We start from the raw sequence: 110552 nt of genomic DNA, 5'->3' as shown, positions 1-110552 counted from the left end.
GGTCGAAGAAGTCGGCGTCGGGGCCGGTGATCTCGGCGCCGAGGATGGAGTCCCAGATCCCGGCGATCCAGAGCGCGGTGCCGGTGAGTTCGTTCTCCGGGTCGTCCTCGGCGGCGTTCGGCAGCGGCCAGGGCAGCGCATTGCGGTCGACCTTGCCCGAGGTCCTCGTCGGCATGTCGTCGACGATGGCGAGCCGGGGGACCAGCGGCGCAGGCAGCTGCCCGGCCAGCGCGGCGCGGGCGGCGCGCAGGTCGTAGTCGGTGTCCGGGCCGGTGAGGTAGCCGATCAGGATCTTGTTGCCCGCCTTGGTGGTGCGGATGGCGGCGGCCGCGCCGGTGACGCCGGGCAGGTGCTGCAGCGCGTTGTCGATCTCGCCGAGCTCGATCCGCCGCCCGCCCAGCTTGATCTGGTCGTCGGCGCGGCCGAGGAAGACGAGCCCCGCGCGGTCGTTGCGCACCAGGTCGCCGCTGCGGTAGGCGCGGTCCCAGCCGAGCGTCGGCAGCGGGGCGTACTTCTCCGCGTCCTTGACCGGGTCCAGGTAGCGGGCCAGCCCGACGCCGCCGATCACCAGCTCGCCGGTCTCGCCCTCCGGCACCGGCTGCCCCTCGGCATTCACCACCACCAGGTCCCAGCCGTCCAGCGGGAGCCCGATGCGCACCGGCGGCTCCCCGGTCAGCCGGGCGGCGCAGGCGACAACGGTGGCCTCGGTGGGGCCGTAGGTGTTCCACACCTCGCGCTCGGTGTCGCGGGCCAGCCGCTCGGCCAGCTCCGGCGGCACCGCCTCGCCGCCGAAGATGAGCATGCGCACGCCGTCCAGCGCCTCCGCGGGCCAGGTGGCGGCCAGCGTCGGGACGGTGGAGACAACGGTGATGCCGCGTCGCATGAGCCACGGGCCGAGGTCGGCGCCGGTGCGCACCAGGTCGCGCGGGGCCGGGACCAGGCAGGCGCCATTGCGCCAGGCCAGCCACATCTCCTCGCAGGAGGCGTCGAAGGCGACCGAGAGGCCGGCCAGCACGCGGTCGCCGGGGGCGATCGGGGCGTCCGGGAGGAAGAGGTTGGCCTCGGCGTCGACGAAGGCGGCGGCATTGCGGTGCGTCACCGCGACGCCCTTGGGGGTGCCGGTGGAGCCGGAGGTGAAGATGATCCAGGCGTCGTCGTCGGGGGTGGGGAGATCCGCCCAGTCGCTGTCGGCGGCCGCCGCGGCGTCGCGGGTGCCGGGCAGGATGCCGTCGGCGGTGACGATCGCCGCCACCTGCGCCTCGCCGAAGACCAGCCGGGCGCGCTCCTCGGGGTCGTCCGCGTCCACCGGGACGTAGGCCGCGCCGCAGTAGAGCACCGCCAGGATGGTGACGTACAACTGCCGATTGCCGGAAGGTAGCCGAATGCCAACGCGAGCACCGCGCCGCACCCCGGCCTCGGCGAGCCGGTTCATCGCCGCTTCGATCTCGACCACGAGTTCCAGGTAGCTGAGCACCGTCTCGCCGTCGTCGATGGCGGCCGCGTCCGGGAACTCCTGGGCGGTAGCGGTGACGATGTCGACGAGCGTGCGCGGGGGCGCGGCGAGCGCGCCGCGGCGCAGCGGGTCGGGGAGCGTGGCGGTGCCGGGCGGCGCCGCGCCGGGGGCAGCGGAATCGAGTTCCTCCGGATGGAGCTGTGGTCGGACCATGACGTCCCCACCACCTTTCATCGATGTGCCCACACTTCCCGCTCGTTCTGCCATGTTCGGGTTACCAGCGGGCGAACCCGGCGGCGACCGGTTGTCCACGGTACTCGGCCGCACGGGTATTCGCGCTGGTCGAACGGGTGCGCCGCTGTTCATCCGGCGTTCACCCCGGCATTCGTACCTGGTGGGGCCCGCGCGGCCGGGAGCTGTGATCTTCGCCGGAGCCGCCCTTGACAACCCCGGTTCGGCTTTGTCAGTCTCTTCCCCAGGTCATGAGTGCCAGCGTTCAGCCCCGGCTTGCTGGTCGGCAACCCTCCTCCGCGGCGGGGTGCTCCGGGTGACGACCGGGCCGCCGCCCGACCGGGCGCGGCAAGCGCGGACTCGACGGCTTCCGTTTGCGAGTCCCCGATAGTTGGGATTGACGTGATGACCGCTGTGCTCGAACCGACCTGTGCCCCGCTCGCGGCGACCTCCGGCGACAGCCTCGCCGTCCCGCTGGTGCAGGGCGGCACCGTCGGCTACGCGAACTTCGACTACGCCGCGAGCGCCCCCGCCCTCGCCGCGGTGACCGAGCGGGTCTCGGCGCTGCTGCCCTACTACGCCAGCGTGCACCGCGGCGCCGGGTACGCCTCGCGGGTCTCCACCGAGTGCTACGAGAGTGCCCGCGGCACCGTCGGCGCGTTCTTCGACGCCGAGGACGACCAGGTCACCGTGTTCACCAGGGGGACGACGGACGCGCTGAACCTGCTGGCCCGCTGCGTGCCGGGCGACACCGTGGTGCTCGATATCGAGCACCACGCCAACTTCCTGCCCTGGCTCGCCAACGGCCGCCGGGTGGTGACGGCGGCCGACACCGTGGCCGAGACGCTGCGCAGGCTGGTCGCCGAGCTGTGCTGCAAGCCGGCCGCGCTGCTCGCCGTCACCGGCGCCTCCAATGTGACCGGGGAGCTGCTGCCGCTGCGCGAGCTGGCCGAGATCGCGCACCGCTGCGGGGCTCGGCTGCTGGTCGACGCGGCGCAGCTGGCGCCGCACCGGCGGATCTCGCTGCGCGACACCGGGATCGACTACCTGGTGTGCTCGGGGCACAAGCTGTACGCGCCGTTCGGGGCCGGTGTGCTGGTCGGGCGGCGGGACTGGCTGGACGCGGCGCCGCCGTATCTCGCCGGGGGCGGCGCGGTTCGCTCCGTCTCGGTGACGGAGACCGAGTGGGCTCCGGCGCCGCAGCGGCACGAGGGCGGGTCGCCGAATGTGCTCGGGGCGGCGGCGGTTGCCGCTGCCTGCGAGGCGCTGGCGGCTTTTCCGGAGGAGCGGTTCGTGGCGCACGAGCGGGCGCTGACCGAGCGGTTGCGGGACGGGCTGGCCGGGGTGCCAGGGGTTTCGCAGCCGCGGATCTTCAGCGACAGCGGGGAAGGGGTGGGGATCGTGGCGTTCACGGTGGACGGGTTCGCGCCGGGGCACGTCGCCGCGTATCTCTCCGCGGAGCACGGGATCGGGGTGCGGGACGGGCGGTTCTGCGCGCATCCCTTGCTCGAGCGGCTCGGGTTGCCCGCCGCGCTGCGGGCCAGTGTGGGCGTGGGGACCACGGTGGAGCACGTGGACCGGCTGATCTCGGCGCTGCACACGCTGGTGCGCGGGGAGTCGGCGTGGTCCTACGCCGCCGAGAACGGGGCTTGGAGCCCCATCCCGGAAACTCGCCCCCTCGGCGCCGATGCTGTCGGCGCCGCCCCCTGCGCGGGATTCTGACCCCTGTATCGGGGCCGCAAGCGGCCGCCTCGGCTCGATATCGCGCCGCGAGGCGCGCTCGGACCACGATCCCGAACGTTCAGCCCAACTCGGTGGGCTGGTGGTAGCGGCCGTCGTAGTAGAGGAGCGGCGCCGCGGGTGACGCCCCTTGCGTCTCGTCGTGCACGCGGGTGACGAGCCCGGCGACGAAGGTGTGGTCGCCGATATCGAAGCGCTGGTGCACGACGGCGCGCAACCAGAGCGGGGTCTCGTGCAGCACCGGCTCCCCGGACTCCAGCTCGGCCCAGAGCGCCGGGTCGGCGAACCGCTCCGCGGCGCTGCGCGAGAAGCGCTGCGCCAGCTCCCGCTGGTGCGCGCCGAGGAAGTGGATCACCACCGATTCGGCGGCGCGCAGCGCCTCCAGGCTGGACGAGGTGTGCGCGATGTTGAACGACACCAGCGGCGGGTCGAGGGAGAGCGAGGCGAACGAGGTGGCGGTGAAGCCGACCGGGCCGTGCGCGGCCCGCAGCGTCACGATGGTGACGCCCGCCGGGTAGTGCCGCATGGAGGCGCGGTACTGCTCGGCGGTGATGCCGTTGGAACTGGGTGCACTCACAGCACCGAACCTACGCGTGCTCAGCTCATGTCGACCGGCTGTCCGGCGGTGATCCGCACCAACTCGGTGAACGAGGTGCGGAACAGCGTGCCGGGGTGCCCGCCCGCCGCCCACAGCTGCGGGTGCGCGGCGAGCGCGGTGTCCACCCAGGTGGAGAGGTTCGCCGGGTGCCCGAGCGGGGCCACCCCGCCCGCGGGCTGCCCGGTGACCTCCCTGGTGAGCGCCTCGGGGGCGGGGGTGAGCAGCCCCTCCAGCCGCGCCGATGTGCTCTCCAGCTGGACCTGGCGTCCGCCGCCGACCAGCAGCAGCACCGGTTCGTCGTCCAGCAGGAAGACCAGGGCCTCGACGATGGCGCCCGGGTCGACCCCGAGTGCGCGCGCGGCGTCCTCGGCGGTATCGATGGGCTCGGGCCGGGTCAGGATCACGCCGTGGTGCCCCCGCGAGATCAGGGTGTCGGAGACCCGGATCGCGCCCGGCGGCAGGCTCGACTTGCGCATGCGACCAGGGTAGGGCCGCAAGCCCGGTCCGGGGTCGCGGTTCGGACGCCGCGCAGTCTCGATGCGGCAGTGCGGGTCTCGCGCTCAGTACTCGGGGTAGCCGCCCTCGGGGCCGAGCATCCGCTCGATCCGCGCCGAAACGATCTTGGCCAGCGTCTCGACGGTGTGGTCGCCGCAGGCCTCGTGCACCACGGTGTCGAAGGCCCGTTCCAGGTCGCCCGCGGAGAGCGCGAGCAGCTCCAGTTCGACGGCATTGTGCAGGTCGTCGTGGTCCCGGTAGGGGCGCCCCGCGCTGATCCTGGTCGCCCAGGTGACGCAGCAGCAGCACTCGAAGAGGGCGTGCACGGCGCGGCCGTTCGGCATGGTGTTGAAGCGGTCGAGCCCGATTCCCTGATGCATGAGCATGGCGACCTCCGAGGGGCGAGAGGACCATCATCGGCTCCGCCGCACCGCGGAGACCAGCACCGGAGCCCGAAGTTTGCACAAGCTTTACAAGCGGCGGCACCGCCTCGATACGCTGTACAAATGACTGATTGGCAGGCCTTCACGGTCGAGACGAAGGACCAGGTCGCCCAGGTGACGCTCACCGGGCCGGGCAAGGGCAACGCCATGGGCCCGGATTTCTGGCGCGAGCTCCCGGAGATCTTCGACGGCCTCGCCGCCGACCCCGAGGTCCGCGCCATCGTGCTGACCGGCTCCGGCAAGAACTTCTCCTACGGGCTCGACCTGCCAGCCATGGCCGGGTCGTTCGGCCCGCTCATGGGCGACCGCGCGCTGGCCGCGCCGCGCACCACCTTCCTGAACGAGATCCGCGCGATGCAGGCGTCGATCACGGCGGTCGCGAACTGCGCCAAGCCGGTGATCGCCGCGGTCTCCGGCTGGTGCATCGGCGGCGGGCTGGACCTGATCGCCGCCGCCGACATCCGCTACGCCAGCGCCGAGGCCACGTTCAGCCTGCGCGAGGCCAAGGTGGCGATCGTGGCCGACGTCGGCTCGCTGCAGCGGCTGCCCGCGGTGATCTCCGAGGGCCACCTGCGCGAACTCGCCTTCACCGGCAAGGACATCGACGCCGCACGCGCCGAGCGGATCGGCCTGGTCAACGAGGTGTTCGACAACCAGGAGGCGGTGCTCGACGCGGCGCACGCGGTGGCCCGCGAGATCGCGGCGAACCCGCCGCTGGTGGTGCAGGGCGTCAAGGACGTGCTCAACGAGCGGCTCACCGCCGAGGTGGCGGCCGGGCTGCGCTACGTCTCCGCGTGGAATGCCGCGTTCCTGCCGTCGGACGATCTCACCGAGGCCATCCAGGCGGTCTTCGAGAAGCGGGAGCCCCGCTTCCAGGGTCGGTAGCGGCTCGCCCCAGGGGTGGGTGTCACCACCCCTAGGGGTGGCTGTACCAGGGGTTTTCCGCTCGTAATGTTCCTGTCGACGAGCACGAAGCAACACCGACAGGAGCACACGAAATGCGGATCAAGTCCTTCGCCATGGCAGGCCTGCTGGCTGCCGCCGCCGTCGCCGGGGTGTCGACGGCGGCGACCGCCTCCGCCGCGCCCGAGTACCGCACCGTCGAGACCATCTGGGTCGGCACCTACTCCACCTACGCCGCCTGCTCCGCCGACGGCGAGTACGGCCCGGCGCACCCGGACTGGAAGTACTACGAGTGCGTCCTGAACTACGACGGCGAGTGGGATCTGTACTACTCCACCTGGTGATCGGCGGGCATCCCCCTCCACCGCCCGGTCACCGCATGCGAAGGGCGGGAAGTCCGAATCCATCGGACTTCCCGCCCTTCGGCGCGTGCGGTCAGTGCCCGCCGCTGTCCTGCAGCCGCTTCAGCGAGGCCTGCACCTCGGCCTCGGCCTCGGCGCGGCCGACCCACTCCGAGCCCTTCACGAACTTGCCCGGCTCCAGATCCTTGTACCGCTCGAAGAAGTGCTTGATCGCGGCCAGCTCGAACTCCGGCACGTCCGGCAGGTCCTGGATGTGCTCCCAGCGCGGGTCGCCCGCGGGCACCGCGAGGATCTTGTCGTCGCCACCGGCCTCGTCGGTCATCCGGTACATGGCCACCGGGCGGGCCTCGACGATCACGCCGGGGAAGACCGATTCGGGCAGCAGCACCAGCGCGTCCAGCGGGTCACCGTCCTCACCGAGGGTGTTCTCGATGTAGCCGTAGTCCGCCGGGTACGCCATGGAGGTGTAGAGGTAGCGGTCCAGCTTGACCCGGCCGGACTCGTGGTCCACCTCGTACTTGTTCCGGGAACCCTTGGGAATCTCGATGGTGACGTCGAACTCCACGCCATCTCCTTCATCGGTCGTGCGGAGTCTGCCGACTGCGCCAGGTTGTACTGAGGAACGATTGCGCAACGAGGATAGTGTGGGCGTCGAGCACTCGGGTGCGGGAGGCGGCCGCGCGGGCGGCCGGAGGAGGAGCGGCGGACACGTGACGGGCGGGAACAACAGGAACACCGGCGAGCTGGCCGCGCGGCGCCGCCGCCGCACCCGGCTCTGGGCGGGGTTGGCGCTGGTCGTGCTGGTCTCCATGGTGGCGTCGGTGGCGCTCATCGTGCAGCCGTGGACGCCGGAGTTCCGGCACGGCGGGCTGACCGTCGCGGCGCCGCCCGCCACGGTGACGGTGGACCCGAAGATCGATCCGGCGCCCTCGAACGCCGCCGCCCCCAGCGCCGGCGGCATCGGGGCGGCGCTCGCCGGGGTGGTCGCCAACCCCGACCTCGGCGCCTTCTCCGGCCAGGTGACCGACGCGGACAGCGGGGCGGTGCTGTGGAGCGGCACCCCGGACACCCCGATGATCCCGTCCTCCACGCTCAAGGTGCTGACCACCGCCGCCGCGCTGCTCGCGCTGCCCGCGGACAGCCGGGTCACCACGCGGGTGGTCGCCGGGGCCGCGCCGAACGAGGCGGTGCTCGTCGCCGCGGGCGACCCGACGATCACCGCAAGGCCGGACGGCAAGGGTTACTACCCCGGCGCGGCCAGGCTCGCCGACCTGGCGGCCGGGCTGCGGGGCCGCGGCATCGACACCATCGTGGTCGACACCTCGGTCTACACCGGGCCGACCATGGCGAAGGGCTGGGACCCGGCCGATATCCCCGGCGGCTCGATCGCGCCGCTGGAGCCGGTGATGATCGACGGCGGCAGGCTCGACCCGCTGGTCGAGTACGCGCCGCGCAGCACCACCCCGGCGCTGGACGCGGGGCGGCAGCTCGCCACCCAGCTCGGCATCGACCCGGCGAAGGTCGAACTCGGCACCGCCGCGCCGGGCGCGGCCGAGCTGGCGAGCGTGCGCTCGGCGCCGCTGCGCGACCGGCTCAGGCAGCTCATGGTGTGGTCGGACAATGTGCTCGCCGAGACGGTGGGCCGGGAGGTGGCCGCCGCGCGCGGGCTGCCGCAGAGCTTCGACGGCGCGGCCACCGCGGTGCGCGCCGTGCTCACCGAGGCCGGGTTCGACCTCACCGGGGTGACCCTGCACGACACCAGCGGGCTCTCGGTGGACGACCGGGCGCCCGCCCGCGCGCTCGCCGCCGTGCTCACCGCCGCCGCCGAGCCCACCGGGGACGCCGTGGTGCGACCGGCGGGGACGAGCGCGCAGCCGGAGAGCGGCGCGCTCGCGGCGAAGCTGGCGCCGCTGCTCGACACGCTGCCGGTCGCCGGCGCCACCGGCTCGCTGGCGAGCCGGTACACCGGCGGCGATCCGGTGGGCGCGGGCTGGGTCAGGGCCAAGACCGGAACTCTCTCGGTCGCCAGCGCGTTGGTCGGGTATGTGCTCGATCGCGATGGGCGCGTGCTGACGTTCGCGCTGATGTCGAACGACCGGCCACCGGAGGTGAGCCGGCCCGCACTCGACGCCATCGCAGGCACACTGCGCAACTGTGGCTGCTCCTGACGGGTGGGTGAGATGAGCGAAGGATCCAACGGGGCCGACGTCGGCCTGGTCGAGGCGAAGCCGCGTTCCCCGCTGTCCGGGAGTGTGGACTGGCGGCTCGCCGCCCGCACCGGCGGCGCGCTGGTGCCCGCCGGGCCGCGCACCTCCCGCTACTCGGCGCAGCAGGTGGTCAGCGAGCTGGCCGAGGCATCGCGGCGGGCCGAGGGGCCGGTGCGCGAGGTCAGCATGCTGCTCGACGACCGACCGGTGCCCTCGGCCCGGATCGTGGACCGGCCCGGCTGGATCGAGGCCGCCGCCGCCTCCATGGCCCAGCTCACCGACGGGCCGGACGGTGCGGCCGGCGGCGGCCGGTTCACGGGCAAACCCGCCGGGGTGCAGGCCGGAGCCATGCTCGCGCTGCTCTCCACCGCCATCCTCGGCCAGTACGACCCCTTCACCGGCGAGGACGGCACGCTGCTGCTGGTCGCGCCGAACATCATGGCGGTGGAGCGCGCGCTGCGGGTCTCGCCGAGCGACTTCCGGCTCTGGGTCTGCCTGCACGAGGTGACGCACCGGGTGCAGTTCTCCTCGGCGCCGTGGCTGGCCGAGTACATGCGCGGCAATGTCGAGGTGCTCGGCGCTGCCGCCGACGAGCCGCCGGGGGAGCTCATCGGCAGGCTGCTCACCGAGGTGCGGCGCAGGCGCGGCGGCACCGGGTCGGACGACCCCGCCGACCGGGGCGTGATCGGGCTGCTGCGCGCCTCCCAGGCGCCCGAGCAGCGCGCGGCGCTGGACCGGCTGCTCGTCCTCGGCACCCTGCTGGAGGGGCACGCGGACCACGTCATGGACGCGGTCGGCCCCGCCGTGGTGCCGAGCGTGGAGCAGATCCGCGCCGCCTTCGACAAGCGCCGCAAGCGCGCGGTGAACCCGGTGCAGCGGGTGCTGCGCGCGCTGCTCGGCGTCGACGCCAAGCTGGCGCAGTACGTGCGCGGGAAGAAGTTCGTCGACGAGGTGGTGGCCACGGTCGGCACCGCCCGCTTCAATGCCGTCTGGACCGACGAGAGCACGCTGCCGCTGCCCGACGAGATCGCGGAACCGGGGCGTTGGGTCGCCCGTGTGCTCGGATAGGGGCGTCTCCGGGGCTCCGGCCCGGACCCCGGCCGGCGGCGGTGCGCCGAGCGGCCCCGGCGCGGGTGCCCTGCGATCCGGCCCCGCGGGTGGCCGTGGTGAGCCGGGCGCTCCCGGCTCGGGCAGCGCCTCCGGATCCGAATCGGGACGCGGCGGTGCGCCGGACCGGAGCCGCGTCGCGCCCCCATCACCCGCGAGCGTCCGGGCCGCGCGTGGGCAGCGTACCGCCCCGCCTCCGCTGCCGGAGACCGACGCCGCTCTGGTCCTGCGACGGTCGGTTCGCGACTGGCTGAGGGCGTACTCGGCGCCGGATGCCGAGGTGGCCGTCGCGCTTTCGGGGGGCGCCGATTCGCTGGCGCTGACCGCGGCGGCCGTCGCCGAGGCGGGGGCGGTGCACGCGCTGGTGGTGGATCACCAGTTGCAGGCGGGGTCGGGGCGGATCGCGGAAGCCGCGGCGCAGGCCGCGCTGGAGCTCGGGTGCGCATCGGCCACCGTGCTGCCCGTCGAGGTGACCGGCCCCGGCGGGATGGAGGCCGCCGCGCGCGCCGCGCGCTACGCCGCCCTGGACGGGGCCCGCGCCGGGCGCGAGGTACTCCTGGCCCACACCCTGGACGACCAGGCCGAAACCGTCCTCCTCGGCCTGGCCCGCGGCTCCGGCCCGCGCTCGCTGCGCGGCATGGCCCCGCACAGCCCGCCCTGGGGCCGCCCGCTGCTCGCGGTGCGCCGCACCGACACCGTGCGCCTCTGTGCCGATCTGAACCTGCGGCCGCACGTCGACCCGCACAACTCCGCCCCCGAGTTCACCCGGGTCCGGCTGCGCCACGAGGTGCTCCCGCTCCTGGAGGACGTCCTCGGCGGCGGCGTCGCGGCGGCGCTCGCCCGCACGGCGGCGCAGCTCCGCGAGGACACCGCCGTCCTCGATGCCCTCGCCGCGGAGTTGCTGACCACCGCCCGCACCCCGGGCACCGGCCCGCACCCCGACCTCGAGGTGCCCCCGCTCGCAGCGGCGCCCGCGGCGCTCCGGCGCAGGGCGATCCGCTCCTGGCTCCTGGAAGCGGGCGCCCGCGCCCCCGGCGACACCACCCTGCGCGCGGTGGAGACGCTGGTCGTGCGCTGGCGCGGGCAGGGAGCGGTCGCGGTCGGCGGCGGAACCCCGGCCCGCCGGTTGGTGGTCGCCAGGGAGCATGGCAGGCTGACCCTGCGGCTCCGCGGCCGGGCGGATGGTCCGTGATCGACACGGAAGGACACCAACGGACGTGTACGGGGACGACATCGCCTCGGTGCTGATCACCGAGGAAGAAATCGCCACGAAGACGAAGGAACTGGCCGAGCGGATCGCCGAGCGGTTCCCAGCCGGCGCCCCCGAGGGCGACCTCCTGCTGGTCGGCGTGCTCAAGGGCGCGATCTTCTTCATGACCGACCTGGCGAAGGCGCTGCCGATCCCCACCCAGATGGAGTTCATGGCCGTCTCCTCCTACGGCTCCTCCACCTCGTCCTCCGGCGTGGTGCGCATCCTCAAGGATCTGGACAAGGACATCGCGGGCCGGAACGTGCTGATCGTCGAGGACATCATCGACTCCGGCCTCACGCTCTCCTGGCTCAAGCGCAACCTCTCCACCCGCAACCCCGCCTCGCTCGAGGTGGTCACGCTGCTGCGCAAGCCGGACGCGCTGCGCACCAAGGTCGACGTCGCCATGGTCGGCTTCGACATCCCCAACGACTTCGTCGTCGGCTACGGCCTCGACTACGCCGAGCGCTACCGCGACCTGCCCTACATCGGCCTGCTCGACTCGAAGGTCTACGGCGGCAACTAGTCCGGTTCGGTGGGGGCCACCACCCGCTCCAGCGCCTTCAGATCCGCCTCCAGCGCGCGGAACAGCACGTAGGAGCCGATGAAGGCGACGATGCCGCCGACGCAGAGCACCCGCACGGCCACGATCACCGAGGGGATGTCCTGCGGTGGTAGGAAGGTCACCCCGGCCACCGCGAGCAGCGGCACCGAGGCGGCCACCGCCAGGTAGCGGGTGCTGCGCCGGGCCAGCCCGCGCAGCCGCACCGCGTCGCCCTCGTCCACCGCGCCGTGCCGGAGGAAGATCGGGTAGATGCAGCGCACCAGGTAGAAATTGGCGAGGAAGAACGGGTACGAGACGGCGATCGCGCCGCACACCACCAGTGAGGCGAGGAAGTGCACCACCGCCCCGCCGTCGATATCGCCGGTGGCGAGCCAGAGCGTGAACGGGAAGGTGATCCCGGCGATCACCCACATGGTGAAGGGGATCACCACCGCGCGGTCGCCGAAGGCGAGCGTCTGGTCCCTGGCCCGGCGGAGCGTAGCCACGTCGTACCTGCGCCCGCGCCGCAGCCCCGGTGGCACCGAGACGATGGTCCGCGACAGGTACACCAGTAGCAGGAAGCCGAGCGGGAAGAAGACCGCGTTCACTGTCCCGGTGGCGGCGGTGAAGGTGCGCTGCGCCTCCTCGGTGAGCCGCGCCACGATCAGGTTCTGGTTGTGGTGGATGTTGTAGAGCGAGGCGAGCACGTTCGGCACCCCGACCGCGATCGTCAGCACCGGGATCATCCAGGTCCGCAGCCGGACCCGCCAGCTCTCCGGTGCCGGGTCGACCAGCTCCCGCGCCCTCGGGTCAAGGCACAGCTCGAACTGCTTGGCCAGGTTGGCCCCGGTGGACCAGCGCCGGTCCCGGTCCGGGTCGAGGCAGGTGCGCAGGATGCGGAGCAGCGCGGTCGGGGTGCCGGGCGGCACCCGGTTCAGCGCGGTGGGCTCCAGGCCGCGGACGCGGCGCTCCAGCATGGCCTCGAAGGTGGTGTCGTCGCCGTGGCCGTCGGCCTCCGCGGTGCTGTCGTCGAACGGCTTGGCGCCGGTGAGCAGCTCCCACAGCACCACGCCGAGCGAGTAGATGTCGCTGCGGGTGTCTAGGTCGGCGGCGGTGCGGTCCATGCCGGGGTGGCAGGCCTCCAGCTGCTCCGGCGACATGTAGGCCAGCGAGCCGCCGAAGTAGGCGACCGGGCTCGTGCCCTCCACATTGCGGCTGAAGCTGATGTTGAAGTCGGCCAGCTTCGGCACCGCCTCGGCGGTGAGCAGCACATTGGCCGGTTTGACGTCGCGGTGCAGCACTCCGTGCTCGGCGGCGTAGTCCAGCGCCTCGGCCAGCCGCCTGCCCAGCCAGGCCACCGTCTCCGGCCAGCTCAGCGCGGCGATCTCGGCCCTGACGCTGGAGTCGGTCGGCCGGATCTCGCCCTTCTCCTCCATGGCCGCGTCCACCGCGTCCAGCAGCAGTTGCCCGGTGCGGTCGGCCTCCGGGGTGGCGCGCACCCAGCGCAGCACCCCGAGCAGCGTGCCGCCGGGCAGGAACTGCATGTAGAGCAGGCGCAGCCGCCGCACCGCCCGATCGCCCGGCTCGGTGTCGAGCAGCCGCTGGTCGAAGACCCGGACGATGTAGTCGTGGTCCAGCTGGGCCAGGGTCTGCGGCTCGGTGCCGTGGTCGGCGGAGATCTTCACCGCGACGAGCCGCTGCAGCGACCGCTGGCGGGCCAGGAAGACCCGCGCGAAGGCGCCGCTGCCGAGCCCGGTGAGCAGGTCGAAGTCGTCGATGCGCCGCCCGACCTCGATGCGATCGAGTATGTCCAGGCGGCCCGTGTCGGAAACGCCGGTCGATGGCGTGCTCGGGAGGGCGGTCGCGGTTCCGGTCAGGTCACCTCGGGGCACGGGGGTATAACGATGCAGCACCGTCTCCTGGTTCACCGCTCGGGTGGCATCCGAGTCCAGATCGGGGTCCGGGTCGGCCCTGCGGGTGCTCTGGTCCGGGTCGTCGGCATTGAGCAGCGCGCGCAGCGCGCTCGCCTGCGCCGGGTGCTCGCTGAGGCACTGGTTCGGGTCGAGCCGTTCGCCGCTGTGCCTGCGGATCACGAACTCCTCGTAGATCAGCTCGGCGGGCAGCGCGGCCGGATCGAGCTCGTCGAACTCGCCGCAGTATTCGCGCAGATGCTTGCGGGTGTGCTCGGCGGCGCTGCGCCCGACCCAGCGCTCCCACAGATCGACGCGGATCAGATCGATCAGCGCTTCGCGGCGCAGGGTGGCGGCGTCCGGCAGGTACTCGGCGAGCACCGGCGGGCCTGCGGCGGCGAGCACCGCCGACTCCCAGGCGGCGACGAAGGCAGCGACCCTGGTGTCGGTGTTGGTACCGCCCGTCGGCCCCGTCCCGAGCCCGGGGTTCGGTTGCGAATCGGCGCTCATACGTCTCGACGGCCTTCTGTTCCGGTGGCGCTGCCCGGTGGGCTGCCACGGCTGGGATGGCCCTGCTCCGATGCCCCTGCCCGGGGTTACCCGCGCGCCCGGGGGCGGGCGCCGGGCGGGAATTGAGCCCGGGAAAAGCTTATCGCGCTCGCGCGCGGATCACCCCGCCAGCGCCGCCGGCCGTCCCGCGAAGCCACCCTCGGTGGCCCGCGCCGCGAACTCCAGGATGGTCGGGCGGGAGTCGTCGGCCCGCCAGGCCACCGCGAGCTCGCACGGCGGCAGCCCGGCCACCGGCCGCGCCGCCAGCCCGGGCCAGCGGTACATCGGCACATTGTTCTCGGCGAGCAGGCAGACCCCGAGGCCGAGGCTCACCGCCTCCAGCCGGTCCTCCGGGGTGGTCGCCTCGGCGCCGATCCTGGCCTGGCGGCCGTGCCTGGCGTCGTTGCCGACCCAGAAGTCGCGCACCGCGCCCGCCTCGGCGGGCAGCGCGACGAAGATCTCGTCGGCGATGTCGGAGAACTCGATCCGGTCCCGATCGGCGAGCGGGTGCGTCTCCGGCAGCAGCACCCAGCGCGGCTCGCTGCGCAGCACCTGCCAGCGGTACCGGTTCGGGTCGGGGAGCGGGAGCCAGACCAGCGCCAGATCGGCCTGCCTGCCCGCGAGCCCGCTGGAGCCGTCGGTCCAGGAGGCGGCGTGCAGCGCGAGCCGGTGCCCGCTCGCCGACTCCAGCTCGTTGAGCAGCCCGCGGCCGAGCGCCGACTGGATCCCGACCCGCAGCACCTCACCCGCCTCCTGCAGCGAGGCGTTGGTGTTCTCCCAGAGTTCGAGAATCTTGCGGGCGCCGTCGAGCAGCTCCTTGCCCGCGACGGTCAGCGCGACGCTGCGCTGATTGCGATCGAAGAGCACCACGTCGAGCTGGCGTTCCAGCTGACGGATCTGCCGCGACAGCGTGGGCTGTGCGATGTGCAGCCGCTGAGCGGCGTTCGTGAAATGCAATTCCTCAGCGACGGCGACGAAATACCGCAGATCGCGCAAGTGCGGGTCCATAGCTCTTTGCTATCAGAATCGCTGTCCGATTTCCAGCCTAATCGAGCCTCGAAGTCTGAACTGGCGCAGAAAAACAGTCGTCAGGTTTGTTAGTTACAGCATATGGCGTGGATCGGTCTCTCGCATGCCGAGCCGAGCGAATTGCGGGCATTCGGACTTCCGTCCAACTCGGCTCGATCGCGCACCGGTGTGACCAGGCGGAATGTGAAAACCGGCAGTGTCGCTCGTGCAAGGCCGCGACCGGCGCGCGAATCGGGCGATCGGGCAGTGACGTCCGATGATGTGATGCCTCAGCCGGAGTGGCGCAGCACTCTGTGATATATATCACAGAGTGCTGCGTGGCCCGTGTCAAGGCCGCCGGGCAGGCGCTACACGCTGCGGGCGCGATCCTCGTATGCCTTACGGCGGTCGCTGTCCACATCCTCGAGGAAGGTGTGCGAGGCGCCGAGCGAGCGGGCGATGGCATCGCCGACCGACTCCGGCAGGAAATTGACGATCCGGGAGATCGCCCCCGCCACCGCCGTGATCCGCACCTTGGACCTCGGCTTGACGATCAGCGCGGCGATGGCCGCCGCGATGTCCTCCGGCTCGGCGGGCGGCATGATCTTCGGCGTGCTGACCCCGGAGCCGAGCTCGGTGTTGGTGAGCGTCGGCAGTACCGAGGAGAAGTGCAGCCCGGTGCCCCGGTACTCCTCGCGCAGCGTGTCGGTGAAGCCGAGCACCGCGTGCTTGCTGGCGTTGTAGGTGGCGAGCCCGGGGATGTGCGATTCGCCGGCCAGCGAGGCGATATTGATGACGTGGCCGCTGCCGCGCGGCAGCATCCTGGCCGCCGCCAGCTTGGAGCCCAGGATCACGCCGTAGACATTGATGTCGAGGATGCGCCGGGTGAGCGCGTCCGGCTCGTCCACGAGCCGGCCGGTGGGCATGATCCCGGCATTGTTGATCCGCACGTCGATCGGGCCGAGTTCGCGCTCCACCTCGTCCAGGAAGCGGGTGAACGACTCCGCGTCGGTGACGTCGAGCTTGCCGTAGACCTCGAAGTCGTGGTCGGTGCCGGACTGCTTGACCGTGGTCTCGTCGATATCGCCGATCGCGATCCTGGCCCCCTGCTCGCGCAGCGTGCGGGCGGTCGCGAGGCCGATGCCGCGCGCCCCGCCGGTGATCACGACGACCTTGCCGCGGACGGCGGTGCCCACTTGTCTCCTCCTTGGATCTTGCGCACGGTGGACAGGTCGAAGCGGCGCCTGCCGCGCGCGCCCGCCGCCCGCATGGCGCCGAGCGCGACCATGAGCTTCGGCATCTGGTACGGGAACCAGGTCAGTTCCTTCTGGGTGGTGGGCAGCAGCGGGGTGGTGATCGCCTTCTGCCTGCAGTACTTCCGCACGCCTGCCGCGCCGCCCCAGCGCGCGCCGATGCCGGACTGGTTCCAGCCGCCCATCGGCAGCGCGAAGTTGAAGAGGTTGGCGAAGACGTCGTTGATGTTCACCGCGCCCGCGTTCAGCTGCCTGGCCACCCGCTCGCCGCGGGCCTTGTCGCCGGTCCAGACCGAGGCGGAGAGGCCGTACTGCGAGTCGTTGGCCAGCCGGACCGCCTCCGCCTCGTCGGCCACCTTGACCACCGGCAGCGTCGGGCCGAAGGTCTCCTCGCGGATGCAGGACATGGAGTGGTCGACGTCGAGCAGCACCGTCGGCTGGAAGAGCGTGCCCTGGCCGGTGCGCCTGCCGCCGGTGGCGACCGTCGCGCCCGCGGCGACCGCCTCCTCGATGTGCCGCTGCACGATGGCTACCTGCGCCTCGTTCGCCAGCCCGCCGACGTCGTGCTTCGACTCCCTGCCGTCCAGCCCCTGCCGCAGGTTCGCGACCGCGTCGGTGAGCTTGGCGACGAACTCGTCGTACACCGGCGCCTCGACGTAGACCCGCTCCACCGAGATGCAGACCTGCCCGGAGTTGAACATGCCGCCGAAGGCGACGCCGTGCGCGGCGCGCTCGAGGTCGGCGTCGGCCAGCACGATCGCCGGGTCCTTGCCGCCCAGCTCCAGGCTGTACGGCACCAAGCGTTCGACGCAGGCCGCGGCGATCTTCTTCCCGGTCGCGGTGGAGCCGGTGAACTGGATGTAGTCGGCGTTGTCGACCACCGCGGCGCCGGTCGCGCCGCCGCCGGTGACCACCGCGAAGACCGGAGGGGCGCCGATCTCGGCCCAGCCGCGGGCCAGCTCCAGCGCCGACAGCGGGGTGACCTCGGAGGGCTTGAGCACCACCGCGGCACCCGCGGCCAGCGCCGGGATCACGTCGAGCGCGGGCATGGCCAGCGGGAAGTTCCACGGGGTGATCACGCCGACCACCGGGTACGGCGAGTACACCGTGGTCAGCCGCTTGACCCGGGCCAGCGGGCTGTGCGGGGACGGGTGGTCGTCGGCGAGGAACTTGCCGGCGCGGCGCGCGTAGAAGCCGATCAGGTCGGTGGCGAAGGCCGGGTCGATGAGGGCGTCGGCGCGCGGCTTGCTCGTCTCCGACTGCAACACGTCGGCCAGCTGCTCGGTGTTGTCGATGATCCAGTCCTGCAGCTTCATCAGCCATTCCTTGCGCCCGTCGGCGCCGATGGCCTCCCACTCGGGCTGGAAGAGCCGCAGCTCCCTGACGGCCGCGGCCACCTCGTCGGCGGTCTGGTCCGGCACGGTGCCGACCAGGTCGCCGGTGCCCGGATTGCGGACCTCGATCGCCGGTGTCTCGGCCTCGGTATTGGTCACGGCTGTACTCCCACCTCGTTGTGTACCGCGGAAACGCTGTGAATCAGCTCACCGGCCTATGAGGATGACACAATCGAGGGCGACATTCTTGGCCCGATCCGTCAACGGAGCGGCGCCGGTTTGTTACAGCGGCACAAAAGAGGGAGCGGCGGATGTCTTCCGGCACGCGCGACGAGATCATCAGGGACTGGCTGGCCGAGTACGCCTTCGAGACCATGCGCACGCAGACCCTGGACCAGGTGGTCGAGCGGCTCGACGCGGTGATCGTGGACCGGGTGCCCGAGCTGCGCGACCACGACATCCGGCGCGACCTCACCGCGAGCACCAGGGCACACGCCCGGCTCATGCTCGGCGGGCTGACCAGCGACAGCTTCGACGTCCCGCTGCCGGAGGAGGTGCACGCGCTGGCCCGCACCATCGCGCAGCGCGGCTACGACCTGCGGCTGCTGCTCCGTACCTACCACGTCGGGCTGGAGGCGGTCCTCGACTACCTGCGCGAATCGTTCGAGGAGCGGCAGACGCCGCCGGAGATCGAGCGCACCGTGCTTGTCCGTACCTTCGAGCGCGCCACCCGCTGGGTGAACACCTCGGTCGAGCTGCTCACCGAGACCTACCTGGCCGAGCGCGAGCAGGTGCTGCGCGCCGCCCTGAACCGCAGGGCCGAGACGGTGCGTGCGCTGCTGGCAGGCGACGACGTCGACCCCGAGCAGGCCGCGGTGCGGCTGGGCTACCGGCTGAACCAGCAGCACCTCGCCTTCGTGCTGTGGAGCGACGAGCCGTTCGGCGGCGAGGGCGACGTGATCGGCGGGCTGGACCGGGTGGCGCACCGGATCGGCGCCGCGCTCGGTAGCAACCGGCTGCTCACCGTCGCCTCCGGAGCCAGCGGGATGTGGGCGTGGGCCGGGCTGGACGAGGCACAGGCCGCGCGGCTGGCCGGGCCGGAGGAGCCGCTGCTGCCGGCGGCGGGGGAGGTCGAGGAGCCGGTGCGGGTGGCGTTCGGGGTGCCCGCCCCCGGCGCCGCCGGGTTCCGGCGCGGGCATCGGGAGGCGGTCTCGGCGCGGCAGGTGGCCGAGCGCTCGGGGGCGCCGGTCACGGAGTACCGCGCGGTGGAGGTCGCGTACCTGGTCGGGGTCGACCGCGCGGCCATGCACGGGCTGGTGCGGCGCGAGCTGCGGGCCCTGGCCGGGCGGGACGCCGCCACCACCCGGCTGCGCGAGACGCTGCACGCCTACCTGCGGCACCAGCGCAGCCCGGAGGCGACCGCGCGGCAGCTCGGGGTGCACAAGAACACCGTGCGCTACCGGATCCAGCGGGTCGAGGAGCTACTCGGGTATCAGGTCGAGGAGCGCGGGCTGGCGCTGGAGGTCGCGCTCACCTGCGTTGCCGCCTACGGCCCCGGCGCGCTGGACTGAGCTACTCGGCGCTGTTCTCCGCGGCCTCGCGCGCGGCGATCCGGCGCAGCGGCGGGTCGGTGCTCGGCGGCACCCTGCGGTCGGGCAGCTCGGCGAGCAGCTGGGTGGTCGCCGCGGCGATGGCGGCGACGGCCCGGTCGACGGCGGGCTTGGTGGTGCTGCTCAGGCCGGAGACACCACCGACCTTGCGCACGTACTGCAGTGCGGCAGCATAGATCTCCTGCTCGGTGGCGGCGGGTTCCAGGCCACGCAGGACGGTGATGTTTCTACACATGGATGCACGATAGCCCCCAGGCGCACCCGAGGTCAGGCCAAGAAGCGCAACTGAACCAGTGACCTGTGGGGGAGCCCCTAGACTCGGCGTATGCCTTCCCGCGGTAAAGCGACTCCGACACCCTTTCCGTACGAGGAGCTGGACAATCGCGAGGAGGACCACTGGTCCGGGGCGCACCTGGACGACGACCGGCTGCGCGCGCTCGCGCTCGGTGCCTTCTACTCCGCGCGCTGGGACGCCTTCCACGACGGGCTGCTGCTCGGCCCGGAGCGCGAGCACCCGCTCGGCGACCGCCGCGAGCTCGCCATCGACACCCTCACCGGGGCCTGGGGCATCACCGACGGCACCGAGGCGCAGGCCTCGATGGAGCAGCTGCTGAAGGGCATGCACGCGCCGCTCTACGCGCTGGTGCACCCGCTGGTCACCGCGGCGCTGACCGCGGGCGAGCGGGACCGCTTCGGCGAGCGCGCCGACCGGCACCGCGCTTTCCTCCGGCAGGTCGCCGCCTTCCGCGGCATGGAGAACCCGGAGGCGCTGGTCCGCGACTACGACATCTGGTGTCAAGCGATCAAGATCGGCTTCACCTCGCATCTGGCCCGCCCGGTCGCCACCTGCATCCACGCCTGGGACCTGGCCAGGGTGACGGCGGTGGCCAGGATGGCCTACACCGCCGGCTACCTGGAGGCCGACGTCGCCTGGAGCTACATGGCCCGCGCGCTGCCGCTGGCCCAGCGCAAGTACCGGAACTGGCGCCAGTTCGGCGACGCCTACCTGGCCGGCTGGACCTACTGGCAGGCCTGCGAGGATCTCGCCGTGCTCAAGGACGGCGGCGTCGACCGCCGAATGGAGCTGCTCCGGCTCTGGACCCGCCCGACCAGCCCGTGGCGCCGGGTCGCCCTGCACCCCCGCCCTGAGCCGGAGCCGCAGGACGCCGCCGCCGAGTAGCTCGGCTCAGCAGCGATCGGGCAGGGAGCGCAGGATGCCGCGGCCGAACCGCTGGAACTGGCTCTCGTCCACCATCCCGAGCGAGTGCCGCTCGACCAGCAGCTCCCACTCCGCGTAGAGCGTGGAGACGCCGGGGTCCGGCGGGGCGATGGCGCCGTGCGCCGCCTCCAGCCGCACCGCGAAGTTCACCGCGCGCGCCATCCGCTCCAGGTCGGCCCGCTCGCCCGCGACGAACTCCAGGGTCAGGAAGCCGTCGTGCACCGAGAGCACGGTGCGCATGTCGCTCTCCCGGTCGGCGCCGGTGCGCGCCCAGAGCACCGCCGGTACCGGCAGCTCGTGCGCGACCCGCAGGTCGAGCGCGATGAAGAGCAGCCTGGTCGTGGTCGCCGCGAGCAGCCCCTGGCCGGTGTCCGGCACCCGCGCCGCGACCACCGCCGTCTCCAGCAGGTACTCGTCCGGCGTCACGTAGCGCTGCAACGCCGCCACAGCCTGCCCGGCGCCGCGCCGCGGCGTCATCCGGTGGGTCGCCGCGTCCACATCTTCACGCGTCGGGCCGTTGCGGCCCCAGGTGGGGGCGGGCGGCGTCAGGTCCGGCTGCTCGATCTCGACCCGGCGCGCGGCCAGGATCTGGGTGTTCAGCTGGGCGACGATCTCGGTGGCCGCCGGGACGTCGTGCTCGGCGATCAATACCGGGAGCGGGGTGCGGTCCGCCGGTACGCCGACCAGCAGCGGCGCCGGGTCGCGCAGGTAGATCTCGATCACGACGGCATCGTCCGCGCGCCGGTTCAACCGCGCCTTGAGCAGGTCGGAGATCGGGACGTCGAGGACTGCCTCGCCCTCACCCTCGGTTCCTGGTCGCAACACCACCAGCCGGCCGCGCCCGTGCCGCAGGATCGCGGTTGGCGTCCGTAACTCGACTATGTCCATACCCCCTGCGCTCGTTCGGTTCGCTCGCGCGCCCGGGGTACTTCGCTGGCCACGCGATTCGCCGCCCGGCCCGTGGCCGACGCGGCTGTGTCGTCGCTCACCATAGGCCGGACATGCCATGATTGTTGCCACTTGCAATAAGCCGGACGGGGCTCCTCGGGAACCAATGCGGCGCCCCGGCCGTTTACCACGTCGACTGCACCTGGCAGCCGAACTGTGCGATGTATGCGAGTAGACCGTACGCGGTAACGTGGCATATCCGCATCCGAACCCGCATCGCTAGGCACGAACCGGAGACACCGGAAAGGACTGGCCGCCCGGCCTACGCTCTATGAACCGCAAGACAGTGTTCCGCACCCTGGCCATAGTCTCGGGCATTCTGCTGGTCATCTACGCGTTCAGCTGGTTCGGCAACGACACCCGCGGCTGGAAGAGCGTCGACACCTCGGTGGCCCTCAGCCAGCTGGCGGACAAGCCGAACGTCAAGAACGTGCAGATCGATGACCGCGAGCAGCAGCTCCGGATCGAGCTGAACAACGGCAACGACGCGACCGGCGGCGAGTCCAGGATCCTCACCAAGTACCCCGGCGGCAGCGAGACCTCCGCGCAGATCTTCGACGCGGTGCGGCAGTCCGGTGCCCCGTACAACACGGTGGTCAAGCAGGAGAGCTGGTTCACCCAGATCCTGCTGTTCGTGCTGCCGATGGTGATCCTGCTCGGCCTCTTCATCTTCGTCATGGCGCGCATGCAGGGCGGCGGCCGCGGCGGGATGATGGGCTTCGGCAAGTCCAAGGCCAAGCAGCTGAGCAAGGACATGCCGAAGACCACCTTCGCCGACGTCGCGGGCGCGGACGAGGCGGTCGAGGAGCTCTACGAGATCAAGGACTTCCTGCAGAACCCGGTGCGCTACCAGGCGCTCGGCGCCAAGATCCCGAAGGGCGTGCTGCTCTACGGCCCGCCCGGCACCGGCAAGACGCTGCTGGCGCGCGCCGTCGCGGGCGAGGCCGGGGTGCCGTTCTTCACCATCTCCGGCTCGGACTTCGTCGAGATGTTCGTCGGCGTCGGCGCCTCCCGGGTGCGCGACCTGTTCGAGCAGGCCAAGCAGAACAGCCCCTGCATCATCTTCGTGGACGAGATCGACGCGGTCGGGCGCCAGCGCGGCGCCGGGCTCGGCGGCGGCCACGACGAGCGCGAGCAGACCCTGAACCAGTTGCTGGTCGAGATGGACGGCTTCGGCGACCGCACCGGCATCATCCTGATCGCGGCCACCAACCGGCCCGACATCTTGGATCCCGCGCTGCTCCGCCCCGGCCGCTTCGATCGGCAGATCCCGGTGGGCAACCCGGATCTGGCCGGGCGCCGCGCCATCCTGCGGGTGCACTCGCAGGGCAAGCCGATCGCGGCCGAGGCCGACCTGGACGGGCTGGCCAAGCGCACCGTCGGCATGTCCGGCGCCGACCTCGCCAATGTGATCAACGAGGCCGCGCTGCTCACCGCGCGCGAGAACGGCTCGGTGATCACCGGCGAGGCGCTGGAGGAGTCGGTGGATCGGGTGATCGGCGGCCCGCGCCGGAAGAGCCGGATCATCAGCGAGCACGAGAAGAAGATCACCGCGTACCACGAGGGCGGGCACACCCTCGCCGCCTGGGCGATGCCGGATATCGAGCCGGTCTACAAGGTCACCATCCTGGCCCGCGGCCGCACCGGCGGCCACGCCATGACCGTGCCCGAGGACGACAAGGGGCTGATGACCCGCTCCGAGATGATCGCCAGGCTGGTCATGGCGATGGGTGGCCGCGCGGCCGAGGAGCTGGTGTTCCGCGAGCCGACCACCGGCGCCTCCTCCGATATCGACCAGGCCACCAAGATCGCCAGGGCGATGGTCACCGAGTACGGCATGAGCGCCAGGCTCGGCGCCGTCCGCTACGGCCAGGAGCAGGGCGACCCGTTCCTCGGCCGCTCGATGGGCGTGCAGTCGGACTACTCGCACGAGGTCGCGGGCGCCATCGACGAGGAGGTGCGCAACCTGATCGAGGCCGCGCACACCGAGGCGTGGTCGATCCTGAACGAGTACCGCGACGTGCTCGACGATCTGGCCACCGCGCTGCTGGAGCGGGAGACGCTGCACCGCAAGGATCTGGAGCAGATCTTCACCCAGGTGGAGAAGCGGCCGCGGATCACCGCGTTCAACGACTTCGGCGAGCGCGTCCCCTCGGACAAGCCGCCGGTCAAGACCCCGGGCGAGCTGGCCGCCGAGCGCGGCGAGAAGTGGCCGCCCGAGCCGATCGCCGCGCTGCCCGTGCGGCAGCCGAGCGGCGCGCACGCCGGTGCCAACGGCGCACCCGCGGTGCCGAACGGCGCCGCCGGGTACCAGGGCAGGCCGCAGGGGTACCAGGGCGGGCGCCCGCCGGGGCAGCCGCAGGGCCAGGGGTACGGCAGGCCGGGCGCCGGCGCCACCGGAACGCACGGCTCCCGCCCCGACTACGGCGCCCCCGCCGGCTGGTCGGCCCCCGGCTGGCCGCCGCGCGAGGACGACCCGCGCCAGGGCAACCCGTACGGCCCCGGCGAGCAGCAGCGCCCCGGCGCCAGGCCGTGGAACCGGGAGGGGCAGGGCCGCGGTTACCAGGGCGAGCCCGGCTACGGCTCGGAGCCGGGGTACGACCAGGGCTACCCCGGTGAGCAGGGCCGCTACCCCGGTGACGAGGGTCACCAGGACAACCCGGACTGGGACGGACCGAACGGTCGCCGCTGATTCGCTGCGCATTAGGCTCGGCACTGGGGTGTTCGGGTCTTTCGCCCGCACCGAGATTGGAGGTGTCCGTGATGACGGCCAACGAGAAATCGGCCAGCCAGAACGGCGGCGCCGTCGACCTGATGAACGAGGACGGCGTACGGATCGACGCGCCCGCACGCGACGCTGTCGCGCTGGCGACCGGAAGCACATTCGACCAGCCACGCGCCGAGGCCGCGGTGCGCGAGTTGCTGATCGCCGTCGGCGAGAATCCCGACCGGCCCGGGCTGCTCGACACCCCGTCCCGGGTGGCCCGGGCCTACCGCGAGGTCTTCGCCGGGCTCTACGAGGATCCGGACGCCGTGCTGAACACGACGTTCGACGAGGGGCACCAAGAGATGGTGCTGGTCAGGGACATCCCGCTGTACTCGACCTGTGAGCACCACCTGGTGGCGTTCCACGGCGTCGCGCACGTCGGCTACATTCCCGGCCCGCACGGCCGGGTCACCGGGCTCTCCAAGCTGGCCAGGCTGGTCGATCTCTACGCCAAGCGCCCGCAGGTGCAGGAGCGGCTGACCAGCCAGATCGCCGACGCCCTCATGCGCAAGCTGGACCCGCGCGGCGCCATCGTGGTGATCGAGGCGGAGCACCTGTGCATGGCCATGCGCGGCATCCGCAAGCCGGGCGCGAGCACCACCACCTCGGCGCTGCGCGGCATGCTGCAGTCCAACCCCGCCTCCCGTTCCGAGGCCCTGGACCTGATCCTGCGGAAGTGAGCACACGGTGACCGGGCTCGCCGGTATCGGCTCCCGGGCGGGCCGCTCCTGCCTGGTGATGGGCGTCGTCAACGTCACCAGCGACTCCTTCTCCGACGGCGGCCGCTACCTGGACCCGGAGCACGCCATCGCGCACGGCATAGCGCTCTACGAGGCAGGCGCCGACCTGGTGGACGTGGGTGGCGAGTCCACCAGGCCCGGCGCGGTCCGGGTCGACCCGGCGACCGAGGCGGCGCGGGTGGTCCCGGTGATCCGCGGGCTGGTCGCGGCCGGGGTCCCGGTCAGCGTCGACACCATGCGGGCGAGCGTCGCGGAGGCGGCGCTCGCGGCCGGGGTCACCGTGGTCAACGACGTCTCCGGCGGGCGCGCCGACCCGGACATGGTCCGGGTGGTCGCGGCCGCGGGGGCGCCGTGGGTCCTCATGCACTGGCGGGGCAGCACCGGCTTCCGGCACACCGGCCCGGCCGACCACTACGACGACGTGGTCGCCGAGGTGCTGACCGAGCTCACCGCCCAGGTCGAGCTCGCGCTGGCTGCCGGGGTTCGGGCCGACCGGATCGTGCTCGACCCCGGGCTCGGCTTCGCCAAGAACGCCGAGCACAACTGGGCGCTGCTCGCCGCGCTCCCGCAGCTGGTCCGGCACGGCTTCCCGGTGCTGGTCGGCGCCTCGCGCAAGCGCTTCCTCGGCACGCTGCTCGGCGACGCGGCCGGGCCGCGGCCGCCGGACGGCAGGGAGTCAGCCACCGCCACCATCTCCGCGCTGGCCGCGCTGCACGGCGCCTGGGGCGTCCGGGTGCACGACGTGCGCAGCTCGGCCGATGCCATCGCCGTCGTCGATGCCTGGCAGCGCGCCGCCCGGCCCCTCACCCCTGGAGTGCGCTGAATGACCCGAGCCGACCTCTCCCGCATCGAGCTGCGCGGCCTCACCGCCTTCGGCAGGCACGGCGTCTTCGAGCACGAGCGCAGGGACGGCCAGGAGTTCCTCGTCGACCTGACGCTCTGGCTCGATTTCAGCGCCGCCGCCGCCAGCGACGACCTGGCCGCCACCGTCGACTACGGCGCGCTGGCCGGGCGCGCGGTGGCGATCGTGCAGGGCCAGCCCCGCAACCTCATCGAGACGGTGGTCACCGAGATCGCCGACGACATCATGACCGACCCGAGGGTGCACGCCGCCGAGGTGGTGCTGCACAAGCCCTCCGCGCCGATCCCGCACACCTTCGCCGACGTCAGGGTGGTCACCCGCCGGGAGCGCGGATGAGCCGCGCGGTGCTCTCCATCGGCTCCAATCTGGGCGACCGGCTCGCCCGGCTGCGCGCGGTGGTCGCCGGGTTCGGGCCGCGGGTCGCCGCAGTCTCCCCGGTGTACCGCACCGCGCCGTGGGGCGGGGTCGAGCAGGACGACTTCCTGAACGCCGTGCTGCTCGCCGACGACCCGGCCTACGAGCCCGCCGACTGGCTGCGGCACGGCGCCGCGCTGGAGGACGCCGCGGGCCGGGTGCGCGAGGTGCACTGGGGCCCGCGCACCCTCGACGTCGACGTGGTGTGGTGCGGCACCGAGGCGGGGCCGGTGCGCAGCGCCGACCCCTGGCTCACGCTGCCGCACCCGCGGGCGCACCGCCGCGCCTTCGTGCTCGCGCCCTGGCTCGATGTCGAGCCCGACGCGGTGCTCACCGCCGCCGGGGCGACCCGGCCGGTGCGCGACTGGCTGGCCGCGCTCGACCCCGCCGAGCGGGACGGCGTGCACCGCACCGGCGACGACATCGGGGCGGCGGGGCTGCGGTGAAGCTGAAACCCGCCAGGGTCTTCGACCTGGTGGTCACCGTGCTGACCGCCGCCATCGCCACCTGGATCGTCACCAGGGTGGCCTACGGGCGATTTCCGCCGATCTCGGTGTTCGCGGGTGCGTCGCTGTACCCGGTGGCCGCGATCGAGGTCGCGCTGGCCTTCGTGATCAGGCAGCGCGTGCAGGACGACCGGATCGGCACCGGGCCGCGCAGGCTGCACCCGATCACCGCGGCGCGGGCGGTGGCGCTGGCCAAGGCGTCGATCCAGGTCGGCGCGCTGGTGTCCGGCATCTGGCTGGGTTTCCTGCTCTGGGTCTTCCCGCGCAGCGGCACCCTCGACGCCGCCGCGGCGGATGCGCCGAGCGCGGTGGTCGGGCTGATCGCCGGGCTCTGCCTGCTCGCGGCGGCACTGTGGCTCGAGTATTGCTGCCGCGCCCCCGACGACCCGACCGACGATGCGGCTACTACTTAGCAAATCTTTCGAATGGAAATAATCAGCGCGGCGGTGTTCGGTGCGGAGCAACCCGGCTACCCTTGCGGGCATGGTTCCACCCTCCCGTAGCAGCGCTTCCCGTCGACGGCGGGATGATGCGGGAAAGTTCTTCGTCGGCACCCTGGTCCTGCTCGGGCTGGTTGCCAGTATTTTCCTGGTCTTCAGCAACAGTCTGCAGTTCGTCCGGGTCGGGCTGGTGGCCGCGCTCTGGGCGGCGGCCATCGGCGCGCTCGCTGCCACGCGTTATCGCAAGGAATCGGCGGTCGACCGGGCCAAGGTCCGTGATCTGCAGACCGTCTACGAACTGCAGCTGGAGCGCGAGGTGTCGGCCCGGCGCGAGTACGAGCTCGGCGTCGAGTCGCGGGTCCGCCACGAGGTCGGGGCGGACGCCGCCGAACTGGCGGCGCTGCGCGGCGAGCTGGCCGTACTGCGCGCCAATCTGCAGCGGCTCTTCGACGGCGATCTGCCGGGGCAACGGCCCGCGCTGCACGCCGACGCCACCCGGGTGCACGAACTCCCTGGCCGCGCCGCCGCGGCGGCGAACGGTAGCTCGTCGAATGCCGAATGGCCGACCCCGGTCTTCGAGCCGGGGCACCCGGCGCCACCGAGCTTCGCCACCCCCTACGACGAGCCGGTCACCGCCGAGACGGCGACCGTCCCGGAGGAGGACCTGGACCGCGCCCCCGGCTGGTCGGGCGCCTTCAGCGAGGCGCCCGCCGACCCGCCGCACGGCTCCACCGTCTGGTCGCCGCCGGGGCGGGGCGCGGAGCAGCCCAAGTGGCCGTGGGAGGTCAAGGAGCCGCAGGGCGGTGCCGAGCACCCCGGCCGCCGGGCCCCCGGGCCGGACGACGACGCCGACACCGGCCCGCAGCGCGCGGTCCCGCCGCGGCTCAGCAAGCCGGCCGCCGCCGCGCCCGCGAGCAAGGCGGCGGGCGCGCGCCCGGCCGCGAGCAAGCCGGGCGCGCAGGCGTCGACAGGCAAGACCGCGGGGTCGTGGCCGACCGCGGACCACCCGGCGGAGCCGCGGCTCACCGTGCCCCCCGACCCGGCCGCAGGCGCCACCACCGGCCCGGTGGTGAACCCGGCCCGCGCCTCGGTCGGCACCCCGACCTCGTCGGTCTCCGGCTCGTCTGCCACCCCCGACGCCGCGGTCACCTCCACCTACGGCCTGCCGAGCACCCCGCCCGCCGACCCGGCGGATCCGGCCGCGACCCCGGGCAGGGGCGCGGGCGGCGCGATCGGCACCCCGAGCGCGCGGCGCCGCCGCAGGGCCGATACCGAGGAGGATCCGTCCACCCGGCGGCTCTCGGTCGCCGAGATCATGGCCAACCTGCAGTCGGAGCAGAAGCGCGGCAGCTGAGCCGCTGCGGCGTAGATCACCCTCGCGCCCCGTGGCGTCGGCTCGGCGTCGCTCTATATCCTCGTGTCGTACCGTCCGGTACCCGCCAAGCGGGACTGGAACGACATCGAGAGGACAGTGTTGACCTCGAGAAGCGTGGATTCTGCTGCCACGCCCGGCCTCGACCCCGCGCCCGCACGCCTGACGGTGGGAATCGTCTCGGCGGGACGCGTCGGTTCGGCGCTCGGCGCGGCGCTCGAGCGCGCCGGGCACGTGGTGTTCGGCGTCGCCGCCATCTCCGGCGCCTCCATCCAGCGCGCGACCACCCGGTTGCCCGACTCCGAGATCCTGCCCGCGCAGCAGGTCGCGGCCCGCAGTGAGCTGCTGCTGCTCGCCGTGCCCGACGCCGAGCTGCCCGGCCTGGTGGCCGGGCTGGCGACAGCGGGCGTGCTACGGCCGGGCACCATCGTCGCGCATACCTCGGGGGCGAACGGAATCGCCGTGCTCGCCCCGCTCACCGCGCAGGGCGCGCTGCCGCTCGCCATCCACCCCGCCATGACCTTCACCGGCCACGACGAGGACCTGGCCCGGCTGGGCAACGCCTGCTTCGGGATCACCGCCGCCGACGAGGTCGGCTACGCCATCGCGCAGTCGCTGGTGATCGAGATGGACGGCGAGCCGGTGCGGGTGCCCGAGGAGCACCGCGCCCTCTACCACGCCGCGCTGGCGCACGGCAGCAACCACCTGGTGACCGTGATCCTGGACGCCGTCGACGCGCTGCGCGCCGCGCTCGCCGGGCCCGGGCTGCTCGGCCAGCAGGCCGTCGACGAGCAGCCGGGCGGGCTGGCCGAGCGGCTGCTCGCCCCGCTCGCCTCGGCCGCGCTGGACAATGCGCTGCGCCGCGGCCAGTCGGCGCTCACCGGCCCGGTCGCCCGCGGCGACACCGCCGCCGTCGCCGCGCACCTGGCCGCGCTGTCGGCGGCCGACCCGCGGATCGCCGACGGCTACCGGGCGCTCTCGCTGCGCACCGCGCAGCGCGCCCGCTCCGCCCCCGCCCTGCTCGAACTGCTGGAAGGACCTCGTTGATGGACCCCAAGCTGCGCGGAACCTTCAAGGCAGGCCAGCTCACCGTGCACCACGACCCCGCGGTGCTCGGGTCGGTGGCGCGGGCGCTGCGCGCCGTCGGCCGCACCGTCGCGCTGGTTCCCACCATGGGCGCGCTGCACGAGGGCCACCTCGAGCTGGTGCGCCGGGCCAAGCGCACCAATCAGGTGGTGATCGTCTCGATCTTCGTCAACCCGCTGCAGTTCGGCGCGAACGAGGATCTCGACCGCTACCCCCGCACCCTGGACGCCGACGTGGAGCTGCTCCGCGGCGAGGGCGTCGAGCTGGTCTTCGCGCCATCGGTCGCGCAGATGTACCCGGACGGCCCGCGCACCACCGTGCACCCGGGTCCAGTCGGCGCCGAGCTGGAGGGCGCCAGCCGTCCGACGCACTTCGCGGGCATGCTCACCGTGGTCGCCAAGCTGCTGCAGATCGCACGGCCCACCGAAGCCTTCTTCGGCGAGAAGGACTACCAGCAGCTCACCCTGATCAGGGAGATGGTGCGCGACCTGAACTTCGACACCACCGTCGTGGCGGTACCGACGGTGCGCGAGCCGGACGGCCTCGCGCTCTCCTCGCGCAACCGCTACCTCGACCCCGAGCAGCGCGCCGCCGCGCTCGCGCTCTCCGCGGCGCTGGCCGCGGGCAGCCACGCGGGCGGGCTCGGCGCCGCCGCGGTGCTCGCCGCCGCGCGGCAGGTGCTCGACGCCGAACCCGGCATCGAGCCGCACTACCTGGAGCTGCGCTCCGCCGCGCTCGGCCCGGCCCCGGAGTCCGGGCGGGCCCGGCTACTGGTCGCCGCCAAGGTCGGCGCCACCCGCCTCATCGACAATGTCGCCGTCACGCTCGGCGCCCCGATCGACGGCCACCCAACCACCCCCGCGGCCACGGCGTCCGCGCAGTAGAGAGAGGCGACGACGCGATGTTGCGCACCATGATGAAGTCCAAGATCCACCGGGCCACGGTGACCCACGCCGACCTGCACTACGTCGGCTCGGTCACCGTCGACCAAGACCTGCTCGACGCCGCCGACCTGCTGGAGGGCGAGCAGGTCTGCATCGTCGACATCGACAACGGCGCCCGGCTGGAGACCTACGTCATCGCCGGCGAGCGCGGCTCCGGCGTGATCGGCATCAACGGCGCCGCCGCCCACCTCGTGCACCCGGGCGACCTGGTGATCCTCATCGCCTACGGGATGATGGACGAGGCCGAGGTGCGGGCGTACACCCCGCGGGTGGTCTTCGTGGACGATCGGAACCGGGCCATCGAGCTCGGCTCCGACCCGGCGCACGCGCCGGCGGGGTCGGGGCTGCTCACCCCGCGCACGCTGACGACCGCCTGACATGCTGCTCGCCGTCGACGTCCGCACCACGAGCACGGAGATCGGGCTGTTCTCCGGCAGCGGCGGGCACGCGAGCCTGGTCCGGCAGTGGCGGATGCGCACCGACCCGCTGATGACCGCCGACGAGTTCGCCATGTACCTGCGCGGGCTGGTCGGCGGGCGGCTGGACGAGGTGATCGGGGTGGTCGCGCTGGCCACCGTGCCGCCGGTGCTGCGCGAGCTGCGCACCATGCTGGAGCGGTACTACGACCACGTCGCGCACGTGGTGGTCGAGCCGGGGGTGCGCACCGGCATCCCGCTGCTGGTGGACAACCCCAAGGAGATCGGCGCGGACCGGATCGTGAACGCGCTCGCCGCCTACCACCGGTACCAGGGCGCGGCCATCGTGGTCGACTTCGGCACCGCGACCACCGTGGACCTGGTCTCGGCGAAGGGCGAGTTCCTCGGCGGCGTGCTCGCGCCGGGTGTGGAGATCGCGAGCGAGGCGCTGATCGAGCGGGCCGCGCTGCGCCGGGTCGAGCTGGCCCGGCCGCGCGGCGTGGTCGGCAAGAACACCGTCGAGGCCATCCAGTCCGGCGCCGTCTTCGGCTTCGCCGGGCTGGTGGACGGGTTGATCGACCGGGTGCGGGACGAGGTCGACGCCTTCGCGGGCAACGATGTCACGGTGGTCGCCACCGGCGCCGTCGCGCCGCTCATCGTGCCCGAGTCGGAGACCATCGACCACTACGAGCCCCACCTCACGCTGACCGGGCTGCGGCTCGTCTACGAGCGCAATCAGCAGCGGAAGCGGGGCTGACGTGGCCGAGCGCACAGCCGCTGGTGCCGCCCCCGCGGCGCTGCTAAGCTAACCGCCGTGATCAACGGCACGCGTCCCCAGGAGTGTTGTCGAGGCTAGCCGCCTCGACCGTTCGAGGCATCGCGCCCTCGACCGTTGCCGACTCCTGGAGATCCGCTCGTGCGTTCTTCCGTTCTCTCCCTGCCGCGTTCCTACACCGCGGCCCGTGATACCAAGTCCTCGCTGCCGCCGGTCGACCGCTCGACGGCGCCCGCCCTTCCCACCCGCTTGCGCCCCGCCGACCTGCTGCGCCTCACCGACGAGGGCGCCGAGGACGTGCTGGCAGGCCGGTACGACCACCTGCTCCCGCACGGCGGGCAGTGGCCGGTCGAGGAGCGCTGGGCCAGCAGGCTCAGCTCCGACGACGAGGTCGACGTCTGGCTGATCAGCTGGACGCCGGGCAAGTCCACCGAGCTGCACGACCACGCCGGCTCGCTCGGCGCGCTCACCGTGCTCAGCGGCGCGCTCGCCGAATACCGCTGGAACGGAAGCGAACTCAGGCACCGCACGCTGGAGGCGGGCGACCAGGGCTCGTTCCCGATCGGCTGGGTGCACGACGTCATGCGGGCGCCGGACTCCCCGGTCGCCGACCCCGCCACCGAACCGACGCTGAGCGTGCACGCCTACTCGCCGCCGCTCACCGCCATGTCCTACTACGAGGTGACCGGCCACGGCACGCTGCGCCGCACCCGTACCGTCCTCACCGACCAGCCCGAAGGTGATATGTGATGGCCACGCTGACCATCGATCAGATGCTGCAGAACGCCCGCGCCCGGCTGCGCAGGCTGCAGACGCACGAGTACCCGGCCGCGCTGGAGCGCGGCGCCGTCCCGGTCGACATCCGCCCGCAGGCCCAGCGGGCACGGGAGGGCGCGCTGCCCGGCGCGCTGGTGATCGAGCGCAATGTGCTGGAGTGGCGGCTCGACCCGAGCAGCTCCGCCCGGATCGCGCTCGCCGCCGACCACGACGTGGAGTGGGTCATCGTCTGCTCCGAGGGGTACACCTCCAGCCTGGCCGCGGCCGCGCTGCAGGAGCTCGGGCTGCACAATGCCACCGACCTCGCGGGCGGGTACCGCGGGCTGGAGGCGGCGGGGCTGCTGCACGCCGGGATCCGGGTGCCGCACTTCGCCAGGGAGGTCGCCTCGCTGGCGACGCTCTGATTTATCGGAGTCCTCTCGCCCCGGCTAGGGTTGGGGCTTGTGAGCACCGCGAACAGGTCATCGGCAGCGGGATCCCTCGATCCCGACGTACCCGAGCAGATGCGTATTCGCCGCGAGAAGCGGGAGCGGCTGCTCGCGGAGGGGCGCGAGCCCTACCCGGTGATCGTGCCGCGCACCCACACGCTGGCCGAGATCAGGGCCGCCTACCCCGAGCTCGCGGCCGATACCGCGACCGGGCTGCACGCCGGGGTCGCCGGGCGCGTCATCTTCGTGCGAAATACCGGCAAACTCTGCTTCGCGCAGCTGCAGGAGGGCGACGGCACCAAACTGCAGGCGATGATCAGCCTGAACGGCGTCGGCGCGGATTCGCTCGCCGCCTGGAAGGCCGACGTGGATCTCGGCGATTTCGTCTACGTGCACGGCGAGGTGATCTCCTCGCGCACCGGCGAATTGAGCATCATGGCCGATTCCTGGTCGATATCGGCCAAGGCGCTGCGCCCTCTCCCGGTGGCGCACAAGGAGCTGAGCGAGGAATCCAGGGTGCGGCAGCGCTACGTGGATCTCGTGGTGCGCCCCGAGGCGCGGCGCAATGCCCGCACCCGGGTGGCCGTGGTGCGCGCGCTGCGCTCCGCGCTGGAGCGCAGGGGCTTCCTCGAGGTCGAGACGCCGATGCTGCAGACGCTGCACGGCGGCGCCGCCGCGCGCCCCTTCGTGACCCACTCGAATGCCCTCGATATGGACCTCTACCTGCGCATCGCGCCGGAATTGTTCCTCAAGCGCTGCGTGGTCGGCGGCTTGGAGAAGGTCTTCGAGATCAACCGCAACTTCCGCAACGAGGGCGCCGACTCCACGCATTCGCCGGAGTTCGCGATGCTGGAAACCTACGAGGCATACGCCACCTACGACGAGTCGGCCCGGATGATCCGGGAATTGGTGCAGGAAGTGGCGCAGGAGGCGCTCGGCACACAGCGGGTGATCCTGGCCGACGGCACCGAATACGACCTGTCCGGGGAGTGGACCACGGTCGAGATGTATCCCTCGGTCTCCGAGGCGCTCGGCGCCGAGATCACGCCGGAAACCACGGTGGCGGAATTGATCGGCCATGCCGAGCGGGTCGGGCTGGAAATACCGCAGGGCAAGGGCTATGGCCACGGCAAACTCGTCGAGGAACTGTGGGAACACACCTATGGCGACAAGCTCTACGCCCCGACTTTCGTGCGCGACTTCCCGGTGGAGACATCACCGCTCACCCGGCAGCACCGGACCCGCGCGGGCGTCACCGAGAAGTGGGATCTGTATGTCCGCGGCTTCGAGCTGGCTACCGGATATTCGGAGTTGGTGGATCCGGTGATCCAGCGGGAACGGTTCGTGGATCAGGCGCGGCTGGCCGCTGCGGGCGACGACGAGGCCATGGTTCTGGACGAGGACTTCCTCGCCGCGATGGAACACGGCATGCCGCCGACGACCGGAACGGGGATGGGAATCGACCGGTTGTTGATGGCGCTCACCGGACTCGGAATCCGGGAAACGATACTCTTCCCAATTGTGCGACCGGTCACCCGCTGAGCCGTTCGTTTGCATGTAGGTTGCCGTCTTGGAATTCTGTGAATTCGAGGTATTCTTGCCTCGGGTATTCGGCCTGGCAGCAGGGTCGCACGATTTCGAAGGGACGTTCATCTCATGGCAAAGAAGGTCACTGTAAGCCTGATCGATGATGTCGATGGCGAGTCCATCGCGGACGAGACCATCGAGTTCGCAATCGATGGGGTCTCGTACGAGATCGATCTGTCCACCACGAATGCGGCGAAGCTGCGCGATGGGCTGGAGGAGTGGGTTTCGAGTGCGCGCCGGGTGAGCGGGCGGCGCCGGGTGAAGGCGGCCGCCACGGGCGCCACCGCCGCGCCGAAGAACCGCGTTCCGATCGATCGGGAACAAAGCGCGGCAATTCGCGAGTGGGCGCGCCGGAACGGTCACAAGGTTTCCGCTCGCGGCCGCATCTCGGCCGACATCACGGACGCCTACAACAAGGCCGCCAAGGCCTGAGCACCACCGGCGACGAGCCGCTGCCAGGGTGAATCGTGCGACACTCCGGCAGCGGCTCGTCGGCTGTCCGGCCCTTCGCCTTGCTCAGGGCACCTCGGAGACGGCACCATGAGAGCCGTTGGGTGACCGTCATCGGCGGTACGGGGAGAGATGAGGTATCGGGCGCGGTGACCGGAACGGGCGGCTCCTTCCTGCGTTTCACCGACGACACCGGGCGCCAGCACGAGCTGGAGCTCGCGCCGGAGAACCAGCGGATCACCATCGGGCGGGCCCCGCAGGCCGACGTGGTGCTCAACTGGGACGCCGAGGTGTCGCGGCTGCACGCGGCGGTCGAGTACCTGGGCTCGCAGTGGACCATCGTGGACGACGGGCTCTCCCGCAACGGCACCTTCGTCAACGGTGAGCGGCTGGTCGGGCGGCGCAGGCTGATGGCGGGCGACCGGATCCGGATGGGCACCTCGCTGCTCTCCTTCCACGACTTCACCGGCGGCGTCGACGACGCGACCCGCACCTCCACCGCCGCCATCCCCACGCTGCGCTCGCTCACCGATACCCAGCGGTCGGTGCTGGTCGCGCTGTGCAGGCCCTACAAGAACGGCACCGGGTTCGCCACCCCGGCCTCCAACCAGCAGATCGCCGAGGAGCTCTTCCTCAGCGTCGACGCGATCAAGACCCACCTGCGGGCGCTCTTCGCCAAGTTCGGGGTGGAGGATCTGCCGCAGAACCAGAAGCGGGTGCGGCTGGCCGGGCTCGCCATGCAGAGCGGGCTCATCTCCGATCGGGACCTGTAGACGATCCGGTAGGTGCCCGAGCTTCCGGCGTATGGAGTGCGGGCCAGCGCGGCGGTTGACTCGAAGCCGGAAGTTCCACCGACCGGCAGGAGAAGTCACATGAACGGCATTCGGATCGCCACCCTGATCGCGGCGGTGGTCGGCACCGGGCTGACCGCCGGGCTGTTCTACGCCTACGCGATCTCGGTGATGCCGGCGCTGCGGCAGACCGACGACCGTGTGGTGCTCGACGTCATGCAGCGGATCAACGTCGTCATCATCAATCCGTGGTTCCTGATCGCGTTCCTCGGGACCATCGGATTCACCGGGCTCGCCGCGGTGCTGCACCTCGCGCCGGAGAACCGCGCGGTGCTGCTCTGGATCGCAATAGGATTGGCGCTCAACGTGTTCGCATTCGCGGTCACGATCGCGCTGAACGTTCCGCTGAACAACATGCTGGACGCGGCGGGCGACGTGAACTCGATCCCCGATACGGCCGCGCTGCGCGTCGAATACGAATCCCCGTGGGTGCGTTGGAATGTGCTGCGCGCCGTTCTGCACACCGCGGCGTTCACCGTGCTCTGCGGCGCGCTGTTCGTCGCCGGAATTCGGCACGCCGAGCACGGCTGAGCGCGGTATACCGATTGCGGCAGAGACTTTTTCGACTGGAAGAGTGTGCGGAGGCGGTGGCGCGGGCGTTTTTCTCGCCCGAGCCGTTTCGTGCACGGGTGTATTTTTTCGGATGGCCGGTCGGCGACCGGTGCGCTAATTCGGGCGTTACGCTCCGTCCGGTGACAGGCGCCCCGGAAATTCTCGCGGGGCCGCGGCGCCGCCGGCCCTGGGAACGATCGGCTCGCCGGGGGAGCGATCGGCCCGGCGGGAACGATTCGGCCCGCCCCGGCGTTGGACCGGCGAAAGCTACCGGCCGCGCGCCCGCGGCACCGGAGGGGCGCCCGTTCGCTCAGAGCGGAACGGGGCCGGAAACGATTCCCCGACCCGCGGCGTTGGCAAGGAGACGATCGAGTCACCGGGCCGCAATAAGGTGGACCGGAAGCGACGCGATCCCCCGCCAACTAGAGTGGAGGCGAGGGGCCGCGAGCCCAGGGCTTCATGGCAGGCTGACGTGACACCAGTCCAGCTGGAAGCGTCGATCGCCGGATTGTCGGAGCAGGAGAGTGAGGGAGCGATGTTCGAGAGGTTCACCGACCGCGCGAGGCGCGTCGTGGTCCTGGCCCAGGAAGAGGCCAGGATGCTCAACCACAACTACATCGGCACCGAGCACATCCTGCTTGGGTTGATCCACGAGGGCGAGGGCGTCGCCGCCAAGTCGCTGGAATCGCTCGGCATTTCGCTCGAGGGTGTGCGCAGCCAGGTGGAGGAGATCATCGGCCAGGGCCAGCAGGCCCCGTCCGGGCACATTCCCTTCACCCCGCGGGCCAAGAAGGTGCTGGAGCTGAGCCTGCGCGAGGCGCTGCAGCTCGGTCACAACTACATCGGCACCGAGCACATCCTGCTCGGGCTCATCCGCGAGGGCGAGGGCGTCGCCGCCCAGGTGCTGGTCAAGCTGGGTGCCGACCTCAACCGGGTGCGTCAGCAGGTCATTCAGCTGCTCTCCGGCTACCAGGGTGGCAAGGAGGCCGTCGAGTCCGGCACCCGCGGCGAGACCGGCACCCCGTCCACCTCGCTGGTCCTCGACCAGTTCGGCCGCAACCTGACCCAGGCCGCCCTGGAGGGCAAGCTGGATCCGGTGATCGGCCGGGCCAAGGAGATCGAGCGGGTCATGCAGGTGCTGAGCCGCCGCACCAAGAACAACCCGGTGCTGATCGGCGAGCCCGGCGTCGGCAAGACCGCCGTCGTCGAGGGGCTGGCCCAGGCCATCGTCAACGGCGAGGTGCCGGAGACGCTCAAGGACAAGCAGCTCTACACCCTCGACCTGGGCTCCCTGGTCGCGGGCAGCCGCTACCGCGGTGACTTCGAGGAGCGCCTGAAGAAGGTGCTCAAGGAGATCAACACCCGCGGCGACATCATCCTGTTCATCGACGAGCTGCACACCCTGGTCGGGGCGGGCGCGGCCGAGGGCGCCATCGACGCGGCCTCGATCCTGAAGCCCAAGCTCGCCCGTGGCGAACTCCAGACCATCGGCGCCACCACCCTCGACGAGTACCGCAAGTACATCGAGAAGGACGCCGCCCTGGAGCGCCGGTTCCAGCCGGTCCAGGTGGGCGAGCCGACCGTCGAGCACACCATCGACATCCTCAAGGGGCTGCGCGACCGGTACGAGGCGCACCACCGCGTCTCCATCACCGACGGCGCCCTGGTCGCCGCCGCCACCCTGGCCGACCGGTACATCAACGACCGGTTCCTCCCGGACAAGGCGATCGACCTGATCGACGAGGCGGGCGCGCGGATGCGCATCCGCCGGATGACCGCGCCGCCGGATCTCCGCGAGTTCGACGACAAGATCGCCGACGCCCGCAGGGAGAAGGAGTCCGCGATCGACGCGCAGGACTTCGAGAAGGCCGCGCGGCTGCGCGACAAGGAGAAGCAGCTCGTCGCCAAGCGCGCCGAGCGGGAGAAGCAGTGGCGCTCGGGTGACCTGGACGTGGTGGCCGAGGTCGACGACGAGCAGATCGCCGAGGTGCTGGCGAACTGGACCGGCATCCCGGTCTTCAAACTCACCGAGGAGGAGACCACCCGGCTGCTCCGCATGGAGGACGAGCTGCACAAGCGGATCATCGGCCAGGAGGACGCGGTCAAGGCGGTCTCCAAGGCGATCCGCCGCACCCGTGCCGGGCTGAAGGATCCCAAGCGCCCCTCGGGCTCGTTCATCTTCGCCGGCCCGTCCGGCGTCGGGAAGACCGAGCTCTCCAAGGCGCTGGCGAACTTCCTCTTCGGCGACGACGACGCGCTCATCCAGATCGACATGGGCGAGTTCCACGACCGCTTCACCGCCTCGCGGCTCTTCGGTGCCCCTCCCGGGTACGTCGGGTACGAGGAGGGCGGGCAGCTCACCGAGAAGGTGCGTCGCAAGCCGTTCTCGGTGGTGCTGTTCGACGAGATCGAGAAGGCGCACCAGGAGATCTACAACACCCTCCTGCAGGTGCTCGAGGACGGCAGGCTGACCGATGGCCAGGGCCGCACGGTCGACTTCAAGAACACCGTGCTCATCTTCACCTCGAACCTCGGCACCTCGGACATCTCCAAGGCGGTCGGGCTCGGCTTCACCCAGTCGAACAACGCGGGCTCGAACTACGAGCGGATGAAGCTCAAGGTCAACGACGAGCTGAAGAAGCACTTCCGCCCGGAGTTCCTGAACCGCATCGACGACGTGATCGTCTTCCACCAGCTCACCAACGAGCAGATCGTCGAGATGGTGGACCTGATGATCAACCGGGTCGCCACCCAGCTGCGGAACAAGGACATGGCGATCGAGCTCGCCCCGCAGGCCAAGAGCCTGCTGGCCAAGCGCGGGTTCGACCCGGTGCTCGGGGCTCGGCCGCTGCGCCGCACCATCCAGCGCGAGATCGAGGATCAGCTGTCCGAGAAGATCCTCTTCGGGGAGATCGGTGCGGGTCAGACGATCGTCGTCGACGTCGAGGGCTGGGACGGTGAAGGGTCCGGCGAGGATGCCAAATTCACCTTCGCCGGCAAGGCCAAGTTGACCAAGTCGGTCGACGAGAAGCCGGAGGTCGTTCTCACCGGGGCCGGTGAGGGTTCTTCCGCCGAGGTGTCGGGCGAGTAGTTCTGGCTCGTGAATGGCCCGCTCCCCTCCGGGGGAGCGGGCCATTCACGTTGTGCAGGGGGTTCTTTTCCGGGGGCTTCGCCCCCGAGCCCTCACCGACAGGGTGCGGGGGTCCGGGGCGAAGCCCCCGAGGAATCAATTTTCTTCTTTTTTGAGGCCCGGGACGGCGGCCAGCCGGGCTTGGGAAGGGAGCCGCGCCGCTACGCGGAACCCCCCACTCGGCCGCGGCCCCGCGGTGAGCGCACCACCCAGCTCGTGCGCCCGCTCGCGCATACCGATGATCCCGTCCCCGCCACGCACCCCGGGGGTGCGGGGCGCAGGCGCGGCGGGACGCGTGTTGTCGACGGTGATATCGACCGAATCGGCGGCATAGCGCAAGGTCACCGTCGCTTCGGCCCCCGGCGCGTGCCGCTGCACGTTGCGCAGCGACTCGACGACGATCCCGGCCCCGACCGCATCGATCGCCGCGGGCAGCGGAGCGGCGCTCCCGATCACCCGATACGTCACCGCGACCCCGGCACTCCGTGCCCGCTGCATGATCCCATCGAGATCATCGAGGCTCGGCGCATCCGGCTTGGGCGCGGGCTTCGGCGCCGCCACGACCTCGGCGGCCTCCCGGCGCGGCTCCCTCGGCGGCCGCACCAGGAACCCGGCGGTCCGCCCGAGCAGCCCCTCGTCCCGAGGCGGATGCTCATCCCCTTCGACGGGCTCCTCCACCCGCACCCCGGTCCGGCGCAAACTGCTCAACAACTCCTGCGCGTCCTCCAGCGCGGCCCGGCTCGCCGTCTTCACCGCCGCCAGCGCGACCACCACCTGCTGCGGCTTCCGATCGGCCAGCTCCAGCGCCAGCCCGGACTGCTTGTTGATGGCGGAGAGGCTGTGCACGACCACCCCGTGCAGCTCCTCGGCGAGCGCGAGCCGCTCGGCGGCGCTCTCCCGCTCCCGCTGCGCGATCCCCTCCCACGGCTCCGCCTCCTCCAGCCGCTGCGCGTACCTCGCCAGCTCGGTGCGCTGCCGCAGCAGCTCCGCGGTCCCGGCCAGCGCGACGGCCCAGCCGAGCGCGCCGAGCGCCTGCCAGCCGTCGCTCTCCCGGCCGAGCAGCGCGGGCAGCGGCCAGATCATGCACAGGTAGGCCACCGGGATGGCCGGGTAGGTGTACAGCGGCGGCGCGGCGGCGGCCGCGGTCAGGAAGGCGGCGGCGGGCGCGGCGAGCGCGGGCAGGTAGTGGTGCCCGAGCAACGGGTAGGCGATCGCCACCGCGAACACCACGTACAGCACCGGCAGCGGGTGGTACCGGCGCAGCACCAGCGCCACCGGACCGGCGATGAGCAGCGCGGTTCCGAGCGCGTCGAGCGGGTCGGTGGCGACTTCGCGCAGGTCGAGCGCGAAGCCGAGCGCGAGCTGCAGCACCGCGACCCCGCCCGCGAGCCCCCAATCCCACACCACCGAACCGCGATTCGTCTCACCAGGCGCTCTCACCCCGCCAGACTATGCGCCCCGGCCGCCCGGTGCGGCAGGAGTCCACACCCCCGTGGCGCACACCGCGTACTCCGGGCACACCGCCGGTGACCACGGGTATGGTCTCGGGATGGTCGATCAGTCGATTCGTCTTCCGGATCTGTCCGCCCGGCCGCACGAGCTCTCGGTGGAGCGGGTCATGTCCGCCTCCGCCGGACTGCTCTTCGCGGCGTGGACCAGGGGCTTCGATCTGTGGCTGGCGCAACCTGATTCGCTGCTGCTCGCCGGTGAGGTGAACACCCCGTTCTTCTTCGAGACCGAGAACGGCGGGGTCAGGCACCCGCACTACGGCCGCTTCCTGCGGCTGGAGAGCGAGCGGCTGGTGGAGCTGACCTGGGTGAGCGCGGACACCCGCGGCGCCGAGACCGTGGTCTCGGTGCAGTTCGTGCGGCAGCCGCGCGGCATCCGGCTGCGGCTGCGGCACTCCGGCTTCGCCGATATGGCGGCACGGGACGCGCACCGGGAGGCGTGGCCCGCGGTGCTCGAGCAGCTGGACAAACGGCTGACCAGCACCGGGTAGTGGCGCGGCGCCGCGGCGAGTAGGTTCGGAGCCGCTATCCGCGAATTCCCCGCACTCCCTCCCGAAAGGATCGTGATGCCAACTCGTAGCGCGCGCACCGCCTGGACCGGCGGCCTGCAGGACGGCTCCGGCCAGGTCGAACTGGCCAGCTCGGGCGTCGGCAAGTACGACGTGTCGTTCCCCAAGCGCTCGGCCGACGACGCGAACGGCGCCACCAGCCCCGAGGAGCTCATCGCCGCCGCGCACTCCTCCTGCTACGCCATGGCGCTCTCCGCGCAGATCGCCGCCGCGGGCGGCACCCCGGAGAGCCTGGACGTCACCGCCGACGTCACGCTCGGCCCCGATCCGGCCGGCGGCTTCCGGATCAGCCGGATCGCGCTGACCGTGCGCGGCAGGGCGGCGGGCATCGACGCCGAGCAGTTCGCCACCGCGGCCGCCGAGGCCAAGGCGGGCTGCCCGGTCAGCAAGGCGCTGGCCGGTGTCTCCGATATCGCGCTGGACGCGACTTTCGAGTCCTGACCGGCGGGCGGTTCCGCCCGCGACCCGGGTGCCGCCGACGGCGTTCCCGCCTGTGCGGGAGCGCCGCCGCGTCCAGCGCTGAAGGACGCGGGCGCTCCCGCACGCTCCGGCGCACCGCATCCGGCAGGCGGCACGGGGTGTCGCCGAATCAGGTGAACCAGGTCCGCGCGGTGCCGATATACATGGCGGGTACCGCGACGAGCACCGCGAGCAGGTGCACCGCGCGCATCGCGGCGAGCAGCAGGCCGTGCCCGTCGAGTGCCGTGAACGGGTCGGCGAGCGAGCCGGCGGAGAGCAGCCTTGCCGCCGGCTCGAGTACCAGCGAGGCCACCCCGGCGACGCCGATGCCGACGGTAAGCAGCGCCCGCGCCACGCGGTCGCCGTGCACCATGCGCAGCACCACCGCGAGCACCAGCAGGTAGAGCGCCCCGCGCCAGAGCAGCGGGGCGGCACCGGAGTCGTCCACCCGCGCCAGCCCCTCCAGGGCGCCCGCGCCGAGCGCGGTGAGGAATCCGGCGCAGGCCACCCGCACCGGGCGCGGCGCCGCCGGACCGGTGGCGGGCAGGGAAAGCGAACGGGCAGTGTCGGCCATGACGCCGACACTGCCCGTCGTACTGCGAACCGCGGATCACGCCGCGGTAGCGACCTCGTCCCGTACCGGGGTACGGGGTGCGGCCGCGAACTCGCTGAGTGCCGCGAACAGCAACCCGAGCGCGACCCAGAGCGTGCTGGAGACCGCCAGCGACGAAACCCGGAACTCCCACAGCAGGCCGGCCGGGAAATCCGCGCTCACCTCGTTCACGCCGGGGAGCAGCACGTACCCGAGGATCACCACGGCCACGAAGGCCGCGACCCCGCCGATCAGCCGCACCGAGCGCAGCTGCCCGGCCAGCAACCGGTAACCGAACACCGCGGCCGCGACCGCGACCAGCCCGAGCAGCACGGCCGCCACCCAGAGCCAGGTGCGGTCGTTGATGGTCTCCGGGTCGCCGACAGCGGGCGGATTCGCCGGGTACTTGAAGAACGGCACGAGCACCACGGCCAGCCAGCCCGCCAGCGCCACCGCGAGGCCGAAGAGCGGCCCGGTGCCGAAGCGCCGCAGCAGATGCACCGCCGCGCCGACGAGCACGCCGAACGCCGCTCCGGCGAGGCCGAGCGCGAGGAATTGCCCCGCCTTCTGCCCGTCCCGGCTGACCAGGGCCTCTTCCTCGTCGTGCGAGTGCCCGGCCGGTTCGTCGGTGTGCGGGTGGCTCTCGGCGGCCGCCTCCTCGATGGCGATGGCCGCGTCGACCTTCGGCTCGCCGACGAAGTAGCCGACGGTGGCGGCGAGCAGCCCCGCGAGCACCCCGGCGAGCAGCCCGCGCAACAGCAGGGTCTTCAGGGATTCGGTCAGTGGCACGGAAGCCCCAGCAGGTGCCGTCCGTCGTGCATCAGCTCGTGCAGGTACATCCCGGAGCGGGAGACGGCACCCTGGTCGAAGCCGACCAGGTAGAGCGTGAGCAGGGCGAGCAGGACGACGCCGACCGTGACCAGGATGGTGGCGAGTGATTCCGGAACCCGGGATGCGGGGGAGTGCGCGATGGCCATGTGAATCCTTTTGGGGCGTACGCGTCCCCGTCGTGGTGGTGCGAGGATGCCGGTGTCTGGCTGTGAACAGTGGCGCGACCGCTCCGGAGTCTCACCGGATTACCGCAGCACCCTCGCTTCTTCCACGGAAACTGTGACATCGCAAAACCCCCCTCGTCAACAGCGGTGACGAGGGGTGATCGCAACCCGGGGTCAGCCCTGCGGCTTGCCTGCCACGTCGAGCACCACCTCGAACTCGAGCAGCGAGGCTCCGGTCGCCACCGGCTTGCGCGCCTCGCCCGCATGCGCCTCCCGCGCCGGGCCGTCACGCCAGGCCGCGAAGGACTCCTCGGAGTCCCACTGCGTCACCACGAAGTACCGGTTCTCCCCCGCGGTGGGGCGGAGCAGCTGGAAACCGAGGAAGCCGGGGGAGTTCTCCACCGCGTGCGCCCGGTGCGCGAAGCGCTTCTCCAGCTCGGCGCCCGCGCCATCGGGGATCTCGATCGCATTGATCTTCACAACAGCCATGGCTCCAACGTAGCGGCTCGCGCCGCCTACGCTCGGTCCCCATGCTCTACGACGAAGGCGGCACGGGGGTGCCCATCCTGTTGCTGCACGGGTTGATGGGGAGCGCGCGAACCTGGAGCGATCAGCTGGGGTGGCTGCGCGAGTTCGGCCACGTGTACACCTTCGACGCCGCCGGGCACGGGCGCCCGGCCCCCGCCGAGCCGACCACCGAGGCGTTCGTCGCCGATCTGGCCGAGGCCACCGCGGCCATCGCCGAGCCCATGGTCGTCGTCGGGCACTCCATGGGGGCGCTGCACGGGTGGGTCTTCGCGGCGGCACACCCGGAGCGGGTGCGGGCGCTGGTGGTGGAGGACATCGCGCCGGATTTCCGCGGGCGCACCGCGGCCGGGTGGGCGGCCATGATCGAGGGCTGGCCGCAGCCCTTTCCGGACGAGGAGGCGGTGCTCGGCTATTTCGGCGAGGTCGCCGGGCGCTATTTCCTGCGCGCCTTTCACCGGGATGCCGACGGATATCGGCTGCACGGGGCGGTCGCGACCTTCCGGGATATCTCCGAGGAGTGGGGCGGGCGCGATTTCTGGGCGCAATGGGCGGCGCTGCGGATTCCGGCGCTGCTCATCGAGGGTGAATTCACCATCACCCCGCCCGGGCAGATGCGGCGCATGGCGGAACGGGCGGACACCCGCTACGTGTGGGTCGCGGGTGCCGGGCATCTCGTGCACGACGAGCAACCCGACCGCTACCGCACCGAGGTGGAGTCCTTCCTGCGGGAAGTCCTCGCACGCTGAGAGCGCGATGCCCGAATGGCGGCGTGCTCGTGCGCGCCCGACTCCTATCGGCTCCCTTCGCCCGCCAGGGCGAACAACCCCTCCTCGGTCTGCTCGATCAACCCGTCCACGAGCAGCGAATCCAGCGCCCTCGCCCGCTGCCCGGGATCCCGAGGCCAGGCGAGGTCCAGCCGCAACCGCTCCACCGGCCCGTCGGCGGCGCGTAGCACGTCGAGCAGCCGCCCGCGCGCCTGGCGGTCGGTGCCCTCGTACTTCTGTACCTTCCGCACCACCTCGGCCGCCGGACGCCCCGCGTCGACCCACGCACACCGCGGCAGCGGACAGGCGCCGCAGGCGGGCGAGCGCGCGGTGCACACGGTGGCCCCCAGCTCCATGAGCGCGGCCGAGAAGACCGCGGCCCGCTGCACCCGGGCGGGCAGCAGCGCCTCGGTCTCCGGCAGGTCGCGCGGCGACGGGTTGCCCGCGTCACCGAGCCCGTGCACCGCCCGCGCCACCACCCGGCGCACGTTGGTGTCGACCACCGGCACCCGCTGCCCGTAGGCGAAGCAGGCCACCGCGCGCGCCGTGTAGGCGCCGATCCCGGGCAGCGCGAGCAGCGCCGCCACCTCGTCGGGCACCTCGTCGCCGTACCGCTCGGCCAGCACCGTCGCGCACTCGTGCAGCCGCAGCGCCCGGCGCGGGTACCCGAGCTTGCCCCAGGCCCGAAGCACCTCGGCCTGCGTGGCGGCGGCCATGGCGGACGGCACCGGCCAGCGGGCCACCCATTCCCGCCAGATCGGCTCGACCCGAACCACCGGGGTCTGCTGCAGCATGATCTCGCTCATCAGGATCTGCCACGCCGTCACCCCCGGCCTGCGCCACGGCAGGTCCCGCGCGGCGGCGGCGTACCAGTCGATCAGCACATCGGTGTCGATCGCGCCGTACGCGGGCAGCGTGCGCGCGGCAGCGCCCTTCCTCACCGTTTCCCACCTCGTCCTGCACAATGGTCGCTATGCCTGGATCCAACCCGATCAGTTCGTGGAAGTCCCTGCGCGAGGGTAACGACCGCTTCGTCAACGGCACGCTCGAGCACCCCGGTCAGGGTGTGGCCGACCGCGCGAAGCTCGTGCAGGGGCAGCACCCCACCGCAATCCTGTTCGGCTGCGGCGATTCGCGCGTCGCCGCCGAGTTGATCTTCGATCGAGGGCTCGGCGACATGTTCGTGGTGCGCACCGCAGGCCACGTGGTGGACGGCTCGGTGCTCGGCTCCATCGAGTACGGCGTCGCGGTGCTGAACGTCCCGCTCATCGTGGTGCTCGGCCACGACAGCTGCGGTGCCGTGAAGGCCACCATCGACACGCTGGACGGCGGCGCCGTGCCCGGCGGCTTCATCCGCGACGTCGTCGAGCGGGTCGCGCCCTCGATCCTGGCGGGCAGGCGCGAGGGGCTCTCCACCGTGGACGAGCTGGAGGCGCGGCACGTGGTGGAGACCGGCAATCTGATCATCGAGCGCTCGGCCATCGTGGCCGAGCGGGTCAAGGCGGGCACGCTCGCCATCGCCTGCGTGAACTACAAGCTCGCGGAGGGCAAGGCCTGGCTGCACCACGTGATCGGCGACGTCGGCGAGGCCGTCTGACCACATGTCCGGACATCCGCCCAGGTAGACCTGACCCGGGGTGGCCGGGCCCGCCCGACACGCCGAGGCCCTCGGCCCACGATCCAGGCGCTGCGCTTACCGTTGAGGCGTGCTGGAACCCACTGGGCCGCTGCCTCCCGAGATCTACTGGCGACGTCGTGTTTTCGCGATCGGCGTTCTGGTCCTCGCGCTCGCGCTGGTGATCTGGCTGGTGGTGATGGTCGCCAGGGGTGGCACCTCGCCCGGCGGCGCCGCCGCGACCAGCACCACGACCGAGGCGGCGCCCGCGGGCGGCTCGGGTTCGAGCGCGGCGAGCAGCACGGCCGACTCGGATGTCGCGCCCTGCTCGGACCAGTCGCTCGCGGTGAAGGTGAGCGTCGGCCAGCCCACCTACCGCAGGGGCGAGCAGCCGGTGTTCGGGATCGTCATCACGAATATCTCCGCGGTGCCGTGCAGCCGGGACATGGGCTCCGGCATGCAGCAGATCTCGGTGCAGACGCTGGACGGCACCCGCAGGCTGTGGAACAGCGTCGACTGCTACCCCGACGGGCAGCCCGACATCAGGACGCTGGAGCGCGGGCAGCAGGCGGCCTTCACCGTCACCTGGTCCGGCTCGACCTCGCAGCCGAACTGCGCGGGGGAGCGGGTGCCGGTCCCGTCCGGGGCCTACGCCGTGCTCGCCCAGCTCGGCGGAGTGAAGAGCACGGCAGAGCCCTTCAACATCGCCTGAGCCCGCGGGCGGCGCAGGCAGGTCGGGCGGCGGCTCAGGATCGCCGCCGGTCAGCCGTCCTCGGCCGGCGAACCGGGCGCTGTGGCGTGGTCGGTCGGGGCGAGGCCGGCCCCGGGTACTCAGCCCACCTCGGCGGGCGCGGCCGACCGTACGGGATCGGCGGAGCGCGAGCGCCGGAGCCCGGCCAACCGCAGCGCCGAGCGCACATCCGAGACCTCGTGCACCTTCATCCCGGTCTTCCCGGCATCGAAACCGGGCGGCACCAGCGCGGTGCCGAACCCGAGCCGCTCCGCCTCGGCCAGCCTGCGCGCGGCATTGGTCACCCGCCGCACCTCGCCCGCCAGCCCGACCTCGCCGAGGATCACCCACCCCGGCGGCAGCGCGACATCCCGCGCCGCGCTCGCCAGCGCCAGCGCCACGGCCAGATCGGCCACCGGCTCGACCAGCCGCATCCCGCCGACGGTGGCGGCGTAGACGTCCTGCTTGCCCACGTACACCCCGCAGCGGCTCTGCAGCACCGCCAGGATCATCGAGACCCGGTTGTAGTCCAGCCCGCTCACCGCGCGCCGCGGCGCGGGCGCCTGGGTGTCGACGGTGAGCCCCTGCACCTCGCTCACCAGCGGCCGCTTGCCGTCCATGGCGACCGTCACCGCGGTGCCGGGCACGGTGTCGGTGCGGTGGTGCAGGAACAGCCCGGACGGGTCCGCCACCCCGACGATGCCGTCGTCGTGCAGTTCGAAGCAGCCCACCTCGTCGGCGCTGCCGAAGCGGTTCTTGAGCCCGCGCACCATGCGCAGCGTGGTGTTCTTGTCGCCCTCGAACTGCAGCACCACGTCGACCAGGTGCTCCAGTGTGCGCGGGCCCGCGACGCTGCCGTCCTTGGTGACGTGCCCGACCAGCAGCACCGCGATCCCGCTCGCCTTGGCCAGCGAGGTGAGCGCCGCGGTCACCGCGCGCACCTGGCTGACGCCGCCGATCACGCCGTCCTCGGCCGGAGCGATCATGGTCTGCACCGAGTCCACCACCAGCAGCGTCGGCCGCACCTGCTCGACGTGGCCGAGCACCACCGCCAGATCCGACTCGGCCGCCAGGTAGACCCGCTCGTGCACCGCGCCGGTGCGGTCGGCCCGCAGCCGCACCTGCCCGGCCGACTCCTCCGCGGTGACGTACAGCGAGCGCTCGTCGCGCACGGCTGCCCAGCGGTGCGCGACCTCGAGCAGCAGCGTCGACTTGCCGACCCCGGGCTCGCCGGAGAGCAGCACCACCGAGCCGGGCACGACGCCGCCGCCGAGCACCCGGTCCAGCTCGGCCACGCCGGTCGAGCGCGCCCTGGTGACGGTGGAGTCGATGCTGGAGATCGGCGCCGCCGCGGTGCTCGGCAGCATGGCCCTGCGCGCGGCCGGGCCTGCCGCCGCGATGACCGGCACCGCCTCCTCGACGGTGCCCCACGCTCCGCACCCCGGGCACTTGCCCACCCATTTCGCCACCTCGTGCGAGCACGCGGAGCATCGGAAGGTCGGCTTGAGTTTGGCCACACCGGCACCTTACGGGCGGGTGCCGACAGGCGGCGGAACGCCGACGGCCGCCGCACCGGAGGGTGCGACGGCCGCCGGGAGTACGGGTCAGTGCCCGCCCGAGCCCTCCGCGGCGGGGCCGGACAGCTCGGAGAGGTGCCGGTCGACGGAGAGCCCGGCGTCCACCGGCACCGAGACCTGCACGGTGCCGTTCTCCCTGAAGTTGAACGAGACGTTGTAGGTGAGACCGGGCGCGATCGGCCTGGTCAGCCCGGTGATCTCGATCTTGGCCGGCTTCGCCTCCGGGTCGGTGCCGAGGGCGGGGGCGCCCTCGGTGTCGAGGCCGGGCACCGCGGTGCCGCTGGGGGCCGGAGTGGTGGTCGGAGCCTCGGTGGTGCTGCTCGCGGCGCCGCCGTGCCCGCCGGGGCTGTGCGCCTCCTCGGCCGCCGCGACCTCGCCCGCGGCGACGACGGTCCCGCTCGGCCCGATGACGACCCGGCTCTGCCCGGCGGGCGGGGTGATCCGCACCGGGCCGAGGTCGGTGGTGATGCTGGTCAGCTCGTCGGTGACGGTGCTGCTGTTGTTGACGATGGAGAGCGCGAGCGTCGCCGAGCCGCCGGCCTGCAGGGTCTGCGTCTCCTTCGGGTAGACGATGTGCACATTGAGCAGCGAGAGCTGTCCGACCTCGGCGTGGTTGCCGTTGATCGCGGCCTTCTGATCGGCGGTCTGCGAGATCTGTCCGGCGCTGCACCCGGTGAGCGCCAGAGCGGCACCCGCTGCCAGCGCGGCACAGGCAGTCACAGCTTTCATGGCAATCACGGGTTGTCCTCCATGTCGACCGGGCTCGTCCCTCGGGGGAGAGTACTAACTAGGCAGCGTAGTAGTCGAGATTCCGGCGCCGTGCGGGGGGCGGCGCTCCGAGCCGGACACGGGGCACCCGGCATCCGTTCGGTAACGGTTCAGCGACCGGTGCGGCGGGCCGTCGGTGGCCGTGGTCACGGCGCACGCTCAGGTACTGGCGATATAGCCTACGCGCACAACAGAATGCACACCCGTTCTCGCCTGTCAACCCCTGTGGTCTGCCCGTTGTGGCCCTGACCTGCACAGTTGATCGCACCGTTATCGAGCCGCATGTTAAACTGTGAACATCGAAAGGGGCACGGGACACATGATTTTTAAGGTCGGAGACACCGTCGTTTACCCCCACCACGGAGCGGCGCTGATCGAAGCAATCGAGACTCGCACCATCAAAGGCGAGCAGAAGGAGTATCTGGTCCTCAAGGTCGCACAGGGCGATCTCACCGTTCGAGTCCCCGCGGCGAATGCCGAATATGTCGGCGTCCGGGATGTTGTCGGGCAGGAAGGCCTCGATCGAGTCTTCCAGGTCCTGCGCGCGCCGCACACCGAGGAGCCGACCAACTGGTCCCGCCGCTACAAGGCCAACCTGGAGAAGCTCGCCTCCGGCGATGTGAACAAGGTGGCCGAGGTGGTGCGGGATCTCTGGCGTCGTGAGCAGGACCGCGGTCTTTCCGCCGGCGAAAAGAGGATGCTGGCGAAGGCTCGCCAGATTCTCGTGGGCGAGCTGGCACTGGCCGAGGGTACCGACGGCGACAAAGCCGACACCATTCTCGACGAGGTACTCGCCGCGGCTTCCTGACCGCGAGCACGCATTCTGTGAACAACGCCGACCGCGTCGTCGCGTTGGTGCCTGCCGCCGGCCGGGGTGTGCGCCTGGGTGAAACTCTGCCCAAGGCGTTCGTCCCGGTCGGCGGCACGCCCATGATCAAGTTGTCCGTCGATGGGTTGATCGCCTCCGGGGCGGTCGACGGGATCGTCGTGATGGTCCCGCCCGAGCTGGCAGAGAGCGCCGTTGCCCTGCTCCCCGGCTCGGTGCGGGTCGTCGTCGGCGGCGCCGAGCGCACCGATTCGGTGCGCGCCGGGCTCGCCGCCGCGGCCGATGCCACGCACGTCCTCGTACACGACGCGGCCCGCGCCCTCACCCCGCCCGACCTGGTGCGCCGCGTGGTCGCCGCGCTGCGCGCCGGGCACGACGCCGTGATTCCCGCGCTGCCCGTGGTGGACACCGTGAAGAGCGTCGATCGCGATGGCGTCGTCACCGGCACCCCCGATCGCGCGGGGCTGCGCGCCATCCAGACCCCGCAGGGCTTCGCCGCCGAGCCGCTGCGCCGGGCTTACGCCGATCCGGCGCTCAGCGCCACCGACGACGCCGGGCTCGTCGAGCGGCTCGGAATTCCGGTGCACACCGTTGCGGGTGATCCACTGGCATTCAAGATCACGACTCCGCTGGATCTGATTCTGGCGGGCGCGGTGCGCGCGGGCGAATGGCAGGCGGTGTGACAATGCGGGTCGGAATAGGCAGTGACGTGCACCCGATCGAGCCGGGTCGCCCGTGCTGGATGGCGGGATTGCTCTTTCCGGACGACGACGGTTGCTCCGGCCACTCGGACGGCGATGTCGCCGCGCACGCGCTCTGTGACGCATTGCTCTCCGCCGCCGGGCTCGGCGATGTCGGCGCGGTATTCGGCACCGGCCGCCCGGAATGGGCGAATGTCTCCGGGGCCGCGATGCTCACCGAGGTTCGCCGAATTCTGGACGAGGCGGGATTCGCGGTGGTGAACGCCGCCGTGCAGGTGATCGGGAATCGGCCCAAGATCGGGCCGCGCCGCGCCGAGGCGCAGAAGGTACTCGGTGCATTGCTCGACGCGCCGGTCTCGGTCTCCGGAACCACCACCGATGGGCTCGGGCTCACCGGCCGGGGCGAGGGGATCGCCGCGGTGGCCACCGCGCTGCTCGGACCGCGCCGTGCCGCGGCCGCCGGCTGAGATCGTGACGAGCCGGCAGCGGCGGCCGAGACAGCGCCACCGCCGCCGATCCGGACCCGCCGGCCGGCCACCGGGATCGCCCGGCCCGGCGTGCTCGGCGCGGAGCCGCCGCTCGGCGGCGTGTCGAGCGGAGCCGCCGCGACGGCGGGGATTTTATACCAGCTAAGATGAGCGCCCGTGACTCTGCGCCTCTTCGACACCGACACGCGGACCATGCGCGATTTCGCGCCACTGGTCCCCGGCCGTGCGTCGGTGTACCTCTGTGGCGCCACCGTGCAGGGTCAACCCCACATCGGCCACCTCCGCAGCGGCGTCGCCTTCGACATCCTGCGCCGCTGGTTGCAGGCGCACGGCAACGACGTGCTCTTCATCCGCAATGTCACCGATATCGACGACAAGATCCTGAACAAGGCCGCTGAAGCGGGCCGGCCCTGGTGGGAGTGGGCCGCCACGCACGAGCGCGCCTTCGACGAGGCGTACCGCACCCTCGGCGTGCTGCCGCCGTCGGCCGAGCCGAGGGCGACCGGGCACATCGGCCAGATGATCGAGCTCATGCACCGGCTCGTCGACCGCGGCCACGCCTACGCCTCCGACGGCAATGTCTACTTCGACGTGCTCAGCTACCCGCGGTACGGCGAGCTCTCCGGGCATCGCCTCGACGACGTGCACCAGGGCGAGAGCGCGGGCTCCGGTAAGCGCGACCCGCGCGACTTCACGCTCTGGAAGGCCGCCAAGCCGGGGGAGCCGAGCTGGCCGTCGCCGTGGGGCGCGGGCAGGCCCGGCTGGCACCTGGAGTGCTCCGCCATGGCCGAGTACTACCTCGGCGCCGAATTCGACATCCACTGCGGCGGCATGGATCTCATCTTCCCGCACCACGAGAACGAGATCGCCCAGTCGAAGGCCGCCGGTGATGGGTTCGCCCGCTACTGGCTGCACAACGGCTGGGTCACCATGGGCGGGGAGAAGATGTCCAAGTCGCTGGGCAATGTGCTCAGCGTGCCCAATGTGCTGAAGCAGGTGCGCGCCGTCGAGCTGCGCTTCTACCTCGGCAGCGCGCACTACCGCTCCAAGCTGGAGTACTCGGACAAGGCGCTGCACGATGCCGCCGCCTCCTACCAGCGCATCGAGTCCTTCCTGCTGCGGGTCGCCGAGCGCGGCGGCCCGGTGCCCGCCGGTGCCTGGACCGACGCCTTCGCCGACGCGCTGGACGAGGACCTCGCGGTGCCGCGCGCGCTCGCCGAGATCCACCACGTGGTGCACACCGGCAACAAGGCGCTGGAGGGCGGGCAGGCCGAGACGGCGCGCGAGCTGGCCGGGCAGGTCCGCGCCATGCTCGCCGTCTTCGGCGTCGACCCCTTCGACCCGCACTGGTTCGCGCCGAGCGATTCCGGCGCCGCCAGCGGCGCGCTCGACGTCCTGGTCCGCGCCGAACTCGACCGCAGGCAGCAGGCGCGCGCCGACCGCGACTGGGCCACCGCCGACGCCGTGCGGGATCGCCTGCAGGCGGCGGGCATCGAGGTCACCGACACCCCCGCGGGCCCCGAGTGGAGCCTCGGCGACGTGGCAGGAAAGGCCGACTGATGGCAGGCAATTCGCAGCGCCGCGGCGCGATTCGCAAGGGCAGCACGAAGAAGGGCGCCACCGTCGGCTCCGGCGGGCAGCGGCGGCGTGGGCTCGAGGGGCGCGGGGCCACGCCGCCCGCGGAGGCCAGGACCAAGCACCCGGCTGCCAAGCGGGCCGCCGCCAAGGCGAAGGCGGCTGCGCAGGGGCGGCCCGCCGGTAAGGGCGGACGGGCTCCCGCCGGGCGCAGGGGTGACGACGGGCCGGAGATGGTGCTCGGGCGGAACCCGGTCGTCGAGTGCCTGCGGGCCGGGGTTCCGGCCTCGGCGCTGTACGTGGCCGTCGGGACCGAGAACGACGAGCGGCTCACCGAGAGCGTGAAGATCGCGGCGGACACCGGGATCTCGATTCTCGAGGTGCCGCGCACCGACCTCGATCGGCTCAGCGCCAATGGGCTGCACCAGGGCGTGGCGTTGCAGGTGCCCGCGTACCGGTACGCGCACCCGGACGATCTGCTGCTGCGGGCCAGGGAGTCCGGTGGGCCCGCGCTGCTGGTGGCGCTGGACAATATCTCCGATCCCCGCAACCTCGGGGCCGTCGTGCGGTCGGTGGCGGCGTTCGGGGGTCAGGGGGTGCTGATTCCGCAGCGGCGCAGTGCCGGGGTCACCGCCGTCGCCTGGCGCACCAGCGCCGGGGCCGCTGCCCGGCTCCCCGTCGCCCGGGCCACGAATCTCACTCGGACGCTGAAGGATTGGGCGGCCCGGGGGATTCGGGTGGTCGGGCTGGATGCCGGGGGGACAACGACGCTCGACGACTTCGACGGGACCGATCCGACCGTCGTCGTGGTCGGCTCCGAGGGCAAGGGGCTCTCGCGGCTGGTCCGGGAGAACTGTGACGAGATCCTGAGCATTCCCATGGCGGGGGATATCGAGTCGCTCAACGCGTCCGTCGCCGCCGGCGTCGTACTCTCGGAGATCGCGCGGCAGCGGCGGCGGTGAGGCAGCGGTAAAGCCGCTCCGGGGCCGTAGAATTCGACCAATGGTGATACCGAACCAGCCGATCGGGCAGCCGGTCGAGCATCCCAACGCCACGGCGATCCTGTTTCTCGGGGCGGTGAGCATCCTGTGCTGCGGGCTCGCCGGGCCCGTGGCGTGGGCGATGGGGCGGCGGGCCCTGGATCAGATCGAGGAGTCCGGGGGCGCCTACGGCGGCCGGGCCCAGGTGCTCGTGGGGTACGTGCTAGGGGTGGTGGGGACCATTCTGATGGTGATCATCGCGATTCTGTTCGTGTTGATCACCCTGGGGGGCAATGCTTGAGTTTGTCTGGCCGAGCTGCGCTCGGCGGGTTCGCGCCCCCAAGGCTCGCGTTCCGACGGTCGAGACTCGCGCCTGCGGCGCATGCGCTTCGACCGCCGGAACGCGAGCCGGCGCGAACCGGGGGTTCGTAAGACTCACCCCTGTGCGGGGTCGGGGGTGGGACGTTCCGGGGTGTACCGGTGGGGGGGGTTAGTCCAGGCCGGGGCGCGGCTTCGGGGCGTCGCCCCAGGTGGGCCACTCCTCGCTGAGCTTGCCGGTCCAGGCGGGGCGGCGCTGCTCCTTGAAGGCCGACATCGCCTCGGTGCCGTCGATGCTGCGCGCCACCTGCTGGTTGAGGTCGGTCTCCAGGCGGCCGACCATGTCGGGGGTCATGCTGAGGCCCTCCCAGAGCAGCCGCTTGGACAGCGCTACCGGAAGGGGGGCGGAGCCGCCCGCGATGTCGTGTGCGACGGCGAGGGCCGTCGGCAGCACCTCGCCGCCCGGGAGGCAGGCGTTGGCCAACCCCATGGCCTGCGCTTCTTCGCCGTCGAAGGTGCGGCCGGTGAGCAAGATGTCCGCGGCACTCGCCATGCCGACGAGCCTCGGCAGGGTCCAGTGGGCGGAGCCGTCGGCCAGGACGCCCCTGCGCACCTGATTCAGGCCGTAGATGGCGTCGCGGGCCATGTAGCGGAGGTCGCATTGCAGGGCGAGGGCCAATCCGATGCCGACCGCGTGGCCGTTCACCGCCGCTATCACCGGCTTGCGGACCTTCCACGGCGGCGGGTCCAGGGTGCCGCTGACCTCGCCGACCCGGCTGGAGAGATCCGCCCCCGCGCAGAACGCGGGGGGCGTGCCGGTGATCACCACCGCGCGGATGGCGTCCTCGGCGTCGCACCGCTGGAGTGCGGCGCCGAGTTCGGCGGCCATCGCCGGAGTGAAGGCATTCTGCTGGGCCGGACGATTCAGGGTCAGCACGGCGATGCCCGCGGAGACATCGACGAGCAGTTCCGAACTCATGTCATGCGATGTTAGCCGACGGCGGCGGCGGGAAACCGGGAGTCGGCGGGGTTGCCCGGAGATCGCCTCAGCGCAGGATCTTGCGGCCGATGGCGTACTTGTGCACCTCGGTCGGGCCGTCGTACAGCCGGAACGCGCGCATGTCGCGGAAGATCATCTCGACAACCGTCTCGTCGCTGATCCCGATGCCGCCGAGCACCTGGACGCAGCGGTCGGCCACCTTGAACAGCTCCTCGGAGACGTACGCCTTGGCGATCGAGCTCTCGTGCCGCGCCTTCTCGCCGCGGTCCATCAACCAGCAGGCGTGCCAGATGGTCAGCCTGCACTGGTGCAGCGCGATCTCATTGTCCGCCAGCAGGAACGACACGCCCTGGTGCTCGCCGATCGGCTTCCCGAACGCCGTCCTGGTCTTGGCGTGCGCGATGGCGATGCTCTGCGCCCGCTCGGCCGCGCCGAGCCAGCGCATGCAGTGCGTGAGCCGGGCCGGGGCCAGCCGCAGCTGGGCGTAGCGCAGCGCCTGGCCCGCCTCGCCGAGCAGCGCCGCCTTCGGCAGCGTCAGGTTCTCGAAGCGGACGACGCCGTGGCCTGCCACGTAGTTGCGGTCCATGGTGTTCATGGTCCGCTCGATCACGATGCCCGGCGTGCCGCCCTCGGTGAGGAAGAGCGTCGGCCCCTCCGGCAGGTGCGGATTCGGCGCGAGCCGGGCCATGATGATCCAGGTCTTGGCGCCGTTCGCGCCGGTGATCAGCCACTTGCGGCCGTTGATCGTGAAGTTCTCGCCGTCGAAGGTGGCCTCGGTGGCGAGCTGCGCCGGGTCCGAGCCCGCGCCGTCCGGCTCGGTCATGGCGAAGACCGAGCGCTGGTGCCCGGCGATCACCGGGGCGAGGAACCGCTGCACCTGCTCCGGGTTCGCAATCTTGCTCAGCAGGTACATATTGCCCTCGTCGGGCGCGGCGCAGTTCATCGCGACCGGGCCAAGCGTCGACCACCCCGCCGCCTCGTAGAGCACCGCCTGCTCGGCATGGGTGAGTCCGCGGCCGCCCAGCTCGACGGGGGCTTGCACAGTGAGCAACTGCTCCGCCCTGGCCAGCTCCACGAGTTCCTGCCGCAGCTCGTCGGTGGGGCCGTGCTGGGTGAGCCGCGGGTCGCGCTCGAACGGGACGATCCGCTCGATCACGAACCGCCGGACGCGGTCGCGCTCCGCGGCGAGGTCGGCGGGAATCTCGAAGTCGATCATTGCGCACCATTCGGTCGGAGGGGCCGGTGCGTCGAAGCATACGAAATCTGGCGCGTCCGACTGAAGGCGGTTGCCATCAAACCGCGGCGGGTACCGGACGCCTGCCCGAGCTCCGCCGCCCGACCACCCGGCACACCAGGTAGATGACGAACGAGATGGTGGTGACGAAGGTGGAGACCGGGACACCGGGTGCCAGCGAGAGCAGGATTCCGCCCACCGCGGCCACCTCGGCGAAGAGCACCGCGAGCACGGTGGCCCGCACCGGGCTCGCGGTCACCTGCGCGGCCGCCGCGGCCGGGGTGATCAGCAGCGCGAGCACCAGCAGCGCGCCCACGATCTGCACTCCGAAGGCCGCGGTGATGCCGAGCATGACGGCGAAGACCACCGAGAGCGTCCGCACCGGGACCCCGCGCGCCTGCGCCACCTCGGGATCGGTGCTGGCGAAGAGCAGCGGCCGGTAGATCAGCGCCAGCACCGCCAGCACCCCGGCGGTGCAGGCGACGAGCAGCGTCAGCCCGCTGTACCCGACGCTCACCACCTGCCCGGTGAGCAGCGAGAACTTGGAACCCGCGCGCTCGGGGCCGAGCCAGAGGAAGAGCACCGAGAGCCCGAGCCCGAAGGAGAGCACCACCGCGATCACCGAATCGCGCTCCCGCGCCCTGCTGCCGAGCACGCCGAAGAGCACCGCCGCGATCACCGAGCCGACGATGGCGCCGAGCCCGACGCCGATCCCGGCGAGCAGCGCGGCGGCCGCGCCGGTGAGCGAGAGCTCGCTGGTGCCGTGCACCGCGAAGGACATCTGCCTGCTCACCACCAGCGGCCCGATCACCCCGGCGAGCAGCCCGAGCAGCGCCGCGGCGAGCAGCGCCTGCTGCACGAAGTCGTAGCCGATGAGATTGGCGGTGGTCGAGAAGTCGAAGGTCTTCGAGAGCACATCGCCGAGCTTGTCGATCACCGGGAGACCCCGTTCCTGGTGACGCCGGGCCCGAACTCCTCGGCGCCGTGGCAGTGCGCGCCGGCGGTGCCGAGCGCGTCCATGGTGTCGCCGGTGCCGACCACCACCAGCCTGCCGCGCACCCGCAGCACCTCGACATCGGTGCCGTAGAGCTCGGAGAGCACCGCCGAGGTCATCACCTCGTCCGGGGTGCCGATCCGGAAGCGGCCGTTCACCAGGTAGATCACCCGATCCACCAGCGGCAGCACCGGGTTGATCTCGTGCGTCACGAAGAGCACGGCGGTGCCGCTGGTCCGCCTCCGGCGGTCGATCAGCTCGGCGACCAGCCGCTGGTTGGCCAGGTCCAGACTGAGCAGCGGCTCGTCGCAGAGCAGCACCCGCGGGTCGCCGACCAGCGCCTGCGCCACCCGCAGCCGCTGCTGCTCGCCGCCGGACATGGATTCCAGCGGGGCGCCCGCGTACCCCTGCGCGCCGACGTCGGCGATGGCGGCGCGCACCCGGCGCGCGCGCTCGGCGCGGTGCCGCAGCCCGAGCCCCCAGCGGTGCCCGTCCACCCCGAGCCCGACCAGGTCGACGCCGCGCAGCTGCACCCCGGCGTCGATGGTCTTCTGCTGCGGCACGTAGCCGATGTGCGGGTTGCCGGTGCGCGCGGGCGCGCCCGCGACGGTCGCGCTGCCCCGGCTCAGCGCGAGCTGCCCGAGCAGCACCTTGAGCAGCGAGGTCTTCCCTGACCCGTTCGGCCCGAGCACGACAACGAACTCACCCGGCGCCACATCCAGATCGAGCCCTTCCCAGAGGGTGCGCGAGCCGAAGGTGAGCCGGGCATCGGTGAGCCGGACGGCGGGCGTGATCGCCCGGTCGACCGGGACGCCGGATTCGGTGGTCATTCGGACCTCACGAGGAACTCACCGCCGTGGCGAGCGCCTCGGCGTTTGCGGTCTGCCAGGCGATGTAATCGACACCTTCGGGCAGGGTTTCGGATACCTCCAGCACCGGAATGCTGTTCTGCTGCGCGAGGCCGCGCAGGTCCCGGGTGATCTGCCCCTCGGTCTGCACGTTGTACACCAGCACGCGGACCTGCTTCCCGGTGAGCAGGTCCCTGGTGGCGGCGACGGCGGCGGGGGCCGGGTCGGTCTCCTGCTCGATCGCCTCCTGGAACTCCGCCGGAGTCAGGTCGCGCACCCTCGCGGCGCGCAGCAGATAGTAGGCGAGCGGCTCGGTCTGCAGCACCGGGGTCTCCGGGCGCTGGGCGGCGATCCGGTCGGTCACCGCGGTGATGCCCGCGAGCTTGCCCGTGAACTCGGCGGCGCGGTCGGTGTAGCCCTGCGCGTGCTCGGCGTCGAGCTTGCCGAGCTCGGCGGCGATCCGGTCGGCGACGGTGGCGACCGTGGTCACGTCGTACCAGACGTGCTCGTTCTCCTCGGTCTGGTCGGTGCGCACCGCGTAGGCGTTGACCGACGGGGTGTCGCGGCCGTCCAGCGCCTGCTCCACGAACTCGTCGTAGCCGCCGCCGTTGAAGACCACCAGGTCGGCCTCGGCGATGTGCGCGGTCTCGCCCGCGGAGGACTCGTGCGAGTGCGGGTCGGCGGAGGGGTCGGTGATCAGCGACTCGACCTCGGCGTCCGGCCCGGCGACCGCCGCGGCCACGCTGCCCCAGACATCGGTCGAGGCCACCACCGACGGTTTGCCGGAATCCTCGGAGCCGCCGCAGGCGGTGAGGGCGAATACCGTCGCCACGCCGACGGCGAGACCGGCGGTGCGGAGGAAGAATCGAGTGGCCACGGAGCTGCTCCTGCGGGTAATGGAAACCGTTTCCGTTTCACTTTAGCAGGGTGAACAACCCGCCGCGCCTCGGGTGCCGGGAATGCGCCGGGCCCGTGCGATCACCGATCGCACGGGCCCGGCGAACACCTCAGACCAGCACTTCCGCCTGCTGGCTCAGCAGCTGGGCGCAGCGCAGCAACCCGAGGTGGCTGTACGCCTGCGGGTGGTTGCCGAGCGATCGCTCGGCCACCGGGTCGTACTCCTCGCTGAGCAGCCCGGTCGGCCCGGCCGCCGCCACCAACTGCGCGAAGAGCGCCTCGGCGTCCGAGCGCTTGCCGATCAGCAGGTACGCCTCGACGAGCCAGGCGGCGCAGAGGTGGAAGCCGCCCTCGCCGCCGGGCAGCCCGTCGTCGTGGTGGTACCGGTACACCGTCGCGCCGCTGCGCAGCTCCGCCTCGGTGGCGACCACGGTGGCGTGGAAGCGCGGGTCGGAGGGGTCGATCAGCCCGGAGAGGCCGATGTGCAGGGTGGCGGCGTCCAGGTCGGTGCCGTCGTAGGCGGCGGTGTAGGACTGCACCTCGTCGTTCCAGCCCTTGGTCTTCACCTCCGCCGCGATGGTGTCGCGGAGCACCGGCCACTCGGGGTCGATCGGGCGGTCGAACTTCTGCGCCAGGGTGAGCGCGCGGTCGACCGTGAGCCACCCCATGACCTTGGAGTACACGTGGTGCCGCGGGTTGCCGCGGATCTCCCAGATGCCGTGGTCCGGCTCCTGCCAGCGCCGCTGCACCGCGGCGACCATGTCCTGCACCAGCTCCCAGTCGGCGTCCGGCAGGGCGCCGGCCGGGTCGGTGATGCCGTGCCTGCCGCGGGCGGCGGCGAGGTTGGCGATCAGGTCGACGATCGGGCCGAAGACGTCGAGCTGCACCTGCATGTTGGCGGCGTTGCCGACCCGTACCGGGCGCGAGCCCGCGTAGCCGGGGAGCTGGTCGATCACCGCCTCCGGGGGCAGCGTCTCGCCGTAGATGGTGTAGAGCGGGTGCAGCCGCTCCGGGCCGGGCAGCGTCTCCAGCACGCGGTGCACCCAGGCCAGGTAGGCATCGGCCTCGCCGACCGAGCCGAGCGAGACCAGCGCCTGCGCGGTGAGCGCGGCATCGCGCAGCCAGCAGTAGCGGTAGTCCCAGTTGCGCACGCCGCCGATGTCCTCCGGCAGCGAGGTGGTGGCGGCGGCCAGGATCGAGCCGGAGGGCGCGTGCACCAGCCCGCGCAGCGTGAGCGCGGAGCGCTTCATCAGGTCCGGCTTGAGCGGCGGCAGCTCCAGCCCGGCGGCCCAGCCTGCCCAGTACTGCTCGGCCAGCGCCCTTCGCTCCGGCTCCGGCGTCATGGCCGGGGTCAGATCCTCGGTGCCGCAGCGCAGTTCGAGCACGACCGGGGCGACCGCCGGGTCAACGACGGCGTAGGCGTAGTCGTGCGAGCCGTCGCTGCGGATCTCCCACTGCACGCCGGGCGAGCGCAGCACCATGGGGTCGTTGGTGCCGAGCACCCGCAGCCCGGCCGGCTCGGCCTCGATGCTCACCGGCACCTGCCCGAACTCGGGGCGCGGGGCGAAGGTGATCACGGCCTTGGCGGTGCCGGTGATGACCCGGGTCAGGTCGGTGCGGTCCGGCGCGACGTCGTGCGGCAGGTAGTCGACGACGCCGAGGCTGGCCCAGCGGGTGTCGACGGTCATGGTGCCGTCCACGTAGCGCTGCGAGAGCGGAAGGCCGGGGCGCTCGGGGGCGATGGTGAAGTGGCCCGCCTGCGGGCCGCCGAGCAGGTGCGCGAAGACCGCGGCGGAGTCCGGCTCGGGGTGGCAGAACCAGGTGACGGTGGCGTCCGGGGTGAGCAGCGCGACCGAGCGCGGGCTCGCCAGCATGGTCAGCCGCTCGATCCGCGGGGCGCTGGCCCCTGCCAGCCAGGTGCGGCGCTCGTCCAGCAGGAAGGCGAGGGCGCGGGAGACATCCTCGGTGCTCTGCACCCGGTACGCCGCCAGGCTCTCGCCGGTGCCGACCTTGATACCGACGTCCGGGCCGGAGAGCACGCGGAACGCCTTCTCGTCGGTGACGTCGTCGCCGAAGAAGACCGCGGCCGAGGCGCCCTCCTGGTGCCGGATGGTGTCCAGCGCCGAGCCCTTGTCGGTGGGCACCACCGCGAGCTCGATCACCTCCTTGCCCTCGGTCACCTGCACCCCGACCCAGCAGGCCGCGCCCTGGCGCACCTTGCCCAGCGCGCGCCTGCCCACCTCGGGGCTGGCATTGCGCACGTGCAGCGCGGAGCTGGCCGGCTTGTTCTCGACCGTGGTGCCCGGGTTCTCCTCGGCGATCGTGCCGAGCTCGGCCTGCACCTCGCGCAGCAACTGCTTGGCGTCGTTGTCGATGGCATGCACGAAGCCCACGTCGAACTCCGAGCCGTGGCTGCCGATCAGCTGCACCTCGACCGGGAGCCGGGAGAGCGCCGCCAGATCGCGCAGGGCCCGGCCGGAGATCACCGCGGCGGTGGTGCCGGTGAGCCCCGCGAGCGCGCGTAGCGCGTTCACCGATTCGAGGTGGGGAAACGCCTCCGCCGGGTCGGACACGATGGGCGCGATGGTCCCGTCGTAGTCCGAGGCCACCAACAGTCGCGGCACGCGCGCGACCGTCGACAGAGCACGGCGAAGTTCCAGTGGCAGATCCTGTGCGCTCACGCATCCAACCTTGTGATCGGAGGGGGATGATTCCGGGCGCGGGAAACAATACTGAATCGTCTGCGCCACGCCCACGCGCGTGCGGTGTTTCCGCCCGCGCCTCACGAACGCCGGTGTACGTGCGCGCGAACGCGGCGGATTCGCACTCGCGCTACCAGTGGTTGTACCCCGTAAACGGGGTCTTCGCACGGGGAGCCCTGTGCGTTCGCTCGCAGACTTCGCCGTCTCGGTTCCCGTCCCCACCCCATGGTCCTCGCCCCGGCACACTCCGCGCAACCGGGGTCGAGGGGTCAGATACTGCGCTCGCCGAGGAGCAGGTCGACGGTGAGTTCGAGGCGCTCGCTGACGTCGGTGGCGGAGGCGCGGCGGGTGAGCCAGGCGACCAGGTTGGAGAGCCAGACGTCGCTGATGACGCGGGCGACGGCGAGCTGGCGCTCGGTGGGTTCACCGTCGTTCATGGCGCGGGCGAAGACCCGGTCCATGACCTTGCCGACCCGGTCCACCTCGGCCGCCGCGGAGGCGTCGGCGAACATGAAGGCGCGGGTCATGGCCTCGGTGAGCAGCGGGTCGCGCTGCATCATGCGGGTGATGTTGGTGAGCAGGGCGTGCATGCGCTCCTGCGGCGAGCCGCCGGAGAGCGGCTTGCGCTTCCCCTCGAACTGCTCGAACTCGCGGGCCAGCGCGGAGACCAGCAGGTGCACCTTGGACGGGAAGTACCGGTAGAGCGTGCCCACCGCGACGTCGGCGCGCTCGGCGACGGCCCGCATCTGCACCGCGTCGTAGCCGCCCTTGGAGGCCAGCGCCAGGGTGGCGTCCAGGATCCGCTTGCGCCGCTCCCGCTGCGCGGCCGAGCTGAGCTCGTCCTCGCTGAGGGTCGTGACCGGTCCGGTACGCGGCGCGCCCGGGTCGGCCTGCTGCGATCGCGAGGGACTGGCCATCGATGAACGTCCTTTCCGGGCACTCTGCTGCGCTCCGGGCCTGCTCTTGACTTCCGCCCGGCACAGATATTAGAACATGTTCTAGGTGTGGCAGTCACGCCGGAAAGGCGGTCAGGAGTGTGACCATCGCCACCACTGACGAGCACAAAGCCGTCCAGGAGTCGATGCGCGCGTGGTCCGGATCGGTCCGGCCGATTGCAACGATGCGCTCCGGCGAGGCCGGCTTCTGGCGTGGCTACTGGCCCGCGCTCACCGATCTCGGCATCTTCCGGGTCGCGGTCGCCGAGGAGGCGGGCGGCGCGGGCGGGTCGGTGACCGATCTCGCGGTGCTGATCGAGCAGGCCGCGCACGATCTCGTCGGCGGCCCCGTGCTGACGACGGCGGTGGCCCAGCTGGTCACCGCCGGCGCATTCGACGAGGAGCTGCCCTGCGGACTGGCGCTCGACGGCATCGGCGGCGCGGAGCAGAGCCTACCCGCCGCGCCGGGGGAGGCGTCGTTGACGGGGGTCTGGGAGACGGTTCTCGGCGCCACCCCGGATGCCGCGGTGTTGCTACCGGTCGCCGCCGAGGACGGCGTGCGCTGGGTGCTGATCCCGCCGGACACCGCCGGGCTCCGGGTCGAGCAGCTGGACTCCGCCGACCCCGGCTCGCCGCTGGCGCGGGTGCACCTCACCGACGTCGCGGTGCCCGCGGAGCGGGTCTTCCGATCGCCCTGCGCGGTCGGCGATCTGGTGCTCGCGCTGGCCGCGGCGGAGCTGGCCGGGATCACCGGGTGGTGCCTGGAGACCGCCGCAGGCTACGCGCGGACGCGCACCCAGTTCGGCAGGCAGATCGGGTCGTTCCAGGCGGTCAAGCACATCTGCGCGTGGATGCTCTGCCGCACCGAGCTGATCCGCGCGGTCGCCGCCGACGCCGCCGCCGCGGTGGACGAGGGCGGGGCCGAGCTGCCCATCGCCGCCGCCATCGCGGGTGCCATCTCGCTGGACGCCGCCGTCGAGACCGCGAAGGACTGCATCCAGGTGCTCGGCGGGATCGGCTTCACCTGGGAGCACGACGCGCACTTCTACCTGCGCCGCGCCCTGCTGCTCAAGCAGTTGCTCGGTGGTGGCGAGCACTGGCGCGCCCGGGTCACCGAGCTGACCCGCGCCGGGCACCGCCGCACCACCGGCGCCGAGCGCATCCTCGCGGCGGACGGCGTCGCGGAAACGGCACCCGGCGGCGAGCTCGCGGCCGAGGTCGCCGCCATCGCCGCGCTCCCCGCGGACGAGCAGCGCACCGCACTGGCCGAGGCGGGCATGATCATGCCGCACTGGCCCCGCCCCTACGGCCGCGCCGCCGATCCCATGACCGCCCTGATGATCTCGGAGGAGCTGCGCCGCGCCGGCGTCACCGTCCCCGACCTCACCATCGGGGGCTGGGCCGTGCCCACCCTCCTCCAGCACGGCTCCCCAGCGCAGGTCGAGCGGTTCGCCTGGCCCACCCTGCGCGGCGACGTCGTCTGGTGCCAGCTCTTCAGCGAGCCCGAGGCGGGCTCGGACCTCGCCGCCCTGCGCACCACCGCCAAGCGCACCGAAGGCGGCTGGATCCTGCGCGGCCAGAAGGTCTGGACCTCGCTCGCGGACCGGGCGAACTGGGCCATCTGCCTGGCCCGCACCGCCCCCGACGCCCCCAAGCACAAAGGCATCTCGTACTTCGTGCTGAAGATGGACTCGCCCGGCCTGGAGATCCGCCCGCTGGTGCAGATCACCGGCGAGGCCAGGTTCAGCGAGGTCTTTCTGGACGACGTCTTCGTCCCGGACGACGGCCTGGTCGGCGCGCTGGACAACGGCTGGAAGATCACCCGCACCACGCTCTCCGCCGAGCGGGTCGCCATGAGCGGCAGCGGGATCGGCGCCGCGCTGGAGGAGCTGGTCGCGAAGCTCCCGGCCACCGGCCCGGGCGCGGAGCTGCGCAACGACAAACTGGGCGCCCTGATCTCCGACGCCATTGCTGGATTGCTGCTGGAACAGCACGCCGCCGTGCGGATGCTCACCGGTTCCGACCCATCGGCGCAGAGCAGTGTGCGCAAACTGGTGGGTGTACGGCATCGCCAGGCGGTCGCGGAGTTCGCGGTCGAGGTGGCGGGCACGGTGGGCGCGCAGGAGACCGCTGAGGTCAAGGAGTTCCTGCTCACCAGGTGCCTCTCCATCGCGGGCGGCACCGAGCAGATCCTGCTGACCGTGGCCGGTGAGCGGATCCTCGGGCTGCCGAGAGAGCAGACGTAGGGACGGGGACGAACGTGGATTTCACCAGGGACGAGAGTCAGGACGCGATCGCCGAGGTGGTCGTGAGCCTGCTGGAGCGCAACGCCGCGCGGGACATGGAGCTGTGGCCGCGGCTGGTCGATTCCGGCCTGCTCGCGGTGCCGCTGCCGGAGAAGCTCGGTGGTGCGGGCATGGGGCAGGCCGAGGTGTCGGTGCTGCTCACCGAGCTGGCCACCGACGCGGTCGCGGTGCCGGCGCTGCCGACGCTCGGCTTCGGCGTCGTGCCGCTGCTCGGCGCGCTGCCGGACGAGCCGGCGGAGCGGGTCTTCGGCGCGGTCGCGGAGGGCGCGATTCTCACCGCCGCACTCAGCGAGCAGGCAGCGCCGTTCACCGTCAAGCCGGAGACCACCGCCGTGCGCGAGGGCGGCGAGGTGCTGCTCACCGGGCACAAGGTGGCGGTGCCGTACGCGGCGGAGGCGCGCTGGCTGCTGATCCCGACCGACGCCGGGATCGCGCTGGTCGAGGGCGATACCCCCGGCCTGGAGCTGGCCCCGAGCCCGGCCTCCGGCGGCAACCCGGAGGCGACGCTGCGGCTGTCCGGCGTCCGCATCCCGGAGGCGCAACTGCTCACACTGCCGCTGCCGGTGCTGCACCGGGCCGCGGTGGCCGCCATCGGCTCGGTGGCGGACGGGTTGCTGCGCGGCGCGCTGGCGCTCACCGCCGAGCACGTCCGGGTGCGGCACCAGTTCGGCAGGCCGCTGGCGCAGTTCCAGGCGGTGGCCCAGCAGATCGCCGATCTCTACGTGGTCTCGCGCACCGTCGGCGCCGCCGCGCAGTCCGCGAACTGGGCGCTGGCGCAGGACGACTCGAGCCCGGAGCACCTGGAGCGGATCGACGACGACCTCGAGGTGCTCGCGTACACGGTCGCCTCCGAGCTACCCGCCGCCATGCAGAAGTGTCACCACCTGCACGGCGGGCTCGGCGTGGACATCACCCACCCCATGCACCGCTACTACTCACAGGCCAAGGACCTCGCCCGCTGGCTCGGCGGCGCGTCCTTCCGACTCGATCGATTGGGGGCCAGATGTACATCGACCTGACCATCGAGCAACGCAGGCTGCGCGCCGAGCTGCGCGCGTACTTCGCCGACCTGGTGACGCCGGAGGAGCACGCCGAGATGGCGGTGAACCGGCACGGCGACGCCTACCGCGCCGTCGTCCGCCGGATGGGCCGGGACGGCCGGCTGGGGGTCGGCTGGCCCAAGGAGTACGGCGGCGGCGGCTTCGGCGCCGTCGAGCAGCAGATCTTCTACAACGAGGCGGTCCGCGCCGACGTCCCGCTGCCGCTGGTCACGCTGCTCACCGTCGGCCCGACGCTGCAGAGCTACGGCACCGAGGAGCAGAAGCGGAAGTTCCTGCCCGGCATCCTCTCCGGCGATATCCACTTCGCCATCGGCTACTCCGAGCCGGACGCCGGCACCGACCTCGCGGCGCTGCGCACCGGCGCGGTCCGCGACGAGGCCACCGGCGACTGGGTGGTGAACGGCCAGAAGGTCTACACCACCGGCGCGCACGAGGCCGACTACATCTGGCTGGCCGCCCGCACCGGCAGCGCCGAATCGCGGCACCGCGGCATCACGATCCTCATCGTGGACACCGCCGACCCCGGCTACTCGTGGACGCCGATCATCACCAGCGACGGCGCGCACCACACCAATGCCACCTACTTCGACAATGTCCGGGTTCCGGCCGGGATGCTGGTGGGCGAGGTGGACCGGGGCTGGCGGCTGATCACCACCCAGCTCAACCACGAGCGGGTGGGGCTCGGCCCCTCCGGCAAGATCGAGCAGCTCTACGACCGGGTCTTCGCCTGGGCGCGGCCGCGCGGCGTGCTCGGCAAGCCGGACGTGCAGCGCTCGCTGGGCCGGATGCACGCCATGGTGCGGCTCAACGAACTGCTGAACTGGCAGGTCGCGGCGGCCGCCGACCGCGAGGACGCGGACCCGAACGACGTGATCGCCGATGCCTCGGCCACCAAGGTGTACTCCACCGAGGCGCTGCAGGAGGCGGGCAGGCTGGCCGAGGAGATCGTCGGCAGCCACGGCGACCCGGCCGAGCCCGCCACCGCCGAGCTGCTCACCTGGCTGGACCGGCGGACCAAGCAGAACCTGGTGGTGACCTTCGGCGGCGGTGTCAACGAAGTCATGCGCGAACTCGTCGCCTCCTCGGGGCTGAAGCTGCCCCGGGTGCCCCGCTGAACAGCGCCGCCGCGCCCGCCAGCATCGACCGGAAGGAGCCGCGCGTGGCAGAGTCCAGCGCACCGGAGGCAATCCGTGCCGCCGCCGAGGAGATTCGAGCCAGGGGCGAGTCGGCGCCGCGGGCCGGGCGCGATCCGGTGAACCGGCCCATGATCAACAACTGGGTCGAGGCGATCGGCGACCGCAACCCGATCTACGTCGACGACGCCGCCGCGCGCGCCGCCGGGCACCCCGGCATCGTCGCCCCGCCCGCCATGGCCCAGGTCTGGACCATGCTCGGGCTGAGCGGCGAGCGCCCCGCCGACGACCCGATGACGGCGACCAACGAACTGCTCGACGCGGCCGGTTTCACCTCCGTCGTCGCCACCAACTGCGAGCAGACCTACCACCGCTACCTGGTGCCCGGCGAACAGGTGACCGTCACCAGCAGGCTGGACGAGGTGGCCGGGCCGAAGCGCACCGGGCTCGGCGAGGGCTGGTTCCTCACCTACACCATCACCTGGCGGGTCGGTGACGAGGTGGTCACCGAAATGCTGTGGCGGCTACTGAAATTCGCGCCGGGAACCGCGAAACCCGCGGTAGACGAGGCGCAGCGGGTCAAGCCGCTGGTCTCCCAGGACACCGAGTTCTTCTGGGCCGGAACGAAGGCGGGGGAGCTGCGCATCCAGCGCAAGCCGGACGGCACCCTTCAGCACCCGCCGATCCCGGCCATCTGGCAGGACAAGACCGAACCGGTCGACTACGTGGTGGCGAGTGGCCGCGGCACGGTGTTCAGCTACGTCGTGCACCACGCGCCCAAGGTGCCCGGCCGTTCGCTGCCCTTCGTGGTGGCGTTGGTCGAGCTGGAGGAAGGGGTGCGGATGCTCGGCGAACTACGTGGCATCGAACCGGATCAGGTGACCGTCGACCTGAAGGTCGAGGTCGGCTTCGAGCAGCTCGACGACGACACCGTGCTTCCCTTCTGGCAGGTGCGCGCATGAGCGTCGAGGTCGGTACCGTGCTGCCGGAGTTGGCGATTCACGCCGATCCCACCTTCGTGATCAGCACCGCGCTCGCCACCCGCGATTTCCAGGACGTGCACCACGACCGGGACAAGGCGGTGGCGCGCGGGTCGAAGGACATCTTCGTCAATATCCTCACCGACACCGGGCTGGTGCAGCGCTTCGTCACCGACTGGGCCGGGCCGCAGGCCATCGTGCGCTCCATCGCGCTGCGCCTCGGCGTCCCGCTGTACGCGGGCGACACCCTGACCCTGCGCGGCGAGGTGACCGCCGTCGACGGCGACGAGGTGCACCTCGCCGTGACCGGCAGCGACTCGCTCGGCGACCACATCACGGCGAAAGTCGTCATCACGAAACGGGATTCATCATGAGGGAGTCAGGCCCGGAGGCGGGAGCGCAGCGTGGCCACGGAGGGCCCTCGGTCATGCCGGGTGGGCACAGCATGAGCGAGTCAGGCCCGGAGGCGGGAGCGCAGCGTGGCCACGGAGGGCGCTCGTCCATGCCCGGAGGGCACAGCATGAGCGGACTGTCCGGGAAGGCGGCGATCGCCGGGATCGGCGCCACCGACTTCTCCAAGGAGTCCGGCCGCAGCGAACTCCGGCTCGCCGCCGAGGCGGTGACCGCCGCGCTCGCCGACGCCGGGCTCACCCCGGCCGACGTGGACGGCCTCACCACCTTCACCATGGACACCAACCTGCAGGTAGCGGTGGCGCGAGCGGTCGGCATCCCGCAGCTCACCTTCTTCAGCCACATCGGCTACGGCGGCGGCGCGGCCTGCGCCACCGTGCAGCAGGCGGCCATGGCGGTGGCGACCGGGGTGGCCGAGGTGGTGGTGGCTTACCGGGCCTTCAACGAGCGCTCGGTATCGCGATTCGGGCAGTTCTCCAGTTCGCTGGCGGCGGCGCCGACCTCGTCCGGGATCGACGCCGGGTGGTCGTACCCGCACGGCCTCGGCACCCCGGCCGCCCAGGTGGCGATGGTGGCGCGCCGGTACATGCACGTCTACGGAGCGACCAGCGAAGACTTCGGGCGGGTCGCGGTCGCGGACCGCAAACACGCCGCGGTGAACCCCGACGCCTTCTTCCACGGCAAGCCGATCACCCTGGACGACCACCAGAACTCGCGCTGGATCGCCGAGCCGCTGCACCTGCTGGACTGCTGCCAGGAGTCGGACGGCGGGGTCGCGCTGGTGATCGTCAGCGCCGAGCGGGCGAAGGAGCTGCCCAACCCGGCCGCGGTGATCACCGCCGCCGCCCAGGGCAGCGGCGCCGACCAGTACGTCATGACCAGCTACTACCGCGACGCGCTCACCGGGCTGCCGGAGATGGGGCTGGTCGGCGAGCAGCTCTGGGCGCAGAGCGGGCTGCGGCCGGACGACATCCAGACGGCGGTGCTCTACGACCACTTCACCCCGTTCGTGCTCATGCAGCTCGAGGAGCTGGGGTTCTGCGGGCGCGGCGAGGCGCGGGAGTTCATCGCCGACGGGGCGATCGAACTCGGCGGGCGGTTGCCGTTGAATACGCACGGCGGGCAATTGGGCGAGGCGTACATCCACGGGATGAACGGGATCGCCGAGGGGGTTCGGCAGTTGCGGGGGAGCTCGGTGAATCAGGTGCCGGACGTCCGGAACGTCCTGGTGACCGCCGGTACCGGCGTCCCGACGTCGGGGCTGATCCTCAGCGCGGCGTGAACTCGGCCCGGCCGCTCGCCCGCGCGGCATGGCTGGGATGCGCGCCGACCCGGCCGCGGTGAAGAGCCTGCCCGCGGCCCGATCCGCGGTGCTGCGCGCTCCGCTGGCACGCTGGGTCCGGCGCACCACCCCGCGCCGGAGAGGAGCGCCGCCGTGATCGCCCGGCACCTGGTCGATGTGCACATCCTGCTCACCGGGCAGGACGAGATCCTGCTCAGCCTGCGCCGCAGCGGCGACGAGTTCGAGGCCCGCTGGCACCTGCCCGCGGGCAAGCTGGAGGCAGGCGAACCGGCCGCGCTCGGCGCGGTCAGGGAGGCGCGCGAGGAGGCCGGGGTCGAGATCGACCCGGCCGACCTGCGCCTGGTACACACCGCGCACGTGGTGAGCCCGAATCGCGCTGCCCGCCTCGGCCTCTTCTTCCACACCGAGCGGTGGCGCGGCACCCCGGAGAACCGCGAGCCGGACAAGTGCTACGAACTCCGCTGGTTCCCGCTCGGCGCCCTCCCCGCGGACCTCATCCGCTACCCGGCACTCGGCATCGAGGGCTGGCGCTCGGGTGCCCCCTACAGCGAGTTCGGCTGGGCGGAGTGACGGCCGGGGCGGCGCCGACCGAACTCGCCCACTGTGCACCTGCTCACGACCACCGCCCGTATCAACTCCGATGCACTACAACCGAGTGCGGAGGTGCGCCGATGCTCGAACCAGCGCTCGACGCTGCGCAAGAGGCGGCCGCGGCCGCCCTCGACGCCCTGCTCGACCGCCGCGGCCGGGTCCGCAAACCTGGCGGCTCCCGCCCGGCGGGCATCTACCTGCACGGCCGCCCCGGCCGCGGCAAGACCATGCTCATGGACCGCTTCTTCGCCGCCACCAGCTCCAAGCGCAAGGCCAGGCTGCACTTCCACCGCTTCTTCGCCGACCTGAGCGCCGCCGTCCGGATCACCGGCTCCATGCGCACCGCGGTGGACATGGTGGTCGGCGATGTCGACCTGCTCTGCTTCGACGAGTTCCAGGTGGACGACATCGGCGACGGCATGCTCATCGCCCGCCTGCTCGACGTGCTCTTCACCCGCCGCGTCCTGGTAATCGTCACAGCCAACCAGGCTCCCGCGGAGCTGCTGCCGAACCCCGTCTTCCACGAGCAGTTCGAGCCGACCATCGCGCTCATCACCGGTCCCCGGGCTGGCCCGGATGCTCAGCAGGCTCGCCGAACTGATACCTGTTCCACCTCCTGAGACAGTGACGTGAGATTGCACAGCGGCCGCCCGTGTAGTTTGTGGCCGAACCCGACCGGTCGGCAAGAGCGCTGGTGAGAGCGGTTTGTGAGCCCTCCGGATGTCACCGATTCGGACTCGAGCGGACCACCCGGCATGTAACTATGTGGGCGAATTCGGTGTGATCGGGGGTTAGTGAACTGAACGTGGCAAGGGCGCGAGCGCCGATCGCACGCGTGGTCGTATCGATCGCGCTGCTGTGCTGTGCGCTCGTCGCGCTCCGCGGCCACCTGCCCGGCGCCGAGGCGGCCCGCCCGCCGGAGCCCGTCGCGCCATCCGCGCTCACCCTCGCGCTCATGCCGGTGCTGCTCACCGTCTCGGTGGTGATCCTGGCCGCCGGGGTGATCGCCTCCAGGCACCGGCTGCCGCTGGCGGTGCCCGAACCCGAGCGCGAGGAGGAGCGCGAGCTCGGCAAACTCGGCCCGCTCGGGGTACTCGTCGTCGCCGGGCTGGCGCTGCTGGCCATGGCGCTGGCGGTGGGGTCGGTGGCGTACCTGCTGCGGGCCACCGCGCCGGAGCAGGAGGCGGGCCCGGTCGTGCTGCCGCCCTCGCCGACCGGCACCGCCCCGCTCACCACCGACGCCCCGCCCCCCGACCCCGGCGCCGCCCCGCTCGGGCTGGACGGCACCGCGCTGCTGCTCACCGCCGTCACCGCCGCCGTGCTGCTCGGCGCCGCGCTGATCGGGCTGCTCGTTGTGCTCTTCTCCGGCCCGAACACCCGCAGGCGGGTGGCCGCGGCGCCGCTCGAGCCGGAGACCCCGAGCCAGATCGACACCCTGGCCCGCGCCGCCGAGATGGGGCTGGCCGCCATGAACGCGCCCGGCCAGGACGCCCGCACCGCCATCATCGCCTGCTACGTCGCCATGGAGCGCGGGCTCTCCGCCGACCGCGCCGCCGCCCCGCTCGCCTCCGACACCCCCATGGAGGTGCTGGCTCGGGCCTTCGAGCACGGCGCGCTGCGCGACGCGTCGGCCCGCGAGCTCGTTGCCATGTTCGAGGAGGCGCGGTTCAGCCCGCACGCCATGCTGGAGTGGCAGCGCATGCGCGCCGAGCAGCTGCTCCGGGTCGTGCTCGCCGATCTGCAGGGAGAAATGGCATGAACCGTGCCGGTGCGGTGGCGGCGGGGGCGGTGGTCGTCCTGTTCGTCGAGCTGATCGCCTTCCGGGTGGCGCGCGAGCTGGCGCTGCTCGTCGCCGCGGTGCCGCTGGTGCTGGTGCTCTGGGTGCTGGCCAGGTGGTGGCTGAGCGAGCGGCAGCCGTTCAGCGAGCCCGATCCGCCGCCCGCCGACATGGAGAACGGCCCGGCCGAGATGCTGGAGCGCTGGCAGGCGCGGGCCACCGTGCTCGCCGACCGCGCCGACGGGACCAGGGCCGATTGGGACAAGCACCTGCGTCCCATGCTGGCAAAGGAGTTCGAACTCTCCACCGGGCTGCGGATCGCCAAGAACCGGAGAGCCACCGAGGCTGCGGGGTTGCTGCAGTTCGGGCCGGAGCTGTGGCGATGGGTGGACCCGGCCGATTCGGCGACTCGCGATCACACCGGTCGCGCGCCAGGCCGGGCGGCACTGGACGAGATCCTGCGCCGATTGCAGCGACTGTGAAAATGGGGTCGAGGGAAATGCGGGTGTTCACATGACCATGCCGATGGACGCTACCGTCCACCGCAGCGAGGCCGTCCTCCGCGAACTGTCGCGGGTGGTGGTGGGTAAACGCGACGAATTGCAGCTGATCCTGGTGGCCGTGCTGGCCGGCGGGCACGTGCTGATCGAGGACCTGCCCGGCCTCGGCAAGACGCTCATCGCCAGATCGTTCGCCGCCACCCTCGGGTTGAATTTCACCAGGGTGCAGTTCACCCCCGACCTGCTCCCCGCCGATCTGCTCGGCTCCACCATCTACGACATGAACACCGGCCGCTTCAATTTCCGCCGCGGCCCGATCTTCACGAACATGCTGCTCGCCGACGAGATCAACCGCACCCCGCCGAAAACGCAGGCCGCGCTGCTGGAGGCCATGGCGGAGGGGCAGGTGAGCATCGACGGCGAGACCTTTCCGCTGCCCGATCCGTTCATCGTGCTCGCCACCGACAACCCCATCGAGTACGAGGGCACCTACCCGCTGCCCGAGGCCCAGCTGGACCGGTTCGCCATCCAGTTACGGCTCGGTTACCTCTCCGAACACGACGAGACCCAGATGATCCGGCGTCGCCTGGAGCGCGGGGCGGTGCCGCCGCAGGTCGGGCAGGTCGTCGATGCCCAGGGGCTGCTGGAGATGCGGCAGTCCGTCGAGTACGTGACCGTGCACCCCGACGTGGTCAGCTACGTCGTCGCCCTTGCCGCCGCCACCCGCGCGCACCCGCAGGTCGAGGTGGGCGCCAGCCCGCGCGCCGAACTCGACCTGGTGCAGATGTCGCGGGCGCGGGCGCTGCTGCTCGGCCGCGACTACGTCATCCCCGAGGACGTCAAGGCGCTGGCCGTGCCCGCCATGGCGCACCGGATCACGCTGCGGCCGGAGATGTGGGTGCGGCGCATTCGCGGCGAGGATGTGATCTCGGAACTGCTGCGCCGCCTTCCGGTGCCGCGCGCCACGAACTCATGAGGCATCGGAACGCCGGGGCCAGCGTCGAGGCGGAGTTGCGGTGGCGGCCCGCGCCGCTGGTCTTCATGCTGCTCGCGGTCGCAGGCATGTGTTTACTGCTCGCCCTGGTCCTACAACGGTGGCAGCTGGTGGTTTTCGCCGCGCCGATGATCGGTGTGCTGATCACCGCGCCGTGGCAGCAGTCGCGGACCCGGATCCAGGTGGACGGGTCGGGGACGATGCGGTGTTTCGAGACCGAGGAGGTGACCTTCGAGGTCGCCGCTTTCGTCGATGACGGGCATGCGCTGCTCCGGATGACGCCGGAGCCGCTGGCCGGGCTGGCCGTACACGTCGAGGAGAGTTCGGATTCCGGGCTCGCGCCCGCCGGGTTGCGGTTGACGCTCTCCGCGCGGCGGTGGGGGCGGTATCCGGCGGCCGTCCGCGTGTCCGCCCTGAGTCCGGCGGGGCTCGCCGTCGCCACCGCCGTGCTGCCCGCCGGGCAGTTGTACGTGTACCCGATTACCGATCCGCAGCGGCTGACGCTGCCGCGCATCGATATGCCGGAGCGGCTCGGAGTGCATCTGACCCGGAAACACGGGCCCGGTGTGGAGTACGCGGATATTCGCGCCTACGCGCCGGGCGACCAACTGCGGCTGGTCAACTGGCCGGTGAGTGCGCGGCGCGGGAAGCTCTACGTCACCGAGCGGTTCACCAATCGCTCCGCCGACGTCGTCGTGCTGGTCGACACCTCCCAGCAGGCCCCCGGCCCCGCCACCGACTCGCTGGAGCTCTCCGTGCGCGGGGCCGCCCAGGTGGTGCAGTCCACCCTGCAGGCCGGCGACCGCACCGCGGTTGTCTGCCTCGGCGAGACGCCGCGCTGGTTGCGGCCCGATATCGGGCGTCGGCAGTTCTACCGGATCGTCGACACGGTGCTGGATGTCGGCGACGAGCACATTCCGACCACCGGCACCCTCGCCCCGCACGCCGCTGTGCCGCTCGGCGCGATCATCGTGGCGTTCTCAACTTTGCTCGACACCCAGTTCGCCCTGGCCCTCATCGACCTGCGCAAGCGCGGTCACGTGGTGATCGTGGTCGACGTCCTGCGCGGCACCCCGTTCCGGGGCGGACTCGACCCCACCCTCGGGAAGATGTGGCAGCTGGAACGCACCGCCATGTACCGCGACATGGGGACCGTCGGCGTCGACATCGTCGGCTGGCCGGAGGACGCCAGGCTCGACCAGGTCATGAAGCTGATCCCCGAGCACCGCCGGATGATTCGAGCCCGCCGATGAAACGCTTCCTCGCCGCCCTCTCCGGGGTCCTGCTCGCCGTCTCCGTCGCGACGGTCGAGCCGCGGCTCGCGGTCGTCGTCCTGGTCCTGGCCGCCATCGGCCTGTGGTTCCGGATCGCCGCCGTGTGTGCGGTCCTCGTCGTGGTCGGGCTCATCGCTTTCGCCGACGTCGATCTGGTTGTCTGCGCCGCGGCAGGTCTGGTCGCCACCACGTACTTGCTGAATAGCGCGACGGTCACCGCCCCGGCCGGCGTCGTCCCCACCACCATTCCCTCGGTCGTCGGAGCGCTGTTCTTCTCCGGCTGCGCGGTCGCCGTAGCGAGCGTCCCCCTCGACCTTCCCTACGCCCCCCTCGCCGCCCCGGTCCTCGTCCTGGTCCTCAGCGCGCTCGTGCTGCTCGGAGTAGCCGTGCGGCGCAACGGTTCTGTGCCAACCCCTCCGACGGCTCCCGCTACGTCGGTGGAGCCCCAGCCCGACGCGAAATCTGCTGACGAGCCGACCACCGCTGAGCGATGATGAACCCGGGAGGGGAAATGGACAGGGGCACGATCCACCGCTGGAACCCAGCGACGGGAACGGGCGTGATCCGAATCGGAGAAACGCTCGTGTGGTTCCACTTCTCCGCCTTCGACAATGCCTCGGTGACCGATGTCGCCGAAGGCTTACCGGTCGACGTCGACGTCGACCACACGTCTCAGGGGGAATTCTCATGTCGCGCTGCGCGCATTCGGCTGTCATCGCCTGCATCCTGGCAATCCTGACCGCAGGTCCGGCGTCCGCGAAGCCGGGTCAAGCCGACTTCACTCCGTCGAACACGGCACACCGCTACAGCGGCGACCACGGCGTCTTCACCGCCGACGCTGTCTACGATCCGGCGAACCCCCGGCTCTTCTGGTCTCTTCGACTGTCGGATTCCGTGCGAGCGATCGTGCAGGGGCCGATGTCGTGCGGAGCTCATGTCGAGGGAAAGCGCGGATATGCCGACCACCACCCGTCCATTGCCGCGGACTACCAGTGGCACTCCGTCGTGCCGAACCTCCAACTGGATACGCGGTACCGGCTCGTCGCGAATTGCGCATTCACCGCGACGAACGGTCACACCACCGCGCCCGGCCGAGTCGACTACTCGGTCGTCTTCACCCTGCACTCCCGGTGAGCCATGGGCTACCTTTTGGACCGCCTTGAGCTGGAACCGCCGCGATGCGCTGAGGCTGCATCGCCCATTCTTCACCGAAGTATGGCGAGTATTCTCGTCATACTGGCATGCTATGACGCACATAGTCGCCATAAGCGGAAGGGGGTGACCGATGGCAGGCTACCGGATCGACCGACAGCTCACCTCCTTCGGCGAGCATGTCCGCGGCTGGCGCCTGGTCCTGGGCCTGACCGCGCAGCAGGTAGCTGAACGGGCCGACATCTCACGCGACACCCTGCGCAGAATCGAGACCGGCGACCCAGGTGTCAGCTTCCGCAACGTCGCCCAGGTGCTCCGCGCGCTCGGTGTGCTCAATATCGCTGTGGAGTCGATCGACCCGCTCCGCAGCGATATCGGCCGCTTGCGCGCGGGCAATCTCACCAAGAAGCGGGCGCGATGACCACCGTCGAGGTTCTGGTGGACGAGCGGGGGCACACCAGGTCCGTCGGCCGGGCCCATTTCACCCGTGATCGAGGTCAGATCTCCACCACCTTCTACTACGACCCCGGCTACCTCGCGGATGACGGCGTGGCGATCGACCCGGCACTGCCCCTCGTGTCCGGCGCTCAGCACCAAAGGGAGCTGATTCGCGCCTTCGCGGACAGCGCACCCGGACCCGGACCCGCTCCGGCCTCGATCGACCTTCATCGCGGGAGCCGACGCGCCGCCCGACGAGATCGAGGGCTTGCTGGCGCTGGCGCAGGATTGCGGGATGTCGGCCGAGCAGGCCCGTGAGCGAATGCGCCACGTCGCGGCAGCGCTGGCGAGCTGGCCCGACCAGGCGCGCAGAAATCAGCTCAGCGAGCGTGAGATCAGCACAATGGCCGGGTCGATCGAGCCGCGGCTGGAGGCTGTCGCCGCGGCTGCCCGGCGCTGACAATCGCGCAGGCAGACTCGGTCGTATGCACCCGGTGCGCCATGATCACCCGGTGCCCACCCTCTACCTGATCATCTGCGCCGCGGGTGAAGCTCATCGCGCCGCGGAGATGGTCCGCTCCGCCCGAGCCGATGGCTGGTCTGTCCACTGCATAGCCACGCCCGCCGCCGTCGAGCACTTCCTCGACATCCCTGAGTTGGAAGCCGTCACCGGCCACGAGGTACGCACAGCCCACCGCAATCCCGGTGACCCACCGCTGCCGCCCGCCGACGCGGTGATCGTCGCCCCCGCCACCTACAACACCATCAACAAGTGGGCCGCGGGCATCGGCGATACCTATGTCCTGATCAAGCTCGCCGAACTCACCGGACTCGGGGTCCCGATCGTTGTGGTCCCGTACGTGAACGCGGTGCTTGCCGGGAATCGCGTTTTTCACCGCAGCTTGGCCGAGCTCCGGGAATCGGGGGTCCGGGTGCTCTACGAGCCGCATGCGCCAGGCGGTGATTCGTCCGGCGGCTTTTCCTGGCCGGCGGCGCTCGCCGCTATCCGGCGCAGGCGGTAGCGTCGAGCACACTCTTTTGGAAACACTGGCCGCTCACGCCGATCTGGCAGTTGAAGGTCGGGGACGTTGTCTCGCCGTTAGGCGAACAGAAGCCATTTACGGTTCGAGAAAAAGGCGCTCGTTCGGAAGGCGCGGCGCATCCGCCGCACCATGCGGACTTACCCGAACCGTCTCCGCCAGACGATGGTGCTCGAGGTCGCAGACAAAGACCAAAGCGGCGGTGAGGCATGCGGCGAAGTTGAATTCGACTCCACCGATGCGAAGGGTGAGCCGGACGTCGGGCTCGTGCGGACGTGGTGAGGGCATTGTCACGCGCCGGTCCACCCGGTGAGCGCAGCGGCGAGGCGCTCGAGCAGTTCGCGTTCCGGCGGCCGGATGAGTGTCATCGGTGGGGGTATCGGCTTCGGTTTCCGAACGGGCAGCGGCTCCGGAGCGGGGCGGGCGGTCATCGCTGCGCCGCGCATCGGCGTAGGGCGGAGACCACGGCGCTTCTGGATGGGAAAGCAGTGCTGACCGGTGGGACGATCCAGATCCGTGCCGCCGCGTGCCTGGCACCCGGTGAAGGAAGCGGAATGTCCGTGTCGGTGACGATTCCGGCGTTCGCTGCGGCCATCCCGACCGGCTCTCTGTCGTCGGGCAGGTCGGGTTCGGTCAGGAACATCCAGCGGCGGGCGGGTGGGTAGCAGGAGATCGGTCCGTGGTGGCCGGCCGACATCAGGTCGGCTGCGACTGAGAGTCCGAGTATGCGGGGCATGGTGATGGCGGAAATCTCTGCACCGGGTGCAAGGATTTGCTGTGCACACCACTCGGGGATGAAGGCGGGGATGCCGCATGCGCGGCGGTAGTAGTCGCAGCGCTGTTGGGCGGTGGTGCCCCAGGGCGGTGGTTCGGTCCGCATCGGCCTCTGCTCTCGGATGTATGCCAGAGGCTCGCGTACTCCGGCTGGTGATTTGCGCCCATGACACAGCGGGTGCGGAGTAGGGTTCGCCGAATCGGGACGCCCGAAGGGGGATTCGTTCATCGGCCCTGGGATGTGCCCGTCGCAGGTGGGAGTACGTATTCGAAGCGGGTTGCCAGCGGTACCCGAAATGGGTACCCGGCTGAGCCCGGAACGGGGGAGTCATGGACCATGCGCAAACGGGATCGACGCTGCCGCGTCGGCAGCTCGGCCGCTACCTCCGCGAGTGGCGGTCGCGGGTCGGACTGACGCAAGCGGCGGCGGGCCGGTTGATCGAGATGAGCGCGAGTGCGCTGCAACGGATCGAGGCGGGAGAGACCACGCGGCTACGTGGCCGCGATATCGAAGCGCTGTGCGATGTGTACGGTGTGCCGCCGGAGACTACGGCGGCGTTCGCTCCAAACGCCGCAGTACGTGCACGATTTGATCCGCGCCCGGCAGCCGGAAGGTCCGGCACACGAGTGGGCGCAGCACGTCGAGTTCCGTGCGCATCGGCGGACGATCATCCAGCGGCGAACAGCGCCGGTCCGCCTCGATGTCGTGATCGGCGAGGCGGCGTTGCGGCGACCCGCGGGCAGTTCCGCCATGATGGCGAAGCAGTTGCGGCATCTCGCGGACGTGCCTGGCCAATTGCCGCACGTCACGGTCCGTGTGCTGCCGTTCGCCGCAGGCTTTCCGGGCGGGGTCTCGCTGCCGCCGTTCGTCATTCTCGGCTTCGGTGAGACGACTCCCGGTGAGCCCGTCGAACCGCCGGTGGTCTACCTCGAAGCGGTGGTCGGCAATCTCTACCTCGAGAAGCCGGAAGATACAGCGAAGTATCATGAGGCGCACGCCCACCTGGTGCGTGCTGCGCTGGATGAGGCGGACAGCAGGCAACTGCTCCGGCAGGTGGCAAGGGAGTATGAACGTGGACTATGACCTTTCGGACTTGGCCTTCCGTAAGAGCAGCTTCAGCCAGGCCGGTGGTGAGTGTGTCGAGGTGGCTGCGGCACCGAATGGCGACCACTACGTCCGCGACTCCAAGAACCCCGCCGCCGGAGCCCTCCGCTTCACCGCCGCCGAGTGGACCGCCTTCACCAGCGGCATCCGCACCGGAGAGTTCTGACCTGCGCCTCCTGCGAAAACCTGGGATCGGTAGGCGCCCAACCCGGCATCTACTTACCGCATGACATCTCCCCAGCAGAACCTGAACCCCACCGGCCTCGACAAGAAGACCAGCGCGATCCTCTCCTACGCCCTCGGCTGGCTCACCGGAATCGTCTTCCTCATCGTGGGAAAGCACGACCCCGACGTCCGCTTCCACGCCGCGCAGTCGACTGTCTTCTTCGGCGCCGTCTCCGTACTCAATATCGTCCTGAGCATCCTCGGCTCGCTCCTCGGCGCGGTCGGGATCATCCTCAGCCTGGCCGGATTCGCGCTCGGGGTGTTCGCCGCCGTCGTCTGGATCATGGCCATGCTGCAGGCGAACCGGACCGGCGGCGTGCGCGCCGAGCTGCCGATCGTCGGGAAGCTCGTCGCCCCCTACGCCGAGCGGCTGGCCGGGGCAGTCAACTGACGGCAGGAAGCCGGTCGCGAAGGTCGGTAGCGTCTCCCCGATGGACGACGCTGCCGACCTGATGCGGCTCTACCTCGCCGATCCGGATCAGCCCTTCCCGCCGGTCGAGTTGGCCGACCCCTCCGGGCTGATCGCTTTCGGCGGCGATCTGTCCCCGCGGCGGCTGCTGAACGCCTACTCCGCAGGCATCTTCCCCTGGTATGACCCCGGCGAGATCATCCAGTGGTACTGCCCGGACCCGCGCAGCATCCTGATTCCGACCGACCTACGCGTCACCAAGTCGTACCGGCGAGCCGTCGACAGAGCCGACTACGCGGTGACCATGAATCGCGCCTTCGCCACCGTGATGTCGAACTGCGCCGAACCCCGCGATGACGATGCCGGAACCTGGATCGGCGCGGACATGCTCGCCGCCTACCTCCGGCTGCACCAGCTCGGGCACGCGCACTCGGTCGAGGTGTGGCGCGACGGCGAGCTGATCGGCGGGCTCTACGGCGTCGCCCGCGGCCGTTCCTTCGCGGGCGAATCCATGTTCTCCCGAGCCCGCGATGCCTCCAAGGTCGCGCTCCACTGGCTCTGCACCCAGCTCACCGCGTGGAAGTTCCCCCTCATAGACTGCCAGATCGCTTCCGGCCACCTCACCTCCCTCGGCGCCATCGAGGTGTCCCGGGCGGACTTCCTGTCCCTGCACACCCGAGCCGCTGCCCTTCCCGGCCCGCCCGGCCGATGGAAGTTCGACCTTTCGGTGCCCGCCTCACCCGACCACCTGCCACTGTGAGCGCACATTGATAGTCCAAGGGTGGGCCGACGAGGCGGAAGCCGGTTACGACGTCGCGCGGCTGAGTAAACATCTCATCGCCACCATGGACGATGCCGATCCGGATTCCATCGAACTCGACATCGAATGGCCCGCGGATATCGCCGCAACCCCATCGGCGTAGTTCAGCGGAGTGTTCGCACCTGCGTCGACCAGGCGTCCCGGACGATCTCCTCGAGCTCTGAACGGCGAGGTGACCACCCCAGATCCGCGATCGCCCTGGACGGATCGCTGATCGAAACCGCAGGCTCCGGCGCCGCCGGACGGTACTCGAGCGGAACCGGCCGCCCGGTCACTCGCTCTACCGCGGCGACGACGTCCTTCACACTGCTCCCCACCCCGCTCCCGACGTTGTACGTCACCGCCCGCTCGACCGCGGGCAGGTGGTCGACGGCGGCGGCGAAGGCGTCGGCGGCGTCCGCGATGTGCAGATAGTCGCGGACCGCTGATCCGTCGCCGTTGACCGTGAGCGGCGCCCCGCATCCGGCGGCGGTGAGCGCGCGGGGGAGCAGGCGGGTGGGGTCGGGGTCGGTGCCGCCCGCGATGTTGAGCATTCGCAGGATGATGGCGGGGAACGAGGCGAGTGCCAGTTCGGCGGCGAGCTTGCCTGCGGCGTACGGGTGCGGCGGGGCGGGCGGCAGGTCTTCGGTCATGGGTTGTCGGTCCGGCGCGCCGTAGACCGAGCCGGTCGAGGCGAAGACGATGTGCCGGACGCCGGCGGCCGCCATGGCGTCGAGCAGCAGAAACGTCCCGGTCGCATTGGTGCGGAAGTAGCCGAGCGGGTCGGCCAGCGATTCGCGGGCGCGGGTGCGGCCCGCGAGGTGGCACACCGCGTCCACATCTCGAACGGCTTCCCGGAGCGACCGGGGATCGTGCAGGTCGGCGACCCGGACCGGGCTGGGTTCACCAACCCGGCCCGGAGCCCGAACCATCGGGATGGGTTCATGGCCACGGCCGCGCAGCGCTGCGACGACGGCCCGGCCGACATAGCCGTTCGCTCCGGTCACGAGTACCCGCACCGGGCCATCATGGCAGGTCGGGAGTTCGGATCGGGGCGCTTCCCCGCCGTCGCGCTGCCACGGATTTCGCGGTCGGGGCGAGTCGCCGCGCGCCGCCGAGCCGGGTGCGCCGACGCGCGGCGGTGTGCGGTCGGTCCGGCTACCCGGCGGCAGGGAATCCGAGCCGCGAGCCCGACGCTACCGCCGCGCAGGGCGTTGGTGCGGCCGCGGGTGCGGCGAAACCTACACCGCGATCCGCAACTCCACGTCGGCGAGCACCGGCGCATCGTCCCGCTCGACAACGGTCACCCCGAGCGTGACCACGTCCCCCGAACGCCATCCGCGAATCCGCAGGGTCTCACCCGGAAATACCACCCCGGCGAACCGCGCCCGAAATCCACGGACCTGCGAAACATCGCTGCCGAGAAGCGCATCCGTCGCCGCCTTGCAGGCGATCCCGTACGTGCACAGCCCGTGCAGAATCGGCGCGGGGAATCCGGCATCCGAAGCGAACGCCGGATCCGAGTGCAGCGGGTTGCGATCCCCGCTCATCCGATACAGCAGCGCCTGCTGCGGCAGAATCGGCACCAGCTCCTCGAAATCCGGAGCGGACGAGGGAATCTCGACCTTGGTCGACGGGCCACGCTCCCCGCCGAACCCACCCTCGCCCTTGGCGAAGATGGACGACCGATCGGTCCACAGCGGCTCCCCGTCGGAGCCCACGATGGTCAGCTCCCGCACGACGACCGCGGCGGAACCCTTGTCCCACACCTCGGTCACCCGACCGGAGAGCGTCGCCTTGCCGGAGGCCGGAATGGGCCGATGCACGACGATTTCCTGGTGCGCGTGCACCACCTTCGCCAGGTCGATATCGACGCCGGGGTAGCTCACGCGCGGCGGCTCGGTCTCGTGCACGGTCGGTGCGACAGCCGCGAAAGTAGGCAGCACCTGGGGCGCGACGTCGTCCAGGTAGCGCAGCTCGGCCGGGTCGAGCCAGCGCGTGCCCGCGCCCAGCCCCAGGTGGTAGACCTGCACATCCGACGGCGTCCAGGAGAAGGAGCGTCCGGGCAGTTCGGCGCCGAGCGCGCGTTCCAGATCGATGGGCATCAGCGACCCTCCTCGGCCTTCCGCTCGACGATATCCAGGACGGCCAGGTACCCGAAGGTCAACGCCGGACCGATGGTGGCGCCGGGGCCCGCGTACGTGTGCCCCATGACCGGCGCGCTCACGTTGCCCGAGGCGTACAGCCCCTCGATCACGCTCTGATCCTCGCGCAGCACCCGACCGGCGGTATCGGTGACGACGCCGCCCTTGGTCCCGAGGTCACCCGGAACCAGTACTACGGCGTAGAACGGCCCCTCCTCCAGCGCGCCGAGGCACGGGTTCGGCTTGACGGTCGGGTCACCGTAGTACTTGTCGTAAGCGCTGTCCCCGCGGTGGAAATCCGCATCGACGCCGGACTTCGCGAACCCGTTGAACCGCTCGACGGTGCCCGTCAATGTGTCGGCGGGCACGCCGATCTTCGCGGCGAGTTCGGCGAGCGTCGGCGCCGAGACGATGTGATCGTTCTCCAGCCACCGCTTGGGAATCCGCTGCCCCGGTTGCAGCCCGGCGAAGATGTACCGATCGCGGTACCGCTGATCGAAAACCAGCCACGCCGGAATGTTCTCGCCCGGCCCTTCGCCCTCCCCGTACTCTCCGCCGTACATGGTGTGCACCGCCTCGACATACGGCGCGGATTCATTGCCGAACCGCTCGCCGCGGTCGTTCACGATGATGCACCCGGGCAGATTCCGCTCGGAAAGGCAGAACCACGGCTTTCCGCCCTTGAAAATGGTCGGCCCCCACCAGGCATCCGCCATGATGTCGGTATCGGCGCCGAGCTCGATGGCGGCCCGGTGCCCGTCGCCGGTATTGGCGGGCGCGCCGGTGGTCCAGCCGGTGGTGATCGGGGCACGCTGGTACTTCGCGCGCATCTCCGCATTGTGGTCGAACCCGCCGGTCGCCAGCACCACCCCGCGCTTGGCGGTGAACCGCACCGCCTCCCCGTTCTGCTCGGCGTCCACCCCGACCACCCGGCCGTTCTCCACGACGAGCCCGGTGAGCGGCGTCTCCAGCAGCACCGGCACGTCGGCGTCCATCAGCCCCTTGCGGATGGCGGCGGCCAGCGCCTGCCCCATGCCGAGCAGGTGCTTCCCGGTCAGCCGCGCCCACGTGGTGCGCGCGCCGACCTTCGCCGCCCGCAGCATCCCGCGCGGGTGCCTGCGGATCAGGTTGAGCTGCTTGAAGTCGGCCTGGGTGACCACGACGTTCAGCGGCGCCTTGCTGTACGCGGGCTCCAGCTTGAACCGCTCGTCCCCGAGCACCTTGGCGTTGAACGGCCGTGGCTCGCACGAGCGTCCTGCGGCCAGCCCGCCGGGCGCCTCGGGGTAGTAGTCGGAGTACCCGGGCACCCAGCGCATCTTCAGCGGCGTGTGGTCGAGCACGAAATCGAACGCCTCGGCGCCGCGGTCGATGTAGGTGTCGATCCGGTCCTTCGGCACCACCTCGCCGATAATGCTGTGCAGGTAGGTCCTGGCCTCCTCGCGGTCGTCCGGCCGCCCGGACGCCTTCAGCGCCTTGTTCCCCGGAATCCACACCCCGCCCCCGGAGCGCGCGGTCGACCCGCCGTAGTGCGCGGCCTTCTCGATGACCACGACGCTGAGTCCGTGGTGTGCCGCGGTGAGGGCCGCGGTCATCCCGGCGGCGCCGCTGCCGACCACCACCACGTCGTATTCCCGATCGCTCATGTAGAACACGTTATAGAATGGTCGCGGCTTCGGTCTATGTCTGGTGGCAGATGACTTGATATGAGCCGGGTAACTCGTTTCAGTTCGGAGGGTGGATGGAGTGGGATGGCAGCGCTGACGTCGTCGTGATCGGCGCCGGGGCCGCGGGCGCCGCCGCCGCGCTGGAGGCGGCGGCAGCGGGGGCGCGGGTGCTCGCGCTGGACCGATTCGCCGGCGGCGGGGCGGCGGCGCTCTCCGGCGGCATCGTCTACGCGGGCGGCGGGACCAGCATCCAGCGTGCGGCGGGGGTCTCCGACGACCCGGCGTGGATGCTCGCCTACCTCCAGCGCGAGGTGGGCGACGTGGTCGCCCCGGAGACGCTGCGCCGATTCGTGGACGAGAGCCCGGCGCTCATCGACTGGCTGATCGAGCACGGCGTCCCCTTCGACCCCTCGCTCTGCCCCTACAAGACCTCCTACCCGAACGACGACTGGTACCTCTACCACTCCGGCAGCGAGCTCTCCGGCGCCTTCGCCGACATCCCGCCCGCGCAGCGCGGGCACCGGGTGAAGGGGCGCGGGGTGTCCGGAAAGAAGTTCGCCACCGGGCTGCTCGCCTCCATGCGAAAGGCCGGGATCCAGCTCGAGACCTGCACCCGCGCGACGACCCTACTCACCGACGACACCGGCGCGGTGATCGGCGTCGAGTGCGTGACCATGAACGAGGCACCCCGCCGCGTGCGCGACCGGTTCGCGCGGATGGCGGCGCTCGCGGCCAAGCCGGGCATCTACTACCCGCCGCTGCGCAGGGCGATGGAGCAGCGCATGGCCCGGCTCGAGCAGCGCTACGGCGTCACCCGGAAGGTGCTCGCCCGGCGCGGTGTGATCGTCAGCGCGGGCGGGTTCATCGCCGATCGGGCGATGGTGCTGGAGCACGGCCCGGAGTTCCGGCACGGCCTCGCACTCGGCACCACCGGCGACGACGGCAGCGGCATCCGCATGGCGCAGCGGGCGGGCGCCGTCACCGCGCACATGGACAATATCTCCGCCTGGCGCTTCCTCCTCCCGCCCAGCGCGTTCGCCGGAGCATTGCTGGTCGACGCGGCGGGCACCCGCGTGATCGACGAGACCCGCTACGGCGCGGCGGTCGGCGGCAAACTGGTCCGCGAGCACGGCGGCCTCGGCTGGCTGCTCGCCGACGACGTGGTCGCGCGCCGCGCCTTCGGGCAGATCCACAGGGAAGGCGCCTGGTTCCAGCGCGCCCAGTTCGAGCCGATCCGACGCCGGGCCGTCAAGGCCACCACCATCGAGGAGGCGGCCAGGCGGGCCGGCATCGACCCGGCGGGTCTGCGCGCCACCGTCGACGCGCACAACGCCGCCATCGCGAACGGCACCCCCGACCCCGTCGGCAAACCCGCCGAATTCCGCGAACCCTGCCACACCGGCCCGTTCTGGCTGTTCGATGTGGGTATCAAACCCAGCCTCACCAACCCCTGCCCGATGCTCACCCTGGGCGGCGTGGTGGTGAACGAGGAGACCGGAGCCGTGCGCGACCGCGACGGCGCCGACATCCCCGGCCTCTACGCCGCGGGCCGCACCGCCGTCGGGATCTGCTCGCGCTCCTACGTGAGCGGGCTCTCGCTCGCCGACTGCGTCTTCTCCGGACGTCGCGCCGGGCGGGCGGTGGCCGGGGCGGCGATGGTGGAAGGAACCCGATAGGTGCTCTCCGACGCGGTACGAATGGAGCTGGCCACCGAGCTCGCGACCGCCGAGCGCGAACGGGTGGCGATCGACCCGCTGGGCACCCCGAAATCGACGTGGTCGACGCCTACGAGATCCAGCTGCTGAACATCAGGGACCGGCTGGCGAGCGGCGCGAAGGTGGTCGGGCACAAGGTCGGGCTCTCCTCGAAGGCCATGCAGCAGATGATGGGCGTGGACGAGCCCGACTACGGGCAACTGCTCGCCGAGATGGAGGTCTACGAGGACCGCCGGTGCCCGCCGGGAACTACCTCTTCCCGCGGGTAAGGTGGAGGTCGGGTTCATTCTCGGCGCCGACCTGCCGCACTGCCGGGTCAGCGAGCAGGCGGACCGCAGCGGAAGTATCGATCAGGTAGCCGATCACCGCCGGTACTCGCGCTTGTCGAGCAGCACGTCGAAGTCGCCCTGTTCGGCCATCCCGACGAGGCCGTTGAGTGCCCGCACCCGCTTCAAGCGCCGGGCGACCTCGATCAATAGCTTCGACACGCCCGCTAGGCCATGAAGTGCCATCCGGCTGCTAGCCAGGTCCTCTGCCATGATCTTGCTAAGATCATGGCATGATGATGTTCCAGGTTAGTGACCTAGCGGGAGCGCGCCGGCGCGAGTTCCTCGACGAGGCCAAGCAGGACTCTGCGTCGCTGCGGGACACCGATGGCTCGGTCCTGGTCATGCTCGCGGCTCGCCGGGTGGCGGCGTTGCGCGAGGCGGCCTCGGTCGCAACTCTGCTCTTCGCCGTCGAAGCCGTGCTGGCGCGGACCGATAAGCCGACGCCGGTCGAACTGGGCGGCTTGGCCTGGCTGGTGGAATTCGACACGGACGACCGGGTTGAAGCGCTGTCCGAGATCAGGAATGCCGTCGCTCTCACCGTTGCGTCGGAGGATCCGGCGCCGCTGCGTGAAGTGCTGCAAGCATGGGCGACCACCGCCTCGGTCATGCGCGATCCCGCGCGCCGCGCGATCCACACCGCTTCGGCGGACGAGCTCGAGTTCGCCGAGGTCGATGCTCCGCGCCAGAGTGACGATGGCTGAGGGCGATCCGCAACCCGGCGCCTACCGCCCATTCGTCGCCGCCAGGTCGCCCGGTGGCAGACCGCGAGACAGACCTGATTATCGGGTGCTGGTGCACCGGCAGTACGTCGAGGTCTGGAACGAACTCGCCGACCGCGTCGGTTTGACCGCAGCGCGGCAGTTCTGGGACCACGTGTCGGCGACGCCAGGCCGACCTCCGGAGGTGGGCAGCTCGACAATGCTGCGCGGCAAACACCACGGCCCCAAGTGGCCGGGCTACTCCCGCACCATCCACTACGAGATCAGCGGCGCCGGACGCATCGACTACCAATACTGCAGCGATACGCGGGAAGGGGCAGAGGGCGATCCGCACGCGGTCGTCAAAATTCTTACCATCGACCTGGGCAGTCACTGAGGTGGTGTAGATCTCACGGGTTATCTGTCAGCTTCTCCGGACCTACGCGGTCTACCCGATAACCGACGAGCGAAGGAGCGGGCGATGAGGATCGCGGTGGCAGGTGGGACCGGGACGGTGGGGAAGCTGGTGGTGGAGGTGCTGCGCGAGCGCGGTCACGAGGCGGTGGTGCTGGCCCGCTCGACCGGGGTGGACCTGCGCACCGGTGCGGGGCTCGACCTGAGCGGAGTCGATGCGGTGATCGATCTGACCTCGATGGTCACCCGGTCGGCCGCGGCGGCGACGGAGTTCTTCGAGCAGGTCACCGCGAACCTGCACCGCGCGGAAGAGGCGGCGGGGGTGCGGCACCATGTGCTGCTCGGGATCGTCGGGAGCGATGCGGTGCCGTTCGGCTACTACACCGGGAAGATGGCGCAGGAGCGCGCCGTCGAGCGGGGGCCGGTGCCGTGGACGCTGCTGCGCGCCACCCAGTTCCACGAGTTCGCCGGGCAGCCGCAGGGCGGGGTACGGGTCGGCCCGCTGACGCTGGTTCCCGCCATGCGGGTGAACCCGGTCGCGGCGCGCGAGGTGGCCGAGCGGCTGGTCGACTTGGCGGTCGGTGCGCCGCAGGGCCGGGTGCGAGACCTCGGTGGCCCGGCGGAGTTGCCGCTGGACGACATGATCCGCCGGTATGCCGCCGCTACCGGCCGCGGCGATCGGGTGCTGCGGTTCCCGCTGCCGGGTAAGGCGGGGCGTGCGTTCCGGCAAGGGGCTCTGGTTGCCGGGCCGGATGCCGATCGCGGCACCCAGACGTTCGAGCAGTGGCTCGAAAACAGCAACTAGCAGCGGTTTATTGAGAGAAGTATACTTATCATAACTGTACTTCTCTCAGGAGCCGCCGTGGAAAAGCCAGCCGACGTCTTCGATCGGGATCGCGAGTGGACCGCGCTGAGCCGCTTCGTCACGGACGAGAGCAGCGGAGCCTCGCTCGGCGTCGTCTCGGGCAGGCGGCGGCAGGGGAAGAGCTTCCTCCTGGAGGCGGTCTGCGAGAGCGCGGGCGGTTTCTACTTCTCGGCGCAGGAAGCCGCCGATGCTGAGTCGCTCGCCTCCATCGGGCAGGCGCTGACCCGACACCTGCGGCCGGTGGTGCCGTTCGCACCCGCCGACTGGGGGCAGGTGATCGACGTGCTCCTTCGGATGGGAACGGAGCGGCCCGTCCCGGTGGTCATCGACGAGTTTCCCTACCTGGCGCGGGTGAACCCGGCCCTGCCCTCCATCCTCCAGGGTGCGTACGCCCCGCGGCGGAGCGAGCGCACCTCGTCCCGCACCCGGCTGCTGCTGTGCGGTTCGGCACTGTCCTTCATGGGGAAACTGCTGTCCGGCAATGCCCCGCTGCGCGGCCGCGCCTCGCTCGAGCTGCCCGTCCGCACTCTCGGATACCGGGAGGCGGCGCGGTTCTGGGAGATCGACGACCCGCGGCTGGCGCTGCGCGTGCACGCCGTGGTCGGCGGTACGCCCGCGTACCGCACCGAAATGATCCGCTACGACGCCCCGCGCGGGCTCGGCGACTTCGACGACTGGGTCGTCCGCGCGGTCCTCTCCCCGGGCAGCCCGATGTTCCTCGAAGCCCGCTACCTGCTCGCCGAGGAGCCCGACCTCCGCGACGGCGCCATCTACAACTCGGTACTCAACGCGATCGCCAACGGCAACAGCGGCCGCGGCGGTATCGCGGGCTATGTGGGCCGGAAGTCGAACGAGCTCGCGCACCCGCTGACCGTGCTCGAGGATGCGGGCCTGATCACCCGCGAAGTCGACGCCTTCCGCGCCAACCGCACCGATTTCCGTATCGCCGAACCGCTGCTCACCTTCTACCACGCGATCATGCGGCCCTACTGGTCCCAGCTCAGCGCGGCGACGGCCATCGAGCGCATCTGGGAGCGGTCCGCGCATCGCTGGACGAGCAATGTCCTCGGACCGCACTTCGAGCAGGTGTGCCGGGAGTGGGCGGCGCAGTACGGGCACGAGCGGCGGCTTGCGGACCTGCCTGTTCGGGTGTGCGCGGGCACCGTCAACGATCCCGACGATCGGACGACGCACGAGGTGGATGTGGTCGCGGTCGGTTACGCCGACGGGAATCGGCCGCCGCTGCTCGCGCTGGGCGAGGCGAAGTGGAACGACGTCATGGGGATCGGGCACCTGGAGCGGCTTCGGCGCATCCGCGATCTCGTCGGCCGTCAGGGACGCTACGACACCGAGGCGAGCCGCCTGCTCTGCTTCTCCGGGGCTGGATTCACCGACGATCTGGTACAGGAGCAGAGCCGTGGTGAGGTCGAGTTGATCGGCCTCGACGAGTTGTACGGCAGAGCGTAGGGGTCACGCCCGCAATTCCGCGAGCACCTTCCGCACCTGGTTCGCCCGCCCGACATCGGTTCGCGCTTTGGTCACCCGCAGGGAGAAGCCGTAGCGCGCACTGCGCCCCAGCGTGTCGAACCGGTCCCGGGCAACCGGGTCATCAGCCAGCGCGGCGGCCAGCGCCGCATGCGTCTCGCCACTCCGCTGCGGGGGATACGCCGCCGCCCAACGCCCATCCGCCCGTGCCGCCTCGATCGCCGCGAACCCGGCAGGCTGCATCCTCCCGGCTGCGATCAACGCCTCCGCCTTCGCCACATTCACCGCCGACCACGGGCTGCGCGCCCGTCGCGGGGAGTACCGCTGCAGGTAGTGCTCGCCATCGCCACCTCGCCGATGGCTGTCGATCCAGCCGACGCACAGCGCCCCGTCCAGCGCTTCGGTGATCGTGACGCTCGCCCGCGCGGCCCCCTTCTTCGCGATCCGCAGCCACACCTCGCCGGCCCCCTCGTGGTTCTCGGTCAGCCAACGCTCCCATTCGGCGGCATCCGCGCACTCGATGATTTCCATGTACTCCATGGTCCGCGGATAAGTGCTCATCCTGTGAACACTTTCCTAGCGAGAGTCGAGTTCCGGAGGTGGCTCGACCTCACAACCAGGTATCCAACGTCGTGGTGGTGAGAAAGTGCTCGAGATCCGCCCGCCAGGGCGCGGGCACCGTCTTCTCCGGTTCGATGGCGCTGTACTGCCCCCGGTAGAACAGCAGCGGCCGCCCCGACTCGCCCACCTCGGCGAGCGAGAGCACCCGCCCGATCACGATCCAGTGATCCCCGCCGTCGACCACCCGATCCACCGAGCACTCGATGGTGGCCAGCGCATCGTCCAACACGGGAAGCTCCAACGGAGAACGGTGCCACGCCGCCCCCGCGAACTTGTCCTGTTCCCGCGACCCGAAGCGGGCACAGAGCTCCCGCTGCTCCTCGGCGAGCACGTTCACCGCGAACCGCCCCCGCTCCTCGATCGCCGCCCACGACCGGGACGCCTTGCCCGGGCAGAAGAGGACCAAGGGCGGGTCGAGGGAGAGCGCCGCGAAGGACTGGCAGGCGAACCCGATCGGCGCGTCGTCCGCACCGAAGGTGGTGATCACGGTGATCCCGGTGCAGAACTGCCCGAGGACGTTCCGAAACGCCCGCCCGTCGATCTCCGGGTACTCGCTCATTGCTCGCGGAACCCGATCGTGAAGTCGTGCCCCCACAGGCTGACCGCGGTGGACTCCCGCGCGATCCAGTCGTCGTCCTCGACTTCCAGCCCCTCGCAACCGAATTCGATATCGAAGCCGCCCGGCGTCTTCATGTAGAAGGACAGCATCTTGTCGTTGACGTGCCGCCCGAGCGTGGCCGACATCTTCACCTTCCTGCGCAGCGCGCGGTCCAGCGCGAGCCCGACGTCGTCGGCGCTCTCCACCTCGAGCATGAGGTGCACGATGCCGCTCGGCGTCGGCTGCGGCAGGAAGGCCAGCGAGTGGTGCCGCGGGTTGCAGCCGAGGAAGCGCAGCCAGGCGGGTTCGCCGTCGGCGGGGCGGCCGACCATCTGCGGGGGGAGCCGCATGGAGTCGCGCAGCCGGAAGCCGAGGACATCGCGGTAGAACTCCAGCGCCGCCTTGTCGTCGGAGGTGCTGAGCACCACGTGCCCGAGCCCCTGCTCCTCGGTGACGAAGCGGTGCCCGTACGGGCTGACCACCCGGCGGTGCTCCAGCGCGACGCCGTGGAACGCCTCCAGCACGCTTCCGCTCGGGTCCTCGAACCGAATCAGCTCGTAGACCCTGCGATCGGCCAGCTCGGCGGCGGTGCCCTCCTTGTAGGGCACGCCTGCGGCGTCCAGCCGGGCGCGGATGTCCTGCAGTTCCTCGGCGTTCGCGGTCTCCCACCCGGAGACCTGCAGCCGGTCCTGCTCGCCGGGCACGATCACCAGCCGGGCCGGGAATTCGTCCATGCGCAGGTAGAGCGAGTTCGGGTCGGTGCCCTTCCCCTCCACCATGCCGAGCACCTTGAGCCCGTACTCGCGCCAGGCGACCACGTCGGTGGCCTCGATGCGGAGGTAGCCGAGGGAGCGGATGCCCATCACTTCTCCTTTACGCCGGCCAGGAAGTCGATCGCCAGCCGGTTGAACTCGTGAAATTTCTCCAGCTGCGCCCAGTGCCCGCAGCCGCCGAAGACGTGCAGCTGCGCGCGCGGGATGGACTTGAGCGCGACCAGCGCGCCGTCCAGCGGGTTCACCCGATCCTCGCGGCCCCAGATCAGCAGCACCGGCTGGCGCAGCCGGTAGGCGTCGCGCCAGAGCATGCCCTTCTCGAAGTCGGCGCCGGCGAAGGACTTGCCCATCGCGCGGGTGGCGGCCAGCGACTCCGGCTCGCTCGCCGAGGCGAAGCGCTCCTCGACCAGCTCGGGGGTGATGAGCTTCTGGTCGAAGACCATGATCCGGAGAAACGCCTCCAGGTTCTCCCTGGTCGGCTCGTAGTTGAAGGTGCCGAGCAGTTTGACGCCCTCGGTGGGGTCGGCGGCGAAGAGGTTGGTGCTCAGCCCGCCGGGGCCCATGAGGATGAGCTTGCCCGCGCGCTCGGGGTAGTCCAGCGCGAACCGCACCGAGGTGCCGCCGCCGAGCGAATTGCCCAGCAGGTGTACGCGGTCGGTGATGCCGAGGTGGTCCAGCAGGTCCTTCAGCGCCGACGAGCTGTGCACGAAGTACTGCGGGTGCTCGGTCGGCTTGTCCGACCTGCCGAAGCCGGGCTGGTCCACGGCGAGCACGTGGAACTCGCGCGCCAGCACCGGGATGTTGCGCGCGAAGTTGGACCACGAGGAGGCGCCGGGGCCGCCGCCGTGCAGCAGCACGATCGTCGGGCCGTTGCCGACGCCTGCCTCGTGGTAGTGCAGCTTCAGGTCCGGCCGCACCTGCGCGTACCGGGAGGTGGACTCGTAGGTGAGTTCCGCCGTCGAGGTCACGTGTGTCTCCCCTACACCATGGCGTCGTTGATCGGCAGCCCGAACTCGTGCGTGCCGAACATCTGGTAGGCCCGCTCCGGGTCGTTCGCCGCGTGCACCCGGCCCGCGTGCGCGTCGCGCCAGAAGCGCTGCAGCGGCGTGCCGTTCGAGAGCGCGGTGGCCCCGGCGCTCTCGAAGAGCCGGTCGATCGAGGCGATGGCGCGGCCGGTGGCGCGCACCTGGTCGCGGCGGGCCCGGACCCGCAGGTCGAACGGGATCTCCCCGCCGGCCTTCAGGATCGCGTACTCGTCGGCGACATTGCCGGAGAGCTGGCGCCAGGCCGCGTCGATATCGCTGGCCGCCTCGGCGATCCGCACCTTGGCGAACGGATCCTCCTTGGCCTTCTCGCCCGCGTAGGCGGCGCGCACCCGCTTGCCCTGGTGCTCGACGTGCGCGTCGTAGGCGCCGTAGGCCATGCCGACGATCGGCGCCGAGATAGTGGTGGGGTGCACGGTGCCCCACGGCATCCGGTAGACCGGGTCGGTGTTCTGCGCCAGCCCGGGCGCGGTCAGCTCGCTCATCGCCCTGAAGCTGAGGAAGCGGTGCCGCGGTACGAAGACGTCCTCCACTACGACGGTATTGGAGCCGGTGCCGCGCAGCCCGACCACGTTCCAGACGTCGTCGATGCGGTAGTCGTCGCGCGGGATCAGGAAGGAGCCGAAGTCCACCGGCTTGCCGTCCTTGATCACCGGGCCGCCGAGCACCGCCCAGCTGGCATGGTCCGAGCCGGACGACCAGGCCCAGCTGCCCTTGACGAGGTAGCCGCCGTCGGTGACGGTGCCGATGCCCATCGGGGCGTACGAGGAGGAGATCCTGACCTCGGTGTCCTCACCCCAGACGTCCTCCTGGGCGCGCTGGTCGAAGAGCGCCAGGTGCCAGTTGTGCACGCCGATGATGCCGGACACCCAGCCGGTGGAGCCGCACGCGCTGGCGATCTTGCGCACGGTGTCGTAGAAGACGACCGGGTCGGCCGCGTGGCCGCCCCACTGCTTCGGCTGTAGCAGCCGGAAGAAGCCGGTCTCCTGCAGCGCCTTCACGGACTCGTCCGGAAGGCGGCGCAGATCCTCGGCCTCCTGCGCGCGCTCGCGCAGCGTCGGCAACAGTGCTTCGACCCGTTCGGTCACTTCCTGCGTCATGTCCGGACCTGCTCCTGCCTGGTCGATCGGTAACCGGTACTCATCACCCCTGAGACTAGAACAGGTTCTTATTTATGTCGAGAACAGGACGCGGGTGCAGGTCGCCGCTGGGCGAAAGCGGGAGACCTGGGCCGACGCTGGCGCTGCGGCCCACAGTTTTGTAACGTGTTCTAGTAGTGAAGGAGGAGGATTCGCGAATGGCAGACACCTCAACTCGCGGCGGCAAGGTGCGGGAGCTCGACGTCGGCACGGTTCCGACCCGCTACGCGCGGGGCTGGCACTGCCTCGGGCTGGCGAAGAACTTCCGCGACGGCAAGCCGCACGCGGTCCAGGTCTTCGGTACCAAGCTCGTGATCTGGGCCGACGGCAGCGGCGAGCTCCGCGTGCTGGACGCCTACTGCAGGCACATGGGCGGCGACCTGAGCATGGGCGAGGTCAAGGGCGACGACATCGCCTGCCCGTTCCACGACTGGCGCTGGTCGGGGACGACCGGCAAGTGCACCGAGATCCCGTATGCGCGGCGGGTGCCGCCGCTGGCGCGGACCCGCAAGTGGACGACGCTGGAGCGCAACGGCCAGCTCTTCGTCTGGCACGACCACGAGGGCAGCCAGCCGCCGGATGACGTCACCATTCCGCACATCGTCGGCCCCTACACCGACGCCGACGGCAACGCCACCGAGCAGCTGGACAGCGGCTGGACCGACTGGACCTGGAACTCGATGCTGATCGAGGGCGCCAACTGCCGCGAGATCATCGACAACGTCGTCGACATGGCGCACTTCTACTACATCCACTACGCCTTCCCGACCTACTTCAAGAACGTCTTCGAGGGGCACATCGCCACCCAGTTCCTGGAGACCAAGGGCAGGCCGGACATCGGGATGGCCTCCAAGTACGGCGGCGACACGCTGCTCAAGTCCGAGGCGTCGTACTTCGGCCCCTCGTACATGATCAATCCGCTGGTCAACATCTACAGCGGGTACGAGGTCAAGAGCGTCCTGATCAACTGCCACTACCCGGTGACCCAGGACTCCTTCATGCTCCAGTGGGGGATCACCCTGCTCAAGCCGGACGGCGTCGAGGGCGAGACCGCCGACAAGCTGGCGGCCAAGATGACCGAGGGCATCAGCGTCGGCTTCCTGCAGGACGTGGAGATCTGGAAGCACAAGTCCAAGGTGGAGAATCCGCTGCTCTGCGAGGAGGACGGGCCGGTCTACCAGCTGCGCCGCTGGTACGACCAGTTCTACGTGGACCTCGCCGACGTCACCGAGAAGATGACCCAGCGCTACGAGTTCGAGGTGGACACCGCCAAGGCGAACGAGTACTGGGAGGCCGAGGTGGCGGAGAACCTGCGCCGCCAGCAGGAGGCCGGGCCGCAGGAGGCGAGCGTCTGATGGCCGCCACCTGGGCCAAGGCTCCCGATTTCGCGGACCGGCCGGAGCGGCGGGCCGAGGTGCGGGCCCAGACGGTGGTGGACAAGCGGCGCTATCTCGAGGACGGCCTGACACCGCTGCGGTGTCAGGCCTGCGGCACCGAGGTCCGGGTGCGCAAGGCGAGTGAGCGGCAGACCTCGATCGAGTGGACCGAGCCGCCGCAGGAGCGGTGCCCGGTGTTCGCGCGGCTGAGCGAGGGCGGGTACGGGCCCGGGCGGCCGGAGGGGTGCGAGAGTCTCGCCAAGACGATCCGCTGGGCGGTCGAGGAGGGCGTGCTCGAGGTGCAGTGACGGCGCGGCCGGTGTTGCCCTGAGGTTTCGCGGAACCAGCCGCCCTCGGGGTGCGGGTCCAGATCGAGCGTCTCGGCCAGCGGCGGGCGCATGGATTCCGCTCAGGAGAACGGGCTCTGCGGGCGATCCTGCCGCACGCCGTCGATGACGATGTCGACTTTCTCGTTGTAGAAGCAGAGCAGCCCCGCGATCTTCTGGCTCTCCGGCAGCGGGGTCCGGTAGCCCCAGACGATGTCGCGGTGCTCGACGCCGTCCACCGTGACCGTCCAGTAGTCGGCGGTGCCCTTGTACGGGCAGTTGGTGCGCGTGGCGCTCGGGGTGAGCAGCTCCAGCCGCACGTCGGCGAACGGCAGGTAGTACCGCGGCGGCAGCGAGGTCTCGAAAAGGATCCGCGGGGAGCGGGATTCGGCGAGCACGGTGCCGTCCAGCTCGATCCGCACGTGCTTGGAGCTGGCCAGCACGTCGACCCGCTTGTACGGGTCGCGCGGGTGCACGTAGACCGGCTCGTCCTCCTCCAGCCACTCGTCCATCGCGGGCCACTCCAGCCGCACGTGGTCCGGCACCGCGCTCCAGCGCAGCGCCGCGCCGGGTGCGCGCACGCCGTCGAGCAGGACGTCGTACCTGGTCCCGGTGCCGAGGAGGTCGTGCGTCTCGGTCGCGCCGGTGGGTGCCAGCTCGGCCTGCAGGTCGGCGAGCGGCAGGTAGTAGGCCGGGTAGTACGGAATCTCCCAGACCAGCAGCGGGGTCGCGGTGTCCGCGACGGGGCGACCGGCGAGGTAGGCGCGCACGCGTTTGGGGCTCGGCTCGGAGCGGAGGCTCATGACCCCCGACGGTACTCCCGGGTCAGGGCGGGAGCAGCCGGTCCAGCAGGCGGTCGAGGAGGAGTTCGGCGTGCTCCGGGGTGGCGAAGCCGCTCAGCATGCCCTGGGCGAGCCCGCCGACCGCGGCGACCAGCAGTTCGGCATCGAGCGTGATCGTCTCCATCCGCGCGGCGGTGCCCCTGCGCAGCCGGGCCAGCTGCTGGGCGGCGGCGTCCACCATGTACCTGGCCGGGCCGTTGCCGATGCTGTTCTCCACCTCGGCGCGGCCGAGCCGGGCGGCCTGGAAGGCGCCGAGGATCAGCACCTCGTCGCGGCGGGTGTCGTCCAGCGGGAGCAGCTCGGCGAAGGTGGTGCGCAGCACCGCGCGCGGGCTCGCGTCCGGGCCGAGCGCGGTGAGCCCGGTGGCGAGCCTGGCCCCGGCATCGGCGAGCACCGCCTGGTGGGTGGCGATCAGGAATTCGCGCTTGGTGCCGAAGTAGTACTGCACCAGCCGCACCGAGATCCCGGCCTCGGCCGCGACGGACTGGAAAGTGGCCGCGGTCAGCCCGTCCCGCGCGATCACCCGCCTGGTGGCGTCGGTGATCTGCTTCCGGCGCTGTTCGTGGTCCGCGAGCCGAGGCATTCGTCCACCTTTTCCGAAGGCATACTGTTCGGCGAGGCAGCCGATATGATACGACGGTACCACCATGTGTGAGGAGCGGTGATGGCGATCAGAGCGGGACACTTCGGCAGCGCGAAGGCGCGGGAGAAGTTCGTCGCCGCCTACCGGGCCGCCGAAGCACTGTATCCGATCCCGTGGCGAGATCTCGAGGTGTCCACCTCGTACGGCCCCACCTATGTCCGGAGCTCGGGAGACGGCACCGGAACCCCGCTGGTGCTGATCCACGGCTTCCAGGGCAACAGCCTCATGTGGAGCCCGGTGATCGAGCGGCTGGCCCGCCGCCGCACCGTCTACCTGCCGGACATCATCGGCACGCCCGGCCGCAGCGTGCAGACCGAGCCGATCGTGCGCGGCGCCGAGATGGCGCGCTGGCTCGGCGAGGTGCTCACCGGGCTGGAGCTGTCGCGCGCGCATCTCGTCGCCTTCGCGCACGGCGGCAGGCTCGCCGGGATGCTCGCCGGGCAGAGCGACATTCCCGCCAGCCTCACCCTGATCGAGCCGGGCTCGGTGCTCGTCCCGGTGCGCACCGTGCTGCTCGCCCGCATGGTGCTCGCGGGCATCCGGCCGACCGCCGGCCGCACCCGCAGGCTCCTCGCCCACCTGCAGCCCGGCGTCCCGATCGCCGCCGAGGACGCCGAGCTCGCCACCGCCGCCACCCCCTTTCGCATGTCGCTGCCGTACGCCAGGGTGCTCGCCGACGCCGACCTGGCCGCCATCGCCACCCCCACCCTCGTGCTCTGTGGCGGCGGCACCGTCCTCTACGACCCCGCCGCGGCCGTCAAGCGGGCCCGTGCGCTCATTCCGAATGTGGAGACCGAGGTTTTTCCCGAGGTCTCGCACGGCTTGCTCGCGGAGGTTCCGCGCAGCGCCGCCACCCGCCTCCTGCAGTTCGCGGCGCTGCACGACGCGCGCCGGGCGGTGGGCGCATAACCATGCGGATCAGTCGCCGACGGTGACGGCCCTCGCCTCGTCGACGCTGTGCGGCGCCGGCTCGTGCTCGTCGATGTGCGCGAGCGCGGAGCGGCCCGCGAAGAGCACGCCGACGGCGGCGGCGGTGAGCGCGGCGCCGAGCCAGAAGGGGAGTGCGGTGCTGTGCTCGCCGAGCTTGCCCGCGAGGTAGGGGGCGGCGGCGCCGCCGGCGAAGCGGACGAAGCTGTAGGCGGCGGATGCGGTCGAGCGCTCGACCGGGGCGGAGATCATGACGGCCTCGGTGATCAGGGTGTTGTTCACGCCGAGGAAGAGCCCGGCCAGCACGGTGCCCGCGATGAGCACCGGCTTGGAGTCGGCGTAGAGCGCCATGACCGCGAGATCGGTGGCGAAGAGGCCGATGGCGGCGTACATCACGGGCAGGGTGCCGTAGCGGCGCTGGAGCCGCGGCGCCAGGAAGACCGAGGAGACGGCGAGCAGGATGCCCCAGCCGCAGAAGATGAAGCCGATCGCGTAGGTCCCCATGTCCAGCGGGAACGGGGTGTAGGCGAGCAGCGTGAAGAAGCCGAAGTTGTAGAGCAGCGCGGTCAGGCTGACGACCAGCAGGCCGCGGTGGCGCAGCGCGCGGAACGGCGCGCTGATCGAGGTGTGGTGCGTCGGCTTCGGGCCCTCCGGCAGCAGCACGAGGATCGCGACGAAGGCGATGGCCATGAGCACCGAGACGCCGAAGAACGGCCCGCGCCAGCTGATTCCGCCGAGCACCCCGCCGACCAGTGGCCCGGTCGCGATGCCGATCCCGAGCGCGGCCTCGTACAGGATGATGGCCCGCGCGACGCCGCCGCTGGCCGCACCGACGATGGTGGCGAGCGCGGTGGCGATGAAGAGCGCGTTGCCGAGCCCCCAGCCCGCCCGGAAGCCGACGATCTGCGCGACCGTCCCCGACATCCCGGCCAGCGCCGCGAAGACCACGATCACCGCGAGCCCGGCGAGCAGCGTCCGCTTGGCGCCGAACCGGCTGGAGACAACGCCGGTGACCAGCATGGCGACCCCGGTCACCAGCATGTAACTGGTGAACAGCAGCGAGACCTGGGACGGCGAGGCGTGCAGCTGCTCGCCGATCGGCTTCAGGATGGGATCCACCAGTCCGATGCCCATGAAGGCGATGACGCTGGCGAAGGCGACGGCGTACACCGCCCTCGGCTGCCTGGTGCGTTCGGGAGTGCTGCTCATCGGGAGACCTCATCGCGTGTCGACGGCTGATCGCGGCGCCGTGGTCACGCGGCATGCCGCACACAGATAATTATTACCTAAGCTAACTATCTGTGTGCGGTGAGCTTGCTCACCCGGCGCGGGACGGCCGCCGGGCGGTGCCGAAGAGCTGGGCGTCGGCGTGCGCGCGCTTGAAGAAGAGGTGCGCGTCGTGCTCCCAGGTGATGGCGATGCCGCCGTGCAGCTGAATGGATTCCGCCGCCACCGCGGAGAAGGCGGCGGTGCTGTGCGTGCGCGCCACCCAGACGTCCTCGGCGGTGCTCTCCGCGCCGGTCGCGAGCGCGGTGGTGGCGGCCAGCACGGTGGATTCGGCCGATTCGACGAGCACGTAGAGGTCGGCCATGCGGTGTTTGAGCGCCTGGAAGCTGCCGATCGGGCGGCCGAACTGCACCCGCGACCTGGTGTACTCGACGGTGCTCTCCAGGCAGCGCGCGGCCGCGCCGACCTGCTCGGCGGCGAGCGCGGTCCAGGCGATCTCGCGGAGCGCGACCGGGTCGGCCGCGCCGATGCGGCGGCCGGTGACCCCGTCGAACTCGACCTCGCTCACCCGGCGGGTGGGGTCCATGGTGGCGATGGTGCGGACCGCGGTCGGCTCGGCCTCGTACAGCCCGGCGTCGGTGAGTACCAGGTGGGTGCCCGCGCCCGCGGCGTCGAGGACGTAGTGCGCGGTGCCGTGCAGGACGTCGCTGTCGGCGCGGACCCCGGGTGAGTCCCAGCCGCGGGCATCGGCCCAGCTCACGGCGAGCGTGCGGGTGCCGTCGGCGACCTCGGGGAGCAGCCGGGCGCAGGTCTCGGTGTCGCCTGCCAGCAGCAGCGCCTGGACGCCGAGGACGGCGGAGCCGAGCATCGGCACCCCGGCCAGCGTGCGGCCGAGTTCGCCGACCACCAGCAGGGATTCGGTGAGCCCCGCGCCGATTCCGCCGTACTCCTCGGGGATGGCGAGCGCGGCGACGCCGATCTGCTCGCAGAGCAGGCGCCAGAGTTTCTGGTCGTAGCCGAGGTCGGTGTCGAGGGCGGCGCGCACCGCGGCGGAGTCGGCGTGCCGGGTGAGCAGGGCACGCACCGATGCGCGGAATTCCTCGAGCTCGTCGCTCACGCGAGCCACCTTCCGATCCGGGTGCCGTCCTCGCTCATGCCGTTCCTCGCAGGGCATCGGCGATCCTGGACCGGTGGAAATCGGCGGTGCCCCATGCGCTCCGGAGCGCCCGCACCCGGGTGATCCAGAGCGAGAGGTCGTACTCGGCGGTGTAGCCGATGGCGCCGTGCACCTGCAGCGCCACCCGCGACGCGAGGTACGCGGCATCCGCGCAGGTGAGCAGCGCTGCGGAAACGTCGCGGGCGCGAGTCGGCGCACCGGTGGTGAGCGCGGCGCGCAGCAGCAGCGGCTCGGCCAGGTCGAGCGCGATGAGCACATCGGCGAGCTGCTGCTTGACCGCCTGGAAGCTGCCGATCGGCGCGCCGAACTGCTTGCGCTGCTTGGCGTACTCGGTGGTGGCGTGCAGCAGCGCCTTGCCCGCGCCGAGCAGCTGCGCGGCGGCGGCGAGCGCGCCGTGGTCGAAGCCGGTGGCGATGGCGGTGCGCACCGCCTCGCCTTCGGCCAGCACCTCGCCTGGCCGCACCCGGAAGAGCCGGCGCGCGGGGTCGACCGAGCGCACCGGCTCGCCCACCGTGCCGCGGCTCAGCCGGGGGCCGTCGGCGACGAGCGCGGTGTCCGCGATATCGGCGTCCAGCGCCAGCGGTTCGCCGAAGGCGACGGTGCCGAGCGCGCCCGCCGCCAGCCCGGGCAGAATCTCGGCTGCCACCTCCGGCAGCGCGGGGAGCAGCGCGGGAATGGCCGCGGCCGATTCCACCAGCGGCCCGGGCGCGGCGGCCCGGCCGATCTCCTGGAAGGCCACGAGCAGGTCCACCGGCTCGGCGCCGAGCCCGCCGTGCTCCTCCGCGACGGCGAGCCCGAGCACCCCGGCGTCGGCCAGGCCGCGGACCAGCGCGAGCCCCGGCCCGGTGTCACCCGCGGCCCAGCTCCGGACGGCGGCCGGGGTGCGGCCCGCCTCCAGGAGTCTGCGCACGCTGGCCCCGAAATCGGTCTGCTCCGGGCTGAGCGCGAACCTCATCGGCTCCCTCTCGGTAGTCCGAGCAGCCGCTCGGCGATGATATTGCGCTGGATCTCGTTGGTACCCGCGTAGATCGGGCCCGAGATGGCGAAGAGGTAGCCGTCGGTCCACGGCCCCGCCTGCTCGGCGGCGCCGCCGAGGACGTCGAGCGCGGTCTCGTGCATGGCCACGTCCAGCTCGGACCAGAAGACCTTGGTGATCGAGGACTCGGCTCCGAGCTTGCCGCCCTCGGCCAGCCTGGTCACGGTGCCGAAGGTGTGCAGCCGGTACGCCTCGGCCCCGATCCAGGCGTCGACCACGGCATCGCGCTGGGCGGTGTTGGCCCGGTCACCCGCGGTGCGCCACAGCTCAAGCAGCCGCTCGGCGGTGGCGGTGAACCGGCCGGGGCTGCGCAGCGAGAGGCCGCGCTCATTGCTCGAGGTGCTCATGGCGACCCGCCAGCCCTCGTTCGGCGGGCCGATCACGTCGGCGTCCGGCACGAAGACCTCGTCCAGGAAGATCTCCGCGAACCCGGCCTCGCCGTCCAGCTGCGGAATGGGCCGCACCGAGACGCCATCGGCGTCCAGCGGGAACATGACGTAGGTGAGCCCGCGGTGCCGCTCGGCGGTGGGGTCGCTGCGGAAGAGGCCGAAGGCGCGGTCGGCGAAGGAGGCGCGGGAACTCCAGGTCTTCTGCCCGCTGAGCAGCCAGCCGCCGTCGGTGCGCGTGGCGGTCGAGCGGATGCCTGCGAGGTCGCTGCCCGCCTCCGGCTCGGACCAGGCCTGCGCCCAGATGTCGTCGCCGCTGGCCATGCGCGGCAGGATGCGGTCGAGCTGCTCCGGGGTGCCGTGCTCGAAGAGCGTCGGGGCCAGCAGGAAGATGCCGTTCTGCGCGACCCGGCCGGGTGCGCCCGCGGCGTAGTACTCCTGCTCGAAGAGGACCCACTCCAGCAGCGAGGCGTCGCGGCCGCCGTGCTCGTATGGCCAGGAGACCACGGAGAACCTGGCGTCGGCGAGGGTGTGCTCCCACTCGCGGTGTGCCTCGAAGCCTTCGGCGGTGTCCATCGATGGCAGCGGGGTGCGCGGTGCCGACTCCGCCAGGAACTCCCTGACCTCCTGCTGGAAGGCGCGCGCGGTGTCGTCCAGATCCAGGTCCATCAGGCTGTCCCGTCCCGCTGCGCGGTGTCGCCCGCGGAGCGATCGGCTGTCCCGCCCCCATTCTGCTGCGCGGCGTCGCCCGCCGGACGCGTCGCGGTGTCGCGCATGGAGCGGGCGTTCATGCCGCCGAGCGCATCGGCCCCGACCTCGGCATTGTGCGCGTGCGCGAAGTGGTGCAGCCCGAAGACCGAGTCCATCCCGGTCCGCATGCCCATGAGATCCTCGGCCTGGTTCACCGCCTTCTTGGTGAGCGCCAGCCCGAACTGCGGCATCTGCGCGATCTTCTCGGCCAGCGCGGTCACCTCGGCCTCCAGCTCGGCGCGCGGCACCACCCGGTTCACCATGCCCCACTCCCTGGCCTGCGCCGCGCCGAAGCGGTCGCCGGTGAAGAGGAACTCCTTGGCCGCGCGCGGCCCGATCATCCACGGGTGCGCGAAGTACTCGACGCCGGGAATGCCCATGCGCACCACCGGATCGGAGAAGAAGGCATCGTCCGAGGCGACGATGAGGTCGCAGACCCAGGCCAGCATGAGCCCGCCCGCGATGCAGGCGCCCTGCACCTGCGCGATCATCGGCTTGGGGATCTCCCGCCAGCGCCTGCACATGCCGAGGTAGACCTCGGACTCGCGGGCGAAGCGCTGGTCGCCGCCGCTGCGGTCGACGTGGTCCCACCAGAGCACGGCCTTGTTGTCGTAGTGCACGTGGTGGTCCCTGCCTGGCGTGCCGATATCGTGCCCGGCGCTGAAGTGCTTGCCATTGCCCGCCAGCACGATCACGGTGACCTCGGCGTCGGAGACCGCGCGCTGGAAGGCGGCGTCGAGCGCGTAGGTCATCACCGAGTTCTGCGCATTGCGGTAGTCGGGCCGGTTCATCGTGACGACCGCGATCGGGCCGCGCCGCTCGTAGGTGACCACCTCGCCCTCGTCGGGCACACCGTCAGCGGACATCACGAAATCTCCTCACGTAGGCGACGTTTCAGCACCTTGCCTGCGGCGCTGTAGGGCAGCTGGTCGCGGAACTCGACGAAGCGCGGCACCTTGAAGTTGGCCAGCGCGCCGGTGGCGTGCGCGAGCACCTGGTCCGCGGTGAGCAGCGCGCCGGGTTTGCGCACCACGTACGCCTTGCCGACCTCGCCCATCCTGGCATCCGGCACGCCGATCACCGCGGACTCCGCGACCCCGTCCAGCCGGGCCAGCACCTGCTCGATCTCGGCCGGGTACACATTGAAGCCGCCGCAGATGTACATGTCCTTGAGCCGGTCGGTGATCGTCAGGTAGCCGCGCTCGTCGACCGCGCCGATATCGCCGGTGTGCAGCCAGCCCTCGGCATCGATGGTCTCGGCGGTGGCCTCCGGATCGTCCAGGTAGCCGAGCATGACATTCGGCCCGCGCAGCAGCACCTCGCCGGAATCGGCCAGCCGCAGCTCGAAATCGGCGATCGGGCGGCCGCAGGTGCCGGAGATGGTGGCCGGGTCGTCGTCCGGGCGGCACATGGTGCCGAAACCCGCCGCCTCGGAGAGGCCGTACGCGGTGAGCACCACCTCGAAGGCCAGCTCGTCGCGCATGCGCTCGATGAGCACCACCGGGACGGTGGCCGCGCCGGTCACCGCGACCCGCAGCGTGCTCAGGTCGAACTCCCCGCGGTCCGGGAAGTCGAGGATGGTCTGGTAGATGGTGGGCGGGCCGGGCAGCACCGAGATCTGCTCGTCGCTGATCAGCCGCATGGCCTGCGGGACGTCGAAGACCGCCTGCGGCACGATGGTCGCGCCGGTCAGGACGCAGGCGAGGATGCCGGCCTTGTAGCCGAAGTTGTGGAAGAACGGGCTGATGATCAGGTAGTTGTCGGCCTGCCGGAGGGTCGCGCACGCCACCCAGCCGCGCACCACGTCGAGCGCCTGCCGGTGCGCCACCAGCGTCCCCTTGCTGCGGCCGGTGGTGCCGGAGGTGAAGAGGATGTCGGCGATATCGTCCGGGGTGACGGCGTCGGCGCGGGCCTCGACCGCCGGGCGCGGGGTCTGCTCGGCGAGATCGCCCAGGTCGTCCCAGTGCAGCGCGCCTTCGGCGGCGGAGCGGGGGGCTTCCGGGTCCACCGGGATGACGACGACCGACGGGATATCGAGCCGCGGCGCCGCCGCGCGGAGTTCGGCCAGCCGGTCCCGGCCAAGGAACGGCCCGGCGACGAAGAGCGCGGCCGCGTGCACCCGCTCCAGCACATCCGCCGCCTCGGCCGCGACATACCTGGTGTTCAGCGGGACCAGGGCCGCGCCCGCGTACTGCGCGCCGAGCGCGGCCGCCACCCAGTGGTGGGTGTTCGGTGCCCACATGGCGACCCGATCGCCGGGCTCGACGCCGCGGGCGATCAGCGCCCCCGCCACCCGGCGCACCTCGTCGAGCAGGTCGTTCCAGTCGAGCCGCGCCGAGCCGTCGGCGATGGCGGGGGCGGCGCCGAACTCGGCCGCGGCCGCCCTGAGCGCGGCCGGAATGGTCCTCGCCGAGGTGCTCACGAATGTCCTCACCGTCGAAGCTACAAAGCAAGTGCTTGGTAGGTTACCCTAGCGGCGTGGGTGCGATCCAGACCTCAGAATCCGGCACGGCGGCTCCCGGCGGGGCCGATTCCGGCGATGCCGCCTTCGCCCGTGAGGTGCGCGAGTGGCTGGCCGACAATCTGTCCGGCGAGTTCAGCGCCCTGCGCGGGCTCGGCGGCCCCGGCCGCGAGCACGAGGCGCACGACGAGCGGCTGGCCTGGGACCGGCACCTCGCCGCCGCGGGCTGGACCTGCCTCGGCTGGCCGGCCGAGTACGGCGGCCGGGACGCGAGCGTGCGCAGGCAGGTGATCTTCCACGAGGAGTACGCCAAGGCGAACGCGCCCGCGCGGGTCTCACACGTGGGGGAGGAGCTGCTCGGCCCGACGCTGCTCGCCTTCGGCACCGAGGAGCAGAAGCAGCGCTTCCTGCCCGGCGTCCGGAATGTCACCGAGCTGTGGTGCCAGGGCTACTCCGAGCCCGGCGCCGGCTCCGACCTGGCCGCGGTGAGCACCGCCGCCCAGCTCGACGGCGACGAGTGGTCGATCACCGGCCAGAAGATCTGGACCTCGCTGGCGCACGTGGCCGACTGGTGCTTCGTGATCGCCCGCACCGAGAAGGGGTCGAGCAGGCACAGGGGCCTCTCCTACCTGCTGGTTCCCATGGACCAGCCGGGGATCGAGGTGCGCCCGATCATCCAGCTCACCGGGACCTCGGAGTTCAACGAGGTGTTCTTCGACAATGCCCGCACCGCCGCCGACCTGGTGGTCGGCGAGCCGGGGCAGGGCTGGCGGGTGGCCATGGGGACGCTCGCCGTCGAGCGCGGCATCTCGACGCTCGGCCAGCAGATCCGGTTCGAGCGCGAGCTGGCCTCGATCGAGGAGCTGGCGCAGCGGTCGGGGGCGGCGGAGGATCCGGCCATCGCGGCCAGGATCGACGATGCCTGGGTCGGGCTGCGGGTCCTGCGCGCACACGCCCTGCGCACCATGGGCCACAGCGGCGACGAGGGCGGGCAGGCCTCCGTCGGCAAACTGCTCTGGGCCAACTGGCACCGCTCGCTCGGCGAACTCGCCATGGCCGTGCGCGGCCCCGCCGGGCTGCTCGCCGCCGACGACCTGGACGAATGGCAGCGGCTGTACCTCTTCACCCGCGCCGACACGATCTACGGAGGTTCGAACGAAGTGCAGCGCAATATCATCGCCGAGCGGGTGCTCGGACTTCCCCGCGAGGCCCGGCCGTGAGCGACGGGCGCGAAGGCGGTAGCTCGCGTGCCCACGAAGCGCCCCGCGGAGGCCGCGAAGATGCAGCCGTGAGCGACGGGCGCGAAGGCGGCAGCACGGATGGCCGCGACGGGCCCCGCGGAGGCCGCGAGGATACAGCCGTGGGCGGCCCGCTCTCCGTCGCGCCGGAACCGGTCGCGGGCCACGGGCTGCTGACCGGGCGCACGGCCGTGGTCACCGCGGCCGCGGGCACCGGGATCGGCTCGGCGACCGCGCGCAGGCTGCTCGCCGAGGGGGCCGACGTCGTGGTCTCGGACTGGCACGAGCGCAGGCTGGGCGCGACCAGGACCGCGCTGGCCGCGGAGTTTCCCGAGCGCACGATCGGCGCCGTGGTGTGCGACGTGCAGAGCACCGAGCAGGTCGACGCCCTGATCACCGGCGCCGCCGCCGAACTCGGCCGCATCGACATCCTGGTCAACAATGCCGGGCTCGGCGGCGAGACCCCGGTGGTCGACATGGACGACGCCCAGTGGGACCGCGTCCTCGACATCACCCTGAACGGCACCTTCCGCTGCACCCGCGCCGCGCTGCGCTACTTCCGCGAGGCCGGGCGCGGCGGCGTCATCGTGAACAATGCCAGCGTGCTCGGCTGGCGCGCCCAGTACGGCCAGGCGCACTACGCCGCGGCCAAGGCCGGCGTCATGGCGCTGACCAGGTGCAGCGCGGTGGAGGCGGCCGAACTCGGGGTGCGGATCAATGCCGTCTCGCCGAGCATCGCCAGGCACGCCTTCCTGGACAAGACCAGCTCCACCGAGCTGCTCGACCGCCTCTCCGAGCGTGAGGCCTTCGGCCGGGCGGCCGAGCCGTGGGAGGTCGCCGCCACCATCGCCATGCTGGCCAGCGACTACACCAGCTACCTGACCGGCGAGGTGGTCTCGGTCAGCAGCCAGCGGGCATGAGCGGCGCTCGACCAAGCAAATGCTTGGTTGTATTATGAGCCGGGTGACCGCTCCCGATGCCACGAAGCCCAATCGGCGCGCCGAACTGCTCGCGCTCGCCGCCGAGCTCTTCGCCGAGCGCGGGCTGCGAGCCACCACCGTCCGCGATATCGCCGATTCCGCGGGAATTCTCTCCGGAAGTCTCTACCACCACTTCGATTCCAAGGAATCCATGGTGGACGAGATCCTCCGCGGCTTCCTCGACGATCTCTTCGGCCGCTACCGGGAGATCGTCGGCGCCGGCCTCGGCTCGCGGGACACGCTGGAGGCGCTGGTCCGCAGCTCCTACGAGTCGTTCGACCGCTTCCACGCCGCGGTCGCCATCTACCAGACCGAGGCCAAGCGGCTCCGCGGCTCCGAGCGCTTCGCCTACATCGAGGAGTACAACCGCGAGTTCCGCGCGCTCTGGCACCGGGTGCTCACGGCGGGCGTCGCCGACGGCACCTTCCGCGCCGAGCTGGATGTCGAGCTCGCCTACCGCTTCCTGCGCGACACCGTGTGGGTCGCCGTCCGGTGGTATCGCCCCGGCGGCCCGGTCACGGTCGAGAACCTCGCCAAGCAGTATCTGACCATCGTGCTCGACGGGCTCACCGCCCCCGGGCACAGCTAGGAGTTCCGATGTCCGCACCCCGCCGCGCCCTCGACGCCTACGTCGTGGACGCCGTCCGCACCCCCGTCGGCAAGCGCAATGGCGCGCTCGCCCAGGTGCACCCCGCCGACCTCGGCGCCACCGTGCTGCGCGGCCTGCTCGACCGCAACCCCGTCGACCCCGCGCTGGTCGACGATGTGATCGTCGGCTGCGTCGACAATGTCGGGCCGCAGGCGGGCAATATCGGCCGCACCATGTGGCTCACCGCCGGGTACCCGGAGGAGGTGCCAGGGGTCACCGTGGATCGGCAGTGCGGGTCCAGCCAGCAGGCCATCAACTTCGGGGCGCAGGCCATCATGAGCGGCACCGCCGAGGTGATCGTCGCCGGCGGCGTGCAGAACATGAGCGCGATCCCGATCTCCGCCGCCATGCTCGCGGGGAAGGAGTACGGCTTCGATTCGCCGTTCGTCGGGGCGAAGGGGTGGGATCACCGGTACGGGACCGACGAGGTGTCGCAGTTCCGTGGTGCGCAGCTGATCGCCGAGAAGTGGGGGATCAGCCGGGAGGACATGGAGCAGTGGGCCCTTCGCTCGCACGAGCGCGCTCGGGATGCCATCAAGAACGGGCGGTTCGACAACGAGATCGTTCCCGTTGGTGACTTCCACATCGACCAGGGTCCGCGCGAGACCACGCTCGAGAAGATGGCCTCGCTGCCTGCCCTGGCCGAGGGCAGCCCTTTGACCGCGGCTGTAGCCAGCCAGATCTCGGACGGTGCCAGCGCGACCCTGCTCGCCTCGGAGTGGGCGGTGCAGGAGTACGGGCTGAAGCCGCGGGCCCGCATCCACCACGTTTCCGCCCGCGGCGCCGACCCGATCTTCATGCTCACCGCGCCGATTCCGGCTACCAAGTGGGCGTTGGAGAAGACCGGGTTGACGATCGATGACATCGACGTGGTCGAGATCAACGAGGCGTTCGCGCCGGTGGTGCTGGCCTGGCTGAAGGAGACCGGGGCCGACCCGGACAAGGTGAACGCCAATGGCGGTGCCATTGCGCTCGGGCACCCGCTCGGTGCTACGGGGGCCAAGCTGTTCGCCACGCTGCTGAACGAGTTGGAGCGGCGGAACGGGCGCTATGGGCTGCTCACCATCTGCGAGGGCGGTGGCACCGCCAACGCCACCATCATCGAACGGTTGTGACTTCGGCGAGACGGGCAAACCCAGAGGTTGATGAGCAGGAGCAGGGCGTGGGACCGCAGCGTCACGACCGAGGAGAGATCGCCTGCGAGCGCCGGGAGGGGCTCTGGTCAGCCCGAGGCACGCGCGTTCTCGCGGTGCCACCGCTGGGCGCGGACCGCGCGGCGCTCGATCTCGGCGATCATGGCATCCGCGCTGAGCGGGGTGGCTTCGATCGGGTCGCCGGTGCGCACCAGGTAGCGGCCGTCGTCGTAGTCCATCCACCAGAAGCTGTCGCCGGGGGTGGGGCGGGCGTCGAGGGCGGGACCGGCGAAGACGGCGATCTCGCCGAGTGCGCGGCGCGGGCGGGCGAAGACGCGGTCGAGGCGGGCGATGGGGCCGTCCGGGGCGCGTACCGGGCGATCGCGGTCGGCGCGAATGTCCATGCGCGGCAGGCGGATCGGGGGCCGGGTGCCGGGCGGATGAGCCGGTAGCGCCGCGGCGGCTGTTTCTGGCACCTCCCGGGCGCGGCCGTAGCGGAGCACGATGTCGGCGCCGGTGTCCGGGGTGGGGCCGGGCTCCGTGGATCAGCGTTGCGCCCGCATTCGCCCGGATCGCGCCGTGGAAGCGCACGACCTGGGCCGGGGCGGTGTGGTCCGGCCCCTTGATCTCGATTCAATCTTCTTCCAGTGGGACGACGTCGAGTACGGCGTGCGCGCGCGGGAGCACGGTTTCGTCACCGTGACCCTGCCGAACGCCGCCGTCTGGCACGCCGACTTCTACTGGAAGGCTACGACGACTGGGCNCGCTACTTCAGCAC

119 protein-coding genes, 3 pseudogenes and 2 riboswitches (1 of these 124 running past the window's edge) are annotated in these 110552 nt (G+C 71.3%); of the genes and pseudogenes, 77 read left to right on the top strand and 45 right to left on the bottom strand.

What is annotated here, in order from left to right:
* Positions 1-1687, bottom strand: partial view of a Pls/PosA family non-ribosomal peptide synthetase gene (locus NH2_RS03415; protein WP_174552801.1) — the 5' portion only. The gene continues 2282 nt to the left of window position 1, outside the view; only the first 1687 of its 3969 coding nucleotides appear in the window; the start codon lies at positions 1685-1687; its stop codon lies off the left edge, out of view.
* 244 nt (positions 1688-1931) lie between these two features.
* A riboswitch (SAM riboswitch) is annotated at positions 1932-2045 on the top strand.
* A gap of 44 nt (positions 2046-2089) precedes the next feature.
* On the opposite strand from NH2_RS03415, the gene NH2_RS03410 reads away from it, so the two are divergent.
* A complete protein-coding gene (locus tag NH2_RS03410; RefSeq protein WP_067648037.1) occupies positions 2090-3406 on the top strand; it encodes an aminotransferase class V-fold PLP-dependent enzyme in 1317 nt (438 codons plus the stop codon).
* A 79-nt stretch (positions 3407-3485) separates the two neighbouring features.
* Here NH2_RS03410 and NH2_RS03405 read toward each other — a convergent pair whose 3' ends face one another.
* The 3 genes from NH2_RS03405 to NH2_RS03395 form a co-directional block, all read right to left on the bottom strand.
* The gene (locus NH2_RS03405; protein WP_084505239.1) at positions 3486-3950 is read right to left on the bottom strand and encodes a flavin reductase family protein; all 465 of its coding nucleotides are present in this window, start codon (positions 3948-3950) and stop codon (positions 3486-3488) included.
* A 71-nt stretch (positions 3951-4021) separates the two neighbouring features.
* Positions 4022-4498, bottom strand: a complete 477-nt coding sequence (locus tag NH2_RS03400; RefSeq protein ID WP_067648034.1) for a YbaK/EbsC family protein — start codon at positions 4496-4498, stop codon at positions 4022-4024.
* An 84-nt stretch (positions 4499-4582) separates the two neighbouring features.
* On the bottom strand, positions 4583-4903 hold the full coding sequence (locus NH2_RS03395; RefSeq protein ID WP_067648031.1) for a 2-oxo-4-hydroxy-4-carboxy-5-ureidoimidazoline decarboxylase: 321 nt from the start codon (positions 4901-4903) through the stop codon (positions 4583-4585).
* 120 nt (positions 4904-5023) lie between these two features.
* Between NH2_RS03395 and NH2_RS03390 the strand changes: the two genes are divergently transcribed.
* The gene (locus NH2_RS03390) at positions 5024-5845 is read left to right on the top strand and encodes a crotonase/enoyl-CoA hydratase family protein (RefSeq protein WP_067648030.1); all 822 of its coding nucleotides are present in this window, start codon (positions 5024-5026) and stop codon (positions 5843-5845) included.
* Between the two features lie 113 nt (positions 5846-5958).
* Positions 5959-6207, top strand: a complete 249-nt coding sequence (locus tag NH2_RS03385) for a hypothetical protein (protein ID WP_067648029.1) — start codon at positions 5959-5961, stop codon at positions 6205-6207.
* A gap of 91 nt (positions 6208-6298) precedes the next feature.
* Here NH2_RS03385 and NH2_RS03380 read toward each other — a convergent pair whose 3' ends face one another.
* Positions 6299-6790 (bottom strand): inorganic diphosphatase, encoded by a 492-nt coding sequence (locus NH2_RS03380; RefSeq protein WP_067648026.1) that lies wholly within the window; start codon positions 6788-6790, stop codon positions 6299-6301.
* Between the two features lie 145 nt (positions 6791-6935).
* On the opposite strand from NH2_RS03380, the gene dacB reads away from it, so the two are divergent.
* The 4 genes from dacB to hpt all read left to right on the top strand — a co-directional run bounded on the left by dacB (position 6936) and on the right by hpt (position 11314).
* The gene (gene dacB / locus NH2_RS03375; RefSeq protein ID WP_067648023.1) at positions 6936-8393 is read left to right on the top strand and encodes a D-alanyl-D-alanine carboxypeptidase/D-alanyl-D-alanine endopeptidase; all 1458 of its coding nucleotides are present in this window, start codon (positions 6936-6938) and stop codon (positions 8391-8393) included.
* Between the two features lie 12 nt (positions 8394-8405).
* Positions 8406-9500: a zinc-dependent metalloprotease gene (locus tag NH2_RS03370; RefSeq protein ID WP_084505180.1), complete on the top strand. Its 1095-nt coding sequence runs from the start codon at positions 8406-8408 to the stop codon at positions 9498-9500.
* A gap of 238 nt (positions 9501-9738) precedes the next feature.
* The gene (gene tilS, locus NH2_RS03365; protein WP_067649187.1) at positions 9739-10731 is read left to right on the top strand and encodes a tRNA lysidine(34) synthetase TilS; all 993 of its coding nucleotides are present in this window, start codon (positions 9739-9741) and stop codon (positions 10729-10731) included.
* A 25-nt stretch (positions 10732-10756) separates the two neighbouring features.
* Positions 10757-11314: a hypoxanthine phosphoribosyltransferase gene (gene hpt / locus NH2_RS03360; RefSeq protein ID WP_067648020.1), complete on the top strand. Its 558-nt coding sequence runs from the start codon at positions 10757-10759 to the stop codon at positions 11312-11314.
* On the opposite strand, the gene NH2_RS03355 is transcribed toward hpt, so the two are convergent.
* The 4 genes from NH2_RS03355 to NH2_RS03340 form a co-directional block, all read right to left on the bottom strand.
* A complete protein-coding gene (locus NH2_RS03355; protein ID WP_067648017.1) occupies positions 11311-13752 on the bottom strand; it encodes a serine/threonine-protein kinase in 2442 nt (813 codons plus the stop codon). The two genes, hpt and NH2_RS03355, sit on opposite strands and share 4 nt — an antisense overlap.
* A gap of 159 nt (positions 13753-13911) precedes the next feature.
* The gene (locus NH2_RS03350) at positions 13912-14799 is read right to left on the bottom strand and encodes a LysR family transcriptional regulator (protein WP_067648014.1); all 888 of its coding nucleotides are present in this window, start codon (positions 14797-14799) and stop codon (positions 13912-13914) included.
* Positions 14800-15167: 368 nt separating this feature from the next.
* Positions 15168-15995 carry an SDR family oxidoreductase gene (locus NH2_RS03345; protein WP_067648011.1) on the bottom strand — a complete coding sequence of 276 codons (828 nt, stop codon included), beginning with the start codon at positions 15993-15995 and terminating at the stop codon, positions 15168-15170.
* On the bottom strand, positions 15962-17545 hold the full coding sequence (locus NH2_RS03340; protein WP_067648008.1) for an aldehyde dehydrogenase family protein: 1584 nt from the start codon (positions 17543-17545) through the stop codon (positions 15962-15964). The genes NH2_RS03345 and NH2_RS03340 overlap by 34 nt, the downstream gene beginning before the upstream one ends.
* 152 nt (positions 17546-17697) lie before the next feature.
* Here NH2_RS03340 and NH2_RS03335 point away from each other — a divergent pair, with 152 nt between their 5' ends.
* A complete protein-coding gene (locus tag NH2_RS03335) occupies positions 17698-18957 on the top strand; it encodes a PucR family transcriptional regulator (protein WP_067648005.1) in 1260 nt (419 codons plus the stop codon).
* A gap of 1 nt (position 18958) precedes the next feature.
* Here NH2_RS03335 and NH2_RS03330 read toward each other — a convergent pair whose 3' ends face one another.
* Complete coding sequence (locus NH2_RS03330) at positions 18959-19231, bottom strand: DUF2277 domain-containing protein (RefSeq protein ID WP_067648002.1); 273 nt, start codon at positions 19229-19231, stop codon at positions 18959-18961.
* Positions 19232-19321: 90 nt separating this feature from the next.
* Here NH2_RS03330 and NH2_RS03325 point away from each other — a divergent pair, with 90 nt between their 5' ends.
* Positions 19322-20176, top strand: coding sequence for a DUF1266 domain-containing protein (locus NH2_RS03325; protein ID WP_067647999.1), 855 nt, complete (start codon positions 19322-19324; stop codon positions 20174-20176).
* 6 nt (positions 20177-20182) lie between these two features.
* On the opposite strand, the gene NH2_RS03320 is transcribed toward NH2_RS03325, so the two are convergent.
* On the bottom strand, positions 20183-21040 hold the full coding sequence (locus NH2_RS03320; RefSeq protein ID WP_245650444.1) for a hypothetical protein: 858 nt from the start codon (positions 21038-21040) through the stop codon (positions 20183-20185).
* Positions 21041-21434: 394 nt separating this feature from the next.
* Between NH2_RS03320 and ftsH the strand changes: the two genes are divergently transcribed.
* From ftsH to NH2_RS03230, 18 genes are all read left to right on the top strand, one after another.
* Positions 21435-23855 carry an ATP-dependent zinc metalloprotease FtsH gene (gene ftsH / locus NH2_RS03315; protein WP_067647993.1) on the top strand — a complete coding sequence of 807 codons (2421 nt, stop codon included), beginning with the start codon at positions 21435-21437 and terminating at the stop codon, positions 23853-23855.
* Positions 23856-23977: 122 nt separating this feature from the next.
* Complete coding sequence (gene folE, locus NH2_RS03310) at positions 23978-24610, top strand: GTP cyclohydrolase I FolE (RefSeq protein WP_067649181.1); 633 nt, start codon at positions 23978-23980, stop codon at positions 24608-24610.
* A 58-nt stretch (positions 24611-24668) separates the two neighbouring features.
* The gene (folP, locus tag NH2_RS03305) at positions 24669-25493 is read left to right on the top strand and encodes a dihydropteroate synthase (RefSeq protein WP_067649184.1); all 825 of its coding nucleotides are present in this window, start codon (positions 24669-24671) and stop codon (positions 25491-25493) included.
* Positions 25494-25868: a dihydroneopterin aldolase gene (folB, locus tag NH2_RS03300; protein ID WP_067647991.1), complete on the top strand. Its 375-nt coding sequence runs from the start codon at positions 25494-25496 to the stop codon at positions 25866-25868.
* Positions 25865-26392 carry a 2-amino-4-hydroxy-6-hydroxymethyldihydropteridine diphosphokinase gene (gene folK / locus NH2_RS03295; protein WP_067647989.1) on the top strand — a complete coding sequence of 176 codons (528 nt, stop codon included), beginning with the start codon at positions 25865-25867 and terminating at the stop codon, positions 26390-26392. Before folB ends, folK begins: the two co-directional genes overlap by 4 nt.
* Positions 26393-26394: 2 nt before the next feature.
* A complete protein-coding gene (locus tag NH2_RS03290) occupies positions 26395-26865 on the top strand; it encodes a DUF3180 domain-containing protein (RefSeq protein WP_218021661.1) in 471 nt (156 codons plus the stop codon).
* 70 nt (positions 26866-26935) lie between these two features.
* Entirely contained in the window at positions 26936-28246 is a 1311-nt protein-coding gene (locus NH2_RS03285; protein ID WP_067647985.1) for a DUF6779 domain-containing protein, read from the top strand.
* Between the two features lie 135 nt (positions 28247-28381).
* The gene (locus tag NH2_RS03280) at positions 28382-29311 is read left to right on the top strand and encodes a Rossmann-like and DUF2520 domain-containing protein (RefSeq protein WP_067647983.1); all 930 of its coding nucleotides are present in this window, start codon (positions 28382-28384) and stop codon (positions 29309-29311) included.
* Entirely contained in the window at positions 29311-30234 is a 924-nt protein-coding gene (panC, locus tag NH2_RS03275; RefSeq protein WP_067647980.1) for a pantoate--beta-alanine ligase, read from the top strand. The genes NH2_RS03280 and panC overlap by 1 nt, the downstream gene beginning before the upstream one ends.
* 17 nt (positions 30235-30251) lie before the next feature.
* Positions 30252-30671 carry an aspartate 1-decarboxylase gene (panD, locus tag NH2_RS03270; protein WP_067647977.1) on the top strand — a complete coding sequence of 140 codons (420 nt, stop codon included), beginning with the start codon at positions 30252-30254 and terminating at the stop codon, positions 30669-30671.
* Position 30672: 1 nt separating this feature from the next.
* Positions 30673-31467: a type III pantothenate kinase gene (locus NH2_RS03265; protein ID WP_067647975.1), complete on the top strand. Its 795-nt coding sequence runs from the start codon at positions 30673-30675 to the stop codon at positions 31465-31467.
* A 222-nt stretch (positions 31468-31689) separates the two neighbouring features.
* Positions 31690-32235, top strand: coding sequence for a cysteine dioxygenase (locus tag NH2_RS03260; RefSeq protein WP_245650443.1), 546 nt, complete (start codon positions 31690-31692; stop codon positions 32233-32235).
* A gap of 8 nt (positions 32236-32243) precedes the next feature.
* Positions 32244-32666, top strand: coding sequence for a rhodanese-like domain-containing protein (locus NH2_RS03255; protein ID WP_067649178.1), 423 nt, complete (start codon positions 32244-32246; stop codon positions 32664-32666).
* Between the two features lie 99 nt (positions 32667-32765).
* Entirely contained in the window at positions 32766-34232 is a 1467-nt protein-coding gene (gene lysS, locus NH2_RS03250) for a lysine--tRNA ligase (RefSeq protein ID WP_067647969.1), read from the top strand.
* Between the two features lie 114 nt (positions 34233-34346).
* A complete protein-coding gene (locus tag NH2_RS03245) occupies positions 34347-34709 on the top strand; it encodes a histone-like nucleoid-structuring protein Lsr2 (RefSeq protein ID WP_067647966.1) in 363 nt (120 codons plus the stop codon).
* A 167-nt stretch (positions 34710-34876) separates the two neighbouring features.
* Positions 34877-35500, top strand: a complete 624-nt coding sequence (locus NH2_RS03240; RefSeq protein ID WP_067647964.1) for an FHA domain-containing protein — start codon at positions 34877-34879, stop codon at positions 35498-35500.
* 99 nt (positions 35501-35599) lie between these two features.
* Positions 35600-36109, top strand: coding sequence for an anthrone oxygenase family protein (locus NH2_RS03235; protein ID WP_067647961.1), 510 nt, complete (start codon positions 35600-35602; stop codon positions 36107-36109).
* 556 nt (positions 36110-36665) lie between these two features.
* A complete protein-coding gene (locus tag NH2_RS03230; protein WP_067647959.1) occupies positions 36666-39221 on the top strand; it encodes an ATP-dependent Clp protease ATP-binding subunit in 2556 nt (851 codons plus the stop codon).
* A gap of 135 nt (positions 39222-39356) precedes the next feature.
* On the opposite strand, the gene NH2_RS03225 is transcribed toward NH2_RS03230, so the two are convergent.
* A complete protein-coding gene (locus NH2_RS03225) occupies positions 39357-40700 on the bottom strand; it encodes a sensor histidine kinase (protein ID WP_157103587.1) in 1344 nt (447 codons plus the stop codon).
* Positions 40701-40809: 109 nt separating this feature from the next.
* Here NH2_RS03225 and NH2_RS03220 point away from each other — a divergent pair, with 109 nt between their 5' ends.
* Positions 40810-41259: an SRPBCC family protein gene (locus NH2_RS03220; protein WP_067649175.1), complete on the top strand. Its 450-nt coding sequence runs from the start codon at positions 40810-40812 to the stop codon at positions 41257-41259.
* Positions 41260-41334: 75 nt separating this feature from the next.
* Positions 41335-41778, top strand: a complete 444-nt coding sequence (locus NH2_RS03215; protein WP_067647953.1) for an OsmC family peroxiredoxin — start codon at positions 41335-41337, stop codon at positions 41776-41778.
* A 148-nt stretch (positions 41779-41926) separates the two neighbouring features.
* Here the strand turns inward: NH2_RS03215 and NH2_RS03210 are convergent, their stop codons facing one another.
* From NH2_RS03210 to NH2_RS03195, 4 genes are all read right to left on the bottom strand, one after another.
* A complete protein-coding gene (locus NH2_RS03210) occupies positions 41927-42370 on the bottom strand; it encodes a hypothetical protein (RefSeq protein WP_067647950.1) in 444 nt (147 codons plus the stop codon).
* A 36-nt stretch (positions 42371-42406) separates the two neighbouring features.
* Positions 42407-43177, bottom strand: coding sequence for a CbtA family protein (locus NH2_RS03205; RefSeq protein ID WP_067647946.1), 771 nt, complete (start codon positions 43175-43177; stop codon positions 42407-42409).
* The gene (locus NH2_RS03200) at positions 43168-43365 is read right to left on the bottom strand and encodes a CbtB domain-containing protein (RefSeq protein ID WP_067647943.1); all 198 of its coding nucleotides are present in this window, start codon (positions 43363-43365) and stop codon (positions 43168-43170) included. Before NH2_RS03200 ends, NH2_RS03205 begins: the two co-directional genes overlap by 10 nt.
* Positions 43366-43395: 30 nt before the next feature.
* A riboswitch (cobalamin riboswitch) is annotated at positions 43396-43522 on the bottom strand.
* Positions 43523-43557: 35 nt separating this feature from the next.
* Positions 43558-43872 (bottom strand): antibiotic biosynthesis monooxygenase family protein, encoded by a 315-nt coding sequence (locus tag NH2_RS03195; protein WP_067647940.1) that lies wholly within the window; start codon positions 43870-43872, stop codon positions 43558-43560.
* A gap of 41 nt (positions 43873-43913) precedes the next feature.
* Here NH2_RS03195 and NH2_RS03190 point away from each other — a divergent pair, with 41 nt between their 5' ends.
* Entirely contained in the window at positions 43914-44657 is a 744-nt protein-coding gene (locus NH2_RS03190; RefSeq protein ID WP_067647937.1) for an alpha/beta fold hydrolase, read from the top strand.
* Between the two features lie 44 nt (positions 44658-44701).
* Here the strand turns inward: NH2_RS03190 and NH2_RS03185 are convergent, their stop codons facing one another.
* Positions 44702-45616 (bottom strand): iron-sulfur binding domain-containing protein, encoded by a 915-nt coding sequence (locus tag NH2_RS03185; protein WP_084505178.1) that lies wholly within the window; start codon positions 45614-45616, stop codon positions 44702-44704.
* A 32-nt stretch (positions 45617-45648) separates the two neighbouring features.
* On the opposite strand from NH2_RS03185, the gene NH2_RS03180 reads away from it, so the two are divergent.
* Positions 45649-46272 (top strand): carbonic anhydrase, encoded by a 624-nt coding sequence (locus NH2_RS03180; protein WP_067647934.1) that lies wholly within the window; start codon positions 45649-45651, stop codon positions 46270-46272.
* A 109-nt stretch (positions 46273-46381) separates the two neighbouring features.
* Positions 46382-47002: a hypothetical protein gene (locus NH2_RS03175; RefSeq protein ID WP_067647932.1), complete on the top strand. Its 621-nt coding sequence runs from the start codon at positions 46382-46384 to the stop codon at positions 47000-47002.
* Between the two features lie 119 nt (positions 47003-47121).
* Here NH2_RS03175 and radA read toward each other — a convergent pair whose 3' ends face one another.
* Positions 47122-48537, bottom strand: coding sequence for a DNA repair protein RadA (gene radA, locus NH2_RS03170; protein ID WP_067647929.1), 1416 nt, complete (start codon positions 48535-48537; stop codon positions 47122-47124).
* An 87-nt stretch (positions 48538-48624) separates the two neighbouring features.
* Positions 48625-49326 (bottom strand): copper chaperone PCu(A)C domain-containing protein, encoded by a 702-nt coding sequence (locus NH2_RS03165; RefSeq protein ID WP_067647926.1) that lies wholly within the window; start codon positions 49324-49326, stop codon positions 48625-48627.
* Between the two features lie 358 nt (positions 49327-49684).
* Here NH2_RS03165 and carD point away from each other — a divergent pair, with 358 nt between their 5' ends.
* The 6 genes from carD to NH2_RS03135 all read left to right on the top strand — a co-directional run bounded on the left by carD (position 49685) and on the right by NH2_RS03135 (position 54236).
* Complete coding sequence (gene carD / locus NH2_RS03160) at positions 49685-50173, top strand: RNA polymerase-binding transcription factor CarD (protein ID WP_067647923.1); 489 nt, start codon at positions 49685-49687, stop codon at positions 50171-50173.
* A gap of 17 nt (positions 50174-50190) precedes the next feature.
* Complete coding sequence (ispD, locus tag NH2_RS03155; RefSeq protein ID WP_067647921.1) at positions 50191-50874, top strand: 2-C-methyl-D-erythritol 4-phosphate cytidylyltransferase; 684 nt, start codon at positions 50191-50193, stop codon at positions 50872-50874.
* A 2-nt stretch (positions 50875-50876) separates the two neighbouring features.
* Entirely contained in the window at positions 50877-51359 is a 483-nt protein-coding gene (ispF, locus tag NH2_RS03150) for a 2-C-methyl-D-erythritol 2,4-cyclodiphosphate synthase (protein WP_067647918.1), read from the top strand.
* A gap of 177 nt (positions 51360-51536) precedes the next feature.
* Positions 51537-52940: a cysteine--tRNA ligase gene (gene cysS, locus NH2_RS03145; protein WP_067647915.1), complete on the top strand. Its 1404-nt coding sequence runs from the start codon at positions 51537-51539 to the stop codon at positions 52938-52940.
* On the top strand, positions 52940-53917 hold the full coding sequence (rlmB, locus tag NH2_RS03140) for a 23S rRNA (guanosine(2251)-2'-O)-methyltransferase RlmB (RefSeq protein WP_067647913.1): 978 nt from the start codon (positions 52940-52942) through the stop codon (positions 53915-53917). The genes cysS and rlmB overlap by 1 nt, the downstream gene beginning before the upstream one ends.
* A 40-nt stretch (positions 53918-53957) precedes the next feature.
* Positions 53958-54236: a hypothetical protein gene (locus NH2_RS03135; protein ID WP_067647910.1), complete on the top strand. Its 279-nt coding sequence runs from the start codon at positions 53958-53960 to the stop codon at positions 54234-54236.
* A 189-nt stretch (positions 54237-54425) separates the two neighbouring features.
* Here the strand turns inward: NH2_RS03135 and NH2_RS03130 are convergent, their stop codons facing one another.
* The 7 genes from NH2_RS03130 to kstR form a co-directional block, all read right to left on the bottom strand.
* Positions 54426-55232: an enoyl-CoA hydratase/isomerase family protein gene (locus NH2_RS03130; RefSeq protein ID WP_067647906.1), complete on the bottom strand. Its 807-nt coding sequence runs from the start codon at positions 55230-55232 to the stop codon at positions 54426-54428.
* 67 nt (positions 55233-55299) lie between these two features.
* Positions 55300-56469 (bottom strand): acyl-CoA dehydrogenase family protein, encoded by a 1170-nt coding sequence (locus NH2_RS03125; RefSeq protein ID WP_067647903.1) that lies wholly within the window; start codon positions 56467-56469, stop codon positions 55300-55302.
* A gap of 76 nt (positions 56470-56545) precedes the next feature.
* Positions 56546-57424, bottom strand: a complete 879-nt coding sequence (locus NH2_RS03120) for a metal ABC transporter permease (protein ID WP_067647901.1) — start codon at positions 57422-57424, stop codon at positions 56546-56548.
* A complete protein-coding gene (locus NH2_RS03115; RefSeq protein WP_067647898.1) occupies positions 57421-58311 on the bottom strand; it encodes a metal ABC transporter ATP-binding protein in 891 nt (296 codons plus the stop codon). The genes NH2_RS03120 and NH2_RS03115 overlap by 4 nt, the downstream gene beginning before the upstream one ends.
* A gap of 7 nt (positions 58312-58318) precedes the next feature.
* Positions 58319-59206 carry a metal ABC transporter solute-binding protein, Zn/Mn family gene (locus NH2_RS03110; RefSeq protein ID WP_084505177.1) on the bottom strand — a complete coding sequence of 296 codons (888 nt, stop codon included), beginning with the start codon at positions 59204-59206 and terminating at the stop codon, positions 58319-58321.
* A gap of 130 nt (positions 59207-59336) precedes the next feature.
* Positions 59337-61907 carry a trehalose-phosphatase gene (gene otsB, locus NH2_RS03105; protein WP_067647892.1) on the bottom strand — a complete coding sequence of 857 codons (2571 nt, stop codon included), beginning with the start codon at positions 61905-61907 and terminating at the stop codon, positions 59337-59339.
* Positions 61908-62197: 290 nt separating this feature from the next.
* Entirely contained in the window at positions 62198-62845 is a 648-nt protein-coding gene (gene kstR / locus NH2_RS03100) for a cholesterol catabolism transcriptional regulator KstR (protein WP_067647889.1), read from the bottom strand.
* A gap of 119 nt (positions 62846-62964) precedes the next feature.
* On the opposite strand from kstR, the gene NH2_RS03095 reads away from it, so the two are divergent.
* From NH2_RS03095 to NH2_RS03015, 19 genes are all read left to right on the top strand, one after another.
* The gene (locus NH2_RS03095; RefSeq protein WP_067647886.1) at positions 62965-65109 is read left to right on the top strand and encodes an acyl-CoA dehydrogenase family protein; all 2145 of its coding nucleotides are present in this window, start codon (positions 62965-62967) and stop codon (positions 65107-65109) included.
* A gap of 14 nt (positions 65110-65123) precedes the next feature.
* Positions 65124-66188, top strand: coding sequence for an acyl-CoA dehydrogenase family protein (locus tag NH2_RS03090; RefSeq protein ID WP_067647883.1), 1065 nt, complete (start codon positions 65124-65126; stop codon positions 66186-66188).
* Positions 66173-67345 (top strand): acyl-CoA dehydrogenase family protein, encoded by a 1173-nt coding sequence (locus NH2_RS03085; RefSeq protein ID WP_067647880.1) that lies wholly within the window; start codon positions 66173-66175, stop codon positions 67343-67345. Before NH2_RS03090 ends, NH2_RS03085 begins: the two co-directional genes overlap by 16 nt.
* A gap of 44 nt (positions 67346-67389) precedes the next feature.
* Positions 67390-68325: a bifunctional MaoC family dehydratase N-terminal/OB-fold nucleic acid binding domain-containing protein gene (locus NH2_RS03080; protein WP_067647877.1), complete on the top strand. Its 936-nt coding sequence runs from the start codon at positions 67390-67392 to the stop codon at positions 68323-68325.
* Positions 68322-68717: a MaoC family dehydratase gene (locus NH2_RS03075; RefSeq protein WP_067647874.1), complete on the top strand. Its 396-nt coding sequence runs from the start codon at positions 68322-68324 to the stop codon at positions 68715-68717. Before NH2_RS03080 ends, NH2_RS03075 begins: the two co-directional genes overlap by 4 nt.
* A 146-nt stretch (positions 68718-68863) precedes the next feature.
* Complete coding sequence (locus NH2_RS03070) at positions 68864-70036, top strand: lipid-transfer protein (protein ID WP_067647871.1); 1173 nt, start codon at positions 68864-68866, stop codon at positions 70034-70036.
* A gap of 28 nt (positions 70037-70064) precedes the next feature.
* The gene (locus NH2_RS30070; RefSeq protein WP_281202006.1) at positions 70065-70193 is read left to right on the top strand and encodes a hypothetical protein; all 129 of its coding nucleotides are present in this window, start codon (positions 70065-70067) and stop codon (positions 70191-70193) included.
* Positions 70190-70627, top strand: coding sequence for an NUDIX hydrolase (locus tag NH2_RS03065; protein WP_067647868.1), 438 nt, complete (start codon positions 70190-70192; stop codon positions 70625-70627). The genes NH2_RS30070 and NH2_RS03065 overlap by 4 nt, the downstream gene beginning before the upstream one ends.
* A gap of 101 nt (positions 70628-70728) precedes the next feature.
* A complete protein-coding gene (zapE, locus tag NH2_RS03060; protein WP_067647865.1) occupies positions 70729-71268 on the top strand; it encodes an AFG1/ZapE family ATPase in 540 nt (179 codons plus the stop codon).
* 215 nt (positions 71269-71483) lie between these two features.
* Positions 71484-72407 carry a DUF4129 domain-containing protein gene (locus tag NH2_RS03055; protein ID WP_067647860.1) on the top strand — a complete coding sequence of 308 codons (924 nt, stop codon included), beginning with the start codon at positions 71484-71486 and terminating at the stop codon, positions 72405-72407.
* Positions 72404-72907, top strand: coding sequence for a hypothetical protein (locus NH2_RS03050; protein ID WP_067647857.1), 504 nt, complete (start codon positions 72404-72406; stop codon positions 72905-72907). Before NH2_RS03055 ends, NH2_RS03050 begins: the two co-directional genes overlap by 4 nt.
* A 31-nt stretch (positions 72908-72938) precedes the next feature.
* A complete protein-coding gene (locus tag NH2_RS03045) occupies positions 72939-73901 on the top strand; it encodes an AAA family ATPase (protein WP_067647854.1) in 963 nt (320 codons plus the stop codon).
* Positions 73898-75172 carry a DUF58 domain-containing protein gene (locus tag NH2_RS03040; RefSeq protein WP_067647852.1) on the top strand — a complete coding sequence of 425 codons (1275 nt, stop codon included), beginning with the start codon at positions 73898-73900 and terminating at the stop codon, positions 75170-75172. Before NH2_RS03045 ends, NH2_RS03040 begins: the two co-directional genes overlap by 4 nt.
* Positions 75169-75687: a hypothetical protein gene (locus NH2_RS03035; RefSeq protein WP_174552793.1), complete on the top strand. Its 519-nt coding sequence runs from the start codon at positions 75169-75171 to the stop codon at positions 75685-75687. The genes NH2_RS03040 and NH2_RS03035 overlap by 4 nt, the downstream gene beginning before the upstream one ends.
* Before the next feature lie 193 nt (positions 75688-75880).
* Positions 75881-76327, top strand: coding sequence for a hypothetical protein (locus tag NH2_RS03030; protein WP_067647849.1), 447 nt, complete (start codon positions 75881-75883; stop codon positions 76325-76327).
* 151 nt (positions 76328-76478) lie between these two features.
* A complete protein-coding gene (locus NH2_RS03025) occupies positions 76479-76766 on the top strand; it encodes a helix-turn-helix domain-containing protein (RefSeq protein WP_067647846.1) in 288 nt (95 codons plus the stop codon).
* Positions 76763-77101: a HipA N-terminal domain-containing protein gene (locus NH2_RS03020; RefSeq protein WP_218021655.1), complete on the top strand. Its 339-nt coding sequence runs from the start codon at positions 76763-76765 to the stop codon at positions 77099-77101. The genes NH2_RS03025 and NH2_RS03020 overlap by 4 nt, the downstream gene beginning before the upstream one ends.
* Positions 77079-77243 (top strand): hypothetical protein, encoded by a 165-nt coding sequence (locus NH2_RS29455; protein ID WP_218021654.1) that lies wholly within the window; start codon positions 77079-77081, stop codon positions 77241-77243. The genes NH2_RS03020 and NH2_RS29455 overlap by 23 nt, the downstream gene beginning before the upstream one ends.
* Before the next feature lie 52 nt (positions 77244-77295).
* Positions 77296-77805 carry a flavoprotein gene (locus NH2_RS03015; protein ID WP_218021653.1) on the top strand — a complete coding sequence of 170 codons (510 nt, stop codon included), beginning with the start codon at positions 77296-77298 and terminating at the stop codon, positions 77803-77805.
* A 445-nt stretch (positions 77806-78250) separates the two neighbouring features.
* Here NH2_RS03015 and NH2_RS28550 read toward each other — a convergent pair whose 3' ends face one another.
* Positions 78251-78703, bottom strand: a complete 453-nt coding sequence (locus NH2_RS28550; protein WP_157103586.1) for a DNA-directed RNA polymerase subunit beta — start codon at positions 78701-78703, stop codon at positions 78251-78253.
* A 224-nt stretch (positions 78704-78927) separates the two neighbouring features.
* Between NH2_RS28550 and NH2_RS29605 the strand changes: the two are divergent.
* From NH2_RS29605 to NH2_RS28545, 6 genes and pseudogenes are all read left to right on the top strand, one after another.
* Positions 78928-79095: pseudogene (locus NH2_RS29605) on the top strand (helix-turn-helix domain-containing protein); the annotation flags it as partial.
* A gap of 82 nt (positions 79096-79177) precedes the next feature.
* Positions 79178-79681 (top strand): DUF5753 domain-containing protein, encoded by a 504-nt coding sequence (locus NH2_RS03010; RefSeq protein ID WP_067647840.1) that lies wholly within the window; start codon positions 79178-79180, stop codon positions 79679-79681.
* Positions 79584-79868: a DUF397 domain-containing protein gene (locus tag NH2_RS03005; protein WP_369690023.1), complete on the top strand. Its 285-nt coding sequence runs from the start codon at positions 79584-79586 to the stop codon at positions 79866-79868. The genes NH2_RS03010 and NH2_RS03005 overlap by 98 nt, the downstream gene beginning before the upstream one ends.
* Positions 79869-79928: 60 nt before the next feature.
* Positions 79929-80318, top strand: coding sequence for a DUF4870 domain-containing protein (locus NH2_RS03000; protein ID WP_067647834.1), 390 nt, complete (start codon positions 79929-79931; stop codon positions 80316-80318).
* Between the two features lie 40 nt (positions 80319-80358).
* Entirely contained in the window at positions 80359-81096 is a 738-nt protein-coding gene (gene aat / locus NH2_RS02995) for a leucyl/phenylalanyl-tRNA--protein transferase (protein ID WP_067647831.1), read from the top strand.
* Between the two features lie 7 nt (positions 81097-81103).
* Positions 81104-81259 carry a hypothetical protein gene (locus tag NH2_RS28545; protein ID WP_157103585.1) on the top strand — a complete coding sequence of 52 codons (156 nt, stop codon included), beginning with the start codon at positions 81104-81106 and terminating at the stop codon, positions 81257-81259.
* Position 81260: 1 nt separating this feature from the next.
* On the opposite strand, the gene NH2_RS02990 is transcribed toward NH2_RS28545, so the two are convergent.
* The 3 genes from NH2_RS02990 to kstD form a co-directional block, all read right to left on the bottom strand.
* The gene (locus NH2_RS02990; protein WP_084505175.1) at positions 81261-82154 is read right to left on the bottom strand and encodes an NAD-dependent epimerase/dehydratase family protein; all 894 of its coding nucleotides are present in this window, start codon (positions 82152-82154) and stop codon (positions 81261-81263) included.
* Positions 82155-82376: 222 nt separating this feature from the next.
* Positions 82377-83240, bottom strand: coding sequence for an enoyl-CoA hydratase ChsH3 (chsH3, locus tag NH2_RS02985; RefSeq protein WP_067647826.1), 864 nt, complete (start codon positions 83238-83240; stop codon positions 82377-82379).
* Positions 83240-84922 carry a 3-oxosteroid 1-dehydrogenase gene (kstD, locus tag NH2_RS02980; protein WP_084505237.1) on the bottom strand — a complete coding sequence of 561 codons (1683 nt, stop codon included), beginning with the start codon at positions 84920-84922 and terminating at the stop codon, positions 83240-83242. The genes chsH3 and kstD overlap by 1 nt, the downstream gene beginning before the upstream one ends.
* A gap of 95 nt (positions 84923-85017) precedes the next feature.
* Between kstD and NH2_RS02975 the strand changes: the two genes are divergently transcribed.
* Together NH2_RS02975 and NH2_RS27915 are read left to right on the top strand one after the other, a co-directional pair.
* Positions 85018-86619: an FAD-binding protein gene (locus NH2_RS02975; RefSeq protein ID WP_067647820.1), complete on the top strand. Its 1602-nt coding sequence runs from the start codon at positions 85018-85020 to the stop codon at positions 86617-86619.
* A pseudogene (locus NH2_RS27915) lies at positions 86620-86985 on the top strand (2-keto-4-pentenoate hydratase); the annotation flags it as partial.
* A 35-nt stretch (positions 86986-87020) separates the two neighbouring features.
* Here NH2_RS27915 and NH2_RS30065 read toward each other — a convergent pair.
* Positions 87021-87146, bottom strand: a complete 126-nt coding sequence (locus tag NH2_RS30065; RefSeq protein WP_281202012.1) for a hypothetical protein — start codon at positions 87144-87146, stop codon at positions 87021-87023.
* A gap of 71 nt (positions 87147-87217) precedes the next feature.
* Here NH2_RS30065 and NH2_RS02965 point away from each other — a divergent pair, with 71 nt between their 5' ends.
* The 4 genes from NH2_RS02965 to NH2_RS02950 all read left to right on the top strand — a co-directional run bounded on the left by NH2_RS02965 (position 87218) and on the right by NH2_RS02950 (position 90431).
* Positions 87218-87688 (top strand): hypothetical protein, encoded by a 471-nt coding sequence (locus tag NH2_RS02965; RefSeq protein ID WP_067647815.1) that lies wholly within the window; start codon positions 87218-87220, stop codon positions 87686-87688.
* 85 nt (positions 87689-87773) lie between these two features.
* Positions 87774-88082, top strand: a complete 309-nt coding sequence (locus NH2_RS02960; RefSeq protein ID WP_067647811.1) for a hypothetical protein — start codon at positions 87774-87776, stop codon at positions 88080-88082.
* An 84-nt stretch (positions 88083-88166) separates the two neighbouring features.
* Positions 88167-88904 (top strand): SDR family oxidoreductase, encoded by a 738-nt coding sequence (locus NH2_RS02955; protein ID WP_067647807.1) that lies wholly within the window; start codon positions 88167-88169, stop codon positions 88902-88904.
* A gap of 57 nt (positions 88905-88961) precedes the next feature.
* Positions 88962-90431, top strand: coding sequence for an AAA family ATPase (locus tag NH2_RS02950; RefSeq protein ID WP_067647803.1), 1470 nt, complete (start codon positions 88962-88964; stop codon positions 90429-90431).
* A 3-nt stretch (positions 90432-90434) separates the two neighbouring features.
* Here NH2_RS02950 and NH2_RS02945 read toward each other — a convergent pair whose 3' ends face one another.
* The 5 genes from NH2_RS02945 to hsaA all read right to left on the bottom strand — a co-directional run bounded on the left by NH2_RS02945 (position 90435) and on the right by hsaA (position 94584).
* On the bottom strand, positions 90435-90980 hold the full coding sequence (locus NH2_RS02945; RefSeq protein ID WP_067649169.1) for a YdeI/OmpD-associated family protein: 546 nt from the start codon (positions 90978-90980) through the stop codon (positions 90435-90437).
* Positions 90981-91059: 79 nt separating this feature from the next.
* Entirely contained in the window at positions 91060-91629 is a 570-nt protein-coding gene (hsaB, locus tag NH2_RS02940; protein WP_067647800.1) for a 3-hydroxy-9,10-secoandrosta-1,3,5(10)-triene-9,17-dione monooxygenase reductase subunit, read from the bottom strand.
* The gene (gene hsaC / locus NH2_RS02935) at positions 91626-92531 is read right to left on the bottom strand and encodes an iron-dependent extradiol dioxygenase HsaC (protein ID WP_067647797.1); all 906 of its coding nucleotides are present in this window, start codon (positions 92529-92531) and stop codon (positions 91626-91628) included. Before hsaC ends, hsaB begins: the two co-directional genes overlap by 4 nt.
* The gene (gene hsaD / locus NH2_RS02930) at positions 92531-93409 is read right to left on the bottom strand and encodes a 4,5:9,10-diseco-3-hydroxy-5,9,17-trioxoandrosta-1(10),2-diene-4-oate hydrolase (protein ID WP_067647794.1); all 879 of its coding nucleotides are present in this window, start codon (positions 93407-93409) and stop codon (positions 92531-92533) included. The genes hsaC and hsaD overlap by 1 nt, the downstream gene beginning before the upstream one ends.
* Positions 93410-93420: 11 nt before the next feature.
* A complete protein-coding gene (gene hsaA / locus NH2_RS02925) occupies positions 93421-94584 on the bottom strand; it encodes a 3-hydroxy-9,10-secoandrosta-1,3,5(10)-triene-9,17-dione monooxygenase oxygenase subunit (RefSeq protein WP_067647791.1) in 1164 nt (387 codons plus the stop codon).
* A 197-nt stretch (positions 94585-94781) separates the two neighbouring features.
* On the opposite strand from hsaA, the gene NH2_RS02920 reads away from it, so the two are divergent.
* Complete coding sequence (locus tag NH2_RS02920) at positions 94782-95978, top strand: 3-ketosteroid-9-alpha-monooxygenase, oxygenase component (protein WP_067647788.1); 1197 nt, start codon at positions 94782-94784, stop codon at positions 95976-95978.
* Entirely contained in the window at positions 95978-96307 is a 330-nt protein-coding gene (locus NH2_RS02915) for a hypothetical protein (RefSeq protein ID WP_084505174.1), read from the top strand. The genes NH2_RS02920 and NH2_RS02915 overlap by 1 nt, the downstream gene beginning before the upstream one ends.
* Before the next feature lie 101 nt (positions 96308-96408).
* Here the strand turns inward: NH2_RS02915 and NH2_RS02910 are convergent, their stop codons facing one another.
* Together NH2_RS02910 and NH2_RS02905 are read right to left on the bottom strand one after the other, a co-directional pair.
* Positions 96409-97128, bottom strand: coding sequence for a DUF427 domain-containing protein (locus NH2_RS02910; protein ID WP_067647785.1), 720 nt, complete (start codon positions 97126-97128; stop codon positions 96409-96411).
* Between the two features lie 22 nt (positions 97129-97150).
* Complete coding sequence (locus tag NH2_RS02905; RefSeq protein WP_067647782.1) at positions 97151-97750, bottom strand: TetR/AcrR family transcriptional regulator; 600 nt, start codon at positions 97748-97750, stop codon at positions 97151-97153.
* An 81-nt stretch (positions 97751-97831) separates the two neighbouring features.
* On the opposite strand from NH2_RS02905, the gene NH2_RS02900 reads away from it, so the two are divergent.
* Entirely contained in the window at positions 97832-98719 is an 888-nt protein-coding gene (locus NH2_RS02900) for an alpha/beta fold hydrolase (RefSeq protein WP_067647780.1), read from the top strand.
* Positions 98720-98728: 9 nt separating this feature from the next.
* On the opposite strand, the gene NH2_RS02895 is transcribed toward NH2_RS02900, so the two are convergent.
* The 6 genes from NH2_RS02895 to NH2_RS02870 all read right to left on the bottom strand — a co-directional run bounded on the left by NH2_RS02895 (position 98729) and on the right by NH2_RS02870 (position 105735).
* On the bottom strand, positions 98729-99946 hold the full coding sequence (locus tag NH2_RS02895; RefSeq protein ID WP_067647777.1) for an MFS transporter: 1218 nt from the start codon (positions 99944-99946) through the stop codon (positions 98729-98731).
* Positions 99947-100055: 109 nt separating this feature from the next.
* Entirely contained in the window at positions 100056-101090 is a 1035-nt protein-coding gene (locus NH2_RS02890) for an acyl-CoA dehydrogenase family protein (RefSeq protein ID WP_067647774.1), read from the bottom strand.
* Positions 101091-101115: 25 nt separating this feature from the next.
* On the bottom strand, positions 101116-102096 hold the full coding sequence (locus NH2_RS02885; protein ID WP_067647771.1) for an acyl-CoA dehydrogenase family protein: 981 nt from the start codon (positions 102094-102096) through the stop codon (positions 101116-101118).
* Complete coding sequence (locus NH2_RS02880) at positions 102093-103232, bottom strand: acyl-CoA dehydrogenase family protein (RefSeq protein WP_067647768.1); 1140 nt, start codon at positions 103230-103232, stop codon at positions 102093-102095. The genes NH2_RS02885 and NH2_RS02880 overlap by 4 nt, the downstream gene beginning before the upstream one ends.
* Positions 103232-104179, bottom strand: a complete 948-nt coding sequence (locus NH2_RS02875) for an enoyl-CoA hydratase (protein ID WP_067647765.1) — start codon at positions 104177-104179, stop codon at positions 103232-103234. Before NH2_RS02875 ends, NH2_RS02880 begins: the two co-directional genes overlap by 1 nt.
* Positions 104179-105735, bottom strand: a complete 1557-nt coding sequence (locus NH2_RS02870; RefSeq protein ID WP_067647762.1) for a FadD3 family acyl-CoA ligase — start codon at positions 105733-105735, stop codon at positions 104179-104181. Before NH2_RS02870 ends, NH2_RS02875 begins: the two co-directional genes overlap by 1 nt.
* Before the next feature lie 56 nt (positions 105736-105791).
* Here NH2_RS02870 and NH2_RS02865 point away from each other — a divergent pair, with 56 nt between their 5' ends.
* The 4 genes from NH2_RS02865 (at position 105792) to NH2_RS02850 (ending at position 109756) form a co-directional block, all read left to right on the top strand.
* A complete protein-coding gene (locus tag NH2_RS02865; protein WP_067647759.1) occupies positions 105792-106994 on the top strand; it encodes an acyl-CoA dehydrogenase family protein in 1203 nt (400 codons plus the stop codon).
* Positions 106995-107134: 140 nt separating this feature from the next.
* The gene (locus tag NH2_RS02860; RefSeq protein WP_067647756.1) at positions 107135-107932 is read left to right on the top strand and encodes an SDR family oxidoreductase; all 798 of its coding nucleotides are present in this window, start codon (positions 107135-107137) and stop codon (positions 107930-107932) included.
* Positions 107933-107966: 34 nt separating this feature from the next.
* Positions 107967-108581 carry a TetR/AcrR family transcriptional regulator gene (locus NH2_RS02855; RefSeq protein WP_174552792.1) on the top strand — a complete coding sequence of 205 codons (615 nt, stop codon included), beginning with the start codon at positions 107967-107969 and terminating at the stop codon, positions 108579-108581.
* Between the two features lie 8 nt (positions 108582-108589).
* The gene (locus NH2_RS02850; RefSeq protein ID WP_067647753.1) at positions 108590-109756 is read left to right on the top strand and encodes an acetyl-CoA C-acetyltransferase; all 1167 of its coding nucleotides are present in this window, start codon (positions 108590-108592) and stop codon (positions 109754-109756) included.
* Between the two features lie 107 nt (positions 109757-109863).
* Here NH2_RS02850 and NH2_RS02845 read toward each other — a convergent pair whose 3' ends face one another.
* The gene (locus tag NH2_RS02845) at positions 109864-110277 is read right to left on the bottom strand and encodes an ESX secretion-associated protein EspG (RefSeq protein WP_281202005.1); all 414 of its coding nucleotides are present in this window, start codon (positions 110275-110277) and stop codon (positions 109864-109866) included.
* Between the two features lie 133 nt (positions 110278-110410).
* Between NH2_RS02845 and NH2_RS02840 the strand changes: the two are divergent.
* A pseudogene (locus NH2_RS02840) lies at positions 110411-110552 on the top strand (glycosyltransferase family 2 protein); the annotation flags it as partial.

Origin of the sequence: Nocardia harenae NBRC 108248, assembly GCF_001612885.1 — a bacterium.
Taxonomy (GTDB): Bacteria; Actinomycetota; Actinomycetes; order Mycobacteriales; family Mycobacteriaceae; genus Nocardia; species Nocardia harenae.
Note: the sequence above shows the minus strand (reverse complement) of the source record. Positions and strands in the feature narration are given on the sequence as shown.

What these genes read in the sequence shown, in the direction of transcription:
- NH2_RS03410 (WP_067648037.1), top strand. Translation starts at nt 2,090, where the DNA reads ATGACCGCTGTGCTCGAACCGACCTGTGCCCCGCTCGCGGCGACCTCC.
- NH2_RS03405 (WP_084505239.1), bottom strand. Translation starts at nt 3,950, where the DNA reads ATGCGGCACTACCCGGCGGGCGTCACCATCGTGACGCTGCGGGCCGCG.
- NH2_RS03400 (WP_067648034.1), bottom strand. Translation starts at nt 4,498, where the DNA reads ATGCGCAAGTCGAGCCTGCCGCCGGGCGCGATCCGGGTCTCCGACACC.
- NH2_RS03395 (WP_067648031.1), bottom strand. Translation starts at nt 4,903, where the DNA reads ATGCTCATGCATCAGGGAATCGGGCTCGACCGCTTCAACACCATGCCG.
- NH2_RS03390 (WP_067648030.1), top strand. Translation starts at nt 5,024, where the DNA reads ATGACTGATTGGCAGGCCTTCACGGTCGAGACGAAGGACCAGGTCGCC.
- NH2_RS03385 (WP_067648029.1), top strand. Translation starts at nt 5,959, where the DNA reads ATGCGGATCAAGTCCTTCGCCATGGCAGGCCTGCTGGCTGCCGCCGCC.
- NH2_RS03370 (WP_084505180.1), top strand. Translation starts at nt 8,406, where the DNA reads ATGAGCGAAGGATCCAACGGGGCCGACGTCGGCCTGGTCGAGGCGAAG.
- NH2_RS03355 (WP_067648017.1), bottom strand. Translation starts at nt 13,752, where the DNA reads ATGAGCGCCGATTCGCAACCGAACCCCGGGCTCGGGACGGGGCCGACG.
- NH2_RS03350 (WP_067648014.1), bottom strand. Translation starts at nt 14,799, where the DNA reads ATGGACCCGCACTTGCGCGATCTGCGGTATTTCGTCGCCGTCGCTGAG.
- NH2_RS03335 (WP_067648005.1), top strand. Translation starts at nt 17,698, where the DNA reads ATGTCTTCCGGCACGCGCGACGAGATCATCAGGGACTGGCTGGCCGAG.
- NH2_RS03330 (WP_067648002.1), bottom strand. Translation starts at nt 19,231, where the DNA reads ATGTGTAGAAACATCACCGTCCTGCGTGGCCTGGAACCCGCCGCCACC.
- NH2_RS03325 (WP_067647999.1), top strand. Translation starts at nt 19,322, where the DNA reads ATGCCTTCCCGCGGTAAAGCGACTCCGACACCCTTTCCGTACGAGGAG.
- ftsH (WP_067647993.1), top strand. Translation starts at nt 21,435, where the DNA reads ATGAACCGCAAGACAGTGTTCCGCACCCTGGCCATAGTCTCGGGCATT.
- folE (WP_067649181.1), top strand. Translation starts at nt 23,978, where the DNA reads ATGAACGAGGACGGCGTACGGATCGACGCGCCCGCACGCGACGCTGTC.
- folP (WP_067649184.1), top strand. Translation starts at nt 24,669, where the DNA reads ATGGGCGTCGTCAACGTCACCAGCGACTCCTTCTCCGACGGCGGCCGC.
- folB (WP_067647991.1), top strand. Translation starts at nt 25,494, where the DNA reads ATGACCCGAGCCGACCTCTCCCGCATCGAGCTGCGCGGCCTCACCGCC.
- folK (WP_067647989.1), top strand. Translation starts at nt 25,865, where the DNA reads ATGAGCCGCGCGGTGCTCTCCATCGGCTCCAATCTGGGCGACCGGCTC.
- NH2_RS03285 (WP_067647985.1), top strand. Translation starts at nt 26,936, where the DNA reads ATGGTTCCACCCTCCCGTAGCAGCGCTTCCCGTCGACGGCGGGATGAT.
- panC (WP_067647980.1), top strand. Translation starts at nt 29,311, where the DNA reads ATGGACCCCAAGCTGCGCGGAACCTTCAAGGCAGGCCAGCTCACCGTG.
- panD (WP_067647977.1), top strand. Translation starts at nt 30,252, where the DNA reads ATGTTGCGCACCATGATGAAGTCCAAGATCCACCGGGCCACGGTGACC.
- NH2_RS03265 (WP_067647975.1), top strand. Translation starts at nt 30,673, where the DNA reads ATGCTGCTCGCCGTCGACGTCCGCACCACGAGCACGGAGATCGGGCTG.
- lysS (WP_067647969.1), top strand. Translation starts at nt 32,766, where the DNA reads ATGCGTATTCGCCGCGAGAAGCGGGAGCGGCTGCTCGCGGAGGGGCGC.
- NH2_RS03245 (WP_067647966.1), top strand. Translation starts at nt 34,347, where the DNA reads ATGGCAAAGAAGGTCACTGTAAGCCTGATCGATGATGTCGATGGCGAG.
- NH2_RS03235 (WP_067647961.1), top strand. Translation starts at nt 35,600, where the DNA reads ATGAACGGCATTCGGATCGCCACCCTGATCGCGGCGGTGGTCGGCACC.
- NH2_RS03230 (WP_067647959.1), top strand. Translation starts at nt 36,666, where the DNA reads ATGTTCGAGAGGTTCACCGACCGCGCGAGGCGCGTCGTGGTCCTGGCC.
- NH2_RS03220 (WP_067649175.1), top strand. Translation starts at nt 40,810, where the DNA reads ATGGTCGATCAGTCGATTCGTCTTCCGGATCTGTCCGCCCGGCCGCAC.
- NH2_RS03215 (WP_067647953.1), top strand. Translation starts at nt 41,335, where the DNA reads ATGCCAACTCGTAGCGCGCGCACCGCCTGGACCGGCGGCCTGCAGGAC.
- NH2_RS03210 (WP_067647950.1), bottom strand. Translation starts at nt 42,370, where the DNA reads ATGGCCGACACTGCCCGTTCGCTTTCCCTGCCCGCCACCGGTCCGGCG.
- NH2_RS03200 (WP_067647943.1), bottom strand. Translation starts at nt 43,365, where the DNA reads ATGGCCATCGCGCACTCCCCCGCATCCCGGGTTCCGGAATCACTCGCC.
- NH2_RS03195 (WP_067647940.1), bottom strand. Translation starts at nt 43,872, where the DNA reads ATGGCTGTTGTGAAGATCAATGCGATCGAGATCCCCGATGGCGCGGGC.
- NH2_RS03190 (WP_067647937.1), top strand. Translation starts at nt 43,914, where the DNA reads ATGCTCTACGACGAAGGCGGCACGGGGGTGCCCATCCTGTTGCTGCAC.
- NH2_RS03180 (WP_067647934.1), top strand. Translation starts at nt 45,649, where the DNA reads ATGCCTGGATCCAACCCGATCAGTTCGTGGAAGTCCCTGCGCGAGGGT.
- NH2_RS03165 (WP_067647926.1), bottom strand. Translation starts at nt 49,326, where the DNA reads ATGAAAGCTGTGACTGCCTGTGCCGCGCTGGCAGCGGGTGCCGCTCTG.
- carD (WP_067647923.1), top strand. Translation starts at nt 49,685, where the DNA reads ATGATTTTTAAGGTCGGAGACACCGTCGTTTACCCCCACCACGGAGCG.
- ispF (WP_067647918.1), top strand. Translation starts at nt 50,877, where the DNA reads ATGCGGGTCGGAATAGGCAGTGACGTGCACCCGATCGAGCCGGGTCGC.
- rlmB (WP_067647913.1), top strand. Translation starts at nt 52,940, where the DNA reads ATGGCAGGCAATTCGCAGCGCCGCGGCGCGATTCGCAAGGGCAGCACG.
- NH2_RS03135 (WP_067647910.1), top strand. Translation starts at nt 53,958, where the DNA reads ATGGTGATACCGAACCAGCCGATCGGGCAGCCGGTCGAGCATCCCAAC.
- NH2_RS03130 (WP_067647906.1), bottom strand. Translation starts at nt 55,232, where the DNA reads ATGAGTTCGGAACTGCTCGTCGATGTCTCCGCGGGCATCGCCGTGCTG.
- NH2_RS03125 (WP_067647903.1), bottom strand. Translation starts at nt 56,469, where the DNA reads ATGATCGACTTCGAGATTCCCGCCGACCTCGCCGCGGAGCGCGACCGC.
- NH2_RS03115 (WP_067647898.1), bottom strand. Translation starts at nt 58,311, where the DNA reads ATGACCACCGAATCCGGCGTCCCGGTCGACCGGGCGATCACGCCCGCC.
- kstR (WP_067647889.1), bottom strand. Translation starts at nt 62,845, where the DNA reads ATGGCCAGTCCCTCGCGATCGCAGCAGGCCGACCCGGGCGCGCCGCGT.
- NH2_RS03085 (WP_067647880.1), top strand. Translation starts at nt 66,173, where the DNA reads ATGTACATCGACCTGACCATCGAGCAACGCAGGCTGCGCGCCGAGCTG.
- NH2_RS03075 (WP_067647874.1), top strand. Translation starts at nt 68,322, where the DNA reads ATGAGCGTCGAGGTCGGTACCGTGCTGCCGGAGTTGGCGATTCACGCC.
- NH2_RS03070 (WP_067647871.1), top strand. Translation starts at nt 68,864, where the DNA reads ATGAGCGGACTGTCCGGGAAGGCGGCGATCGCCGGGATCGGCGCCACC.
- NH2_RS30070 (WP_281202006.1), top strand. Translation starts at nt 70,065, where the DNA reads ATGGCTGGGATGCGCGCCGACCCGGCCGCGGTGAAGAGCCTGCCCGCG.
- zapE (WP_067647865.1), top strand. Translation starts at nt 70,729, where the DNA reads ATGCTCGAACCAGCGCTCGACGCTGCGCAAGAGGCGGCCGCGGCCGCC.
- NH2_RS03050 (WP_067647857.1), top strand. Translation starts at nt 72,404, where the DNA reads ATGAACCGTGCCGGTGCGGTGGCGGCGGGGGCGGTGGTCGTCCTGTTC.
- NH2_RS03045 (WP_067647854.1), top strand. Translation starts at nt 72,939, where the DNA reads ATGACCATGCCGATGGACGCTACCGTCCACCGCAGCGAGGCCGTCCTC.
- NH2_RS03040 (WP_067647852.1), top strand. Translation starts at nt 73,898, where the DNA reads ATGAGGCATCGGAACGCCGGGGCCAGCGTCGAGGCGGAGTTGCGGTGG.
- NH2_RS03035 (WP_174552793.1), top strand. Translation starts at nt 75,169, where the DNA reads ATGAAACGCTTCCTCGCCGCCCTCTCCGGGGTCCTGCTCGCCGTCTCC.
- NH2_RS03030 (WP_067647849.1), top strand. Translation starts at nt 75,881, where the DNA reads ATGTCGCGCTGCGCGCATTCGGCTGTCATCGCCTGCATCCTGGCAATC.
- NH2_RS03025 (WP_067647846.1), top strand. Translation starts at nt 76,479, where the DNA reads ATGGCAGGCTACCGGATCGACCGACAGCTCACCTCCTTCGGCGAGCAT.
- NH2_RS03020 (WP_218021655.1), top strand. Translation starts at nt 76,763, where the DNA reads ATGACCACCGTCGAGGTTCTGGTGGACGAGCGGGGGCACACCAGGTCC.
- NH2_RS29455 (WP_218021654.1), top strand. Translation starts at nt 77,079, where the DNA reads ATGTCGGCCGAGCAGGCCCGTGAGCGAATGCGCCACGTCGCGGCAGCG.
- NH2_RS28550 (WP_157103586.1), bottom strand. Translation starts at nt 78,703, where the DNA reads ATGCGGACCGAACCACCGCCCTGGGGCACCACCGCCCAACAGCGCTGC.
- NH2_RS03005 (WP_369690023.1), top strand. Translation starts at nt 79,584, where the DNA reads ATGAGGCGCACGCCCACCTGGTGCGTGCTGCGCTGGATGAGGCGGACA.
- NH2_RS03000 (WP_067647834.1), top strand. Translation starts at nt 79,929, where the DNA reads ATGACATCTCCCCAGCAGAACCTGAACCCCACCGGCCTCGACAAGAAG.
- aat (WP_067647831.1), top strand. Translation starts at nt 80,359, where the DNA reads ATGGACGACGCTGCCGACCTGATGCGGCTCTACCTCGCCGATCCGGAT.
- chsH3 (WP_067647826.1), bottom strand. Translation starts at nt 83,240, where the DNA reads ATGCCCATCGATCTGGAACGCGCGCTCGGCGCCGAACTGCCCGGACGC.
- kstD (WP_084505237.1), bottom strand. Translation starts at nt 84,922, where the DNA reads ATGAGCGATCGGGAATACGACGTGGTGGTGGTCGGCAGCGGCGCCGCC.
- NH2_RS02975 (WP_067647820.1), top strand. Translation starts at nt 85,018, where the DNA reads ATGGAGTGGGATGGCAGCGCTGACGTCGTCGTGATCGGCGCCGGGGCC.
- NH2_RS02965 (WP_067647815.1), top strand. Translation starts at nt 87,218, where the DNA reads ATGATGATGTTCCAGGTTAGTGACCTAGCGGGAGCGCGCCGGCGCGAG.
- NH2_RS02955 (WP_067647807.1), top strand. Translation starts at nt 88,167, where the DNA reads ATGAGGATCGCGGTGGCAGGTGGGACCGGGACGGTGGGGAAGCTGGTG.
- NH2_RS02945 (WP_067649169.1), bottom strand. Translation starts at nt 90,980, where the DNA reads ATGGAAATCATCGAGTGCGCGGATGCCGCCGAATGGGAGCGTTGGCTG.
- hsaB (WP_067647800.1), bottom strand. Translation starts at nt 91,629, where the DNA reads ATGAGCGAGTACCCGGAGATCGACGGGCGGGCGTTTCGGAACGTCCTC.
- hsaC (WP_067647797.1), bottom strand. Translation starts at nt 92,531, where the DNA reads ATGGGCATCCGCTCCCTCGGCTACCTCCGCATCGAGGCCACCGACGTG.
- hsaA (WP_067647791.1), bottom strand. Translation starts at nt 94,584, where the DNA reads ATGACGCAGGAAGTGACCGAACGGGTCGAAGCACTGTTGCCGACGCTG.
- NH2_RS02920 (WP_067647788.1), top strand. Translation starts at nt 94,782, where the DNA reads ATGGCAGACACCTCAACTCGCGGCGGCAAGGTGCGGGAGCTCGACGTC.
- NH2_RS02915 (WP_084505174.1), top strand. Translation starts at nt 95,978, where the DNA reads ATGGCCGCCACCTGGGCCAAGGCTCCCGATTTCGCGGACCGGCCGGAG.
- NH2_RS02910 (WP_067647785.1), bottom strand. Translation starts at nt 97,128, where the DNA reads ATGAGCCTCCGCTCCGAGCCGAGCCCCAAACGCGTGCGCGCCTACCTC.
- NH2_RS02905 (WP_067647782.1), bottom strand. Translation starts at nt 97,750, where the DNA reads ATGCCTCGGCTCGCGGACCACGAACAGCGCCGGAAGCAGATCACCGAC.
- NH2_RS02900 (WP_067647780.1), top strand. Translation starts at nt 97,832, where the DNA reads ATGGCGATCAGAGCGGGACACTTCGGCAGCGCGAAGGCGCGGGAGAAG.
- NH2_RS02895 (WP_067647777.1), bottom strand. Translation starts at nt 99,946, where the DNA reads ATGAGCAGCACTCCCGAACGCACCAGGCAGCCGAGGGCGGTGTACGCC.
- NH2_RS02885 (WP_067647771.1), bottom strand. Translation starts at nt 102,096, where the DNA reads ATGAGGTTCGCGCTCAGCCCGGAGCAGACCGATTTCGGGGCCAGCGTG.
- NH2_RS02880 (WP_067647768.1), bottom strand. Translation starts at nt 103,232, where the DNA reads ATGGACCTGGATCTGGACGACACCGCGCGCGCCTTCCAGCAGGAGGTC.
- NH2_RS02875 (WP_067647765.1), bottom strand. Translation starts at nt 104,179, where the DNA reads ATGTCCGCTGACGGTGTGCCCGACGAGGGCGAGGTGGTCACCTACGAG.
- NH2_RS02855 (WP_174552792.1), top strand. Translation starts at nt 107,967, where the DNA reads ATGAGCCGGGTGACCGCTCCCGATGCCACGAAGCCCAATCGGCGCGCC.
- NH2_RS02850 (WP_067647753.1), top strand. Translation starts at nt 108,590, where the DNA reads ATGTCCGCACCCCGCCGCGCCCTCGACGCCTACGTCGTGGACGCCGTC.